This is a genomic window from Leclercia sp. LTM14, from assembly GCF_023736175.1.
Taxonomy (GTDB): domain Bacteria; phylum Pseudomonadota; class Gammaproteobacteria; order Enterobacterales; family Enterobacteriaceae; genus Enterobacter; species Enterobacter barmai.
In genome coordinates this window covers 1-115,343 of the sequence record NZ_JAIKTT010000006.1, presented here as the reverse complement: position 1 = coordinate 115,343, position 115,343 = coordinate 1, and the positions used below count along the sequence as shown (strand labels likewise).

Sequence of the window (115,343 nt, the reverse complement as noted above, 5' to 3'; positions counted from 1 at the left end):
AGCAATCAAAATAATTGCTACAAATTTTTAACTTTTGCTGTCATACCTGTACAATGATCCAAGTTCAAACGGGTCACCCTGTAACAAGTTTGTTGGCGGTACCACGTTTTTATAAGCATACTTTACTTGAGACTTGCAGTTTTCATTACGTCATGGCAGTTCTATAATGAGACGCATTATCCCAGGTGCATTTTCTGTCACTTCTTCTTTAGAAGTGAATCGTTTAGCAACAGGACAGATTCCGCATGACTGACAACAACACCGCATTAAAGAAGGCCGGACTGAAAGTCACGCTTCCACGGTTAAAAATCCTGGAAGTGCTTCAGGGTCCGGATAACCATCATGTCAGTGCGGAAGACTTATACAAACGTCTGATCGACATGGGCGAAGAGATTGGTCTGGCTACCGTTTACCGTGTACTGAACCAGTTCGACGATGCAGGCATCGTTACGCGTCATAATTTCGAAGGCGGTAAATCCGTATTCGAACTGACGCAGCAGCATCACCACGATCACCTGATTTGCCTTGACTGCGGCAAAGTGATCGAATTCAGCGACGACTCTATCGAATCCCGTCAGCGTGAAATTGCCGCACGTCATGGCATTCGTCTGACCAACCACAGTCTGTACCTGTATGGCCACTGCGCCGAAGGTGACTGCCGCGAAGATGACCACGCGCACGACGCGAAATAATTCATCCGCACACGCTGAGCCAACCTGAAGGTTGGCTTTTTTTTGCCTGTAATAACGTAAAAAAGCCCGGCGGCGCTACGCTTACCGGGCCTGTGAATGTGCAGGCTCAGGTAAACGCAACGCCACCGGGCGTGGCAAACAGCTTTACTTACCGTTGTTGCTACGGATCTCCTGCCAGATCTTATCGCAGTTTTTGGTGACGTCCTGATTGTTACCCGTTTTACGCGCCATGATACAGGCCTGGTAATCGGCCACTCTCACGGTCTCCTGGGTCGCAAACTGTTCGTGCGCCTTATCCTCGCGCAGCACGTTCAGCACGCTCTGGCAGGCTTCGATTTTTTCTGGTGAACCTTCAGCAGTATTGATGCAGGCGCTGTAGGCCTCTTTAAGACGGGTGTCTTCTTTCTGGGTCTGCGGTTGTGCGCAGGCGGTCAGTCCTGATGCCAGCAGCGCGACCAGTACGATTTTTTTCAGCATAGCGGTCTCCGGTCGGCGGGGTTATCCCCCGCCGGGTTAGTCATCAGAAGATGGTGAACGGTGCGATAACCATAAACTTCACGTCACGCTCGTCCTGGAAGATGTTGCCGTAACCGCCGCCGTAGCTTGGGATGTCGGAGTGGTTGTCATACTGCGTGAAGTGCAGTTTGAACATGGTCCCTTTCGCGCGACCGTCCTGCAGGGTGTAGATCGCATCCAGGCTGTAGGCCGACTCTTTGATCTTGTTAGAGGCGATATCTTCACGCTGGCCCGCGCTGTTGATCAGCCAGTCTGCTGGTTTTGCATCCCATGCGTAAACATAAGAGGCACCGACGCTCCAGCCTGCCAGGTTCCAGTTGCTCAGGTCGTACATCGCCCCGAAGAAGACCGCTTTTTCGTCGTTGGCGTTGAAGTCGGAGCGGTTATCCCACCACACGTCCAGACGACCGTTGGAGGATGCATAGGTTGGGGTCATACGCTGCAGGAAGTAGCCCTGCTGGCCTTCCGCTTTCACATAAGTCCCTTCCAGGCGTAAATCGACCTGACCGACTTTGTAACCCAGGGTCAGCGCCTGCAGCCATGCCGTGCCGTCGTAAATATCATTTACGGTGCCGCTGTCGGCTTTATCACGCGTGCCGTAGAACTGATAGCTGGTAGAGAGCGGGCCGCCCACGATATCGAATTTGTAGCTGGCTTTGGCAAAGTACTGATCGATGAAGCCTTCAGCCTGACCAAAAGCGGCTTCCAGAATCAGGTTATTTTTGAAGTCGTACTTCGCGCCAAAGGAGTGGAGATAATCGACGCGGGTCTTTCTGTCATTCTGATAGAACTTGTCCATCTCGAGGTGCCACGGCGCTTTGTACTCGTTGGTCCACATGTACGAGAAGCTCAGCGCCCCGCTGTCACCGTAGTCAAAGTTCGCCCCGGCTTCCGCGCCCTGGTAAGTACCCGGCATAAAGCTCCAGTGCGGTGCTAACAGGGTCTGGCCGGTTGGCTGCAGCCAGCCGCCGCGCGCCCACACCGGACCATATTTGAATTTTGCAGCCGCTTTGTACAGGCTGATCCCGCTCTTATCGCCGGACCAGTCTTCTTTGTAAGCTTTGTTGCTGGAGGAGAATGCAATTTCGTTCGGGTGGCCGCTGTCGCCATTTTCTGCCATTTCAATGGCGGTGAAGGCCGCTAAATCAAGACCGAACATGTCGGCAGCATAGCCAGACTGGAAATCAAGGTTGGCGTTCCAGGTGGAGTGAGCCAGGTTAGTTTTGTATTTATCTGCCTCGACATCTTTACGGTCACGTTCACGCTGCCAGTAATAGACACCACCCGTGAGGGTTGAATCATCAATAAAACCTTCGGCCTGGGCTTTCGGAGAAACCATCCAGCCTGACATTGCTGTAACACCGGCAATAGCCAGCGCAAGCGCACTACGTTTGCCACTAAACGTACGCATAATTAATCCTCTTTGACGTATTTAAAGCGCCTTAAACGGCGAAAAACAAAAAGTTAAAAGTGGAGGCAACCGGAAATACCCGCTTACATCTCCTGCCTTTAGACTATTTTTCGCGACGCGAATTATCAATGCTTTTCCGCGATCAAAAGTCAGGATTATGACAAAGCGCACATATTTGATTGCCATTTGTAACAAAGCGAATGGAGGAGAATTTTTAATTAAAATAATGTTCGGAATGAGCTATTTATTTTTAACAGGCAGGTTTTAAGCAGCTTATCCGGAAGTTATTACCTGGAATTTGTGCAAAGGAAGAGAAAGAGAATAGTTTTAAGAAATGGAATTAATTCGCATCGCGAACATTTATATAATTAAGAGCTTGATCGTGATGCAAAAAAAAACGCCGCTGTGCGCGGCGTTTATCAGAACAATAATCAGTTATTCACCGACTTTCGCCCAGGTATCACGCAAACCGACGGTACGGTTAAATACCAGTTTGTCCGCGGTGGCGTAGCGGCTGTCGAGGCAGAAGTAGCCTTCACGCTCAAACTGGTACGCATTACCGGCAACGGCGTCTTTCAGGGATGGTTCAGCAAAGCCCTGTTTGATCACCAGCGAATCCTGGTTAATCACTTCCAGGAAGTCCTCTGCCGCGCCCGGGTTTGGCACGCTGAACAGACGATCGTACAGACGGATTTCAACCGGCAGCGCATGTGCTGCGCTCACCCAGTGGATCACGCCCTTCACTTTGCGACCATCAGCCGGATCCTTGCTCAGGGTCTCGGCATCGTAGGTGCAGAAGATAGTGGTGATATTGCCTTCTGCGTCTTTTTCAACACGCTCGGCTTTAATCACGTAAGCATTACGCAGGCGCACTTCTTTGCCCATCACCAGACGCTTGTACTGCTTGTTCGCTTCTTCGCGGAAGTCGGCGCGATCGATCCAGATCTCGGCGCTGAACGGCACGTCACGGCTGCCCATCTCCGGCTTGCTCGGATGGTTAGGCATGGCCACCAGCTCGCTTTCGCCCTGCGGGTAGTTTTCGATAACCAGTTTCACCGGATCGATAACGGCCATTGCGCGCGGCGCGTTTTCGTTCAGATCTTCACGGATACAGGACTCCAGCGACGCCATCTCGATGGTGTTGTCCTGCTTGGTCACGCCGATGCGTTTGCAGAACTCACGGATTGAGGCAGCGGTATAGCCACGACGACGCAGACCGGAGATGGTCGGCATACGCGGGTCATCCCAGCCTTCAACGTGCTTGTCGGTGACCAGCAGGTTCAGCTTACGCTTGGACATCACGGTGTATTCCAGATTCAGACGAGAGAACTCGTACTGACGTGGATGTACCGGAATGGAGATGTTATCCAGCACCCAGTCGTAGAGACGACGGTTGTCCTGGAACTCCAGCGTACATAAGGAGTGAGTAATGCCTTCCAGCGCATCGCTGATGCAGTGGGTGAAGTCGTACATCGGGTAGATGCACCACTTGCTGCCGGTCTGATGGTGATCGGCGAACTTAATGCGGTACAACACCGGGTCGCGCATAACGATAAACGGCGACGCCATATCGATTTTGGCACGCAGGCAGGCTTTACCCTCTTCGAAGCCACCGGCACGCATTTTTTCAAACAGCGCCAGGTTCTCTTCCACGCTGCGATCGCGGTACGGGCTGTTTTTGCCCGGCGCGGTCAGGGAGCCACGGTATTCGCGGATTTCGTCAGCGGAAAGCTCGTCAACGTAGGCCAGACCCTTGTTGATCAGCTCTACGGCGTAGGCATACAGCTGGTCAAAATAGTCAGAGGAGTAGCAGATGTCGCCAGACCAGTTGAAGCCCAACCATTGCACGTCGTTCTTAATGGACTCTACGTATTCGATATCTTCTTTCACCGGGTTGGTGTCATCGAAACGCAGGTTGCATTGACCCTGGTAGTCCTGCGCGATGCCGAAGTTCAGGCAGATCGATTTCGCATGACCAATGTGCAAGTAGCCGTTCGGCTCCGGCGGAAAACGGGTATGAACAGTGGTGTGCTTACCAGTGGCCAGATCTTCATCAATGATCTGACGGATAAAGTTGCTCGGGCGGGCTTCAGCCTCACTCATCGTGGATTCCTCAAAGCGTAAACGACGTATAACGGCATATGATCTTATAAGCCGGCCGTAGTGACAACCTTTAGTTATGCAAAAAAAGGTCTCTGGAGAGAATTATGGGGGCGATTGCTGCAAAAAAAAGCGGCGGGGATATTCCCCGCCGCTCAGGCATTAACGCTTACTCAGGAGCACTCATTTGCCTTTAATTTCATACAGAGGTGTCTGACCGGCAACCACCTGACCCTGCGCCTTGATAACCAGGCCGCTGAAGTCGTCGATATTGCTGCAGACAACCGGGCTAATCATGGAGCGCGCATTGGCGTTCAGGAAGTCGAGATCCATCTCCAGAACCGGCTGACCCGCAACCACTTCTGCACCCTCTTCGACCAGGCGTTTAAAGCCCTGGCCACCCAGCGCAACGGTATCGATACCCATGTGGACAACGATCTCCGCGCCTTTCTCAGTTTCCAGGCAGAACGCATGGTTGGTGTTAAAGATCTTAACGATGGTACCGGCTGCCGGAGAAACCACGGTTTTATCCGTTGGTTTAACCGCTACGCCATCACCCACCGCTTTGCTGGCGAAGGCCTCATCAGGAACCTGCTCCAGGGCAACCACGTCGCCGGTCACTGGCGAAACCAGCGCTGCGATGGTGGTGGCGTTGGCAACAGCCTGTGGCTTAGCGGCAACAGGTGCGGCGGCAGGCGCCGGAGATGCGGCAGCGGCAGCGACAGGACCGGTGGTTTTCATTGCATTAGCGATCTTCTCAGCCACGAAGCCAACGATGATCTGCACACTGGTTTTGTTCAGGCGGATAACGCCAGACGCACCCAGACGCTTCGCCATCGCTTCGTTGACCAGAGAGGAGTCTTTCACGGTCAGACGCAGACGGGTGATGCAGGCATCGATACCGGTCAGGTTGTCTGAACCACCAACCGCAGCGATGTACTGACGCGCCAGACCAGAAACGTCTTCGGTGGTAGCAGCACTCACGTTCACGTCCTGACCATCGGCTTCGCTACCGGCAACCGCCAGCTCACGACCCGGAGTCATCAGGTTGAATTTGGTGATGGTGAAGCGGAACACCACGTAGTAGATAGCGAAGAACACCAGACCCTGCAGGATCAGCATGTACCAGTGAACCGCCAGCGGGTTACGGGAAGAGAGCACCATATCCACCAGGCCGGCGCTGAAGCCGAAGCCCGCAATCCACTGCATGGAGGCCGCGATGAACACGGAGATACCGGTCAGTACAGCGTGGATCACGTACAGTACGGGTGCCACGAACATGAAGGAGAATTCCAGCGGCTCGGTGATACCGGTGAAGAAGGCCGCGAATGCGCCCGCCATCATAATCCCCAGTACCTTCGCTTTGTTCTCAGGACGCGCGCAGTGGTAGATAGCCAGCGCTGCACCCGGCAGACCGAACATCATAATCGGGAAGAAGCCCGCCTGATAACGACCCGTAATACCGATTTCTGCTTTGCCAGCAGCAATCGACTGTGCACCGCCGAGGAAGTTAGGGATATCGTTAATGCCGGCAACGTCAAACCAGAATACGGAGTTCAGCGCGTGGTGCAGACCGACCGGGATCAGCAGACGGTTGAAGAACGCATACACGCCCGCACCGACGGAACCCAGTTTCTGGATGTGCTCACCGAAGTTCACCAGACCGTCGAAGATCACCGGCCAGATGTACATCAGAATGAAGGCCACAACGATCATCACGAAGGAGGTCAGGATCGGCACCAGACGACGACCGCTGAAGAAGGAGAGCGCTTTTGGCAGCTCAACGCCGCTGAAGCGGTTGTAGAGCTCAGCGGAGATGATACCTACCAGGATACCCACGAACTGGTTGCTGATCTTACCGAACGCTGCCGGAACCTGGTCCGCAGAGATCTTCTGGATCATTGAAACCGCAGCCGGGGAACAGAGCGTGGTCAGCACAAGGAAGCCCACAAAACCGGTCAGTGCCGCAGCACCGTCTTTATCTTTGGACATACCATAAGCCACACCAATGGCAAACAGTACGGACATGTTATCGATAATGGCGGAACCAGACTTGATGAAGAACGCCGCTAACGCGTTGTCCCCACCCCAACCCACCGGGTCAATCCAGTAACCGACACCCATCAGAATCGCTGCCGCTGGCAGCGTGGCGACCGGCACCATCAAGGCGCGGCCTACCTTTTGTAAGTAACCTAAAATGCTCAATTTGTTCCCCCTATGAGACCCCGTTAACGGTGTATTCTCAGCTGTGTTTTTATTGTGTCACTAACTTGTAAATACAGTTGATGATTCACTGGCTTTGAGAGTGTGTGGAAAATTAATTCGTATCGCAAATTAAACGCGTACTTTTTGTGAGTTTTGTCACCAAATATTGTTTATCCCCCTCCCCTGGACTGGCAAACAGCGAAAACTTATTTTATGATACGAAAAATCAAGACGAATTGCCCCCTCTCGGTGTGAACCAGGTTAGGCTTAGATCATGCCCCGACAAGCAATCCGCCAACTCTTACTAAACTTCAGAGGTGAATAATGAGACTGATCCCCCTGGCAACCGCAGAACAAGCCGGCAAATGGGCTGCTCGCCATATCGTAAACCGTATTAACGCGTTCAAACCTACAGCCGATCGTCCTTTTGTACTCGGTCTGCCTACCGGTGGCACACCTCTTACCGCCTATAAAGCCCTGGTTGAGATGCATAAAGCGGGCCAGGTTAGCTTCGAACATGTTGTTACCTTCAACATGGACGAGTACGTTGGCCTGCCAAAAGATCATCCGGAAAGCTACCATAGCTTCATGCACCGTAATTTCTTTGATCACATTGATATTAAACCGGGAAACATTAACCTGCTGGATGGTAATGCACCGGATATCGACGCTGAATGCCGTCATTATGAAGAAAAAATCCGTGCTTACGGCAAAATCCATCTGTTCATGGGTGGCGTAGGCAACGATGGCCACATCGCGTTTAACGAGCCAGCCTCTTCCCTGGCCTCCCGTACCCGCATCAAAACACTGACCCATGACACCCGTGTGGCAAACTCCCGTTTCTTTGATGGCGACGTTAACCAGGTGCCAAAATACGCACTGACCGTTGGCGTGGGTACCCTGCTGGACGCGGAAGAAGTGATGATTCTGGTGCTGGGCAGCGTAAAAGCGCAGGCGCTTCAGGCGGCAGTAGAAGGCAACGTCAACCACATGTGGACCATCAGCTGCCTGCAGCTGCATCCGAAAGCAGTTGTGGTGTGTGATGAGCCGTCCACCATGGAACTGAAAGTCAAGACGTTAAAATATTTCAACGAATTAGAAGCAGAAAACATTAAAGGTCTGTAATGTGACGCCGTCTCTGCCTGCAGAGACGGGATGCTATTTTTAAACCGGGGGTCGTTATGTACGCTTTAACCCACGGTCGGATTTATACCGGCCATGAAATTCTGGATGACCATGCGATTGTGATCGCAAATGGCCTGATTGAACGTGTCTGCCCACTGGCCGAACTGCCAGCGGACATCGAACAACGCTCGCTCAATGGAGCAATCATCTCCCCCGGTTTTATCGACGTACAGCTTAACGGCTGCGGCGGCGTGCAGTTCAACGATACCGCAGACGCCGTAACGGTTGAAACGCTGGAAATTATGCAGCGCGCCAATGAAAGATCGGGCTGCACCAGCTACCTGCCGACGCTGATCACCACCAGCGATGACCTGATGAAGCAAGGCGTTCGCGTGATGCGTGAATACCTGGCGAAATATCCGCACCAGGCGCTGGGCCTGCACCTTGAAGGTCCGTGGCTGAATATCGTTAAGAAAGGCACCCATAATCCGGATTTCGTCCGTCAACCTGACAACGAGCTGGTTGATTTCCTGTGCGCGAATGCGGATGTGATCACCAAAGTGACCCTGGCGCCAGAAATGGTCGACCCGGAAGTGATCCACAAGCTGGCGGGCGCGGGCATTGTGGTCTCTGCCGGCCACTCCAACGCCACGCTGAAAGAGGCCAAAGTGGGCTTCCGCGCGGGTATCACCTTCGCAACGCATCTTTATAACGCCATGCCGTATATTACCGGGCGTGAGCCGGGTCTGGCCGGGGCGATCTTCGATGAGCCAGACGTCTACTGCGGCATCATTGCCGACGGTTTACACGTCGATTACGCCAACGTGCGTAACGCCAAACGTCTGAAAGGCGACAAGCTGTGCCTGGTGACCGACGCAACGGCACCGGCAGGGGCAAATATTGAACAGTTCATTTTTGCTGGTAAAACAATATACTACCGGAATGGACTCTGTGTGGATGAGAACGGAACGTTAAGCGGTTCGGCTCTGACCATGATCGAAGGCGTGCGTAATCTGGTTGAACACTGCAGCATTGCCCTTGATGAAGTGCTGCGTATGGCGACGCTCTATCCGGCACGCGCGATTGGCGTAGACAAACAGTTGGGCAGTATTGCCCCGGGAATGGTCGCTAACCTCACCGCATTCACACAGGATTATAAAATCATCAAGACCATCGTTAATGGTAACGAGGTCGTTACAGAGTAAACAAAAGTATGACACCTGGCGGACAAGCTCAAATTGGCAACGTTGATCTGGTAAAGCAGCTAAACAGTGCGGCGGTATATCGACTGATCGACCAGCACGGACCCATCTCTCGGATCCAGATTGCAGAACAGAGCCAGCTTGCCCCCGCCAGCGTGACCAAAATTACCCGTCAGCTCATTGAGCGCGGGTTGATCAAAGAAGTGGATCAGCAGGCCTCCACCGGGGGCCGTCGCGCTATCTCCATCGTTACCGAAACCCGCAATTTCCACGCCATTGGCGTACGCCTTGGGCGTCATGACGCCACTCTGACCCTGTACGATCTGAGCAGCAAGGCCGTTGCTGAAGAGCACTACGCGCTGCCGGAACGCACCCAGGAGACCCTTGAACATGCCCTGCTCAACGCCATCGAGCAGTTCATCGAATCCTGCCAGCGCAAAATCCGCGAGCTGATCGCCATTTCTGTGATCCTGCCCGGGCTCGTCGACCCCGAGAGCGGGGTGATCCGCTATATGCCGCATATTCAGGTGGAGAACTGGGCGCTGATCGACGCCCTGGAAAAGCGCTTCGCCGTCACCTGCTTTGTCGGCCACGATATCCGCAGCCTGGCCCTGGCAGAGCACTACTTTGGTGCGAGCCAGGATTGTGAAGACTCAATTCTGGTGCGCGTTCACCGGGGGACCGGTGCCGGTATCATCTCCAACGGGCGCATCTTTATCGGCCGTAACGGTAACGTGGGCGAGATTGGCCACATTCAGGTTGATCCGCTGGGTGAGCGCTGCCACTGCGGCAACTTTGGCTGTCTGGAAACCGTCGCCGCTAACGCCGCCATTGAACATCGCGTCCGCCACCTGCTGGAACAGGGTTATCAGAGCAGGGTCACGCTCGATGACTGCAAAATCAACGCCATCTGCCGGGCTGCCAATAAAGGTGATGCACTGGCCTGTGAAGTGATCGAACAGGTTGGCCGCCATCTGGGCAAAACCATTGCTATCGCGATCAACCTGTTTAACCCACAAAAAGTGGTGATCGCCGGTGAAATTACTGAAGCCGAAAAAGTGCTGCTGCCCGCTATCGAAGGGTGCATTAATACTCAGGCGCTGAAGGCGTTTCGCCAGAATCTGCCTGTCGTTCGTTCCGCGCTGAACGACCGCTCCGCGATTGGCGCCTTTGCGCTGGTAAAACGCGCCATGCTTAACGGTATCCTTTTGCAGCGTTTGCTGGAAAGCTGACAGCGTTTTATAGTGTCGCCTTCTTTTTTGGATGTCGGGAAGTTCATGACTATTAAGAATGTTATTTGTGATATCGACGGCGTGCTGATGCACGACAACGTTGCCGTACCGGGCGCAGCGGAATTTCTTAACGGCATCATGGAAAAAGGCATGCCGCTGGTTCTGCTCACCAACTTCCCGTCGCAGACAGGTCAGGATCTGGCGAACCGTTTTGCCACCGCCGGTATTAATGTCCCCGACAGCGTGTTTTATACCTCCGCAATGGCCACCGCAGATTTCCTGAAGCGTCAGGAAGGCAAAAAGGCCTATGTGGTCGGCGAAGGCGCACTGATCCATGAGCTCTATAAAGCGGGCTTCACCATCACCGACGTCAATCCTGACTTCGTTATCGTTGGCGAAACGCGCTCCTATAACTGGGAGATGATGCACAAGGCGGCCTTCTTCGTCGCCAACGGCGCCCGCTTTATCGCCACCAACCCGGATACCCACGGTCGTGGCTTTTATCCGGCCTGCGGCGCGCTCTGCGCCGGCATCGAGAAGATGACCGGCCGCCTGCCTTTTTATGTCGGTAAGCCCAGCCCGTGGATCATCCGTGCGGCGCTCAACAAGATGCAGGCCCACTCGGAAGATACGGTGATCGTGGGTGATAACCTGCGCACCGATATTCTGGCGGGCTTCCAGGCAGGACTGGAAACCATTCTGGTGTTGTCGGGGGTATCCACTCTGGACGACATCGATTCGATGCCGTTCAGGCCGAGCTGGATTTATCCCTCGGTCGCGGAAATTGATGTTCTGTAACCCGAAACCACGTCCCCGGACGTGGTTTTTTCATTTTACCGCCACTAAAACAGCCCTCCATCTAATAGAAAACGCCAGGCACTGAATAATCATCAATAAACCAGCTCAATACGTACGCTTTTTTCAACATTCGACAATCGACATTGCACTTTTTGTTTTTTACCCGGTAAAACGCTTGCCGCTCCTCCCCTTTTGCGGCATTTTCATAAGCAAGCAACATCACACTGCAACAGGGTTAATGGAGAAGGTTATGTGTTCAATTTTCGGCGTACTGGATATCAAAACTGACGCAGTCGAACTGCGTAAAAAAGCACTGGAACTGTCCCGTCTGATGCGCCATCGCGGCCCGGACTGGTCCGGTGTTTACGCCAGCGACAAAGCGATTCTGGCGCATGAGCGTCTGTCGATTGTGGACGTCAACGCCGGTGCCCAGCCGTTATATAACGAGAAAAAACCCACGCGCTGGCGGTCAACGGTGAAATCTACAACCATCAGGCGCTGCGTGCGGAGTACGGCGATCGCTATACCTTCCAGACCGGTTCAGACTGCGAAGTGATCCTGGCGATGTACCAGGAAAAAGGCCCGGAATTCCTGGACGATCTGCAGGGCATGTTTGCCTTCGCTCTGTATGACAGCGAAAAAGATGCGTATCTGATTGGGCGTGACCATATCGGGATTATCCCGCTGTATATGGGCCACGATGAACACGGCAACTTCTATGTCGCCTCTGAAATGAAGGCCCTGGTGCCGGTTTGCCGCACCATTAAAGAGTTTCCGGCGGGCAGCTACCTGTGGAGCCAGGATGGCGAAATTCGCCAGTACTATCAGCGCGACTGGTTCGACTACGATGCCGTTAAAGACAATGTCACGGATAAAAACGAACTGCGCCAGGCGCTGGAAGATTCAGTAAAAAGCCATCTGATGTCAGACGTGCCGTATGGCGTGCTGCTCTCCGGCGGTCTGGATTCGTCCGTTATCTCGGCGATCACCAAAAAATACGCTGCTCGTCGCGTGGAAGATCAGGAGCGCTCCGAAGCCTGGTGGCCGCAGCTGCACTCCTTCGCCGTCGGCCTGGAAGGTTCACCGGACCTGAAAGCCGCGCAGGAAGTGGCAAACCATCTCGGCACCGTGCACCATGAAATTCACTTCACCGTGCAGGAAGGGCTGGATGCGATCCGCGACGTTATTTATCACATTGAAACCTATGATGTGACCACCATCCGCGCCTCCACGCCGATGTATCTGATGTCACGTAAAATCAAAGCGATGGGCATCAAGATGGTGCTCTCCGGCGAAGGTTCAGATGAGGTCTTTGGCGGCTACCTGTACTTCCACAAAGCGCCGGATGCCAAAGAGCTGCACGAAGAGACCGTGCGTAAACTGCAGGCGCTGCACATGTTTGACTGCGCCCGTGCTAACAAAGCGATGTCTGCCTGGGGCGTTGAAGCGCGCGTGCCTTTCCTGGATAAAAAATTCCTCGACGTGGCCATGCGTATCAACCCGCAGGACAAAATGTGCGGCAACGGCAAGATGGAGAAACACGTTCTGCGTGAATGCTTCGAATCTTACCTGCCGGCAAGCGTGGCATGGCGTCAGAAAGAGCAGTTCTCTGACGGCGTAGGTTACAGCTGGATCGACACCCTGAAAGAGGTGGCCGCTAAGCAGATTTCCGATCAGCAACTGGAAACCGCCAGCTTCCGCTTCCCGTACAACACGCCGGGTTCGAAAGAAGCTTATCTGTACCGTGAGATCTTCGAAGAGCTGTTCCCGCTGCCAAGCGCAGCAGAGTGTGTTCCTGGCGGCCCTTCCGTCGCCTGCTCCTCTGCGAAAGCCATTGAGTGGGATGAAGCATTCAAAACCATGAACGATCCGTCAGGGCGTGCCGTGGGTGTGCATCAGTCCGCCTATAAGTAATTCATCAGATCGCCATGAGGCCCTTCGGGGCCTCTTTTTTTGCCTCGCGTTTCGCTGGACAAAAACGATTAATAACCAATAATTGCCGAATAATCGGCCATGCTGTTCGCAACCTAACCAAACAGTCACATTCCAGAGATTTTCGTTGAAAAAGGTGTTGACGCTGCAAGGGTCTATACGCATAATGCGCCCCGCAACGCCGATAAGGTAACGCGAAAAAAAGATGGCTACGTAGCTCAGTTGGTTAGAGCACATCACTCATAATGATGGGGTCACAGGTTCGAATCCCGTCGTAGCCACCATCTTTTTTGCGGGAGTGGCGAAATTGGTAGACGCACCAGATTTAGGTTCTGGCGCCGCAAGGTGTGCGAGTTCAAGTCTCGCCTCCCGCACCATTCCCAGGTAAGCGTTGCACGGATGGGGTATCGCCAAGCGGTAAGGCACCGGTTTTTGATACCGGCATTCCCTGGTTCGAATCCAGGTACCCCAGCCATATTTCTTCGATTTTGCGGTTCTCCGCGGTTATTGGGGTATCGCCAAGCGGTAAGGCACCGGTTTTTGATACCGGCATTCCCTGGTTCGAATCCAGGTACCCCAGCCATCGAAGAAAGCAGTCTGGCTACGTAGCTCAGTTGGTTAGAGCACATCACTCATAATGATGGGGTCACAGGTTCGAATCCCGTCGTAGCCACCATATAAGGTTGTATCGATTCCGGTCGGTAAAACCAAAAAAATTGTTGGGGTATCGCCAAGCGGTAAGGCTCTGGTTTCTGATACCAGCATTCCGAGGTTCGAATCCTCGTACCCCAGCCATTTTACAAAGTCGTTAAATGATGTATTGTTTAACGCAATTGGGGTGTCGCCAAGCGGTAAGGCTCTGGTTTCTGATACCAGCATTCCGGGGTTCGAATCCCTGCACCCCAGCCACACAAAAAAAGCTCGCTTCGGCGAGCTTTTTGCTTTTCTGCGTTCCTGCATTTAAATGCCGGGTGGCGGCTTCGCCTCACCCGGCATGGAAGAGTGTTAAAGCCCTAAGGCGTATTTCAGCGCCTGACGCTTCAGGGCACCCGCCCGCTGTGCCGCTATCAACCCGATGTTCCGCAGGATACGCAGCGGCCCAAGGTCGTTGCTGAATCCGGCGTAAAACAGATCCATCCCTGATTGCATAATGAAGTTATCCGCCATTCGTCGGGTCTGATAACGCTTGAGCACCTGATGGCTGGCCCAGGCTTCGCCATGGCTGCGGGCGTTGCTGAGTACGTCCAGCAAGGCCTCTACGTCACGATAGCCCAGGTTAACCCCCTGCCCCGCCAGCGGATGAATGGTATGCGCCGCATCTCCGACCAGCGCCAGCCCTTCGCGGGCATATTTCAGCGCATGACGACGCGTCAGCGGGAACGCCCCTGCGGCGACCGGCGTCACCTTGCCCAGACGCGCCGGGAAATGGTGGGCGATTTCGCGCTGCAGCTGTTCCATCGTGAACCCCTGCAGCTGGCGAATGCGTGCCGGGGTGTCATACCACACCAGGGATGCCCAGCGATCGAACAGCGGCAAAAAGGCGTGCGGGCCGTTCGGCGTAAAGTGCTGCCAGGTACTGTCACCGGGATCGTTCTCGCAGGCGACGGTAATCAGCATGCAGGACTGTTGATACTGCCAGGCATGAATACCGATACCCGCCAGCTCGCGTACACGGGAATTCGCGCCGTCGGCACCAATCAGCAGCTTCACCGCCAGCTGCTCGCCGTTATCCAGCTCAACCAGATGCTGGTCGTTGTGGCGGTGAAGATTTTTCACCGACGCCGGGACGCGCAGCGTAACCTGCGGATGCGCCTCCAGTGCCTGCCAGAGCGCCTGTTGCAGAACCGTATTTTCTACCATGTAGCCCAGCAGCGGGAGCTTAAGCTCCGTGGCGTCAAATACCACATGGGCATTTTCCCACTCCCAGGTCTCCAGGCGGCGATACGGATGGGCGCGCATGGCCAGCACCGCGTCCCAGACCCCCAGCCCGCGAAGCAGATCAACCGACGCAGCGCTGATCGCAGAGATGCGCACATCCGGATGCTGTGAAGCGTCAAAAGCGGGCGGCAGCGCCTGTTCGATCACCGTTACGTCGAACCCCTGTTGCGCCAGCCCCAGCGCCAGCGCGCCGCCGACCATACCGCCGCCGACAACGGCGATCCCGGCTTGTTGGATTGTCATGGTCATTTGTCCTTATTTGATAATCCCCTAAGTTTACCGGATTTTTTTGGTCTTGAGGCTGACAAGCTTCATACTGGTCACAACCGCACCAAAGCATTACAATACGCGCCCTGCAATCCTGAGCACGAGCAAGTCGATGACAAAAAAACTCCATATTAAAACCTGGGGCTGTCAGATGAACGAATACGATTCATCAAAGATGGCCGATCTGCTGGATGCCACCCATGGGTATCAACTCACCGACGTGGCGGAAGAGGCAGACGTGTTGCTGCTAAACACCTGCTCGATCCGTGAGAAGGCGCAGGAGAAAGTCTTTCACCAGCTAGGCCGCTGGAAGCTGATCAAACAGAAAAGACCCGAAGTGATCATCGGCGTCGGCGGCTGTGTCGCCTCCCAGGAAGGCAAGCTGATCCGTCAGCGCGCCCACTACGTCGACATAATTTTTGGCCCGCAAACCCTGCACCGTCTGCCGGAGATGATCAACTCCGTACGCGGGACCGGCCAGCGCAAGGCGATCATCGACGTCAGCTTCCCGGAAATCGAAAAATTCGACCGTCTGCCGGAACCGCGCGCGGATGGCCCGACCGCCTTCGTCTCAATCATGGAAGGCTGCAATAAGTACTGTACGTACTGCGTGGTGCCTTATACCCGCGGCGAAGAAGTCAGCCGTCCATGCGACGACATCCTGTTTGAGATCGCCCAGCTGGCGGCCCAGGGCGTGCGCGAAGTTAACCTGCTCGGGCAGAACGTTAACGCCTGGCGCGGCGAGAACTATGACGGCAGCACCGGCACCTTTGCTGAACTGCTGCGTCTGGTCGCGGCTATCGACGGTATCGACCGCATCCGCTTCACCACCAGCCACCCGATCGAATTCACCGATGACATCATCGATGTTTACCGCGATACGCCAGAGCTGGTGAGCTTCCTGCATCTGCCTATCCAGTGTGGTTCTGACCGCGTGCTGAACCTGATGGGCCGCACCCACACCGCGCTGGAATATAAAGCGATTATCCGCAAGCTGCGTGAAGCGCGCCCGGATATCCAGATCAGCTCTGACTTTATCGTTGGCTTCCCGGGTGAAACGGACGAGGATTTTGAGCGCACCATGAAGGTCATTGGTGATGTGAACTTCGACGTGAGCTACAGCTTCATCTTCTCTGCCCGCCCAGGCACGCCTGCCGCCGATATGGTTGATGACGTGCCGGATGAGGTGAAAAAGCAGCGTCTCTATATTCTGCAGGATCGCATCAACCAGCAGGCGAACGCCTGGAGCCGTCGGATGCTCGGCACCGTTCAGCGCGTGCTGGTAGAAGGCACTTCACGTAAGAGCATCATGCAGCTCTCTGGCCGTACGGAGAACAACCGCGTGGTGAACTTCGAAGGCACGCCGGATCTGGTAGGTAAGTTTGTTGATATCGAGATCCTTGAAGTGCTGACCAACTCCCTGCGTGGAAAACTGGTGCGTACCGAAGATGAAATGGGCCTGCGGGTCGTTGAATCGCCAGAGTCGGTCATTGCCCGTACCCGTAAAGAAAGCGATCTGGGTGTCGGCGTTTATCAGCCATAATCTCCGAGGCCTGCCGTTTCTGGCAGGCCTTGCATTTCCCCCTGTTCTCCCCCATATCCTTCGCAATGCTTGCGCCTTTAACCTGTGGCGTGAATAATTTCATAAGACAGACCCACTGCCTTATGACACCCGAGACATTAAGAGGAACGGTTTGAATATAGATACGCGTGAAATTACCCTTGAGCCAGCAGACAACGCTCGCCTGCTGAGCCTGTGCGGGCCGTTTGATGACAACATCAAACAACTGGAGCGACGTCTGGGAATCGAGATTAACCGTCGCGATAACCATTTCAAACTCACCGGCCGCGCCATCTGCGTTAATGCAGCTGCGGATATTCTCAATAGCCTGTACGTCGATACCGCGCCAATGCGCGGCGAAATTCAGGATATTGAGCCGGAACAGATCCATCTGGCGATCAAAGAAGCGCGCGTGCTGGAGCAGAGCGCTGAGAGCGTTCCGGAATATGGCAAAGCCATCCATATCAAAACCAAGCGTGGGGTAATTAAGCCCCGCACGCCAAACCAGGCGCAGTACATCGCCAATATTCTCGACCACGACATCACCTTCGGCGTCGGCCCGGCGGGTACGGGTAAGACCTACCTTGCGGTAGCGGCCGCCGTGGATGCCCTGGAGCGCCAGGAGATCCGCCGTATTCTGCTTACCCGCCCTGCGGTGGAAGCGGGCGAAAAGCTCGGCTTTTTACCCGGCGATCTGAGCCAGAAAGTCGACCCGTATCTGCGTCCGCTGTACGATGCGCTGTTCGAAATGCTTGGCTTCGAGAAGGTCGAAAAACTGATCGAACGTAACGTCATCGAAGTAGCCCCGCTGGCCTACATGCGCGGGCGCACATTGAACGATGCGTTCATCATTCTGGATGAGAGCCAGAACACCACCATCGAACAGATGAAGATGTTCCTGACCCGTATTGGCTTTAACTCCAAAGCGGTGATCACCGGCGACATCACCCAGATCGACCTGCCGCGCAGCACCAAATCCGGTCTGCGCCATGCCATCGAAGTGCTGAGCGAAGTGGACGAAATCAGCTTTAACTTCTTCCACAGCGAAGACGTAGTGCGCCACCCGGTGGTAGCCCGTATCGTCACGGCGTATGAAGCGTGGGAAGCAGCAGATCAAAAACGTAAAGCAGAACAGGCAGCGGAACGCAAACGCGAAGCCCAGGAGCAAGAGCAGAAATGAGTCAGGTGATCCTCGATTTACAACTGGCATGTGAAGAGTCTTCCGGCCTGCCGGAAGAGAGCCAGTTCCAGGCGTGGCTGAATGCCGTCATCCCCCAGTTTCAGGAAGAGTCAGAAGTGACGATTCGCCTGGTGGATGAAGCAGAAAGCCACGAGCTGAACCTGACCTACCGCGGGAAAGATAAGCCGACTAACGTCCTCTCTTTCCCGTTCGAAGCGCCGCCGGGCATTGAACTGCCGCTGCTGGGTGATTTGATCATCTGTCGTCAGGTGGTGGAGCAGGAAGCGCAGGAGCAGCAGAAGCCGCTCGAGGCCCACTGGGCGCATATGGTAGTGCACGGCAGCCTGCATCTGCTGGGTTACGACCACATTGAAGATGACGAAGCAGAAGAGATGGAATCCCTCGAGACAGAGATAATGCTTGCTCTGGGCTATGAGGATCCGTACATTGCCGAGAAAGAGTAGTCTGTAGGGCGCGCTTGCGCCCTGCTGGCATAATGTGCCGTTGCGTATGACAAAAGTCCGCGGCGGCAATCAATAGACCAACATGAGAACCCTTAACAAACGCCATGAGCGACGACAATTCACACAGTAGCGACACACCAAACAGCAAAAAAGGATTTTTCTCCCTCCTTCTGAGCCAGCTGTTCCACGGGGAACCTAAAAACCGTGACGACCTTCTGGAGCTCATCCGTGACTCCGGGCAAAACGAGCTTATCGATGAGGATACGCGCGAGATGCTCGAAGGGGTAATGGACATCGCCGACCAGCGCGTTCGCGATATCATGATCCCGCGTTCCCAGATGATTACCCTGAAACGCAACCAGACCCTGGACGAGTGCCTCGATGTCATCATCGAATCCGCTCACTCGCGTTTCCCGGTGATCAGCGAAGACAAAGATCACATCGAAGGGATTTTGATGGCTAAAGATCTGCTGCCGTTTATGCTCAGCGATTCCGAAGCCTTCAGCATGGAAAAAGTGTTACGCCCGGCGGTGGTTGTTCCGGAGAGCAAGCGTGTTGACCGCATGCTGAAAGAGTTCCGCTCCCAGCGCTACCACATGGCGATTGTTATCGATGAATTTGGCGGTGTTTCGGGCCTGGTCACCATCGAAGATATTCTTGAACTGATCGTGGGTGAAATCGAAGACGAATATGACGAAGAAGAGGATATCGACTTCCGTCAGCTGAGCCGCCACACCTGGACCGTGCGTGCGCTCGCCCCAATCGAAGATTTCAATGACACCTTCGGGACCCACTTCAGCGATGAAGAGGTGGATACCATCGGCGGGCTGGTAATGCAGGCGTTTGGTCACCTGCCGGCGCGTGGCGAGACCGTGGAAATAGACGGTTACCAGTTCAAGGTGGCGATGGCCGACAGTCGACGTATTATTCAGGTTCATGTAAGAATGCCGGACGATGCTCCGCAACCCACACTGGATGATTGATTTAAATGGCATTTGCCCCACTGTTTGAACGCCAGCGCACGCGTTTGCTGCTGGCGCTAATCCTCGGAGCCAGCGGTACGCTGGCTTTTTCCCCTTACGACTTCTGGCCTGCTGCCCTGCTCTCCCTGATGGGACTTCAGGGGCTGACGCTTAACCGACGCCCTCTTCAGGCGGCGGCGATTGGCTATTTCTGGGGTCTGGGCCTGTTTGGCGCCGGTATTAACTGGGTTTACGTCAGCATTGCCCAGTTTGGCGGCATGCCAGGCCCGGTGAACGTCTTCCTCGTGGTGCTGCTGGCGGCGTACCTCTCGCTGTACACCGGTCTGTTCGCCGGGATCCTCTCGCGCCTGTGGCCGAAAACCAGCTGGCTGCGTGTGGCCATTGCCGCCCCTGTGGTCTGGCAGGTTACCGAGTTCCTGCGCGGCTGGGTGTTGACCGGTTTTCCGTGGCTACAGTTTGGCTACAGCCAGATAGACGGCCCGCTGAAAGGGCTGGCGCCGGTGATGGGCGTCGAGGCGATCAACTTCCTGCTGATGGTGGTGAGTGGCCTGCTGGTGCTGGCGCTGGTGCAGCGCAACTGGCGACCGCTGGTGATGGCTCTGGTGCTCTTTGCCCTGCCTTTCCCGCTGCGTTATATCCAGTGGTTCACTCTTGAACCGGAACGCGCAACCCAGGTGTCGATGGTTCAGGGCGATATCCCTCAGTCGCTGAAATGGGATGAAGGCCAACTGATCAACACCCTGAAAATTTATCTGGATGCCACCCAGAAAGAGATGGGCAAATCCCAGCTGATTATCTGGCCGGAGTCGGCAATTCCGGATCTGGAGATTAACCAGCAGCGTTTTCTTGCCATGATGGACGATCTGCTGCGGGCGCGAAACTCCACCCTGATCACCGGTATCGTTGACGCGCGTCTGAACAAGCAAAACCGTTACGACACTTACAACACCATCATTACGCTTGGGAAAGACAACCCGTACAGCTACGAGTCGACTAACCGCTACAACAAGAATCACCTGGTACCTTTTGGTGAGTTTGTGCCGCTGGAGTCGATTCTGCGTCCGCTGGCACCGTTCTTCGATCTGCCGATGTCCTCCTTTAGCCGGGGTTCTTACGTTCAGCCTCAGCTGAGCGCACACGGATTTCTGCTGACCGCCGCCATCTGCTACGAGATCATCCTGGGTGAACAGGTGCGGGATAATTTCCGCCCGAACACTGACTACCTGCTGACTATCTCTAACGATGCCTGGTTCGGTAAGTCGATTGGTCCATGGCAGCACTTCCAGATGGCGCGGATGCGCTCCCTGGAGCTGGCGCGTCCTCTGCTGCGCAGCACCAACAACGGTATCACTGCCGTGATTGGCCCGCAGGGCGAAATTCAGGCCATGCTCCCTCAGTTCACCCGCGACGTACTGACGGCAAAAGTCACACCCGCCACGGGGCTGACGCCGTACGCCCGCACCGGCAACTGGCCGCTGTGGATCCTCACCGCCCTGTTCGGTTTCGGCGCTTTGCTGATGAGTTTGCGCCAGCGTCGTAAGTAGCTTTTTCCCCCTCACCCTAACCCTCTCCCCTTAGGGGAGAGGGGATCGTCCTTGCATATTTGCCCCATCCTGCTTGCCTTTCTCCCTCTCCCTTTCAGGGAGAGGGCCGGGGTGAGGGTTAATTCTGGCACGCCTGTTGCTTTATTTATTCACGTAAACGCGATTTGGCTTAATGTGAAACCTTGTCGCACCAGCATAGCTCACCGGTAGCACCGAAACGGTGCAACGAAAGATTTATGCCTCTGAATGGTGCGGCGCGCTTCGCAAAAATAAACAATAACGCAGCAAAATCTTTACATTAAGCCAAACTAAATGTTAACAAACATGTATAACACTGCACTCGTATCGCGCGAGCTATAACAACATCACACCGAATATCAATGCGTCTCTGGCGCTGATAAAAAAGGAGTTGGATATGCAATTACGTAAACTGGCCACAGCAATGCTGGTGATGGGATTGTCCGCAGGCGTGGTTCACGCTGAAGATGCTGCGCCGGCAGCAGGCGGCACCCTGGAAAAAATCGCTAAAAACGGCGTGATTGTGGTCGGCCACCGTGAGTCATCTGTTCCGTTCTCATACTACGACAACACGCAAAAAGTCGTGGGCTACTCACAGGATTACTCCAACGCGATCGTTGACGCGGTGAAGAAAAAGCTGAACAAACCGAATCTGGAAGTGAAGCTGATCCCAATCACTTCACAAAACCGTATCCCGCTGCTGCAAAACGGCACCTTCGATTTTGAGTGTGGCTCCACCACCAACAACCTTGAGCGTCAAAAACAGGCTGCCTTCTCCGACACGATCTTCGTGGTGGGTACCCGTCTGCTGACCAAAAAAGGCGGCGAGATTAAAGACTTTGCCGACCTGAAAGGCAAAGCGGTGGTTGTGACCTCCGGTACCACCTCTGAAGTTCTGCTGCACAAGCTGAATGAAGAGAAGAAAATGGACATGCGTATCATCAGCGCCAAAGACCATGGTGACTCTTTCCGTACCCTGGAAAGCGGCCGCGCTGTTGCCTTTATGATGGATGACGCCCTGCTGGCCGGTGAACGTGCTAAAGCGAAGAAACCAGACAACTGGGAAATCGTCGGCACCGCGCAGTCCAAAGAGGCCTATGGCTGCATGATGCGTAAAGACGATGCGGAATTTAAGAAACTGGTCGATGACACCATCGCTCAGGTTCAGACCTCTGGCGACGCGGAAAAATGGTTCGATAAGTGGTTCAAGAACCCAATCCCACCAAAGAATCTGAACATGAACTTTGAACTGTCTGACGACATGAAAGCGCTGTTTAAAGAACCGAATGACAAGGCACTTAACTAATTAGAACCACTAAGGGGCGGGATCTCCTGCCCTCTCGATTGTCGGGAAGCGCGGACAGACTAAACGTTGAGTGGTCGTTCCCCACTCAGCGCGAACATTAAAGCTTCTCACCAATCTTCGAGGGTAGCGCTGCTACCCTTTTTTTTCTGGAGTTTACTATGTCAATCGACTGGAACTGGGGCATTTTCCTGCAGCAAGCCCCGTTCGGCAACACCACCTATCTTGGCTGGCTGTGGAGCGGTTTTCAGGTCACGGTCGCACTGTCGATCACCGCCTGGATTATTGCGTTTCTCGTCGGCTCGTTGTTCGGTATTTTACGTACCGTCCCTAACCGTTTTCTCTCTTCGCTGGGAACCCTCTACGTCGAACTGTTCCGTAACGTTCCGTTAATCGTGCAGTTCTTTACCTGGTATCTGGTCATTCCTGAACTGTTGCCGGAAGATATCGGCATGTGGTTCAAATCTGAACTGGATCCGAACGTTCAGTTCTTTGTCTCCTCGATGCTCTGCCTCGGCCTGTTTACCGCTGCCCGTGTTTGTGAGCAAGTACGTGCGGCGATCCAGTCGCTGCCACGCGGACAAAAAAATGCCGCACTGGCGATGGGTCTGACCCTGCCGCAGGCTTACCGCTATGTTCTGCTGCCGAATGCCTATCGCGTGATTGTGCCGCCGATGACCTCGGAGATGATGAACCTGGTGAAAAACTCGGCCATCGCCTCCACGATCGGTCTGGTGGATATGGCCGCGCAGGCGGGTAAACTGCTGGACTATTCCGCCCACGCGTGGGAATCCTTTACCGCCATTACCCTGGCGTACGTGCTGATTAACGCTGTGATTATGCTGGTGATGAACCTGGTCGAACGTAAAGTTCGCCTGCCGGGCAACCTGGGGGGCAAATAATGTACGAGTTTGACTGGAGTTCTATTGTTCCTTCCCTGCCCTACCTGATTGATGGGCTGATTATCACCCTGAAGATCACCCTGACGGCGGTGGTGGTCGGGATTGTCTGGGGTACGCTGCTGGCGGTGATGCGCCTGTCGAGCTTTAAGCCTGTCGCCTGGTTTGCAACGGCCTACGTCAACGTGTTTCGTTCCATTCCGCTGGTGATGGTGCTGCTGTGGTTCTATCTCATCGTACCCGGTCTGCTGCAGGACGTGCTTGGCCTGTCGCCGAAATCTGACATCCGCCTGATCTCGGCGATGGTGGCCTTCTCCATGTTTGAGGCGGCGTACTACTCGGAGATTATCCGTGCCGGGATCCAGAGTATCTCCCGCGGGCAGTCCAGCGCCGCGCTGGCGTTAGGCATGACCACTGGCAGTCGATGAAGCTCATCATTCTGCCGCAGGCGTTCCGCGCCATGGTTCCGCTGCTGCTGACCCAGGGCATCGTATTGTTCCAGGACACCTCGCTGGTGTATGTACTGAGCCTGGCAGACTTCTTCCGTACCGCCTCCACCATCGGCGAGCGCGATGGTACTCAGGTTGAGATGATCCTGTTCGCAGGTGCGGTCTATTTTGCAATTAGTTTAAGCGCGTCGCTGTTGGTCAGCTGGCTGAAGAAAAGGACAGTGTAATGATTTCCCTGAAAAATGTTTCTAAATGGTATGGGCACTTTCAGGTGCTGACCGACTGCTCCACGGAAGTGAAAAAGGGCGAGGTGGTGGTGGTTTGCGGGCCGTCCGGCTCCGGTAAATCCACGCTGATCAAAACCGTGAACGGCCTTGAGCCGGTGCAGCAGGGCGAGATCACCGTCAACGGCACCAAAGTGAATGACAAGAAAACCAACCTGGCGAAGCTGCGCTCCAACGTCGGGATGGTGTTCCAGCACTTTGAACTGTTCCCGCATCTGTCGATCATTGAGAACCTGACCCTGGCCCAGGTAAAAGTCCTCAAGCGCGACAAAGCAGCAGCACGCGAGAAAGGCCTTAAACTGCTTGAGCGCGTAGGGCTTTCTGCACATGCCGATAAGTTCCCGGCGCAGCTCTCCGGCGGCCAGCAGCAGCGCGTGGCGATTGCCCGCGCGCTGTGCATGGATCCGGTGGCCATGCTGTTTGATGAACCCACGTCGGCACTCGATCCTGAGATGATCAATGAGGTGCTGGACGTCATGGTTGAGCTGGCCAATGAAGGGATGACCATGATGGTGGTGACCCACGAAATGGGCTTTGCGCGTAAAGTGGCGAACCGCGTCATCTTTATGGATGAAGGCAAAATCGTCGAGGATTCGGCCAAGGAAGATTTCTTTGCCAACCCTCAGTCCGAACGCGCTAAAGACTTCCTCGCCAAAATTCTGCATTAATCCCTCTGGTGCGCAATCGCTCAGATTGCGCACCGCTTCACGCTTTTCATCTGTTTGCCTCGTCTGCTCCTCTCTTCAGCGTTAGCCTTGTCACAAAACAACACTGAGAAATGGAGAATTCAATGGCACTACCTATTATCCTCGATTGCGACCCGGGTCATGATGACGCGATCGCTCTCGTCCTCGCCCTCGCCTCACCAGAACTGGAACTCAAGGCGGTGACCTCTTCTGCCGGAAACCAGACTCCGGACAAAACCCTGCGCAACGTGCTGCGAATGCTGACGCTTTTAAAACGCAGCGATATTCCGGTGGCTGGTGGGGCCACTAAGCCTCTGATGCGCGATTTGATTATTGCCGACAACGTGCACGGTGAAAGCGGTCTTGATGGCCCTGCCCTGCCTGAGCCCGATTTTGCCCCGCAGGATTGCACGGCCGTGGAACTGATGGCAAAGGTACTGCGTGAAAGCCCTGAACCGGTGACGCTGGTGGCAACCGGCCCGCAGACTAACGTCGCTCTGCTGTTGAACGCTCACCCTGAACTGCACACAAAAATCGCCCGGATTGTGATCATGGGCGGCGCGATGGGGCTGGGCAACTGGACGCCCGCGGCGGAATTCAACATTTATGTCGACCCCGAAGCCGCCGAAATCGTTTTTCAGTCCGGCATCCCGGTAGTAATGGCCGGGCTGGATGTAACGCACAAGGCGCAAATTATGGCGGAGGATATCGAGCGTTTTCGCCGTATTGGTAACCCGGTGGCGACCACAGTGGCGGAGCTGCTGGACTTCTTTATGGCTTACCATAAAGCGGAAAAATGGGGTTTTCACGGGGCGCCATTGCACGATCCCTGTACCATCGCCTGGCTACTTAAACCCGATATGTTCACCGCTATCGAGCGCTGGGTTGGCGTCGAGACGCAGGGGAAATATACCCAGGGTATGACCGTCGTGGATTATTACTTTTTAACCGGTAACTCCCCTAACGCCACGGTGTTAACAGATATAAACCGTGCCGCCTTTGTTGATCTGCTGGCGCAGCGACTTGCATTCTACAATTAATTCAAAAGCCTGCGCTCTTGTCCCAGGACCAGAGCGCAGAGATGAATCATTCAGCAAATCTATTAAGATCATAATTTCAGCTATCAATTCATAAAGAATTAAGAAAAAGACACGTAGCACCGCGCTAGCGCTTTCGCTATTATCCCTCATCTTTTTATAAAGGTATCACCCCAGTAAATTGTCAGTAAGTAAATCGGAATTAAGTACTCCTCAAAATATAATTCACTTTATTTCTATTATTATTCCGATAACCTCGACTATAAAAACGGCGTTAATTCAGGGATGGAACTCTGAATGATTAAGTCATTAAATCAACTTCAAATGAAATGGATTTCTTTTATGCGAAAAACTTGCGTTATGCTTATTACTGGCCTGTTTATTTATGCCGGGGGGGGTAAACATGTCTACGCCAGTAATAGTCATCCAGCCACCACACAATCGGAACAGGACAAAGCACGCCAGACGGCGTTAAAACCGATGGAGCAGGAATATACACCCGGCAGCATTTATACCGGTGAGAAAATGCTTAAGTTTCCTGAAGAGTCCGTCTGCAAATATATTAATGACGTGGTCATCGAATCAGATGACGCAGCCCTCACCCGCAGAATGCTCGGCAAATTGACCGCCCAGGCGAAATCACGATGCCTTGGCATAAATGGCATTCAACTACTGGCGCACGCGTTACAAAATGAACTTATCGCGCGTGGGTACATTACTTCACTGATTGATATCCCTTCTCAGGATATGGCGAATGGCATTCTAATCCTGACGTTGGTTTATGGCCGGGTAGGAGAAATAGCATATGATGCGAAAACCGAAAATGACGAAACCCGTCTGTGGAACACAATGCCCACCTCTTCAGATAACATATTAAATCTGAAAGACTTAGAAATGGGTATGGCGAATCTCCAGCGCCTCCCTGGCACATCGGCTCATATGAAATTACAGCCCGGGAAGCAGTACGGCGAAACCGACATCGTCATTACCCGCAAGCTGGATAAAATGTGGCAACTCGGCGCCTGGCTGGATGATGCGGGAAGCCGCGCCAGTGGACGCTATCAGGGCGGTGCTGCGCTGTACCTTTATGATTTGACTACCCTTGACGATATCCTTTATCTCGCTGCAGGCGGCGATGTGGAATATCAGCAGAAAAATGACGGCAACCATAACAGCAGCCTCTATTACTCTGTTCCCTTCGGCTACTGGAATCTTAGCGTTTATGCGTCTCACAGCACCTACCTGCAACAGTTCAGGGGGAATTACTCAACGGTAGATTATGAAAGCAAGAACCGTTATTACAGCGCCACGCTGGAACGACTGATCTCTCATACCCGGGACCAAAAAACCTCGCTGAGCGCACGAGTGTCTAAAAGCCGTTCCCGTTACTATTTTGGCGGTGAGGAATTGATGGTAATGCGTAAGCAAAATCCCGCCTGGGAACTGGGTGTACGCCACCAGCACTATTTCAACAAAAAGATCGTCGATGCCGGAATAACGATGCAGCATCGGTTAGGCTGGCTGAGCTCAACGCCAACGCCTGAAGAAAAGGCGGGTTTATATAATAAACAGGCACGCGCCGTTCGTGCCGACATTAAAGCATTAATGAAGTTTGACAATACCGGAGAAAAGTTCGCCTGGGCTCCGCATTTTAGTCTGCAAATTAGCCCTGATACCTTATCCAGCGATAATTTATTTAATATTGGCAACCGCTGGTCAGTAAGAGGGTTTGATGGTGAAAGCACGCTATCCAGTAACCAAGGATGGTATCTACGCAATGATTTTATCTGGAACATCCCAACACCCGACCAGCAATTTTATGTCGGTCTTGATGCAGGAAAAATTATCGGCAGCGATCGGTATCAATCCGGAAAAGTATTATCCGGCGCGGTAGTGGGTTTGCGTGGGGAAAAACTGGCGACTCAATACGACCTTTTTATCGGCATACCACTTGTGAAACCCGAGAGTTATCATACTGATGCGCTTAATATGGGTTTTTCATTGCAATGGAGGTACTAAACAACATAAAAAATCACTCGTTTATTTAGCAGTAATTTTCGGAAATATTTTCATTAAAGGAATAATCACATGTTTAAATTTAAAATCAGCTATGTCGCCCTGGCGGCAGCACTTTCAGCAACTGGCGTAAATGCCGATCCTTTCAGCTATAACCATTTATCTGGCGCAAAAGTCATTGATATCGAAGCACCTAATGCTGCCGGTGTTTCGCATAATATGTACCGTGAATTTAACGTGAGTGATAAAGGTGTCATTCTGAACAACAGCGCGAGCGATGTTGTTCACGGCACGTTGGGTAATATTGCCAGGAACAATAATCTGGCTAACGGAAGCGCTTCCGTCATTCTTAACGAAGTAACTTCTAATAAATCCAGCGCCCTGAACGGTTTTATCGAGGTCAATGGTCAGAGAGCCGATGTCGTCATTGCTAACCCGAACGGCATCTCCTGCTCCGGCTGTAGCTTTGTCAACACCAATAAAGTGGTTATGACAACCGGTAAAGTCAACATGACCGACGCCGGGGCTATCGGCAGCTACACCGTCACTGGCGGCAAAATTAGCATTGATGGTAATGGCATGAACGCTGCAGAAAACTATGCCGCTCTGCTGGCTGACGTTATCAGCCTCAACGGCCAGGTTAATGTTAAAAATGCCATGATAAGCGCCGGTAACTTCACCCTGAATAATAGCACTGGTCAGATCACCTCCGCCGGAAAAACAGCCACCCTGAAACAGATGCTCTTCCCTGAATACAGCATTGACGTCAGTGCGATGGGAGGTGTTAAAGCCGACAATATTACCATGGTGGGCAATAATCTCGGCTTTGGTGTACGCAATACTGGCGCAATTGTTGCGAAGGGCGTTCTGTCTATGGCCAGCAATGGTATGCTGGTAAACGAACGCTCTATTACCAACAATGGTATGGTGACCCAGATAATGTCTGCGGGAGAAATAAAAAACACAGGTAATATTTCAAGCGCCAATATTGCCGTACTGAATAGCGCCAATAATCTGGTTAATACCGGCACGATTTTCAGCGGTAACCAAATGGCCGTTTCAGCAGCCAGTGATCTCTCTAACAAAGGTACCATTAAAGCAATTAACGAGCTTGTAATTGCCACCAACGGCAATCTGGAAAATATGGGTGCAGCATATATTCATTCTGGAAATAGGCTGACCATCTCCGCAGCGGGTAATATTACTCAAAAAGGTGGATCAATGTACGGTGCCAATACCGCGTTCACCTTCGGCGGAAACAGTTTCACTTCAGACCGTTATATTTATGGCACTGAAACTTTGCAAATTACGTCGACCAAAGACAACCAACTCTCCTCAGGTGAAATCATTAATTCAGGCTCAATGTCCGGTGGCGATATTCTCATTCAGACTAACGGCACCATCACCCAACACGCTAATAGCCAAATTAAGGCGAGCAAAAGTCTGACTACGGCAAGCAACTGGTTGAACAACTCCGGTTATATGGGAGGTACGTATACTACGGTCATGATTCAGAATAATAAAACTGATAACTACGGTCATATCGAGGGTACTGGGGTTAGCGTCATTACCTCCGGCGATCTGTATAACGAAGCGCTGATTCGCTCCTGGGGCGATCTCACCCTGAGTACGCAAAATAAAGGCAACATTATTAACCGCGGCCATATTAAGGCTCAGAATACGCTGAACTTGACTGCCAAAAAAGTTGAGAACGGTGGTTATAAATGTGGTTTCCTGAATTTAAAAACCTGCGGCGTTGGTGCATTGACCGCTAACAAACTGATTCTGGATTCTTCCCATAAATATGCATCAAACATGGGCGGCAATCAGAACTTTAAAGCGACAGAAATCACTGCCAGATAAGCAGTACTTTAACAACGGTGCGCAAGTTTTGCGCACCGATTTACTGTAAAGAAGATAACTTTTTACTACGGATTCAAGGTTCAAATGGCCGACGCTGGAACTGATCGTGGCCGCATTTTGGACAGAGCGGCAGCATCTCTGGGGTATAAATCGCCAGATGAAAATGGCACTTCTCACACACCAGATTCCCCAGCCCGACAACCTCACCGCTGTGATACACCCCGTGATGGTTGAGATCCTGGAATACCTCGCGCCACTCCAGCTGGGTTTTATCGGTGATGTCCGCCAGCTCCTGCCACAGGCTCTCTTTGATCACCCGCATAAATACGCTGTCTGTAGCCTCATCCTGGCTCTCGCCATAGCTACGGGCAAACTCCTCCAGATCGCGGCGAACCGCGCGGGTCACCTCTTCCACTTCGGTGCGCGTTAACTCACCCGTCTGCATCACCTTAACGCGTGCATGCTCGACGAGCGCATCTATATCACGCTCACCGTTCCGCAGACGTTCTGTCAATGTGGCGACCAGTTCACGGTAAAATTGAGCAACCTTGTTCATCATTTTGCCTCCCGGGTAAGTAAACCTCTCTAATGATAGACCTTATTTGCGCCCCGCTTTGTCAGGTCATCCACACTCTGCGTAAATACCTGCAAGTCGCTTTTAGTGGTAAAGGCTGTTTTGACGCGGGCGTTTGGGCTATGCTATGCGGATCTGAATTACCACATCCATTGGCTACGTTTGTAGCTGTATTGAACACAGGACCACTGGCTGCCATGCAAGAGCAATACCGCCCGGAAGAGATAGAATCGAAAGTCCAGCAACACTGGGACGAGAAGCGCACTTTTGAAGTCACCGAAGACGAGAGCAAAGAGAAGTATTACTGCCTGTCGATGCTTCCCTATCCTTCTGGCCGACTACACATGGGCCACGTGCGTAACTACACCATCGGTGATGTGATCGCCCGTTATCAGCGCATGCTGGGCAAAAACGTCCTGCAGCCAATCGGCTGGGATGCGTTTGGTCTGCCTGCAGAAGGTGCAGCGGTAAAAAACAACACTGCGCCAGCGCCATGGACCTACGACAACATCGCCTACATGAAAAACCAGCTCAAGATGCTGGGCTTTGGCTATGACTGGAGCCGCGAGCTGGCAACCTGCACCCCGGAATACTACCGCTGGGAGCAGAAGTTCTTCACCGAGCTGTATAAAAAAGGCCTGGTGTACAAGAAAACCTCTGCCGTTAACTGGTGCCCGAACGATCAGACCGTTCTCGCTAACGAACAGGTCATCGACGGCTGCTGCTGGCGCTGCGACACCAAGGTTGAACGTAAAGAGATCCCACAGTGGTTTATCAAAATCACCGCTTACGCCGACGAACTGCTGAACGATCTGGATAATCTGGACCACTGGCCAGATACCGTTAAGACCATGCAGCGCAACTGGATCGGCCGCTCTGAAGGCGTGGAGATCACCTTCAACGTTGAGAACTACGATCAGACTCTGACCGTCTACACTACCCGTCCGGACACCTTCATGGGTGCGACCTACCTGGCCGTTGCCGCAGGTCACCCTCTGGCGCAGAAAGCGGCAGAGAACAATCCGGAACTGGCAGCCTTCATCGACGAATGCCGCAACACCAAAGTGGCCGAAGCCGACATGGCAACGATGGAGAAAAAAGGCGTTGCCACCGGTTTCTACGCGACGCACCCGCTGACTGGCGAAGCGATCCCGGTCTGGGCCGCCAACTTCGTTCTGATGGAGTACGGTACCGGCGCAGTTATGGCCGTTCCGGGTCACGATCAGCGCGATTACGAATTTGCCACTAAATACAACCTTGCGATCAAGCCGGTTATCCTGGCAGCGGATGGCTCTGAGCCGGATCTGTCCGAACAGGCATTGACTGAAAAAGGCACCCTGTTTAACTCCGGCGAATTTAGCGGCCTGAGCTTCGAAGAAGGCTTCAACGCCATTGCTGACAAGCTGGCCGCGCTGGGCGTCGGCGAGCGTAAAGTTAACTACCGTCTGCGCGACTGGGGTGTTTCCCGTCAGCGTTACTGGGGCGCACCGATTCCGATGGTTACCCTGGAAGACGGTACCGTGATGCCAACGCCAGAAGATCAACTGCCGGTGATCCTGCCGGAAGATGTGGTTATGGATGGCATCTCCAGCCCGATCAAAGCCGATCCTGAGTGGGCGAAAACCACCGTTAACGGTATTCCTGCGCTGCGTGAGACCGACACCTTCGACACCTTTATGGAGTCCTCCTGGTACTACGCGCGCTACACCTGCCCGCAGTATCAGGAAGGCATGCTGGATTCCAAAGCAGCAAACTACTGGCTGCCGGTGGATATCTACATCGGTGGTATCGAACACGCCATCATGCACCTGCTCTACTTCCGCTTCTTCCACAAGCTGATGCGCGACGCAGGCATGGTGAACTCTGACGAGCCAGCGAAACAGCTGCTGTGTCAGGGCATGGTGCTGGCAGACGCCTTCTACTACGTGGGCGCGAACGGCGAGCGTAACTGGGTCTCCCCGGTTGATGCCATCGTTGAGCGCGACGAGAAAGGCCGTATCGTTAAGGCGAAAGACGCCGCGGGCCACGAGCTGGTTTACACCGGCATGAGCAAAATGTCGAAGTCCAAAAACAACGGCATTGACCCGCAGGTGATGGTTGAGCGCTACGGTGCCGACACCGTGCGTCTGTTCATGATGTTTGCCTCTCCGGCAGATATGACCCTTGAGTGGCAGGAGTCCGGCGTTGAAGGGGCTAACCGCTTCCTGAAACGTGTCTGGAAACTGGTTTACGAGCACACCTCTCAGGGTGACGCCCCGGCGCTGGATACCGCTGCACTGACTGAAGATCAGCAGGCGCTGCGTCGCGATGTTCATAAAACGATTGCCAAAGTGACCGATGATATTGGTCGCCGTCAGACCTTCAACACCGCAATTGCGGCTATTATGGAATTGATGAACAAGCTGGCGAAAGCCCCGCAGGACGGCGAGCAGGATCGCGCCATCATGCGTGAAGCGCTGCTGGCGGTCGTACGTATGCTGAACCCGTTCACCCCACACGCCAGCTTTACCCTGTGGCAGGAGCTGAACGGCGAAGGCGATATCGACAATGCACCGTGGCCGGTGGCGGATGAATCCGCAATGGTTGAAAACACCACCCTGGTCGTTGTGCAGGTAAACGGTAAAGTCCGCGGTAAAATCACTGTTCCGGTTGATGCAACCGAAGAGCAGGTACGCGAACGTGCCGGCCAGGAGCATCTGGTGGCGAAGTATCTTGATGGCGTTACCGTACGTAAAGTGATCTACGTACCTGGTAAACTGCTGAACCTGGTCGTTGGCTAAGCGCGGGAGGAAGCGTGCGACAACTGGCAACATTACTGTTATCGCTGGCGGTGCTGGTCACCGCCGGATGTGGCTGGCACCTGCGCAACACCACACAGGTGCCGGAACAGATGAAAACGATGATTTTCGATTCGGGGGATCCAAATGGTCCGCTTAGCCGTGCCATTCGTAACCAGCTGCGCCTTAACGGCGTTGATCTGATCGAGAAAAGTACGCTGCGCCAGGATATCCCGTCGTTCCGCGTCTTAAGCTCTACCCTGAGCCAGGACACCGCCTCCATCTTCCAGGATGGTCGTACTGCGGAATACCAGATGGTGATGGAAGTGCACGCTGCGGTTCTGATCCCGGGTAGCGATATTTACCCAATCAGCACCAAGGTCTACCGTTCGTTCTTCGATAACCCGCAGACAGCCCTTGCGAAAGACGCTGAGCAGACCATTATCGTGAACGAAATGTATGACAAGGCAGCGGAGCAGCTGATCCGTAAGCTGCCGAGCGTCCATTCCGCTGAAAAAGAGAACGCCCAGAAGGCTACACCTGCGGCATCCTCATCTCGCGTCTCCACGACGCTGGGTCAGTAATGCTCAGGTTGTACCCTGAACAACTCCGCGCGCAGCTCAATGAAGGGCTGCGCGCGGCGTATCTACTGCTCGGAAACGACCCACTTTTGCTTCAGGAGAGCCAGGACGCCGTTCGTCAGATTGCGGCCAGCCAGGGCTTTGAGGAGCACCACAGTTTCACTCTGGATAACAGCACCGACTGGCAGGAGATTTTCTCGCTCTGCCAGGCGATGAGCCTGTTTGCCGCCCGGCAAACCCTGCTTATTCAGCTCCCGGAAAATGGCCCTAACGCGGCCATCAACGAACAGCTTGCCACGTTGGTTAGCCTGCTGCACAGCGATCTGCTGCTGATTGTTCGCGGCAACAAGCTAACTAAGGCGCAGGAGAATGCCGCCTGGTTTACCGCGCTGGCAAACCATTCGGTGCAGGTATCCTGCCAGACCCCGGAGCAGGCACATCTGCCCAAATGGGTGGCGGCCCGGGCAAAACAGCTGAATCTGCAGCTGGATGACGCCGCGAACCAGCTACTCTGTTACTGTTACGAAGGCAATTTGCTGGCCCTTGCCCAGGCGCTGGAACGTCTGTCATTGCTCTGGCCGGATGGCAAACTGACCTTACCGCGCGTTGAGCAGGCGGTTAACGACGCGGCGCACTTCACCCCTTTCCACTGGGTCGATGCCCTGCTGTCCGCAAAGAGCAAGCGCGCTCTGCATATCCTGCAGCAGCTGCGTCTCGAAGGCGGCGAGCCGGTTATTCTGTTGCGCACCCTGCAGCGCGAACTGCTGCTGCTTGTCACGCTGAAACGTCAGTCAATGCATACGCCCCTGCGCGCGCTGTTTGATAAGCACCGGGTCTGGCAGAATCGCCGCGGCATGACCACCGAAGCCTTGAACCGACTGAGCCCGGAACAGCTGCGCCAGGCCGTTCAGCTTCTGACGCGCACCGAGCTGACCCTGAAGCAGGATTACGGTCAGTCGATCTGGTCTGAGCTGGAAAGCCTCTCCCTGCTGCTGTGCCACAAGGCGCTGGCCGATATCTTTATAGAAGGTTGAGATGCATTCTTTACAGGCACTCTATGGCGGCACCTTTGACCCGGTCCACTACGGGCATCTGAAACCGGTCGAGATCCTCGCCAACCAGATTGGCCTGCAGCGCGTCACGATAATGCCCAACAACGTGCCGCCGCATCGCCCGCAGCCAGAAGCCACTCCCGCCCAGCGCAAAGAGATGCTGGCGCTGGCTATTGCCGATAAGCCGCTGTTTGTTCTTGATGAGCGAGAGCTGCGCCGGGACAGCCCTTCGTATACCGCGCAGACTTTACAGGCCTGGCGCAGCGAACAAGGGCCGGAAAAACCGCTGGCGTTTATTATCGGTCAGGACTCGCTGCTCAATTTCCCCACCTGGTATCAGTATCAGACGATCCTCGATAACAGCCACTTAATCGTCTGCCGTCGTCCGGGCTATCCCCTGACGATGAAAGAGGAGCAGCACCAGCTGTGGCTGGAGCAGCATCTGACGTATCAGGTTGAGGATCTGCACAATCTGCCGGCCGGCAAAATTTACCTTGCGGAAACCCCCTGGTTTGATATCTCAGCGACGCTTATCCGCCAGCGTCTGCAGCAGGGACTCCCCTGTGATGAGATGTTACCGCTGCCGGTGTTAAGTTACATTCAGCAGCAGGGCCTGTATCAGAAAAGCAGCAACTGACTGGCGTGCGGGAGAAAAAGCGTGCCATTCGCGCTCTCGCCATTGACACCCCCGTCCAGGCTGATATCCTCCGCTGCCAGACTTCCCGCCAGCACGGTTTTACAAAAACTGTTTTACAAAAATGGCGATGCAATCTCCGGCATAGGGTGGGATGATACCCGCCTTCGCATGCCCGTCCGGTGACATTTGTCCCGACACTGCAGCCAGTTCAGGTATACTGTCTGGCTACGAATTTACAGTTATTCAATCTCACTCTCCCAGGGGGAAAACTTGCAGGGTAAAGCACTCCAGGATTTTGTTATCGACAAAATTGATGATCTGAAAGGTCAGGACATCATTGCCATCGACGTTCAGGGCAAATCAAGCATCACCGATTGCATGATTATCTGCACCGGCACCTCCACTCGCCATGTTGCTTCCATCGCTGACCATGTGGTTCAGGAATCTCGCGCTGCCGGCATGCTGCCGCTCGGCGTTGAAGGCGAAGCCACCGCTGACTGGGTCGTCGTTGACCTTGGCGATGTGATTGTCCACGTCATGCAGGAAGAGAGCCGTCGCCTGTATGAGCTGGAAAAGCTCTGGGGTTAATGCGTGAAGCTGCAACTGGTAGCCGTCGGTACAAAAATGCCCGACTGGGTACAAACGGGGTTTACAGAATATCTGCGTCGTTTTCCAAAAGACATGCCGTTTGAGCTGGTGGAGATCCCCGCTGGCAAACGCGGCAAAAACGCGGATATCAAGCGTATTCTCGATAAAGAGGGTGAACTGATGCTGGCTGCCGCAGGCAAAAACCGCATCGTCACTCTCGATATTCCGGGTAAACCCTGGGATACGCCGCAGCTGGCGCACGAACTGGAGCGCTGGAAGCAGGACGGTCGCGACGTCAGCCTGTTAATTGGCGGTCCGGAGGGATTATCTCCCGCCTGTAAAGCGGCAGCAGAACAAAGTTGGTCTCTCTCCGCGTTGACGCTTCCCCACCCGCTGGTCCGGGTTCTGGTTGCTGAAAGCCTCTATCGCGCGTGGAGCATCACGACCAACCACCCTTATCACCGTGAGTAATGATTAAGTCTTGGGTAGATTAAGCAGCGGATGAAACTACAGAATTCTTTTCGCGACTATACGGCTGAGTCCGCGCTGTTTGTGCGCCGGGCGCTGGTCGCCTTTTTGGGGATTTTGCTGCTGACGGGCGTGCTGATCGCCAACCTCTATAATCTGCAGATTGTCCGTTTTACCGATTACCAGACCCGCTCCAACGAAAACCGCATCAAACTCGTCCCCATCGCCCCCAGTCGCGGCATTATCTATGACCGTAACGGTACGCCGCTGGCGCTGAACCGCACGATCTATCAGATTGAAATGATGCCTGAGAAGGTCGATAACGTGCAGCAGACGCTTGATGCGCTGCGCAGCGTGGTGGATCTGAACGATGACGATATCGCCGCCTTCAAAAAAGAGCGTTCGCGCTCGCATCGCTTTACGTCGATCCCGGTAAAAACCAACCTCACCGAAGTGCAGGTTGCCCGTTTCGCCGTAAACCAGTACCGCTTTCCCGGCGTGGAAGTTAAGGGCTACAAGCGTCGCTTCTACCCGTACGGTTCCGCGCTGACGCACGTCATCGGCTATGTCTCGAAAATTAACGATAAAGACGTCGACAGGCTGGATAAAGACGGCAAGCTCGCCAACTACGCGGCAACGCACGATATCGGTAAGCTGGGTATTGAACGCTATTACGAAGACCTGCTCCACGGCCAGACCGGTTACGAAGAAGTTGAGGTCAACAACCGCGGCCGTGTGATCCGCCAGTTGAAAGAGGTGCCGCCCCAGGCCGGGCATGACATCTATCTGACCCTGGATCTCAAACTCCAGCAGTATATCGAAACTCTGCTGGCGGGCAGCCGTGCGGCGGTCATTGTGAGCGACCCGCGCAGCGGCAGCATTCTGTCGCTGGTGTCGACCCCAAGCTATGACCCGAACCTGTTCGTCGATGGTATCTCCAGTAAAGACTACTCTGGCCTGCTCAACGATCCGAACACGCCGCTGGTCAACCGCGCGACGCAGGGTGTCTATCCGCCTGCGTCAACGGTTAAACCGTACGTGGCGGTCTCCGCCCTGAGCGCAGGGGTGATCACCCGCAATACCGGCCTCTTCGACCCGGGCTGGTGGCAGCTGCCGGGTTCCGAAAAACGCTACCGCGACTGGAAAAAGTGGGGCCACGGCCACCTGAACGTCACCAAATCGCTGGAAGAGTCGGCGGATACCTTCTTCTACCAGGTCGCCTACGACATGGGTATCGACCGTCTGTCCGAATGGATGGGCAAATTTGGCTATGGCCATTACACCGGGATCGACCTGTCGGAAGAGCGCTCCGGCAACATGCCAACCCGCGAATGGAAGCTGAAACGCTTTAAAAAGCCCTGGTATCAGGGTGACACCATTCCGGTGGGGATCGGCCAGGGCTACTGGACCGCGACCCCGATTCAGATGAACAAAGCGCTGATGATCCTTATCAACGACGGGGTGGTGAAAGTGCCGCACCTGCTGATGAGCACCGTTGAAGACGGCAAAAAAGTGCCATGGTCGCAGCCGCATGAGCCGCCGGTGGGTGATATCCACTCCGGCTACTGGGAAATTGCCAAAGACGGGATGTACGGCGTTGCCAACCGCGCGAACGGTACGGCGCACAAGTACTTTGCCGGGGCTCCGTATAAAATCGCGGCAAAATCCGGTACCGCGCAGGTCTTCGGCCTGAAGGCGAACGAAACCTATAACGCACACAAAATTGCTGAACGTCTGCGTGACCACAAGCTGATGATTGCGTTTGCTCCCTATGATAACCCGCAGGTTGCGGTGTCGATTATTCTGGAAAACGGCGGTGCTGGCCCGGCGGTCGGTACCATTATGCGCCAGATCCTTGACCACATTATGCTGGGTGACAACAACACTGAATTGCCGAGCGAGAGCCCGGCTGCCGCTGGCGCGGAGGACCAATAATCGTGACCGATAATCCGAATAAAAAATCGCTGTGGGACAAGATCCACATCGACCCGGCCATGCTGCTGATCCTGCTGGCGCTGCTGGTTTACAGCGCTCTGGTTATCTGGAGTGCCAGCGGTCAGGATCTCGGGATGACCGAACGTAAGATCGGCCAGATCACCATGGGTCTGGTGATCATGGTGGTGATGGCGCAGATCCCGCCGCGCGTCTATGAAGGCTGGGCGCCCTATCTCTACATTTTCTGTATTATTCTGCTGGTGGCGGTAGATGCCTTTGGTGCCATCTCGAAAGGCGCGCAGCGCTGGCTTGACCTGGGTATCGTGCGTTTTCAGCCCTCCGAGATTGCGAAAATCGCCGTCCCGTTAATGGTGGCGCGCTTCATCAACCGTGATGTTTGTCCGCCGTCGTTGAAAAATACTGCGATTGCGCTGGTGCTGATTTTCCTGCCTACGCTGCTGGTGGCGGCGCAGCCGGACCTCGGCACCTCGATTCTTATCGCCCTTTCCGGCCTGTTCGTGCTGTTCCTCTCCGGGCTGAGCTGGCGGCTTATCGGGATTGCGGTGGTGCTGGTCGCGGCCTTTATCCCGATTCTGTGGTTCTTCCTGATGCACGATTATCAGCGTCAGCGCGTGATGATGCTGCTTGATCCGGAGAGCGACCCGCTCGGAGCAGGCTATCATATTATACAGTCGAAGATTGCGATCGGCTCTGGCGGCCTGCGCGGTAAGGGCTGGCTGCACGGTACTCAGTCACAGCTTGAGTTCCTGCCGGAACGTCATACCGACTTTATCTTCGCGGTTCTGGCCGAAGAGTTGGGCCTGGTGGGCATTTTGATTCTGCTGGCGCTCTATCTGCTGCTAATCATGCGTGGATTGTGGATCGCAGCCCGCGCGCAAACCACCTTTGGTCGCGTCATGGCCGGTGGCTTGATGTTGATTTTATTCGTTTATGTTTTCGTAAATATTGGTATGGTGAGCGGTATTCTGCCGGTGGTTGGCGTACCGCTTCCCCTGGTGAGTTACGGAGGCTCGGCCCTGATTGTACTGATGGCCGGGTTCGGGATCGTCATGTCGATCCACACACACAGAAAAATGTTGTCAAAAAGCGTATAAGGGGCACGCAATGCGTAAGCAGTGGTCTGGGATCTGCATCGCAGTGAGTTTACTGGCAGCCTGTACAAGTGACGATGGTCAGCAGCAAGCGACCGTCGCACCGCCGCAGCCAGCCGTATGTAATGGACCGGTGGTTGAGATCAGCGGAGCCGATCCGCGTTTTGAACCACTGAGCGCTACCGCGAATCAGGATTACGAACGTGACGGTAAAAGCTACAAAATCGTTCAGGATCTGTCCCGATTCAGTCAGGCAGGCCTGGCGGCGATTTATGATGCTGAGCCGGGAAGCAACCTGACCGCATCCGGTGAAGCCTTCGATCCGATGCAGCTGACGGCTGCGCATCCCACCCTCCCCATTCCGAGCTACGCGCGTATTACTAACCTGGCGAATGGCCGGATGATTGTGGTGCGTATCAACGACCGTGGCCCTTACGGCAACGACCGCGTTATTTCGCTGTCACGCGCAGCGGCTGACCGTCTGAACACCTCAAATAACACCAAAGTCCGGATCGACCCGATTATTGTTGCCCAGGACGGCTCTCTGTCCGGCCCGGGTATGGCCTGTACCACTGTGGCTAAACAGACTTATGCCCTGCCCGCGCGTCCCGACCTGAGCGGCGGCATGGGTAGCGCGTCGTCCGTTTCCGAACCGATGCCTGCAGAGGGTGACGTGCGTCCCATCAGCAACGACACGCTGAAAAGCGAAGACAGCATGGGCGCGCCGGTCAGCAGCAGCGGCTTCCTCGGCGCACCGACGACCCTCGCCTCTGGCGTGCTGGAAGGCAGTGAACCGCCAGCGCCACAGCCGGTTGTCACCGCCCCGGTGAACCAGACGGCGCCGGTCACGGCGCCTGTCTCTGCCCCAGTTCAGGCTCCGGTTGCGGCCCCTGTTTCCGCCCCTGCTCAGGCCGGTGGCTATGTCGTTCAGGTTGGCGCAGTTAGCGATCGGGCGCGTGCTCAGCAGTATCAGCAGCGTCTCGGCCAGCAGTTTGGCGTACCGGGTCGCGTTGAGCAAAATGGCGCGGTCTGGCGTATCCAGCTTGGCCCGTTTGCCAACAAATCTGAGGCCGCTGCGTTACAGCAACGCCTGCAGAATGAAGCGCAGTTACAGTCGTTTATCGCTGTTGCGAAATGATTAATCAGCGGTATCCGAATTGTCAGTATTTGTAATGCTGATTCACACTCTCATGCTGAAAGTCGGATGCCTGCCTGTATAGCATTTGCTATAGTAAGGCACTTTTTTTTAATTCCATCACGGATGTCGTTGTTCTGACCATGAAGACCACTTTCTCCGCTCGTTTTATGCAGCGCATGGCGCTCACTACGGCGCTTTGCGCAGCCACGCTCTCTGTTGCTCACGCCGATGACCTGAATATCAAGACCATGATCCCGGGCGTTCCGCAGATCGACGCGGAATCCTACATCCTGATCGACTACAACTCCGGCAAAGTGTTGGCTGAACAGAACGCTGACGCACGTCGCGACCCGGCCAGCCTGACCAAAATGATGACCAGCTATGTCATCGGCCAGGCGATGAAAGCAGGTAAATTCAAAGAGACCGACCTGGTCACCATCGGCAACGACGCGTGGGCCACTGGCAACCCGGTATTCAAAGGCTCATCCCTGATGTTCCTGAAACCGGGTATGCAGGTTCCCGTCTCTCAGCTGATCCGTGGTATCAATCTGCAGTCCGGTAACGATGCCTGCGTGGCAATGGCCGATTTTGCCGCCGGCAGCCAGGACGCTTTCGTTGGTCTGATGAACAGCTACGTGAGCGCGCTGGGTCTGAAAAATAGCCACTTCCAGACCGTTCACGGCCTGGATGCGGACGGTCAGTACAGCTCTGCGCGCGATATGGCGCTGATTGGTCAGGCGCTGATCCGTGACGTGCCGAACGAATACACCATCTACAAAGAGAAAGAGTTCACCTTTAACGGTATCCGTCAGACCAACCGCAACGGCCTGCTGTGGGATAACAGCCTGAACGTTGACGGCATCAAAACCGGTCACACCGATAAAGCGGGTTACAACCTGGTGGCCTCAGCGACAGAGGGCCAGATGCGTCTGATCTCTGCGGTAATGGGCGGTCGTACCTTCAAAGGACGTGAAACCGAAAGCAAGAAACTGCTGACCTGGGGCTTCCGCTTCTTCGAAACCGTGAACCCGCTGAAAGCAGGTAAAGAGTTCGCCTCTGAACCGGTCTGGTTCGGTGATAACGACCGTGCCTCACTGGGCGTGGATAAAGATCTCTACCTGACCATTCCCCGTGGCCGTATGAAAGACCTGAAGGCCAGCTATGTGCTGAACTCCAGCGAGCTGCACGCCCCGCTGCAGAAAAACCAGGTTGTCGGCACCATCAACTTCCAGCTCGATGGTAAAACCATCGATCAGCGCCCTCTCGTGGTGCTGGATGAAATCCCTGAAGGCAATTTCTTCGGCAAAATCATTGATTACATTAAATTGATGTTCCATCACTGGTTTGGTTAAGAATTGAACACTTGAAAGTGTGATTTCTGTCCCCATATACTATGTAACCTGATAACTCCCACCCGACGTGGGAGTTATTATTTTTTTGACGTACTGCCGAGCTCCCATGAAAACCAAACTTAATGAACTGCTTGAATTCCCTACTCCTTTTACTTACAAAGTAATGGGACAGGCGTTGCCTGAGCTGGTTGATCAGGTGGTTGAGGTAGTACAGCGCCATGCGCCAGGTGACTACTCTCCGACGGTGAAACCCAGCAGCAAAGGCAACTACCATTCCGTTTCGATCACCATCACTGCCACGCATATTGAACAAGTCGAGACCCTGTATGAAGAGCTCGGCAACATCGATATCGTTCGCATGGTGCTGTAACGCCTTTCGGTTACCCGCATCGCCGGGTAACCTGTTTCACCTCTGTGATATACTCCCCGCTACAGTTTTTTCCTTCGTTCGGAGAGATCGTTTTGTATCAGGACACCCTTCTCGTTCGCCAGCTTGGGCTGCAGCCCTATGAGCCTGTCTCCCAGGCTATGCATGAATTTACAGACACACGCGACGAGAACACGCCGGATGAGATCTGGCTGGTAGAGCACCCCCCCGTATTTACTCAGGGTCAGGCGGGCAAAGCTGAGCATCTGTTGATGCCTGGCGATATCCCGGTTGTCCAGAGCGATCGTGGCGGGCAGATTACCTATCACGGGCCGGGTCAACAGGTGATGTATGTCCTGCTCAACCTGAAGCGCAGGAAGCTCGGCGTGCGTGAACTGGTGACGCTACTTGAACAGACGGTGGTCAATACGCTGGCTGAATTTGATATTGAAGCGCACCCGCGCGCAGACGCCCCGGGCGTGTATGTCGGCGAAATGAAAATATGTTCTCTCGGTCTGCGAATTCGTAAAGGGTGTTCTTTTCACGGTCTTGCCCTCAATATTAATATGGATCTTTCGCCTTTCCAGCGCATCAATCCTTGCGGTTATGCCGGGATGGAAATGGCGCAAATGCGCCAGTGGGTAGAGAACATTACGCCCGAAATCGTACAGCCACATTTAGTTAACTCTTTTTTAGCGCTGCTAAACAATCCGCCGCATAAATATATCCCTGCTTAATGACTTTCCGCATTTGGCTCATTTATTTTATGAGCCACTCTTATTCCACTGCATTTATCCTTTACATTAATTCACAGATTCTATATTTTCAAAACACCCGCAACCTAACTGCGTATACGCGATCGCCTGCTTTCAGCATCGACAGGGCCACCCGGTCGGTGCGATTATGCCTGCGCAAAAACCAGACAACCCCATGAGTTTACTTAACATTCTTAATTCCTTGAAACTGTTTAAGCATAACAATAAGCACATTATTTAAATTCAACTATTATTTATATTGTGAATACATACGGAGGGACAGCGTGGATAATAATAATCTTCCAGAAAAGCGCTTGAGCGATCCAGGCAGTGATGCAAAGCCACAAATTTTTCGGACTTTACGTAATATAGATCTTAATTTATTGACGATTTTTGAGGCCGTATATGTGCACAAAGGGATCGTTAATGCTGCGAAAATTCTGAATCTCACTCCCTCAGCAATTAGTCAGTCTATCCAGAAATTGCGCACCATTTTTCCCGACCCGCTGTTTATCCGTAAAGGCCAGGGCGTGACGCCTACCGCCTATGCCACGCATCTGCATGAATATATCAGTCAGGGGCTTGAATCCATCCTCGGGGCGCTGGATTTAACCGGCAGCTACGACAAGCAGCGAATCATCACCATTGGCACAACGCCAGCCATAGGCGCGCTGGTGATGCCACTGATCTACCAGGCCGTGAAGACGCATGCGCCACAGCTGATGTTACGCAATATCTCGGTTAATGACCCCGAAGCGCAGCTCAGCCAGTTTCAGACCGATCTGATCGTGGACAGCAACACCCTGAATGCCCGGGCCTTAAGCCGCCACGTGCTGTTTGCAGATAAGCTACTTCTGATCTGTCGCAAAGGGCATCCGGCGCTGCAGGAGGAAGTGACGGTTGAAAATCTGCAGCGATACGAGCAAACGCTGCTGCTGATGGAGGGGCAAAACCTCAACGGGCTGCGACAGCGCGTTCAGGATATTTTCCCGGAACGTATGGTGAATTTCAGCAGTTACAATATTTTTACCATTGCCGCCCTGGTTGGCAGTAGCGATCTGCTGGGTATCATCCCGGAGCGCCTGTTTAATATGGTGCGTCACTGCTGGCCGGTGGAACAGATCCCCTTCGCCCCGCTGAATGCCGAGTCCGTCGAAATCTCGCTGTATTACAATAAGCTGAGCATGCGCGACCCGGTGCTTGAAAATCTGATAAACGTTATCCGCCAGGCCTTTTAATCGGGGCCATCCCACGTAAAGTTGCGCTGAACCACGCAAAAAGCACTAAACAACAACTATTTTACAATTTGGCGACCGGGCAGGCTGCTTTATCGTCCGTATCAATGATATACTGCCTGTCGTTCGTTCAAAAATAGTTGATAAATACAACATTCCCTTGAATTGAAACGCTTTCCTTCGATTTTCGCAACTGGAAGACGCACGCTATGAGTAAACCCATTGTGATGGAACGCGGTGTTAAATACCGTGATGCCGATAAAATGGCCCTAATCCCGGTTAAAAACGTGGCTACGGAGCGCGAAGCGCTGTTAAGAAAACCGGCATGGATGAAAATTAAACTTCCGGCGGACTCTTCGCGTATTCAGGGAATCAAAGCGGCGATGCGCAAAAACGGCCTCCACTCCGTGTGTGAAGAGGCCTCCTGCCCGAACCTTGCCGAATGCTTTAACCACGGTACCGCGACCTTCATGATCCTCGGCGCCATCTGTACCCGCCGTTGCCCGTTCTGTGACGTTGCCCATGGTCGTCCTGTCGCCCCGGATGCCAATGAACCGCAGAAGCTGGCCCAGACTATCGCCGACATGGCATTACGCTATGTGGTTATTACCTCCGTTGACCGCGACGATCTGCGCGACGGCGGTGCTCAGCACTTTGCTGACTGTATTAATGCCATTCGTGAAAAGAGCCCGTCCATTAAGATTGAGACGCTGGTTCCTGACTTCCGTGGCCGTATGGACCGTGCGCTTGAGATCCTCAACGCCAATCCGCCAGACGTGTTTAACCACAACCTGGAAAACGTACCACGCCTCTATCGTCAGGTTCGCCCGGGCGCAGATTACAACTGGTCGCTGAAGCTGCTGGAGCGCTTTAAAGAAGCCCATCCGGATATCCCGACTAAATCAGGTCTGATGGTCGGTCTCGGTGAGACTAACGAAGAGATTGTTGAAGTGATGCGCGACCTGCGTCGCCACGGCGTCACCATGCTGACCCTGGGCCAGTATCTGCAGCCAAGCCGCCATCACCTGCCGGTGCAGCGTTACGTAAGCCCTGAAGAGTTTGACGAAATGAAAGCCGAAGCGATGGCGATGGGCTTTACCCATGCGGCCTGCGGTCCGTTCGTGCGTTCCTCTTACCATGCCGATATGCAGGCGAAAGGCGAAGAAGTGAAGTAAACCCGTCACAAAAGTTTACAGTTCCCCCATAAAAAAACCGGCTTACAGGCCGGTTTTTTTCTTTCAAAAGCCATATGGCAATTGCCGTTACTCTTTGTGAGAGAGTTTCTCGGCTGCGATATCCGCGTCGGCAGGTTTCTTCGCCGTTGCGTCATCGTCATTCATCGCCTTTTTAAAGCCTTTGATGGCAGCACCCAGGTCTCCGCCCAGCGTACGTAATTTTTGGTACCAAACAGCAGGACAACCAGTGCGGCTACCACCAGCAGTTTGGTAATACTAATTTCACCCATAGATACCTTCTTGACGTAAACAGGCTGCATTGCGCGCCTTAAAAACCCGACCTTATTAACGGTCATTTGACGCCCGCACACAATAGCAATCTGTAACAAGGTGAATCAAGCGTTGTTTAAAAAACTCACAATAATTGCGGCGGCGCGAAGCGTCGGTTGCGCAGGACCGGCAACTGCTGGCGCGCCTGGATGATACGCTCCCGGCTAATCTCTGCCAGCAGCAGCGCAGGCCCCTCGGCGGCTGCCGCTATCGTTACGCCAAGAGGATCGATTATGCGGCTCTGGCCGATATTCTTATTGCCGCACTCCCCTGCCGCTATCACATAGCAGGTGGTGTCCAGCGCCCGGGCCGCCAGTAGCGTAGACCAGTGGTGCTCCTTGAGCGGCCCTCTGACCCAGGCCGCAGGCAGGACCAGCACTTCTGCCCCCGCCAGCGCCAGGTTCAACGCCATCTCCGGGAAGCGCAGATCGTAGCAGGTCATTAATCCAAGATGGATGCCGTCGATTTCAATCAGCGGCGGTACAACCGAGCCAGCATCAACCAGCCTGGATTCCTGAATACTGAACGCATCATAAAGATGAAGTTTGGCGTACTGCTCAACGATCCTGCCGCCGCGCAGGGCAACAAGAGTATTAATCGCTCTGCCCGCAGTAGAAGGGACATGCACGGTCAGCACCGTGGTCAGGTTATTACGCGCGCTCTCGGCCAGCAGCATTGTCAGAAAACCACCGTCAAGCTGCTGGGCTGACTTCACGGAGAGGTCAGGATCGTTGTCGTCCCGCGCCAGCAGCGCTTCCGGCAGCACCAGCAATGATGCCCCCTGCTCTGCCGCTTGAGCCATCAGTGAAACGCAGGTTCCGGCATTTTTTTGCCAGTCCGCTGTTACTGCAAATTGTCCAACCGCAACGTACATATTTTCCCCCTGCATTAAACGGCGTTACACTCATAGCCCTTACACATCAAACAGCAGGTATTGTTCGTGTTTCAACTACTTTTAGCCGTTTTTATCGGTGGGGGCACAGGAAGCGTAGCGCGCTGGCTATTGAGCATGCGCTTTAATCCGCTTCATCAGCAGATCCCGTTCGGCACGCTGACAGCCAATCTCCTGGGCGCATTTATTATTGGCCTGGGGCTGGCGTGGTTCAACAGAATGACTCACATCGATCCAGTCTGGAAAGTATTGATCACCACCGGCTTCTGCGGCGGGCTGACCACCTTCTCGACATTTTCAGCAGAAGTGGTGTTTCTGTTGCAGGATGGGCGGGCGGCCTGGGCGCTGCTGAACATCGCCGTCAACCTGCTGGGCTCGCTAATGATGACCGCGCTCGCATTCTGGTTAATTTCTGCGGTTAACGCGCATTAAATACCCAGGCCTTAATGTTGGCTTAATTTTTCTCAGGCACCCTGTCACCACATACACTGAGGGGTGTCGACATGAAAGAGAAAATAACAAGCGCGGGGATGGTATTGCTGAGCCTGGCGATCGTTGCCAGCTTTTTGAGACTGTACTTGTTCAGCTAAGACAAAACGAAAAAAACCCGCTCAATGAGCGGGTTTTGAAATTCTGGCTGTCTCGTCTGAATTACAGAGCGATTACGTTAGCAGCAGAAGGGCCTTTGGCACCGTTAGTGATTTCAAACTCAACGCGCTGACCTTCAGCCAGAGTTTTGAAACCATTGCTCTGGATTGCAGAGAAGTGTACGAACACGTCTTTGCTGCCATCTTCCGGAGTAATGAAACCGAATCCTTTGGACTCATTAAACCACTTAACGTTACCTTTAATCTTAGACATCAAAATTACCTTTACATGAAAATTGGACACAAATGCTGTGTCGGGTATCAGTACAACAATTGTGAGCGGTTTTGTCCAGCGCCTTTTTGAAGAAAAGTGACAAAAGTCGCGTTAAATTTTGCGCCCCAATTTTTATCCTTTACGATTCAACAACTGGCTATTAAATCGCCAGTACGTAAAGTTTTTTCAGTTAAAACTGGAACCGCATCCAGGCGAAGTAAACGTTACCGTTGTTATAGGTTCCGGGGATGTAGGTCATCTGGAAGGTCGCCGGACCATACCCTATGGAGGCCAGCGGCAGGGCAAGCGGAATGGGGATGTAATTCCAGTTATCGCGCGCCGTCACTGCGGCGGTAAAGCCAAGTCCCACATGGAAGTTGTCATCGGCCAGCGGACGCCAGGTTTTCTCCCAGCCGTAGCCTGCAATGGGCTCCCATTTATTGTATGAGTCTTTGAACGCCATCGCGTAAAGGCCGTGCCAGTTCCCTTTTTCATCCCAGCGTGACTGACCGAAGCCAGCCCCCCACGGACGCTCGTTGTAGCGATCGGTCTTCTCTTTGTCGTAAGCAAAGCGGGCATGCCAGGTGATGGCGGGTACATAAAGATCGTAATGCTGGGGTTCTTCCCAGGTTTCAACCATATCGTTGTGGATAGTTTTGACCCAGGCTCTGAGAGGAGGTACGTCTTTAGCCGTTGCCGCAGTAGAAAAAGGTAACTGAGCAAAAATAAAAGAAAAAATAAGGACAGGCTTATTAAAAAATTTCACAATAAAATTACCATTCTCATATTCACTGCGTGTTCTTGCACAGAATAGATGAATGAAAATCTGACGGCATTGGCGTAAATCTTAATTATTAACTCGAATGGATAAGAATACTCCTGGTAATACAACACACGCTTAAGGAGTAATTAAGCGCTGATTAAGAAATATTATGTTGATGCAACAACTTATACAGCAAAGTACAGCTAACACCACTGCCGGTGGCCCGCCACCGCTGCCTTAGCGCATCGAGGCGGCTGTGTACTACCGCAGATGGACATGGAGGTGTAAATCGCTTTCTTCAATGAATCATCATTTTATTAAATACAGCAGCATAATAATGCTGAACTATGCCATGCATTCTGAGCACGATAAATTCACAATTTATGCGGCGGAAAACAAAACATTAACTCGTCATCATGACACGTTTATCCAGGACATTTTAAACCTCAGCTAAACCAACACAAATATAATCTTTATTATGTCAGTAGCACTATTTTCAGCAACGCAATACCCTGCCTGCCCCCTGGTCATCCGCACCGAGCGACAAAGGCCCCGCAACAGGACCAACCAGCGCAGATAAATCGCGCAGCAGTAGCAAAATCGGGAGGAACGCCCCTTTAGTAGTAGATTTATTGATTTTAGTCAGCGAGGCCGGGCCATTATTTCGGCACATTTTGTCACCTTATTTTCATTGTTTATTTATCCTTTCGCTCTGGGGCGGCGGGAAACAGAGGGATCCATGCTAACGTTTATCGAGCTCCTGATCGGGGTGATAGTCATTGTCGGCGTCGCACGCTACATCATCAAAGGTTACTCCGCTACCGGGGTGCTGTTTGTCGGCGGTCTTGCGCTGCTTATTGTCAGCGCCCTGATGGGACACAAGGTGCTTCCGTCCAGCGCCACCAGCACCGGCTACACGGCGACCGACATTATTGAGTACATCAAAATCCTGCTGATGAGCCGCGGTGGCGATCTGGGGATGATGATCATGATGCTCTGCGGGTTTGCCGCCTATATGACCCACATCGGCGCCAACGATATGGTGGTCAAGCTGGCCTCGAAGCCGCTGAGCTATATCAACTCCCCTTACCTGCTGATGATTGCCGCCTATTTCGTGGCCTGTCTGATGTCGCTGGCCGTCTCGTCGGCAACCGGCCTGGGCGTACTGCTGATGGCGACCCTGTTCCCGGTGATGGTTAACGTGGGGATCAGCCGCGGTGCGGCAGCGGCTATTTGTGCCTCTCCGGCGGCGATTATTCTCTCGCCTACCTCCGGTGACGTGGTGCTGGCCGCCAAAGCCGCCGAGATGCCGCTGATCGATTTCGCCTTTAAAACCACCCTGCCGATCTCGATTGCCGCCATTATCGGCATGGCGATTGCGCACTTCTTCTGGCAGCGCTACCTCGATAAAAAAGAGAACATCTCTCACGAGCGTCTCGACGTCAGCGAAATTACCACTACCGCCCCTTCCTTCTATGCCATTCTGCCGTTCACGCCGATTATCGGGGTACTGATTTTCGACGGCAAATGGGGCCCGGAGCTGCATATCATCACCATCCTGGTGCTCTGCATGCTGATTGCCGCGGTGCTGGAATTTGTGCGCGGCTTCAATACCCAGAAGGTCTTTAGCGGCCTGGAAGTGGCCTATCGCGGCATGGCGGACGCCTTCGCCGGCGTGGTCATGCTGCTGGTTGCGGCCGGGGTCTTTGCCCAGGGACTGAGCACCATCGGCTTTATCCAGAGCCTGATCTCGATTGCCACCTCCTTCGGTTCAGCAAGCATTATCCTGATGATGGTGCTGGTGGTGCTGACCATGCTGGCGGCGATGACCACCGGCTCCGGTAACGCGCCGTTCTATGCCTTTGTGGAGATGATCCCGAAGCTGGCGCACTCGTCCGGTATCAACCCGGCCTATCTCACCATCCCAATGCTGCAGGCCTCTAACCTGGGCCGTACCATCTCCCCGGTGTCCGGCGTGGTCGTAGCCGTGGCCGGGATGGCAAAAATCTCGCCGTTCGAGGTGGTGAAACGCACCTCTGTTCCGGTGCTGGTTGGGCTGGTCATCGTCATTATTGCCACTGAAGTGCTGGTGCCTGGCATCGCCGTGGGTTAAGCCATCCCACAGCATAAAGCGCCTGCGGGCGCTTTTTGTGCTTTAATAACTCCCAGCAATATTTTGCTTACAACCATCAGGAATTGACATGTTCAGAAAGGATTTCGTTTTGCCTGTCAGCGCAACCGCAGTCGCGCTGTGCGCTTTGCCAGCCCTGGCAGCCCCGCTTCAGGCGACGCAATATGCAGATTTCGATCGCTACGTCCTGGCGCTCTCATGGCAGTCTGGTTTTTGCCAGAGCCTGCATGACCGCAACCGCGCAGCGCCGGACGAGTGTCGCCTGCAAAAAGAGCGTGACGACAAAACGACCATCCTCACCGTGCATGGCCTGTGGCCGGGCCTGCCGAAGTCTATCGCGGCCCGCGGCGTCGACGATCGTCGCTGGATGCGCTATGGCTGCGCAACCCGCCCCATCCCGAATATGCCGGAGGCAAAAGCCAGCCGTAAATGCGACGCCGCAGAGACCGGCCTGTCGCTGACCGGTGCCGCTAAGCTGAACGAGGTGATGCCCGGCGCAGGCGGTAACTCCTGCCTTGAGCGTTACGAATATGCCAAACACGGGGTCTGCTTCGGTTTCGATCCGGACGCCTATTTCGGCACCATGGTGCGCATGAACCAGGAAGTGAAAGCCAGCCCGCTGGGGCAGTTCCTCGCAGAGAACTACGGCAAAACCGTCACCCGCAGCGCCTTCGATGCCGCGGTCGCCAGGAGCTGGGGGCCCGCCACGGTCAAAGCCGTTAAGCTCAGCTGCAGCGGCAACCCGGCGTATCTCACGGAGATGCAGATGTCGCTCACCGCGGCCAGCATCAACGCCCCGCTGGCCACAGCCTCATTTGCCCCGCAGCCGCATCCGGGCAACTGCGGGAAACAGTTTGTAATCGATAAAATCGGCTACTGAGGCCTTACCCTTTTCGCGCGTCCGGGCGGACCAGGTCAAAGCGTTGATCCTCGCTAATGGCGAAGTACGCCGTCGGGCCACCGGCGCGCAGCACCGGCTGCGCTTTCGCCGTCTGATAGATCCCCTCATGCAGCAGGCTTTCGTCAATGTGGATCCCCACCACTTCCCCCAGCACCAGCCAGGTATCGACCGGCGCGCCGCTGGCGGCAGTAAGCTGGATGCACTGCGACAGGCGGCACTCAAAGTTGACCGGACTTTCGGCAACGCGCGGCACCTTCACCAACCTGCTCTCCGCCTTGGTCAGCCCGGCACGCAGAAACTCATCCTCACCGTGCGGCAGGCTGGCCGAGGTCTCATTCATGGCGCTGGCCAGATCGCGGGTAGTGAGATTCCAGACGAACTCTTTGGTCTCGACAATATTGCGCACGCTGTCTTTCCAGCCCGAGCTGGCAAAGCCAATGATTGGCGGGTGGTAGTTAAAACAGTTGAAAAAGCTGTAAGGCGCCAGATTGGGGCGTCCTTCAGGATCGCACGACGCAATCCAGCCAATCGGACGTGGGCCAACAATGGCGTTTAAAGGATCGTGCGGCAGGCCGTGTCCCTGGGAAGGTTGGTAGAAGTACATAGCGCTCTCTGGTTAGGTTCATGATTCACACCGGCAGGCACGGATTACGCTTCGCTCATCCCCCTGCCCCAAGAGGATCAGCGTAACGCAATCCGTAGAAAAGTAAGACTGAATTAGGTGCTACAGTCTTCGTTGTTCTGCTGTTATGGGTGTGTCACGCTACATAACCTGCGCATTAGAAGGATAATCCAAATTTCAGAAGGATCACTTTTTTCGCTTGAATTTCATACTATCGACCCAGCTGATGCCCCCGGACTACATCCACGCCATGAATGTGACAACCATCACTTCAAACCCGGGCGCAGACTCAGTATTATCAGGGGTAGTTAAACCCTCGCTACCGGATGGCGAGGGTTTTCTTTTGGCATCTCTTCTGCGGCTGTCGCAGCATTAACGACATGGAGTAAATAATGTCCAGACCCACAATTATCATTAACGAACTCGATGCTGAACGTATCGACCGCCTGCTGGAGCAACCGGCCTTTGCATCGCTGCCCATCGCGGATGCCCTGAACGCAGAACTGGATCGCGCCCAGATGTGCGCTCCGCAGGACATGCCGTCCGACGTGGTGACCATGAACAGCAAGGTGAAGTTTCGCGATCTGACCAACGGCGAAGTGCGCACCCGCACGCTGGTTTACCCGGCGCAGATGACCGACAGCAGCACGCAGCTGTCGGTGCTGGCGCCGGTAGGTGCCGCGTTGATTGGCCTGCGTACCGGCGATACCATCCACTGGGAGCTGCCGGGCGGTACCGCCACGCATCTGGAGGTGCTGGAACTGCTCTGGCAGCCTGAAGCGGCGGGCGAATACCTGCGCTAATCCCATCTGAATAAGCGTTTAAGCGCTTTACCCAGAGGATGCCCGGGCATCCTCTTTCCGTTCTCTTTTATTACAAAAGCGTATCCCCTGGCACAGGGTTAACCAGTCCTGTAACCCGATCTTTTGCCGCTTCCGCGCTTTGCGCACCGGGCACCAGAATGATTTTCCGGCAATCCTCCTGACGTTTTTCAAAGATCTCGTAGCCGCGGGCCGCCTCTTCAAACGGCATATAGTGGGTAACGATCTCTTCGGGTTTCAGCAGCCCTTTCTCAATTAACGGCAACAGCTCGCCAAGCCAGGCGTGAACGTTGGTTTGGCCCATCTTGAAGGTGAGCCCTTTGTCGAAGGCATCGCCAAACAGAAAACCGTGAATAAATCCGGCATAGACGCCCGGCACGCTGACAATCCCACCGCGCCGCACCGCCGCGATACATTGCCGCAGGGCCTTGCCGCTGCTGCCCTCGAGCTTGAGGTTGGTTAATACCGTTTCCGTGGTGCTCCCTTTCGCCTCAAAGCCTACCGCGTCGATCACCGCGTCCACGCCGCGATTCCCGGCGGTCTGCTCGATGATTTTCTCGGCTGGGTCCTCGTCGCGATCAAAGTTGATGGGGATAGCGCCGTAACGCATCTCGGCGAAACGCAGCCGGTAATCGTGGTGATCGACAATAAACAGCTGCTCGGCGCCCAGGTAGCGCGCGCAGGCAAGGGTCAACAGCCCCACCGGCCCGGCACCAAATACCGCCACGCTGCTGCCCCGGGTGATCTGGGCATTTTTGGCCGCCTGCCAGGCGGTAGGCAGGATATCGGAGAGGAACAGCGCTTTATCGTCTGAAAGCACCGGCGGCACTTTAAAGGGGCCAACGTTGCCTTTTGGCACGCGGACATACTCCGCCTGGCCGCCGGGCACCCCGCCATACAGATGGCTGTAGCCAAACAGCGCCGCCGGAGCGGGGATCTGTTTTTTGTTCAGGGCCGCGCCCTGCCCGGTGTTAGTGCTTTCACAGGCGGCATACTGCTGCATGCGGCAGAAGAAACAGTCGCCGCAGGCAATAACAAAGGGGATCACCACCCGGTCGCCCTTGCTCAGGTTTTTGACCTCTCGTCCGGTCTCCACCACTTCGCCCATAAATTCATGCCCGAAGATATCGCCATGTTTCACCTTCGGTATCTTCCCGCGATAGAGGTGCAGGTCAGAACCGCAGATCGCGGTTGCGGTGATGCGCAGAATGATATCATCAGCCTGTTCGATGGCCGGATCGGGTACCGTTTCAACTTTAACGCTGTGTGGACCGTGGTACGTCAATGCTTTCATTTGACCTCCGGTTTCAGAGAAAAAAGACGGGTTTACCTTCAAAGGGTAGCTATCGCCGGGGATATACAGGGGAAATGGACGGCTTTGGGAATAATCCTGGCAAGGAAGCGATGCGGCAAAACGCCAGCAAACGAAGCGATATTAAAAAGTGTCACCGAGGTATCAGAATCTATTTATATTTTGTGTTTGAATGGATTAAGCGTAAATAACAGGGAGAAACGGGTATGTACCAGACGATTATTATGCCGGTGGATGTTTTTGAGATGGAGTTGAGCGACAAAGCGATTCGCCACGCTGAATTCCTCGCGCAGCAGGATGGCATTATTCACTTACTGCATGTGTTACCGGGCTCTGCCACCTTCGGGTTGCATCGCTTCGCCGCCGATATGCGCCGCTTCGAAGAGCATATCGAGCAGGAAGCGAAGACCCGGCTGCAGACCATGGTCAGCCATTTCAGCATCGATCCCTCACGGATCCGCACCCATGTCTGTTTTGGTAACGTGCGCGACGTGGTCAACGAGGTGGCCAGCGAGCTGAAAGCCGATATCGTGGTGATCGGGTCACGTAACCCGTCCATCTCCACCCATCTGCTGGGCTCGAACGCCTCTAACGTTATCCGCCACGCCTTCATTCCGGTGCTGGTGGTGAGATAAAAAAAAGAGGCTACCCCAGGGTAGCCTCTTCACATTGCAGGTGTTGTCTTACGTTCTTATGCTGTTTTGGTACGAATCAGATGATCAAAGGCGCTCAGTGACGCTTTCGCCCCTTCGCCGGTAGCGATGATAATCTGTTTGTAAGGCACTGTGGTGCAGTCGCCCGCCGCAAATACGCCCTTCACGCTGGTTTCACATTTGGCATCAATGATGATCTCGCCCATGCGGTTGCGCTCAATCGCGCCTTCCAGCCAGGTGGTGTTTGGCAGCAGACCAATCTGTACGAAGATCCCGGCCAGTGGCACACTGTGCACATCGCCGCTCACGCGGTCGCGGTACTCAAGCCCGGTCACTTTGCTGCCGTCGCCTTTCACTTCGGTCGTCTGCGCGTTCAGGATGATATCGACGTTCTTCAGGCTGCGTACTTTATCCTGCAGGACCCGATCGGCCTTCATCTCCGGCGCAAACTCCAGCAGCGTGACGTGCTCAACGATACCGGCGAGGTCGATAGCCGCTTCCACACCCGAGTTGCCCCCACCGATGACCGCCACGCGCTTGCCTTTAAACAGCGGGCCGTCGCAGTGCGGGCAGTAGGTCACCCCTTTGGTGCGATACTGATCTTCACCAGGGACGTTCATGTTGCGCCATTTGGCGCCGGTGGCAATGATCACGCTGCGCGCTTTCAGCACTGCGCCAGACGCGGTTTCAATCTGATGGAAGCCGCCTTCCTGCGCCGCAGGCACCAGTTTGCTGGCGCTCTGGCTGTCGATCACATCCACTTCATATTCGCTGACGTGCGCTTTCAGGGCGCCAGCCAGTTTCTGGCCTTCGGTTTTCGGTACGGAGATGTAGTTTTCAATGTCCACCGTATCCAGTACCTGACCGCCAAAGCGCTCGCCCATCAGACCGGTGCGAATACCTTTACGGGCGGAGTAAACCGCAGCCGCCGCCCCCGCAGGACCAGAACCGACAATCAGCACGTCATAGGCATCACGCTTGTTCAGCTCTTCTGCGGCACGTTTTTCTGCGCCGGTATCCACTTTGGCGACGATTTCTGCCAGCGTCATACGACCCTGACCAAACTCTTTACCGTTCACAAAGACCGCCGGAACGCCCATCACGTTGCGATCGGTGATTTCGTTCTGGAACACGCCGCCGTCGATAGCGGTGTGTTTGATGCGCGGGTTCAGTACCGCCATCAGGTTCAGCGCCTGCACCACGTCCGGGCAGTTATGGCATGAGAGCGAGTAGTAGGTTTCGAACTCAAAATCCCCGTCCAGGTCGCGGATCTGCGCAAGCATTTCCTGCGTCTCCTTCGACGGATGGCCACCGGTCCACAGCAGTGCCAGCACCAGTGAGGTAAATTCGTGGCCCAGCGGGGAACCGGCAAAGCGCGGACCCTGAGTGGAGCCTGGGTTAGCGATCAGGAAAGAAGGTTTGCGCACGGCAAGACCGTTATCTTCCTTGAAAGTCACCTTTTCAGACAGGTCGGCGATTTCCGCCAGCAGTTCCTTGATTTCTGCCGATTTAGCGCTGTCATCCAGCGTGGCAATCAGCTCAACAGGTTTGGTCAGCTTCTCAAGGTAGGCTTTGAGCTGGGTTTTCATATTTGTGTCGAGCATTATTCATCTCCTGCTTAAAAAACATCATCATGCAAGCGGCCTTATCCGGGCTGCCTGAATGCAACTTGCATCATGGTGTTGAGGGAATAACGGGTGCGACGCACCCGTTAAAAGCGAATCGGTAGGCCCGTGCAAGCGTAGCGCCGCCGGGCTTTACAGATTTAGATCTTGCCAACCAGGTCCAGGGATGGAGCCAGAGTCGCGTCGCCTTCTTTCCATTTCGCCGGGCATACTTCACCTGGGTGAGAAGCAACGTACTGAGCCGCTTTGATTTTGCGCAGCAGGTCGGATGCGTCACGGCCAATACCTTCAGCGGTAACTTCGATGGCCTGGATGATGCCCTGCGGGTCAACGATAAAGGTGCCACGGTCGGCCAGACCTTCGTCTTCACGCATGTTTTCAAAGTTACGGGTCAGGGCGCCAGTCGGGTCACCGATCATCGCGTATTTAATTTTCGCGATGGTTTCTGAGCTGCTGTGCCATGCTTTGTGGGTGAAGTGGGTGTCGGTAGAGACAGAGTAAACGTCCACGCCCAGCTTCTGCAGTTCTTCGTAGTGATCTGCAACGTCACCCAGTTCGGTCGGGCAAACGAAAGTGAAGTCTGCTGGATAGAAGAAGAACACGCTCCAGCGGCCTTCGGTGTCTTTCTCAGTGATTTCTACGAAATCACCGTTTTTGAACGCCTGGTTTTTGAAAGGTTTAATTTTGGTGTTGATTAAAGACATCTGTACTTCCTCCGTGTTTTCGTTGAGAGCTAAGGTAACCAACTTTAAGCAAACCGGCTAATGCGTTTGCCGTATCAAATCAATCAGCAATACCTAACAACGTTTTACGAAACCCTGATGGACCAAAGTAAAAAGGCCGCCTGACGGCGGCCCTGATACCCGACTAACCCAGGGGCTCTTCGGTGCCAGCCAAAGCTGGCGATGTGTTGCGCTCTACATTACCTTTAGCAAGGTCGTAGCAGCGAAGTGGATTACACCACTCACCCTACTAAAGGGCAATTGGCAAAGACGTTGTAATATCTATGGCTGCGATAGGTTTTATCTAATCATGGCTTTGCCGTTGTTTTATAAAGATTTAAGACGTTCGCCCCGGCAGTCTGTTACATGAACGCTCAGCAGGAATTACAGCAGGTGGTCGGACTTTCCGATAAAGAACAATTGAATACTATGATGGGATCGCGTTAATACCAGGCTGGCGGGAGAAATTCAATACTTCCGCCAGCGTTTCGCAGATAAATTTATTCCAATAAATGCGTAGCCTTTATTTTATTAATCTACAGCCATGATATATTAAGCCTGAATTTAAATTCAGTTAAGTTATCCGATCAAATGGATGGTGAATGGCTAACTAACTTCTATAATCATTGTGTATATAACCGCAGTATCAAAAAGTCTACTCAGGATGAAACATGGCTAATCTCTACGATCTTAAAAAATTCGACCTTAATCTGTTGGTTATATTTGAGTGCATTTATCAGCACCTGAGTATCAGCAAGGCCGCAGAAACGCTTTTTATCACCCCTTCTGCCGTCAGCCAGTCGTTACAACGACTGCGTAATCAGATAAACGATCCGCTGTTCATTCGCTCAGGAAAAGGCATTACCCCGACGACGGTTGGCATCAATCTGCATTTGCATCTGGAACAAAATCTCAACCAGATAGAGCAGACCATTCACATGATGAACACGCCCGGGCTGAAAAAGCAGATCCATATCTTTTGCCCGCAGATCCTGACGCCGCACAACATACTGAATCCGGTGCTTTCCCTGATGGAAGAGTACAACTACACCGTAGAACTTCAGGATGTGCTGCTATCCGGGGAAAGTGCAGAAGATTTACTGGCCTACAGAAAAGCTGACCTGATATTTAACTTTACTCCCGTCGAGAATCACTCGGTTGTTTGCACCCATTTCAAGACGATGAAATTTACCTATGTGTGTAGTAAAGATCATCCGCGCATTGGCGCCTTTGCGACGATTGAGGAGATGCAAAATGAGAAATTTACCCAGTTGATTAGCGATAAACCGGGGGTGAAAGAATTTCAGGCGCATACCGACAGAGCCATGCCACACAGAAACATCGCGTTTCGCAGCGACTCCTTTGTCTCCTTATTATCGATCATCAGTTCGTCAAATTTGATTGGCGTATTGCCGGAGAGTACCTTCGAGCAATACCGTCATTCGATGAATATTCGTAAATTTGATACGCAGATTGAATTACCTACCGCAAATTTATACATGCTCTATAACAAAACGGCGCTTAATAGCGATATCTTTGCCCAGTTTATAAAGTCGGTAATAAATTAAATAATTGCTGAACATTCCGGTTGAAGTAAATAACAACCTGAATGTTCAGCCTCCCATCCTGTTTTTAAAGCGCGTTTAACCGCTCCGCCGCCGCCAGCAGCGTGCCTTCCTGCTTGGCAAAGCAGAGGCGAATCAGCTTATGCGGGAACGGATCGGCACAGAACACCGACAACGGGATCGCCGCTACCCCCACCTCTTTGGTTAACCACTGGCAAAAACTGACATCGTCCAGATCGGAAATAGCACTGTAGTCCGCCAGCAGGAAGTAGGTGCCTTCACAGGGCAGGATCTCCAGACGACTTTCGCTCAGCGCCTCGATAAAGCGATCCCGGCGGGCACGATAGAAGTCCGGCAGCTCGCGGTAATGTTCCGGCTGGTTGCGCAGCATATCAGCAATGGCCAGCTGGGCCGGGGTGTTAACGGCGAACGTCAGGAACTGATGCACCTTGCGCAGCTCGGCGCTGATGGCCGCAGGCGCCACGCAGTACCCCACTTTCCAGCCGGTCATGTGGAAGGTTTTGCCAAACGATGACACAGCAACGGCCCGCTCCCGCAGCTGCGGATGGGCCAGCACGCTGGCATGCCCCGCGTCGGCAAAGCAGATGTGCTCATACACTTCATCGCTCAGGACATAAATTTCACGCTCCGCAATGGCCTGCCAGAGGGCGGCGAAATCCGCCTGCTGCCAGACGGTCGCCGACGGATTATGCGGGGTGTTGAGGATCACCAGCCGGGTTTTCTCGCCAAGCAGCGCTGTAAAGGCCTGCCAGTCCGGGCGGAAATGCGGCGGCTGCAGCGCCACGCGCTTGACCACGCCACCCGACAGCTCAATCGCCGGGGCATAGCTGTCGTAGCTGGGTTCAAAGCAGATCACCTCATCGCCCGCCCGCACCAGCGCCGTAATGGCGGCGTACAGGGCTTCGGTTGCGCCAGCGGTGACGGTGATGTCGCTGTTGGCATCCGGTTTGTAGCCATACAGCTCCGCGGTTTTGTCGGCAATCGCCTCACGCAGAGGCTGCACGCCGGTCATCGGCGCATACTGGTTTGCGCCGTTCGCCACATGGTAAGCCAGCCGTTGCTGGAGATACTCTGGCCCATCGAAATCGGGAAAACCTTGCGACAGATTGATGGCGTTAAACTGCTGCGCCAGAGCGCTCATCTGCGTAAAGATGGTGGTGCCGAGACCGGGGAGTTTGCTCTGTGGAATCAGTGGGTTATTACTCATTTCGACGGGCCTGTATGTAACACAAATGTTGCTGCCACTATAACACGATGCTAGTATTTGGCAATCAAGACGCTTAGACGTCTAAACCATAATGATATTCCTGGCCGAAGAGGTAAGAAGGAAGATGACAGACAACCTGCAACTCACCGCCCTGGTCGAAGCCTGCCACTGGATCGGCGCAAAAGGCTGGGCCCCCGCCACCGGCGGCAATATGTCCATACGCCAGGACGACACCTGGTGCTGGCTCAGCGAATCCGGTAAAGACAAAGGCAGCCTGACAACCGCTGATTTCCTGCAGGTTGAAATTGCCACCAACCGCGCCCCCTCCGGGCGAAAGCCCTCCGCCGAAACCGGTCTGCATACTCTGGTCTATCGCCTCTTCCCGGACGCAAACGCGGTGCTGCACGTTCACACGGTCAACGCGACGGTGCTGTCACGACTGGTCACAGGGCCTGAACTACACATTAGCGGCTTTGAGATGCAAAAATCGCTCAGCGGACAGACCACGCATCTGGATACCGTCCCGGTAGCCCTCTTTGATAACGACCAGGATATCGACGCGCTGGCGTCGCGTATCGCCCATTACGCCCGGGAGCGCCCGCTGAATTATGGTTTTCTTCTGCGCGGTCATGGCTTAACCTGCTGGGGACGCGACGTGGCAGAAGCCCGGCGTCATCTTGAAGGCCTCGAATTCCTGTTCGAGTGCGAGATGCGTTTACGACAACTGGAGAGAGTATGATTCGCGCGATTGTGACGGATATTGAAGGCACCACCAGCGATATTCGTTTTGTCCATAATGTCCTGTTCCCCTACGCGCGCGAGCGGCTGGCCGCGTTTGTTAATGCGCAGCAGTATGCCGAGCCGGTCAACACCATTCTGGACAACCTGCGTGAAGAGATTGCCGCGCCGCAGGCCAGCACCCGCGAACTGATTGACACCCTGTTTGCGTTTATGGACGAAGATCGCAAATCCACGGCGCTGAAAGCGCTGCAGGGGATCATCTGGCAGGAGGGCTACCTCAACGGCGACTTCACCGGCCATCTCTATCCGGACGTTCTGCCTTCCCTTGAAAAATGGAAAGCGCAGGGTATTGATCTCTATGTTTATTCCTCCGGCTCCGTGGCGGCGCAGAAACTGTTATTTGGCTACAGCGACGAAGGTGATATTACTCATCTATTCAGCGGCTACTTTGACACCCACGTGGGTGCCAAGCGCGAGGTGCAGTCTTATCAGAACATTGCGGCCCAGATTAACGTCGCGCCCTCGCAGATCCTGTTCCTGTCGGATATTCATCAGGAGCTGGACGCCGCTGAACAGGCCGGCTTTCGTACCCTGCAGCTGATTCGCGGCGATGATGACGGTGCCAGCCACCATCATCAGGTGCATCAATTTGACGACATCAATCCGGAGCAGATCCCTTCATGAGCGCATTGACCATTTTTTCCGACAAAGAAGCCAGACAGCCGCAGTGGCACAGCACTGATGCCGACGCCATCGCACAACAGCTTAACGCCCGTGGCGTCCGCTTTGAGCGCTGGGAAGCCGACCGTGACTTAGGCCGCGATCCGGCGCCAGAGGCGGTGATTAATGCTTACCAGCACGCCATCGACAAGCTGGTGGCGGAAAAGGGCTATCAGAGCTGGGACGTGATCAGCCTGCGTGCGGATAACCCGCAAAAAGAGGCCCTGCGTGCGAAGTTTCTTAATGAACACACCCACGGCGAAGATGAAGTGCGTTTCTTTGTGGAAGGTGCCGGGCTGTTCTGCCTTCACATTGACGACCAGGTTTATCAAGTTTTATGCGAGAAAAACGACCTGATCTCCGTTCCCGCCGGGACACCGCACTGGTTTGATATGGGTTCCGAGCCGAACTTTACCGCCATTCGCATCTTCGATAACCCCGAAGGCTGGGTGGCGCAGTTTACGGGCGACGCGATTGCGGATGCGTATCCAAGGTTGCCATAACGTTTTTCCCCTCACCCCGGCCCTCTCCCCATAGGGGCGAGGGAGAAAAAACGGCTCCGTGCAGTCCCCTCTCCCCTATGGGGAGAGGGTTAGGGTGAGGGGCTCAGACCGCACTCCCCCCCAAACACCCCGCCCGCCACATCCTCAGGCCACACCACTCCGCTATCCAGCACCCAGCCGCTGATCAGCGCCGCAGGCGTAACGTCAAACGCCGGGTTATACACCTCTGCATCAACCGGTGCCCACTGCACCGCCCCGAAGCTCCCCGCCACGCCGGTCACTTCCCGGGCATCACGCTGTTCAATAGGGATCGCCTCCCCGTTCGGGCAGTTCGGATCGAGCGTCGTTTGCGGAGCAGCAACATAAAACGGAATGCCGTGGAATTTCGCCAACACCGCCAGCGAATAGGTGCCGATTTTATTCGCCACATCGCCGTTGGCGGCAATGCGATCTGCCCCCACCCACACCGCATCTACCTGCCCTTTGGCCATCAGGCTGGCCGCCATCGAATCGGTGATTAGCCTGTACGGCACGCCCAGCTCGCCGAGCTCCCAGGCCGTCAGCCTGCCACCCTGCAGCAGCGGACGGGTTTCATCCACCCAGACGTTGCTGACGTTGCCCTGCTGATGCGCAAGGGCAATCACCCCCAGCGCCGTGCCCACGCCCGCGGTCGCCAGCCCGCCGGTGTTGCAGTGGGTCAGCAGACGGCTGCCCGGTTTCACCAGCTCGCTGCCCGCGCGGCAATGGCGTCGCAGAGCTGCTTATCTTCGTCGATCAGGCGCAGCGCCTCCGCCACCAGCGCCGGGACAAAATCCTCCTGCCACAGCGCCTGCTTCATGCGGTCGAGGTTGTTCATCAGGTTCACCGCCGTCGGGCGTGAGGCGCGCAGAGTCTCCAGCGCCGCCGCCAGTTCATCCCGGCTGTGGCCGTTCTCCGCCAGCAGGGCCAACAACAGGCTGGCAGACAGCCCAATCAGCGGCGCGCCCCGCACGCGCAGGGCGTGAATATGCCCCACCAGCGCCTCTACCGTTGTCGCATCCAGCCAGCGTTTCTCCTGCGGAAGCGCCTGTTGGTCGAGAATAAATAGCTGATTTTCCGTCACCCGCAGGCTGGTCGTCTGTAATCTCTGCATGTCGTTAATTCTCTGTTGCGTTGTTGTAGCACATTGTGTCAGGATAAAATTCAGATGTATAGACGTCTAAATGTCTTTATTACCGGAACAGATGAGGAACAGGCAATGTCGCAATACCATACCTTTACCGCTCAGGACGCCGTGGCGTATGCCCAACAGTTTGGAGGCCTCGATGATCCCTCCTCGCTGGTGGAGGCGCAGGAGGTAGGCGACGGTAACCTCAATCTGGTGTTTAAAATTTTCGATAACCAGGGCGTCAGCCGCATCATCGTTAAGCAGGCCCTGCCCTACGTGCGCTGCGTGGGTGAATCCTGGCCGCTGACGCTGGACCGCGCCCGTCTCGAAGCGCAAACCCTGGTGGAACACTATCAGCACAGCCCGCAGCATACGGTGAAAATCCACCACTTCGACCCGGAGCTGGCGGTGATGGTGATGGAAGATCTTTCCAGTCATAAGATCTGGCGCGGCGAGCTTATCAACAACGTTTACTACCCGCAGGCGGCGCGCCAGCTGGGTGAATATCTCGCCCACACCCTGTTCCACACCAGCGATTTCTACCTGCACCCGCACGCCAAAAAAGCGCAGGTGGCGCAGTTCATCAACCCGGAAATGTGCGAGATCACCGAAGATCTGTTCTTCAACGATCCGTACCAGATCCACGAGCGTAATAACTACCCGGCGGCGCTGGAGAGCGACGTCGCCGCCCTGCGCAACGACGATCAGCTGAAAATTGCCGTAGCCGCCCTGAAGCACCGCTTCTTCTCCCAGGCCGAAGCGCTGCTGCATGGCGACATCCACAGCGGCTCGATTTTTGTCGCTGAGGGCAGCCTGAAGGCCATTGATGCGGAGTTTGGTTATTTCGGCCCGATTGGGTTTGATATCGGCACGGCCATCGGCAACCTGCTGCTGAACTTCTGCGGCCTGCCGGGGCATCTGGGCATCCGCGACGCGCCGCCGGACGTGAACAGCGTCTGATTGATATTCAGCAGCTGTGGACCACCTTCGCAGAACGTTTCCAGGCTCTGGCCGCAGAAAAATCCCGCGATGCGGCGCTCAGCGTGCCGGGCTATGCCAGCGCGTTTCTGAAAAAGGTCTGGCATGACGCCATTGGCTTCTGCGGCACCGAACTGATCCGCCGCAGCGTGGGCCTGTCGCACGTGGCGGATATCGACACCATCCGTGATGACGAGATGCGCCACGAATGCCTGCGCCACGCCATTACCCTGGGCAAGGCTCTGATTGTGATTGCCGATCGCATCGACAGCGTGGACGATCTGCTGGCGCGGGTGCGTCAGTACAGTTAGGTGCGGTCTGTTTGCCCGGTGGCGCTAACGCTTACCGGGCCTACGATTTTCCTTCACCCTAAATACTCAATCACCGACAACCCGCCGTTGTAATCCGTGCTGTAAATAATCCCCTGCGCATCGACAAATACGTCACAGGACTGGATCACCTGCGGACGGTTGGGCCGCGTATCCATCATCTTCTCCGGCGCGGCGGGCACCAGCGCGCCGGTTTCCACCGGACGATACGGATCGGAGATGTCATACGCGCGCACCCCGGCGTTCTGATACGTGGCGAAAATCAGCGTCGAGCTGACAAAGCTCCCGGGCCGGTTCTCGTGCAAATTGTGCGGCCCGAAGTGCGCCCCTTTCGCCACATAATCCCGCTCCGCTGGCTGCGGGAAGGTGGCAATGCTGACCGGGTTCGACGGCTCGCGAATATCAAACAGCCAGATCAGCTTCTCGCCGTCCTCCTGATTGTCGAGCACCGCTTCGTCCAGCACCACTAACAAGTCGCGATCCGGCAGCGGCAGCGCGGTATGGGTACCGCCGCCAAACGGCGGGCTCCAGTTGCGATGGCTGATCAGCTTCGGCTGACTACGATCTTTCACATCCAGCAGCGTCAGGCCGCCGTCGCGCCAGCTGCCGTAGGCGGTATCGCCCGCGATAATGGCGTGGTGCAGCGCGTAGCGTTTGCCTTCCGGCCAGTCCGGGGTTTCCCCTGCCGCCTGGTTCATTCCCGGCAGCCACCAGCGCCCGGCAACCTGCGGCTTGCGCGGATCCGCCAGATCGATGGTCAGGAAGATATAGTCGGTAAAGCCGTCAATCAGCGCCGAGACGTAGGCCCAGCGTCCGCCCACGTACCAGATGCGGTGGATGCCAATACCACTCAGCGACAGAAAACCGATCTCCCGTGGCTTATCCGGGGTGGAGATATCAAAGACGCGCAGCCCGGCGCTCCAGCCTTTGTCCTGCACATCGCTGACCGTCTCTCCCACCTGGCGGGTGTAGTAGACCTTTTCATCCGCAAAGCGGGCATCGGCAAACAGATCCCGGGCGTTGATCACCAGCAGCAGATCGTCGTGGGCCTGGAGATGCACGTTCCAGGTGCCGGGCGGCGCGGGAACAAAGCCTGCCGCCTTCGGGTTTTTCGGGTCACGGACGTCCACAATGGAAAAGCCCTGGGACACCATATGGCCAATATACGCGAAGCCGCGATGCACCATCAGCTGCACGCCGTCCGGGCGTCCGCCCTGATCACTGTGGCCGATTAAGCGCATATTACGGCTGTATTCGGGGGTGGGTAATGCGGTCACGCAATCTCCTGTTGCCGGGTGGCGGCTGCGCCTTACCCGGCCTACAAAACCGTAGGCCCGGTAAGCGAAGCGCCACCGGGCACTATTTTGCCTTCGCTTCCAATGTTGCGAACCACGGGGCGATAAAGTCTTCGGTCTGGCCCCAGCCTGGAATGATCTTGCCCAGAGACGCCACGTTCACCGCACCCGGCTGGGCCGACAGCAGCGCCTGCGGAATGGCCGCGGCTTTGAAGTCATAGGTGGCAGGCGTCGCTTCCCCGGCAATTTTGTTGGCGATCAGACGCACATTGGTGGCGCCAATCAGCTTCGGATCCACCGCCACACTCACCACCCACGGGCTGCCCGCTTCGCGCATCAGCTGCAGATCCTGGTTAGAGATGTCGATGCTGTAGAGTTTGATCTCAGTGCGGCCGTTCTCTTTCAGCGCCTTATACGCGCCCTGGCTGAAGGCATCCCAGGTACCCCAGATGGCGTCGATCTTGCCTTTCGGGTATTTCGCCAGCACCGCGCCCACCTTGTTAGCGGTGTCACCCTGCACGTCGGAGGAGACCGCGCCGATGGACTCCAGCTCTTTGATGCCCGGGTTCTGCTTCAGCAGCTCCTGATAGGCGGTCTGACGGCGCTCCATCGGCGGGAAGCCAGCGACCCACAGCTTGATGATATTGGCCTTGCCGTTGAAATCTTTCACCAGCTGGCCGAACGAGAGGTTGGTCAGGGAGGCGTCATCCTGCTGGGTAACGGTCACGCCCGGGATCTCACCGTTTACCGCGGTATCAAACACCGCCACCTTGATCCCGGCATCCACCGCCTTTTTCACCAGCGCGGTGGAGTACGGATCGCGGCCCTGGGAGAGAATAATTCCGTCATATTTCTGGCTGATCGCCTGGTTAACGAAGTCCTGGAATTTGGCATCGTCGCCGTTGCTTAAAAAGGTGCTGACCTTAAAGCCGAGCTTTTTACCTTCCTGGATCGCACCGGCCACAAACTGGGTGGTGTTGTCGTCAGAGCCGAGGTTACGGATAACCGCGATGCGGATCTGCCCGTCGTGGTTAGCAATGGCCGCCGGAACCGGCGCAGGCGTTGCCGCATAGCCCGGCAGTGAACTCAGTAATCCCAGCGTCAGCAAAGAGAGTGCAACTTTTTTCATTCTGTTATCCCGTTGTGTTGTTAGCGTTTTTGTACGTACGTAATCGCCAGTGCCACTGCAAGCACCAGCCCTTTTATAATGTCCATCGCGTAATAGGGCACCGAGAGCATCACCAGCCCGTTCGAGAGCACGCCGAGGATCACCGCCCCCACCAGGGTCCCCAGCGCATTCGGTTTGCCGGAACCCGCCAGCGAAAAGCCGATCCACGCCGCCGCCACCGCATCCATCAGGTAGCCCCCGCCCGCGTTCACCTGCGAGGAGCCAATGCGCGAGGCCAGCAGAATGCCGCCCAGGCCCGCCAGCAGCGAGGCAATCACGTAGGCCGCCACTTTGTAACGGGTGGTGCGAATGCCGGACAGACGCGCCGCTTCCGGGTTGCCGCCAATGGCGTACATCCGGCGGCCATGAGTGGTCAGCGACAGCCCCAGCTGCGCCAGCAGCGTCACCGCCAGCATAATGATGACGATGGTCGGCACCTGGCCCAGCGCGCCAAACGCCGCCGGAATGGTCCCTTCCGCCATATCGCCGCTCGGCAGCACCATATTTTCGGTGATCGACCCGCCGTAGCTGTAGGTCATCGCCACGCCCTGGATCACAAACAGGCTGGCAAGGGTCGCAAGCATGTCGGGAATGCGCAGGATGACGATCAAAAAGGCGTTAAACAGCCCCACCAGGGTACAGAGCGCGAGGGTGATCAGAATGGATTCGGTGGTACCAAACCCGTGCCAGACAAAGAGCGAGATCACCAGCGCATTCGCCAGCGACGCCGTCGAGCCCACGGAAAGGTCGAACCCGCCGATGGTCAGGGAGATGGAGACCCCGACGGCAATCACCGTCACGATGGCGATGGAGCGCAGAATGTTGATGATGTTGTTGGGATCGAGGAAGTTCTCTGACGCCACGCCGAAAATGGCCACCAGCGCGACCACCGTCAGCAACATGCCCCATTTGTAGAGAAAATCGAAAATTTGCTGACGGCCAGACGCCGCCGCCGTCACTGAAAGGGCCTTGCTCACGACGCCGTTCCTCCGGTTGAATAATAAAGTAATGTCTCTTCGCGGGCGTTTGCCCCCTCGACTTCCGCCACGATGCGCCCGTCCCACAACACGCAGATGCGGTCGCACAGGCCCACCAGTTCGGCAAACTCCCCCGAGGCGTAAATCACCCCTTTGCCTTCCCGCGCCAGGCCGTCAATAAGCTGGAACAGATCGGTTTTGGCCTTCACATCCACCCCTTTGGTGGGCTCGTCAAAGATCAGCACCTGAGCGTTGCCGCGCAGCCATTTGCCGATCGCCACCTTTTGCTGGTTGCCCCCCGACAGACGGCGCAGCACCTGCCCCGGCCCGCGGGCACGCACGCCCACCCGGGCAATCACCTCTTCCGCCCAGCGCCACGCCTGGCGATGACCAAACAGGCTCCAGCGCGAAAAGGTGTTATCCGCTGACACTGCCAGGTTCATGCTCACCGGCTCATCGATAAAAATGCCCTCTTTGCGCCGCTCTTCCGGCACCAGCGCCAGCCCGCGCAGGACGGAATCCGCCGGATCGCGCGGCTTCCACGCCTGATGGTTCAGCTCGCCCTTCGCCACCTGGCTTTTGCTGGCACCAAACAGCGCCTTGCAGAGCTCGGTTTTCCCGGCCCCTGCCAGCCCGGCGATCCCCAGAATCTCGCCCTTGCGCAGGTGCAGGGAGATATCCTTCAGCAGCCCTTCGTCGTGCAGCCCCTCTACGCGGAGCAGCGTCTCCTGGCTGTGCGGCGGTCGCGCTGGCGGGTAGATATCGCTCAGCTCATGGCCGAGCATCTTTTCGACAATCGCTTCCCCGCTGAGCTCCGCCATCGGGCCGGACTCAATCAGCTTGCCGTCGCGCAGCACCGTTAAGGTGTCGCAGATCGCCTTCAGTTCGTGAATGCGGTGGGAGATAAACACCACCCCGATCCCCTGCTGCTGCAGTCGGCGCACCACGGCGAACAGCCGCTCGCTTTCGTGGGCGTCCAGCGGCGCGGTAGGTTCATCCAGAATTAAAAAGCGGCAGTGATGGGAGAGCGCCCGCGCCAGCAAAATCTGCTGTTTTTCCGCCAGGGTGCAGCTGTCGATGGAGCGCCGCACGTCGAGGGTAACGTCCAGCTGCGCCAGCGCCTGGCGGGCCTGCTCGCGCATCGTGCCCCAGCGGAAGCGGTGCCCCGGCTGCGCCAGATGGTCGAGCATGATGTTTTCGGCAATGCTGAGGCCGGGGATCAGCGCCACGTCCACCTCCTGCTGCACCAGATGGATGCCCAGCAGTTTGGCATCCACCGGCTCGCGAATGGCGACGGGCTGATTGTTAATGCTGATCTCGCCCTCGTAGCGCCCGTGCGTACCGCACAACACCGCCATCAGCGTGGACTTCCCGGCGCCGTTCGCGCCCGTGAGCGCGTGCACCGATCCGCCCGTCAACGTGAAATCAACGCGCGACAACGCCTGAAAGCCAGAAAAAGCCAGGCTGATGCCACGCATCTCGAGGCGACTGGTTGTCATCCGCTGCTATCCTGTAATTAATCGTTTGATTTATAGAATTTTTCACAGCCTTGTCTGGCTGGCAACGACGGAAAAAGCATAAGATAAAGCAAAAAAGTATTAGCCATCCGGATGTCCAGACATAACATCAGGTTAGCGCTTCGCAAAAAGGACAACATCATGAGCAACACTGACATCCGCGTCGTTCCCGGCCCGGCAAACTACTACTCCCACCGCGGCGCCCTGGCCCGGCTGGACGATTTTTTCACCCCGGTGCAACTCTCCCGGGCGGTGTGGATCTACGGTGAACGCGCCATTGCCGGTGCCCGCCCGTTCCTGCCGGAGAGCTTTAACGCCCCGGAGGCAAAGCAGCTGTTGTTTAAAGGCCACTGCAGCGAGCGCGATGTGAATGACCTGGCGCAGGCCGCGGGGGACGACCGCAGCGTGGTGATTGGCGTCGGCGGCGGCGCGCTGCTGGATACCGCCAAAGCGGTGGCCCGTCGTCTGGGTCTGCCGCTGGTGGCTATTCCGACCATCGCCGCCACCTGCGCGGCATGGACCCCGCTGTCGGTGTGGTACAACGATGCCGGGCAGGCGCTGCATTTTGAGATCTTTAACGATGCCAACTACCTGGTGCTGGTCGAACCCGAGATCGTCCTCAACGCCCCGGCGGAGTATCTGCTGGCCGGGATCGGCGATACCCTGGCGAAATGGTATGAAGCGGTGGTGCTGGCACCTGAGCCCGAACACCTGCCGCTGACGGTAAGACTTGGCATTAACGGGGCGCTGGCGATCCGCGACGTGCTGCTCGAACACAGTGAGCAGGCGCTGGCCGATCAGACCCGCCGCGAAGTGACCCGGGAGTTTCATGACGTGGTAGACGCCATTATCGCGGGCGGCGGGATGGTCGGCGGGCTCGGCGAGCGCTTTACCCGCGTGGCGGCGGCGCATGCGGTGCATAACGGCTTAACGGTACTCCCGCAGACCGCGCCATTCCTCCACGGCACCAAGGTGGCGTACGGCATTCTGGTGCAGAGCGCCCTGCTTGGTCAGGACGACGTGCTGCGCGAACTGGCGGCGGCGTACCAGCGCTTTAACCTGCCCACCACCCTGCGCGAGCTGGAGATAGACATCCACAACCGCGAGGAGCTGGACCGGGTGATCGCCCATACCCTGCGCCCGGTGGAGTCGATCCACGCCCTGCCGATCGCCCTGTCGCCTGAGGTTCTGCGCGCGGCGTTTGAAAAAGTCGAAAACCTCAGCCACCCGGCGCATTGACGTCGGGCAAACGCCCTCTATACCTAATGATGGTTCTCATCACTTGAGTTGAGGTCATCATGCAGATCGATTTAACAGGTAAGAAGGCGCTGGTTACCGGTGCCAGCCGTGGGTTAGGCCGTGCCATTGCGCTGTCGCTGGCCCGGGCCGGTGCCGATGTGGTTATCACCTATGAAAAATCCGCCGATAAAGCCCAGGCCGTCGCGGATGAAATCCGTGGGCTGGGACGGCACGCCGAGGCGATCCAGGCGGACAGCGCCAGCGCCCAGGCGATTCAGGACGCCGTCACCCAGGCGGCGCGCAGCCTTGGCGGGCTGGATATTCTGGTGAACAACGCCGGGATCGCCCGCGGCGGCCCGCTGGAATCCATGACCCTGGCGGATATTGATGCCCTTATCAACGTCAACATTCGCGGGGTGGTGATCGCCATTCAGGAGGCGCTGGTCCATATGTCCGACGGCGGGCGGATCATCAACATCGGCAGTTGTCTGGCTAACCGCGTGGCCCAGCCGGGTATTGCCGTCTACTCCATGACCAAATCGGCGCTCAACTCGCTGACCCGAGGGCTGGCGCGCGACCTCGGCCCGCGCGAGATCACCGTTAACCTGGTCCACCCCGGCCCGACCAACAGTGACATGAACCCGGAAGACGGCGAGCAGGCCGCCTCCCAGCGTCAGCTTATTGCGCTCGGGCACTACGGTCAGCCGGACGATGTCGCCGCTGCGGTAACCTTTCTCGCCAGCCCCGCCGCCGGGCAGATCTCCGGTACCGGTCTGGACGTGGACGGCGGGCTGAACGCCTGACGCCCGCTCGCAGTTCTGATGTAAGCCTCTGTTCTATGGCAGAGGCGTTTTCGACCCGCTTCGACGAACCGTTATCTGCCCCTTTTTTCGCCCTGCCCACCGCCCTACAGTAGCCCATAAGTAATTCGGAATTTATCTAATAGTCTTATTATTTCCTTATATTTTGTGTGGGCGTACAGTGGAGGTACGGATGGTGATTTTTTGGTCACGGACTGCAAAGAAGGCACTCGCTAAAATCGACAGCCGGTATCGGCAGCGAATAGAAGCAAAACTTGCCCAACTGAATGACCGCTCGGCTCCCCAACCCGATATCAAGAAAATATCGGCTTCTGAGAACCGTTTCCGTCTGCGAGTAGGTGATTATCGAATCTTCATTAGCCTTCAGGATAATCACCATCAAGAATGTATTGTTTTAGCCGTCAAACGCAGAACAACAACGACCTACCTGCACGAGGAGGATGTGCCCTATGGCTGTTCAGATCATTAAGGACGATGAAGGGAACGCGCAGTACGCCGTGATCCCTTATGACGAATATCTTTGGATGTGTTTCCAGATGGCAGAAATCGACGACGAAACAGACGACGATCTGGAAGATATAGAGATTGAGCACGATATATACGATGACGTTGAATTACCCGGAGAGGTGTGCAGCATCATGACCTGGCAGGACGTCAGCCTGCAGGCGGCCTGGCGCATTCATCGCGGCTTATCCCAGCAGGAGGTCGCCGACAAACTCGGCATCAGCCAGTCCGCCGTGTCGCAGCTGGAAGCCGTTGACTCCCGCCCGCAAAAACGCACCCGTGAGAAACTGGCCGCCATTTATGGCTGTAAGCAGGAACAGATCAGTTTGTATTTACCGAAAGAGGGTTAATAGTGAGGTTCGCTAAAACATTAACAGCCAGAAACTGGCTGTTAATGTTAATGACTGCATGATGCTTACGCTTTACTTTTCTCAACGTCGCAACTTATTACACGATTGGGGAAAATTTCATCCAGCGTTTTCAACAATTTTTTCCAGTTCTGGGTCATTCTCTTCGCCTCACCGGGCGTTAATACCTGCCCTTGCTGCTTAATCAGATCGGATTCAACTTTCGTGTAGTGCACCAGAACGGTATCCACGTTGCGATATTTTTCACTCTCAAGCATGGTTTTCATTGCCTGGATATTGGCAATACCATCATCAACAAACACTATTGAATCAAATTTACGCTTCGTTTTGTCTAACATAAAGTCCAGCATTACCCCCTTGTCCATTCCGGACGAAAACATGATCCCATTGTTATAATTATACGAACGCTTTAATCGCCCCTGATAAACAGGCATTGATGACTCATTGAGCGCAGCAAGCGGCGACGCGCTGAAGTTGACGCCATTTTTACGCAGCTCACGCTCCGTCGCATTACGGGTATCCGGTGCGCGCGAAGTAAGGGCAACAACACTGTGCTTCTCCTGCCATTTACTCATGTAGTCATTTAAATGTGGTTCGGTGAGCGTCATGCTCCCGACACTGTAGAGGAGCGCAATGGCGTTTTCATACAGGCAGGGGACCTTTTCCTCCGGCCCCGGTTTTAACGGCAACTTACCCGCCTGCCATTGGTACCATATATCACCTCCTACCTCGAGCTGACTCGTCAGCACCGTATTATCGATATCAAAAACCAGCAATACATTCTCCGGCTGATAACGAGTATCTTTATCTTTAATGATGCTGGCGACGATATCATAAGAATCAGATTCGATTGTTGTCACTGCGGCAATGGATAGCGGAATATAATTCAGCAAAGACAGAGCAGCTATATAGCCATACATTCTGGACATAATCCTTCCTTTGATAAATAGTTATTTAAAATGTATATGTTAAACCCATACGATAACGTCCCTGACGTTCATCAGAGTATTTATCTGTGCCCCGATAATCCGCAATACTGATATAGGGAACCCAGGATCCAAATTTATAACTAACCTTAAATGATGCGGTATAGTTCTCGTTACCGCCGTCCCAGGTGATATAGCCGTTATTGTAATAAACAAGATTGATCTGATACTGAAAATTAGTCTTATCAGGGCGGTAATCTATCCACACATCGTAACGGCGGTTATTACGATCGTTATTCCCATAGCTCTTTGACTTGCTGGTTGCTTTATCCATGTCATAACGGAAACGACCCGATACACGCCAGACATTGCTGAAGTTATACCCAGCAGATAAACCATACTCATACGTCGTCCAGTAATCCGTGGAATCCAACCAGAACATCGGTTCAAGCCAGAAACGTGTATCTTCAAGGGGTTTGAAACGATAGACGATCGACAATCCCGAGCCATTATTATTAAATTGCGAAGGATCCCATTTATCCTGATTACCTTCCTGGGTGTTGTAACGTAATTCCGCCATTAGCCCAATACCATTGCTGAAGAAGGTCCCCAATTCTACGCGATCGGCGTGGGTTCTTTTTTTATCCAGATATTCATGTCGGTAATCAATAAAGCCATGAGGTTGCTCGGCCCAGACCTGTGATGTTAATAGACAAAATAATAACGCTGATGTCACTGGAAATATTTTTTTCATTTCAAAGTCCTTTTATTTGTTGCCTTACTGAACGCTGGTATTGATAGCAGCGAGAAACCCTGGAAACGGCTGTACAACTGAAGTAAGTGTTACGTTAACTCCTGGCTTTATTGCATCAACATCTAAAAACCTTTAAAATTAACACCTCACTGGTACCAACCATTTACAGGTAGAACATGTCTGATGTTAATTCCAGTCAAAATAATGAGCCGCATTCCCTCAAATATTTGGATCTGTTTACGCTCATCAAAAACAAAATAGACGCCGGTGAATGGGCTGAAAATGCTACCATTCCCACAGAACGAGAACTGGCCGAACGCTATAAGACCAGCAGAACAACCGTTCGAAAAGCCATTGAACACCTGCGTCAGAAGGGTTATTTACACAGCGAACACGGTCGGGGGACCTTTGTCCTTCCTGAGCTCAGTCGCCGCTCGCAGCGTCAACTGCATGGTTTCACTGACGATATTCTTGCCCGTAACGGCGTACCCCGGCAGCAAATTCTGGAGTTCGGCTTCGTCCCGGCAAATGAAATGCTGCGCCATGCCTTACAATTGTCGGGTAATCGTCCGGTGCTGCGTATTAAGCGCCTTCGTTTCGATAACACCACCCCAATGGGGATACAGACGGCGTGGCTTCCTGTTGATGAAGCCCATGCCTTCACCCAGGAAGAGCTGCTGGAGGCCGGTTCGCTATATAAACTGCTGGCCCAAAAAATGGGGCTGGAGCTGTTAGAGGCCTATGAAACTATCGGCGCTCGCCAACCATCTGCTGCAGAAGCCTCCCTGCTGGAACTCTCCGTTAATGATGTGATCCTGACCTGCAGCAGAGTCACGCTCTCCGTCAACCGAAAACCGATGGAATATGTAGAGATGATCTATCCCGCCAGCCGCTACGCCTATGAAATAAAGATAACGAAAGACAGTTTTAGTCGTAAATAACAGCGTCCCTGGGATCCTGATTTGCGTCTCAGGGAACGCGTTTATCTACTTCAACACCCCCTGTTGATCCTGAAAAAGATAGAATTTTGTACTCTGATGAGGCTGAAAATTATTATCTGACACAAACAACAGCGTCTTCTTTCCATCAATAAGCGGACCAAATGTCACGCCTTCGATACAATCAGGCGCATCGGTGAGTGTGGAAAAATCAATTAACAACTTTTTCGTTACCGGTTGGATAAGGCCTTTATTTGTCAGAGCGGATAACGATGGAATATCTTTAATGTTGGTGCCTGTGGAGGTATCTGCCAGCCACACCTTGATAGAGAAATCCCAGTCGTTATACCCTTCTGAGACATTTCTTCCTGAACGCTCAATAACCAAAAGTTGATTGTCATTAAGCGCCAGGATTTCAGAAATTCCATTATCATTAATGCCGAATCGGGAAATATGGGATACCGGATCGACGTTGTACAAGTACACGCTCTCTAGTTTCGGTTTAGTCTCGTCGGACGGATAACGGAATTTCAGGATCCGCACCGGACTGGAGTTAATCGGTGATGCCAGGGGGCCGTCCTGTTTCAGGGCCCCTTCACCGGCCATAAACAGAAACTTCTTATCCGGCGTAAGCGTTAACCCTTCCCACGAGATGCCGTTGCGAAACCCCTCATGCTCATTTTCACCGGTTAGCGACATTGCCTCCGGGAGAACAGCGGCCAAATCGGCAATAAATTTCCCGCCTAAGGTGCTGACGCGTAACGGGCTTCCCGTTTCGGATGACCATAGCAACTGATTATCCGGTGTAATAACCATTCCTTCGGCATCTACCGAGCCTTTTTTAAAGATCTCGCCGTTGGCATCCAGCAGCGCATACTGGTTTTCAACGGTAACGTTGTTAATCCCTGCCGCCGACAGGTCAATCTTTAACGCGTAAACTCTCGGTTTTCCCTCTTTTTCGGTATTCCTGCTGTCTGAAATAGCGTAGAAACGCTGCTCCGCGTCATGCCAGCGAATGGCTGACAACCCGCCAAATGGAATACCCTCAACGGCAAATGATGTTGGAACCTTATATTCCCCGAGAAAACTAAGGCCTGTAATTTCCCCCGTTTTTGCGCCAGCGGAAGGGCTTAGCAGAGCAGAAATAATCATGCCAAACGATAAGATTTTTTTATAATTCACAATCTATACCTCCCTGTTAGCAGAAGAAATAAAGCGTTCGATCTCCTCCGGGCGACCCAATTGTCCTCTGGCACCCAGTTTCATAATATTTAATGCCGCCGCGGCACAACTAAACTCAACCGCTGAACGCAAGGGGTAATGGTGGATCCAGCTATAAATAAATGCCGCATTGAAAATATCGCCTGCCCCTGTGGTATCTACAACCGGGACCCTGAAGCCCGGATGTTCAGCCTCTTCATCCTCTGTGACCGCCATCACCCCCTTTGCGCCACAGGTTACAACCAGTGCGGAAAGTGAATATTTGCGCCGCATCGCATGCAATACGGGCCAATCAGGGTCGCACTTGCTGCTGGCAATAAAACCATCACGATTAAAAATTGCGATGTCAGCCAGATTCAGGATGTCAGCCATCTGCTGTTTATTGGTAGCGATGTGCGGCTCAATATCGACAGCCACTTTCGTTCCCTGTGAGCGGGCGTACTTAGCCTGAATAGCATATTTTTCAAGATCGCCGGGCATGGTGTACATCACTTTACTTGCACCGATCGCGTTAAATGCCGTTTCCTGATCCCATTCGCAGTGGTTGCCCGGCGCATAAATTAAGGATTTCTCGCCGCTATCATCCAGGATAATAATCGCCATATTGGGCGATTGCCCCGGGTTGATTTGAATATATTTCGTTTCCACGCCGTGCCGCGCAAAATCGTTAATAATACTCTCGCCGTAGCGATCATCCCCGGCGCTGGATAAAGAGATCACCTTTAATCCCAGAGTTGCCATCATACAGGCGCTATTTGCCACGGTACCGCCTGGGCTTTCGGCGATTTTCTCTCCTACTACTTTGTCATCATTTCCTGGCAGACGGGGTACCCGAAAAATCAGATCAATATTGCCGCTCCCTACTGCCACAACGTCATAATTCTTCAACATTTAACACCCTCAAATGTCACGCGTTTCCCCCCCAGCGCGACATAGCGTTCGGCGAGAGTTAACGAAAGATTAAAAAGCAGCATCAGCATTTGTTGTAAATAATTGTGCGTATCACTTTGTTCATTGGCTGCGAAACAATATGTCAGCGCATTTTTTCGGGATAGTTTCAGCTGGATATGTTGACATAATGATTCATCCCCCTCTTTTCCGGAAACATTATTACTAAATGGTGCCTGCCAGCCTGATTAAGTCGTAAGGCATGACAATACTCTTCAATATGAAAATAACTGGCTTCAATCTGTGGACCACAGGCCATCAAGTTGGATGCCATATAAGCCAGCCCCCAGCTCGCGCCGCTGCCGAGAAAAACCACCTTTTGGGAAAAAAACGCGTCACGATGTGCCAAAAACCAGGACTGCCATTCGGCGGCATTCCAGCGCGAGCCCAGCTTTTCGGCTTCGATACCCGCGAACTCACCGTTAACCCGACCTATTTTTTCAGCCAGCGACATCAGCAAAAACAGTGTTGCAGAACTGCTCTGAGTCGGTAAGCCCTGCTTGTGGGCATCGGTGAATATCATGTGTGACGTCAGACGGCTGAAAGGCGAGCCGGGTGAATTTGTCATCCCAACCACCCGGGCACGGGAGGTTAACGCGTGATAAAGCGCATCAAATGCGGGCGAGGGTCTGCCACTGGCGCTGATCACCACCACCAGCGCGTTGTCAGAAAAAAAGCGGGCCGGGATGTTAAGAAACTCAAGTGACTGTACCGCCCGACAGGCGATGATCGCTCGTTCATTCAGATAACGCTCAACTATCAGCGCCACCGCATACGAGTCGCCGGAGCCTACCAGATAAAGCTGTTCGAGCGACGCAAAATCGAACTCAGCCCATACTGTTTCCTCGCTCTCCTTACGCTGCATTCGCGCGAGCAGATCCTCGATCCCGGCAATTTCTTGCCGGGTGCAGGACAGTGGCATAATGACATTTTCTTCCATAACTCCCCCCGCCCTCATCAACTACCTTTCAAAGGATGCTGACGCCAGTTGCGTCAAACCTGCGGCAATTTCCGGCAAATTAAAGTCATGGCTGTTTACCGCGTTGAAAAAGTCATACTTGTCTTTTGGCAACGCATCGAAGCCTTTCCATGCCCCTGCGATAGCCCCGGCCATGGTCGCAATGCTGTCCGTATCGTTGCCGACGTTACTCGCTGCCACGATCGTTTCCCATGGCTTACCTTTACAGAAGGTCAGTAAACCTATCGCCGCCGGAATAGACTCATGGGCCGCTACCGAGTTGCCGACGTAGCCTTCGATGTCATAAAGGCACGATTCAAGCGAGTCCGCTTCACGCGCGATTTGTACCGCTAACCGGATACGTTTTTCGATCGACGGCCCGGCAACACAGCGCGCATGCTGCTTCGCCAGTTGCTCCCCCTGGCGGGCACCCTCAAGGCTGGCATCAATAATCTCGTCCAGGGTGGTATTAATCACCATCGCCTGGGATGTGGCCCCGGCAATAGCGCAGGCGCTGGCGATAGCAATATTGGTATCGTGGGAGGGTAAGCAGGTCAGTAACGCTAAATGGCAGGCCTTTTCCATCTGGCCTGGATAGACAAGCCCGGCGGGTGCCACGCGCATCCCCGCGCCGTTAGTGGTCCCCACGTTCGGCGCCTGCCGTGATGAGTGGCCGATCCGGCCAATGGTATTAGTAGGATGTCCCTCGCGCAGCGCCTTCACCACCTGCTCGGTGGTCGGCCCTTTATACATGGCGTAAGGCATCATATCAGCCCAGCGCAGCAGCGCAGCTTTCCAGTCGTCGTTGGTAAACTGCCCGTAACCTGCGGCAATCAGCGCTTCAGAGAATACGTACATCTGGCTCGAGTCATCGGTAATCAGGCCAGCTACTCCCTTCAGCGAACCGGCGAAAGTATCGATCGGTGGCTCAACAAACTTGTCCAGCCACCCGCCCCAGGTCTGTCTGATCTCATCGATACTGTACAGCTCTGTCGCCGCCCCCAGGGCATCTCCCATACCGGCACAGGCCAATGAGCCCAGGATTTTGTCGTACATCATCCGATCATATTTCACTTCCGCCATGCTGCTTCCCTTACAAAATGCAAATCATTTAATTGGTAGATACCAATAAGAGCAATAAACGCCAAAATCACAAACCAGGATCTTATTTTTTGTGATCACCATCAAACTTAATTTCAATAAAATTTTATAAATCAATAAATTAATTTGTAGATCGTATATTTTGATCTTTATCTCACCTTGCAATATTTAATTTGTGGTAGATACCAATTTAATGATATCTATGCCGACATCGCATTCTTTGAATCAGGACACGTGAGACGATGAAACTTTCTATCAAGGAAAAGATTGGCTTTGGTTCCGGGGATATGGCTATTGCTATCGTCATGATGTCGATGGCGATGATCATTACCTATTTCTACACTGACGTTTATGGCCTGGCCCCCGGTGACCTGGGGATCTTATTAATAGCCGTGCGCTTTATTGATGCAGTTATCGACCCGTTGATCGGCGTGATGACGGATAAAACCCACACTCGCTGGGGGCGCTATCGTCCGTATCTGCTGTTCTTTGCGCTCCCGTTCGGCATAACCATCTGGATGATGTTTACCACCCCCAATTTTGACTATACCGGCAAGCTTCTCTGGGCCTGGGGCAGCTACATTGCCCTGACGCTGACCTACACGTTTATTTCGATCCCCTATGTGTCATTAATTGGCGTCATTACTGACGATCCCAAAGAGCGGCTGAGCGCGAACAGCTATCGTTTTGTAATGACTAAAATCGCCATGTTTTTAGTCACCATTATTGTTCCAATGGCGGCGCTCTATCTGGGTCAAAATGACCTGGCCAGCGGCTACCAGTTGGCAATGGGTTCTATGGGGGTGGTGTCTACTCTGCTGTGTATTTGCTGCTTTTTCTCGGTTAAAGAGCGAGTGATCCATAAAACCGGGCCGATCCACTTATCGAGCCAGCTAAAAAATCTGCTGAAAAACGATCAGTGGATCATTCTGGGAATAACGATCGCGCTGATCATGTTTGGCGGGATTGTGCGGAATTCCGTCGCCGCGTATTACGCCAAATATTATCTGCACGGTGGCAACGACTTAATCTCGCCGTTCCTGACCACCAGCGTCGTGGCATCCGTCCTGGCGATGCTGCTGGCAGGCCCCATTTCTCGCCGTTTCGACAAAATTAAAATGTTCCGTTATACCCAGCTGTTGGCATTTATTGTTGGAGTGGCGATGTATTTCATGGTCGGAGAGAAGGATATTTATCTGGCCTTTTTCTTCTTCTTTATTCTCACTTTGTTGAGCGATATGCAGCTCCCGGTTTACTGGGCTTCCATTGCCGAAGCGGTGGATTACGGCGAGGTCAAAACCGGAACTCGTGTTTCCGGGCTGGCCTTTGGTGGGATCCTTTTCTTTCAGAAGCTGGGAATGGGGCTGGCAGGTGGGTTTATCGGTTTTTGCCTCAGTCACTTTGGTTACAAGGCAGATGTCGAGCAGTCGCAATCATCGTTGCTGGGCATCACGCTGATGATGACGTTGATCCCGGCAGTCTTTAATCTGATCGTCGGGTTGTATATGAAGAAATACATTATCAATGATGATTACTATGACGGGATCAAACAGCAGCTAACGACAGAAAGCGTAGCGTAAACAGACAGCCAGCTTTACGGCTGGCTGTCTAATCAGGCCTTACGCGCTTACCGCCAGGATGTTCTCAGGGTCATCCTGGGCGCCGTTCTCGCCGCCGGATATTGCGGTCTTTGGTGGACCCTCGAACCAAAGCGATAGTCTCTCACCACCGTTCTGCCGCTGATGACCTCTTCACTGTCCCAGAATTCATCTGGCACCTCGTGAAGACCCACCCGCAGCCCTAAATCTCCTTCCTCAACGTGAGTTATCTGGAAAATCGCGCCAGGCTGTAACAGCACCTCCGCCTGCCTGAGTTCAGTTAGCTCCGTAATGTTGCGTCCACTTTGCGCATCGATATCAAATAGCACGGTATCCGGTTCAAATTGTCTGCCAAAGCGCTGGCGCATCACAAACTCGGACGCCACTCCCCGACTGGCGCTGGTAGAGAAAAAGGTCTGCGTGGTGACATAATCGCCCGCAGCAATGGTGATATTTCCTCCACGCTGTGCATCGGCCTCCCTTTGCGGCCCCGCGATCATTTGTATCCCCTCCGCATGATCAAGTCGCGAAGGGATATATCTGACATTGTTAGCCAGTAATGCCCCCCGGTAGCTATGGCCGGGATATGCTGGCAATACGTCCATCGCCGCATGCAGCTCAGCGGCCATTTCGGGGCGGTACCCCTTCTCTACATCCTGCTTTGTTAACCCATGCGGCAGCAGCATGTTGTGAAAAGGTACCGACTCTTCACTGTAGCTGCGGATGATCCGCTGCTCTGAGTCGGAAAGCCTTGCCACAGAACCCTCAGTCCGCGATTCGCTTAACAACCGTCGATGAGTAGGGGCGGCGACTTGAGAAATGGCATTGGCAAATGTATTGACCGTACGGGTTTGTAATGCTAACGAACCGCCTCCCCCACGTGTGTTCAGCATGTTGCGGTAAACCGGATGGGTATTTTCAAACAGCAGGGTACGCAAACCTTGCGATAAATCCGCACTGTCGACTCCCCCTGAAATATCCCTGTCAGTTATGGGGTTGTTACCAACATAGCAATAGGCATTGACCATATCACTCGTTCCTGCCGGATCGTGACTTATCCAGCGGAAAAGCCACGGGGCATAATAGCGGTGGCCAAAGGCGTACAACCCCGCACTATCGCGTTCTTTACCCGAAAAACGTACGTATTTGTATTTCACTTCGCTGCTGTTCCCCACCAGCACCGCACTGCCACCAAAAGGATAATATTCCTCTCTGGAGAGGATATTACCGCTGGCATCCAGCTCGATATTTACTGAACCGATAAGGTTATCCAGCGAGTAACGGATCTGATCGGCCTCGATATCTGTTGGCTGCCCCACTTCCCAGTGCAGCATCCGGATCTGCGCGCGATTGCCGCTGTTAATATTCAGGCTATGCAACACCTCCGAGGCGGGTTGCGGGCTGCCATTGCTGTCGACATAGCTGCGGCGTATCTCAAGTCCTGGCAGATAGATAACGTCATTCACCTGCCACAGATTACCGTCGCTATTGGTCAGGGACCATGCCTGCTTACGTAGCCGTTGGCCCTGGCAATACTGATAGACCTCACGATCGTTGCCCGTCGCCTCCTCCCCTCTGTCAATAATGATTACAGACTGCAACTGGTTGAACGTATTCCAACAAAGCGGCGTCCCTGCCTGCATCTGCTGCATATTTCCCCGTGCGTCGAAATAGCTGTCCACCTGTGCCGGGGTAATATCGTTGTTGCTGTTCAGAACTGACCGGTTGCTGGTGGCTGAAATCGCCATGCTGTGCGTATAGGTGCTGGCACCGGTATGCGACATCTGCTGAAGATTACCCGCAGCGTCGTACTGATAGCTTCGACTCCACGGCACCAGATTACTGGTATCCGCCATCACATCCGGTAAGGCGGCGCTTTGCGGGGCTATCGTCGCATTCTCCCGCCCCGTCGCGCCAATCAGCTGGTAAAGCGCATCATAGCGATACGTCGCCTCTCCCGAGGTCGCCTGATTGCGGAAATAACCGACCGATACCGCGCCATCGCAAAGACTCACCACGTTGCCGACAGGATCGCGTCCATAGCTGAGATCCTGAATCACGCTGCCATCGCTACGCAGAGTCTGAACCGACGCCAGCCGCTGATCCAGCGGATCATACCCCCATAGAGTCTGCACACCGTTCCCCGCCACCTCAACCAGCTTTCTGCCCGCCGCTGAGTAGGTTAACGACGCCAGCAGCGTGGTGGTCTCTCCATCGCTTTGTGCAAGTTCGCTTTGGCATAACACACCAGCAGAATCATAGCCAAAACGCTGTTGGTTCTGACAGGCATCCGTCTGGACAATAACCCCGTCCTGAGCGTTATAGGTCCACGCGGTGGTCCAGATTTCCGTGGACAGGGAGCCTTGCCAGAGCGTTTCATCGTTGCCCTGCCAGTCGCTGGCCTCGTCTGCACTGGCAAGAAACTGAACCGTAGACGCCAGCGCTGCACCACCCAGGGTATACCCACCCGCGGTCGTTTTCCCGGCCCCATGATAGTGACGCACCACCCGGCCACGCAGCAAAAGTCCAGGGTGAAACCACGCCTTGTGATGAAGAGTCTAAGGTAAAGTAAAAGGCATAATCATATTGATACTGGTTTTCTGAATAAGAAAAATACATTTTATAGGGATAGTCATAGGTGGTGACATAAAGAGGGTAGCACTCGGCAGAAATATCATACCCACCATTCTGATAAGAGTATGTCTTTGATAAATTATAGACATCTTGAAGGTTATAAGTATCAATAAAATGAACGGCATTAATATTTCCGCCATCATTACTGCAGGTAACAATTGTATTTTTTAACTGTACCAACTGCTCGCTGCCATAGTCGCTCCAGTACATATCCACTGACACCTGACCATCAAGCGACTGGGTACCATCGCCATTCATCATCGCATCGGAAAAATACTGATAGTATTTATGCGTGGTGACACTCTGCGGAATTTCACCATGCAGAACATAGCTGCCATCAGAATTATAAACCAGACTAAAGTTTTCCTTACTCAGAGAAGGCAATGTAAAATCACAGTTAATAAACTGCCCTTCATCTGTTCGGGGAAGTAAGGTTACATGATCCAGAACCGGAAGTCCTATAACATATTGCGACTGAATTCTTTCCTGATTATCAGTAAGTACATCATTTTGCAAATAATAAAACAGATATTGAGAGAGGGTAGTTGGAGTATCGCTATCACTTTTTGAATAGACCCTTGTAAGGTTGAACCAGTAATCAATTTCAATGGAAAGATCACTATAACCTGCAACTTCAGAATCAGCACTGCTGACATTATCACCAGCATATAACGATACGGTAATAATGCCCTCATTTTTATTGTAACCGCAGGCAGTACATAACCATTCACTGTCGAACAGGGAATTACAGTAGTCATTGGGATCTATATTGTCTATCGTCATCAGGGTATATGGCGAAGACCAATTGTTACTGAAGTCGCAATAGGATGAATAGGCAGTAATCACATCATAGGTTTCTACGCTATCGTTTTTTTCAATACTGCCTCCGGTTGTTTTTTCAAACCAGAATAAATACAGTCGGTTATTAAAATATGCTAACCGTGGTGTCCCTATCGCAGCCTTTTCGTTGATACAAATATTCATTGGGAACCATTCTGACCACGCCCGCGAAGCAACCACGTTATCCACATTCTGGCTCATATCAAACGAGCGCCAGTAGTACTGCACCGGAGAAGTGTTACTTTTCCCCAGCAGATAATAAATACCAAGGGTCTGATCGGTGCTGTTGAGGTAGCCGCTGACAATATCAAGGTTAGCGACCTGTTCAAACTTATTCAGATAGTTCATTACCGACTGCTGGGCGGTATTATCTGTAATAGTGTTCTGATTCAGGTCGTTGATCAAATCTTTAAACCACGCCGTCTGGTTCTGTCGCAGCGTTGGATCTAGATAATTTTCCGGGTAGGTATCCAGATCAACCTCTCCGCCCCAGAAAGAATACTGGCTGGCACCCTCATTCCAAAGCGTTACCTGATCAGCATCCAGTGAACGGGTGTTATATCCCGGCTCCATATTCATGGCAATGCCATTAATATATTGCTGGATACTGGACATCGCCTGTGCCACGCGAGAGGTGGTCACAGAATGACTGACTAGAGGGTCTATCAATAAATATTCATATACGTCCTCCGGAGTCTGCACTAAATTAATTAAATCCGTATTATCACTTTCCGGCACATACTGACCGAGATAATAAGAGAGCAATGCATTACGCTGATGCTCATTTAACGATGCGGCAATATCAATACTCATTGTATATTCACCTTATAAAGAAAATAGCGGCGCGGCACTGCATGCCGTACTGAATAGAAACTACACATGAATTACGCCTGCGCGGCGACCAGTGATTCGCCCACTGATTGCCAGGCATCCCAGGTCGCGGTAGTCGTGCCGACGGTAAGCGCCCCGGTCGCCAGCAGCGGGGTTACCGATAGACCCGTGAGTGCACAAAGCGTTTGCAAGCGCATCACGTAGTCCACGTGATCAACGCTACTGGCAACCCCCATGGCAAACCCGGCGGCAGCCAGTTCAACTTCGCTGCCTTCCCAGCCCAACTGTACGGCCAGCAGGTCCGCCGCCACACTTGCCTCCGGTGGCGTATCACCATTAACCAGCTGCAGATACCCCAGCACGGCGTCCTCCTTTTCAGCCAGTGTTAACCAGTCGAGATAGCGGCTGAAGCGCTGCAGCAGAGTCAGCGTTAATGCGCCATCTTTAACGCCGAACCAGGTGTAATGTGTAAGGAAAACGCTGAGCATGGCGGGAGAAAGCTGGAATTGAGCAGCAATGCTTGCCCGCAGCCCCAGCTGGTACAGGTGGGAAAGATAGTCATATGGGATCGCCGAGGCATCGCTCAGGCTTTGCTGATCGTTCATCATCAGCGAATCAGCAAGCAGGCGGTATTCCGTATCTTCTTCCCACTGCAGTAAGAAGGTGGAGAGCGATTGCGTGGTAGAAAATTGCTGCGCCAGCGCGCTGTCGGCAATACCGTTCTGGGCTAACTTCGCCTGCCAGAGAGTGGTCGCCAGGGTACCTGCAAGCGCAGACACATCTACAGCGGCATCAAACTGCACGCTGGCGATATCGGCCTGCACCATTGAGCTAAGGGTGTTGTAATCCGTTGCCGCCGGGAGTATGAGCCCTGCGGGGTCTATCAGGTCACTCAGCGTTGTCATCCATGACCAACCATCACCGTCCACCGGCACGGGTAGGCTGGAAAAGTTTTGTTCGCCCAGCAGCGTCGCCGGAAGTTGCTGTTTGATGCCGTTGATAAGATTAACGGTAGCGCTGGAGGCCAGAATGGTGGCAGGCGTCGGCTGCAGGGTGAGGTAGCTTTTCACCCACGAGATAGCATGATCTTTTGCCCAATCGGCGGCACTGTCGAGCGCCATCAGCAGATCCAGAATATCGCCTGATACTGGCTGATTGTCATCGTCAAAGGCGAGTTGAGGCACCTCCGCCAGGCTTTCCCAGGCGCCATTCAACAGGCTCAACAAAGCAGCGCCTTCGACAAACGTCAGGCCCAGCCAGTGCGGCACCATTGCCAGACGATACAGCGCCGATATTACCTCCAGCGTTAACGGAAAAGTATGCGCCGAAGCGTCGCCCTGTCGCGCGGCAACCTTATCGGCCAGCACCCGAAACTGGGCCTCGCTCAAGCCCAAACCGGCACACAGCTGGCGCACCACCCTGGCGCTGTCGCCGCTGGTGTTGGTATATGTCACTGTTGCGCCGGTGATGGCGAAGGGTTCTTCAAACAGCGACGGGGAGTTAAAGATCTGATCAAAATACGGGACGGCCGGAGAGATAGCGTAGGTGGCGATCGTGGATAAGACTGCCGCAAATTGCATTGCGGTGACGCCGTATTTTTGTTGCCAGTGGCGGAAGACGCCCAACATGCGTAACGTGTGCGCATTCAGCGACGTGTCACTATTTTGACTCCCCTGGGCGGCAATACAAGCACACAGCAGCAGATCAACCTCTTCGTACGACAGTCCCAGCCAGCGCTGCAAACGTGCCATACGGTTAATTCGATCCATACGCGCATCAGACAGATTATCCAGATAGCCAAAATCCAGCGGATAATAATAGCGATACCCTACAGATGTTAATTGTGACAACGGCGCATTCGCAGCAACAATGCTGTTAACATCGTCCAGACTCAGCACTCGATCAAACACAGCGATATCATCATAAATAAAATTGGAGGCATTGCTGGTTTGTTGGTTATAACAGCTAAGATCTCCCCGGGAGTTAAATGCCCATGTGAACCCATCAGCCGTGGTAATATCGCCCAGCTCCGACGCATATATTGAAATTGATGGCACGACCACACTCCCCCCTTCCGGGACAAAGTAGATGTTTGCTTTTTTTCCGTGGCATCCCAGGTCAACGAGATAAACACCCACTGATTCAAATCAAAATACGATTTCCAGGATGTTCCCTTACTGCCACCACCCTTCTCGGTAATATAAAATATCAGGTCATTTTCAGCATAACCTGTATTATTAGGGTATTGATAAGTCGAAAGACTAAATCCTGGAGAATAACTCGGATCGTTTGCGTCACCACCATTACTGAATATTGGAGTTTGATACGCAGTGTCATTACACCAGTAAAACCAGAAGGCCATTGAAAAGGATTTGTCACCCTTAAGCATTGCAGCTGAATCGCTGTCTGGTGAAAAACAGGCATAACTTGTCGAGTCCGATAATGTTTGCACACCGGAGCTAAATTTCCCCACGGACTGCTCAGTGTTGCTGACGACCAGCGCATTATCTGAATTTCGATTCGAATACTCCTGCAAATAATCCGCAGCATTCCCCGGCGTCAATGCAATAGCCGGGGACGCGCCCGCATTAATAAATTTTGCGCCATAATCTGCCGAGGTGACTGATGTGGCGGCGGTATTTTCCGAGGCAACTACCGTCGTGCCCCCGGCCGTCGCTGCGATCAACTGCTCCAACTGCGGTATGGTGATCCCCAACTGTTCCGCCAGCGTGTCGCTGGCGGCAAATGGCATCCAGGTCCCGGTATCGAGACCAAGGTTGGTTTTATAGAACGCATTCAAATCGTCACTGGTGCTATTATCAGGCTCAGTGACTATCGTCATTTGCTCCGCAGCGAAGTTACTCCCCAGTTCGCTGGCCGATAAGCTTCGGCTGCCGGTCAATGAATCACTTAAAAACCACGGCCAGTCAGTTGCCGTCTGGCCGATAATATCCTCCAGAGGCAGCGATACATTCTGCAGCGCCAGCGCCACCTGATCCTGAGGGAAGTGATACGGCAACAAGGTTGGGTATCGGGTTACCGCCAGGGTTTCATCCACCGTACTGTCAGCAGGAATCACGCCAGACAGCGTCTCTTCAAGGATCTCATTCACCAGTTGCAGCGTCGGGATTACCTGATTTATTGCAGTATCATCAATCACCATCTCTGCCAGGTCCGGACGACGTTCGGACAGTGGAATAATATCTCCGCCCGCCAGAGCCATCGCCTCCTCATAGCTAAGCGCCTGCTTATACAGCCAGGCCAGATAGCTGACGGGTGAATCATCGGCCTCTGGCGCCCCCGATTGACAGTACGCCTGCCAGTTCTCACTGAACTGGTTTATCCATGTCGGGCCATTTTGCATCAGCCCCGGAGTATCAGACACACCAGAGGTACCCTTGAAATGCTTGCTGCCAGGCGTAGCCTGAAGCGATGCCTGGACCTGCGAAGTTAGCTGTGTTTTTCGAAACAGACGGCGAATATAGTGCGCCTGCCCCAGCGCCAGATCGTAAACTTTGGCACCTCGCCTGCCCAGCCAGGGCATATTGGCAGAAATAAATTGCTGACGGGTCTGGGTAATAATATCAAAAACAGATTTATACCCCTTCTTCGCAAGCATTCCGGGAGAAATACCAAGCATATTCTCCATGGCAGAAATAGCCGGACCTGAAATATTCATATATAAATCCCCATTCAACATAGAAACGGTATTTTCAACTCAACAATGGTTTTTTAATAATAAACATGTAAACACATTGGTTTTTATTTACGGTTTTTCTTTACTTTAGATAACAATTCATAAGTACACTCGTGTTTTTCCCCTATAAAAAGTATCGTTCTGACAGATAGTGCTGAGGAGATCACCGCCCCCAACGATGCAGGCACTAGAAATGAAGCTCCAAGGTATCTTAAAAATAGAAACGAGATAATCGATGCAATCAATTCGGAAGAGAGCACGCCAATAATCATTGCTGCAGCAAACAACACCACCTTGATCCACGTCGTATATTCAGAAAGCGAGGCGGCAAAAATAATGCTCCCGGCAAATGCACCAACCATAACCCATAAAAAAGCATCAGTGACTGATGCCCCTGTGATGATTGATAAAACATCAAAACCTGACGTATTCATTCTGAATCTCCCTGTTAGGTGAAATTCAATAAATCACAAACTGGTACAAGGGAACGTGCAATAATGGAAAAATTTGCGGCATTGTTTCTTAATACCCTACCGTCGGGGGCGCAAAAAAGAGTCAATTTTTTCCATAATCGAAATAATTGGCATTTTTTATTATATATTTTAACTGGATTCTGTAATATTTCGGGATAAAGCAGGAGAACGTGATGGATATCTTTTTATCAAAAAAAATGCGCTATTTCATGGTAATAATGGAAACACGTAATTTCGCCAAAGCAGCTGAAACGCTATGTATAACCCAGTCACCGCTAAGTAAAGTGATTACAGAACTGGAAAACAAGATGGGAGGTAAACTATTTTCGCGAAAACACAATGAACTTTCCCCTACCAGTCTGGCATGGGAATGTTATCATAAGTGCAAACCTTTCTATGAATCTTTTATCAGCATGGCGGGATGCAATAACCCTGGCATCATTAAAAAAACATTGTCAATTACGGTTGATATCAGTATCCCTGAACTTTTATTTCGTCATATTGATACGATAATTAAAATGGAACAACTGCCTATTAAATTAAAAAGAGACCTGGTAATTCCCGGAACGACCAGCAATTTGAAAAATCTACATAATCATGGAGTTATATCATTTCGAGCATTAGAGCATGGCCTGAGCATGAATTATACTGTCGGGGACGTCAGTGAAATAGTTTTACTCACTGCAGAAAATAATCAATCCCACACCGATATTCATCGCTTGCATGTGTGGCGAGATAATTATACTGATTACTTTAAAGGTGCTTACTCAGCGTTATTAACCGACATGGATATCATTCCCAGTTTCGTTGAGCACAATTATGATATCTTGACATTACTATATGCGGTACGGGCCGGTAAAGGGATGGCGATCATGCCTTATAAAATGGCCACCCTATATAAAATCGACGGGGTTAACTCACGAGTAATAAAAGGCAGACATATCAAATATCACTTGTATCATAATATAGAAAATAGCCAGTTAAAGACGCTTGAACGTTTTAGAAAAATCCTCTCACAGTTAATTTAACAGCACTTCGCCCCGCCCTTACCGCCATAACGCGCATCCTGGCGATCGCGGAAAAATTCTTCGTAGCTCATTGGCGTCTGGTCGGGGTGGTTGACGCGCATATGCTCGACGTAGTTGTCGTAATCCGGTACGCCGATCATCATCTTTGCTGCCTGACCTAAATATTTACCGGCTTTGGATAGGGTGTCGAACATTTCTTTTATCTCACAGAAAATGTAGGCCGGGTAAGCGCTAGCGCCACCCGGCACACGGGTTAATGCGCCCCTTTCGCCTGGGTCACAATCTCTTCATAGTTGGCTGGCATCGGCTCGTACGGCGTCTCTTTCGCCGTTGGCTTGTCCTGTTTCAGGGCGGCCATCGCGGTCTTCAGAGAATACAGCGCCAGCACCACAACCACCACCATAAAGAAGATGGTCAGCCCGGCATCCAGACGGTTGTTAAACACCAGCTGGGACAGCTGCGATTCGGTGTACTGCGCCGGGATCTTGCCGCTGTCGATCATCGCCTGGAACTTGTTGGCGATAGCCAGGAAGCCCACTTTCGCATCCGGGCTGAAGGCTTTTTGCCAGCCGGCGGTCAGGGTACAGATCAGCAGCCAGGCTGTTGGCACCAGGGCCACCCAGGCATAACGCTGACGTTTCATCTTGAACAACACCACCGCGCAGAGCATCAGCGCCATACCGGCCAGCATCTGGTTCGCGATACCGAACAGCGGCCACAGGGTGTTGATGCCGCCCAGCGGATCGACTACCCCCTGATGCAGGAAGTAGCCCCACGCCAGCACGCAGAGCGCCGTCGCCAGCAGGTTAGCCGGTAGCGATTCGGTACGTTTCAGGCCCGGGGAGATTACCCCCAGCAGATCCTGCAGCATAAAGCGCGCCGCACGCGTCCCCGCATCCACCGCCGTCAGGATAAACAGCGCTTCGAACAGGATCGCAAAGTGATACCAGAACGACACGTCCATCAGGCCGCCCAGCGCGCCGTGCAGAATGTAGGCCATCCCCACCGCCAGGGTCGGCGCACCGCCCGCACGAGAGATAATCGACTGCTCGCCCACTTCGTTAGCAATGTGGGTCAGAGTCTCCGGCGTAATGGCAAAGCCCCAGCCGCTGACCACCTGTGCCGCAGACGCCACCACGTCCGCCGTACCGGCAGGCGCCAGCACCGCAATCGGGCTGTTCATCGCGAAGTAGACGCCCGGATCGATAATGCAGGCCGAGACCAGCGCCATAATGGCCACGAAGGACTCCATCAACATGCCGCCGTAGCCGATAAAGCAGGCCTGGCTTTCATTGGCCAGCATCTTCGGCGTGGTGCCGGAGGCGATCAGCGCGTGGAAGCCAGAGACCGCGCCACAGGCGATGGTGATAAACAGGAACGGGAACATGTTGCCGGTCCAGACCGGGCCGGTGCCGTCAATGAATTTGGTCACCGCAGGCATGGTCAGGGTCGGGCGCATGATCAGAATGCCAATCGCCAGCCCGACAATGGTGCCGATTTTCAGGAAGGTGGAGAGGTAGTCGCGCGGGGCCAGCAGCAGCCACACCGGCAGTACCGCCGCCACAAAGCCGTAGCCCACCAGCATCCAGGTCAGCTGAACGCCGGTAAAGTCAAAGTACGGCGCCCAGGTCGGGCTCTCGGCCACCCAGCCGCCGGAGATAATGGCGAACACCAGGAAGAACAGGCCAATCACCGACACTTCACCGATGCGCCCCGGGCGCAGATAGCGAATGTAGATGCCCATAAAGATCGCCAGCGGAATGGTAAAGGCGACGGTATAAGTTCCCCACGGGCTGTGGGTCAGGGCTTTCACCACGATCATCGCCAGCACCGCAAGGATGATCACCATGATCATAAAGGTCGCGATCAGGGCAATGACTCCAGCGGTCGGGCCCATCTCCTCTTTCACCAGCTCGCCGAGCGAACGCCCGTCGCGGCGGGTGGAGACGAACAGCACCATAAAGTCCTGCACGGCCCCAGCCAGCACCACCCCGGCGAGGATCCAGATCATCCCCGGCAGGTAGCCCATCTGCGCGGCAAGTACCGGCCCGACCAGCGGCCCGGCTCCGGCAATCGCGGCAAAATGGTGACCGAACAGCACTTTTTTATCGGTTGGCACATAGTCCAGCCCGTCGTTGTGGCGCACCGCAGGGGTCATGCGTGTCGGATCAACCGAGAGCACGTTGCGGGCGATAAACTTGCCGTAAAAACGATAGGCAATCAGATAGATACAGACCGCTGCGACGACTATCCACAGCGCATTAATCTGTTCACCGCGGTTGAGGGCGATATAGCCCAACGCAAAGGCCCCCACCACGGAGAGCCCTGCCCATATGAGGTATTTCCCTGAGTTATTCATGATATGGTTTCCATCATCGCAGAAGTGAGATGTTACATTTTGTATCTATAACACTCGCTTAAGATTTAACAACTCAACTACACGTAAAAACAGACATCCAACCAGTCATTTACATAACAGTGTTAAGCCGATCACTTTCACCCTGTACGCCCGTCGTCTCGCTTAATACCCACTTCACACTTCGCGCAAATTTCCCCTTATCCGCAATTACAGGATGATTTACATCAGTTTTTTTGTGGTCTTTCTCACCAGAATAGCCAGGCGAGACCTCACATAAACAAGGAAAAGGAAATGAAAAGTTCACACCCTGAGGAGTACAAGGTTGGTCCCGGCGCCTATTTTGCTCTGGCGTTTGCCGCCGTTTTTTTCTCCGGCCTGTTGGGCGGTAAAGAGTGGTACGGCGTGTTTGATTTCACCACCCTCAACGGCGCGTTTGGCAAGGTGGTGAGTAAAGCGAGTCTTGATGATGGCACCTTAACCACCGCCACCAGCGCCTTTCGCGGCACCGGCGGCAGCGGCGCGATGGATGGTTTTCTGTTTGCCCTGGGGCTTATCCCGGCGGTGATGTTTGCACTCGGCATGATCAATGTTCTGGAGCACTACGGTGCCCTGCGTGCCGCGCGTAAATTGCTGACCCCGCTACTGCGCCCGCTGCTGGGCATCCCGGGCACTACCGGCCTGGCGATGATCGGCAGCCTGCAAAGCACCGACGTGGGCGCATCGCTGACCCGCAACCTCGCCGACGAGGGGCAGATCACCGAGAACGAAAAAGACGTTTTCGCCATGTTCCAGTTCTCCGCCGGGGCGATGATCACCAACTTCTTCTCGTCCGGCGCGATCCTCTTCACCCTGGTAGCCATCGACGGTACGGCGGCAGTGCCGACCTCCATCGGAGCCTGTATCGGGGTGATGTTCATCATGAAAATCGTCGGCGCCAACATGATGCGCCTGATAGTCAGATTCCAGAATAAAGCCCCCGCCTCTGCCCCGGCACAAGGAGAAGCCTGATGAGCGCCCCACAATCAAATCCTGTTATTACCGACGTCTTCGTCGAAGGCGCCCGCAAGGGCTGGAACATCGCCACCAGCAGCACCCTGCCGAACGTGGTGATGGCTTTCATCATTATCAAAGCCCTGGAGATCACCGGGGCGTTAAAGGGGCTGGGGATGGTTTTCGCCCCGCTGATGGGGCTGTTCGGCCTGCCGGGCGAGGCCGCCGCAGTGCTGATTGGCGGCTGGATGTCGATGGGCGGCGGGATCGGCGTCGCCATCGGCCTGTTTGATAAAGGCATTCTCACCGGCGAGCACCTGGCGATCCTCGCCCCGGCCATCTACCTGATGGGCTCTCAGGTGCAGTACCTCGGGCGCATTCTGGGGGTGATTGGCACCCGCGCCACCCGTATTCCGCTGATGATCGGCATCTCCGTCATCAACGCCTTCTTAGCCATGCTGCTGATGCGCATTATTCTCTGAAAAAGGACCTCGCATGAACCTTGAACATTACATTGAAGAGCTGAAAACCCTGGTCAACGTCGACTGCGGCACCAGAACCCTCGACGGCGTCGCGACGGTGGCGGGCATTATGCAGCGCCTGTGGCAGGCCGAAGGCTGGCATGCTGAGCAGGTGGATCTCGGCAACCAGGTGGGCCCTGGCGTTTTAGTCACTAACCAGCCGCAGGCGGAGAAATTTGACGTGCTGCTGGTCGGCCATCTCGATACGGTGTTTGCGCCGGGCACGGCGGCAGCGCGTCCGCTGAGTCAGGATGAAACACGGCTGTACGGCCCTGGCGTCTCGGACATGAAAAGCGGCCTGCTGAATATTCTGTGGGCGATGCGCGGGCTGGACGCGGCTGACAAAGCGCGGCTGTCCATTGCCGTGGCGATGAACCCGGACGAAGAGACCGGCTCGGTGCACTCCCACGAATGGATCGGCGAGCTGGCAAAACGGTCCCGCTGCGTGCTGGTGTGTGAAGCGGCGCGCGCCGACGGCTCGCTGGTGAAAGCCCGCAAAGGGATGGCGGGCTACCAGCTGCACTTCAGCGGCGTGGCGGCGCACGCGGGTAACGACCCGGAGAAAGGCCGCTCGGCGATAACGGCGCTGGCTAATGCGATTATTGCCATTAACGGGTTAACCGACTGGGATCGCGGCACGACCCTTAACGTCGGGGTGATTCAGGGCGGCAGCGCGGGCAACGTGGTGGCAGACAGCGCGAGTGCCGAGCTGGACGTGCGTTTCTGGGAAAACGACGAATACGATCGTGTGCATCAGGGACTGGAGGCGCTGTGCGCACAGGGGTTCCTCGACGGCGTTACCACCACCCTCACCCGTGTGAATCACAAACCGGCGATGGCCACCAGCGACGACACCCGGGCATTAATGCAGAAGGTTGAAAACGCCGGACGCGAAGAAGGGATCGCCATAACCTGGCAGGCGGTGGGCGGCGGCAGCGATGCCAACCATACCGCCGCGCTGGGCATCCCGACCTTAGACGGTTTTGGCCCGATCGGCGCCGGATTCCACAGCCCGGCGGAGTGGCTGGAGATTGCCTCGATCGCGCCGCGGATCAGGTTGTTGAAGCGTGTGGTGTCCATGTTGTAACGATCGTGCGGCTGTGTGCCCGGTGGCGGCTTCGCCTTACCGGGCCTACAACACCCACGAACCGTAGGCCGGGTAAGCGCAGCACCACCCGGCAACAACATCCCCAAACCGTAGGCCGGGTAAGCGCAGCACCACCCGGCAACAACATCCCCGAATCGTAGGCCGGGTAAGCGCTGCGCCACCCGGCAAAAAGCCCCCGAACCTACCCCAACACCATCGTACTCAACCGGCAGGTACAGCAGCGCCGTCCCTGCTCGTCAAATACCACGATCTCCCAGCTCTGGCTGGTGCGCCCGAGGTGCAACGGCTGACACACTCCGCGCACTCTCCCCTGCGATACCGCCCGGTGATGGGTGGCGTTGAGCTCCGTTCCCACCACGCTCTGCCCGTCGCGGGTCATCAGAAAACCAGCCATCGACCCCAGGGTCTCCGCCAGCGCCGCCGACGCGCCGCCGTGCAGTAAACCAAACGGCTGATGGGTGCGGGCATCCACCGGCATGTCTGCTTCCAGGGTGTCGTCACCGATACGGGTGTAGAGGATCCCCAGATGCGCCACCAGGGTGTTCTGACTGGAGGCGTTCAGCTCCTCCAGCGATAAATGACGTTTCCAGATCATCTAGGCCCCCAGCGTGGAGCCGCCGTCCACCACGATATCCTGCAACGTGATGTGGCTGGCATGGTCGGAGGCGAGGAACAGCACGGTGCTGGCGATCTCCTGCGGACGGGCGATTTTGCCCAGCGGGATCCCAAGCTTGAACTGCTCGCCAAAGCCGCGAATGCGCTGCTGCTCGGCGTCGTCGCTTACCCACAGGGTGCGCTGCATGTCGGTATCGGTGGAGCCCGGCGAGACCAGATTACAGCGCACGCCGCTGCCCGCCAGCTCAAGGCCCACGGTCAGGGCCAGGCTCTTCAGCGCCGCTTTCGAGGCACCGTAAGCGCTCATGCCGATGCGCGGCGTGTGCGCCGCGTCGGAGGCTACGGTGACAATCGCCCCGCCCTGCTGACGACGGAACTGGCCCATCGTCTGCTGGAACAGGTTAAACGCGCCGCCCACGTTGACCGCAAACGTCTCCTGCCAGTCGTCCTGCGACAGCTGGTCGGTTGCCCCCATGCGTAAAATACCGGCGGCGTTAACCAGCACGTCCAGGCGCTCAACCGTCGCCAGCACGCGCCCGCAGACCTCGTTTACCTGCTGCGCATCCGCCACGTTCAGCACTTCGGTGGCAAACGGATAACGCGCCTGCGGGAAGGCGACATCAAAGCCCGTCACCCTTGCCCCCGCCTCGGCAAACGCAAGGGCGGTGGCGTAACCGATGCCTTTTCCGGCCCCGGTCACCCAGACGGTATTCCCCGTGAAATCCAGCATCATTTCACCTCGCGGGAGAGCAGCGCCCACCAGGCATCCAGGGTCGGGTTTTTCGCCAGCATCACGAAGTCGATATCGCCATGCACTTTGCGCCAGCGCGCCGCCAGGGCCATCATGCGAACCGAATCCAGACCGTAGTCGATCAGGTTTTCGTCATCCATCGGCTCGTCGGACTCATCCAGCAGCGGCAGGATCAGTTCCCGCAGTGCGTCTTTCGAGGCAGGAATGGACGGCAGCAGCTCGTCGGTGGTCACCACGCGCCCGGAACGACCGGCCACGTACTTGAGCGACATCAGGTGCTCGTCGCGGGTGAAATCCGCCAGCGCGTCGGCCACGAAGAACGGCTGAATGTCGCGCATAAAGGCGTCGGTGGCGGTGGTCATGCAGCCGATGTGGGCGTACACGCCGGTGATGATCAGCTGGTCACGCCCGGTCTCTTTCAGCATCTGCTCCAGCGGCGAGCGGTGAAACGCGCTGTAGCGCCACTTCACCAGCACGGTATCGGCCTCATCCGGCGTCAGTTGTGCGACAATGCGCTGCTGCTCCGGCGAGCGGGTCAGGCCCGGCCCCCACATGTCGTTCAGCAGGGCGCGATCTTCATCACTCTGCTCTTTCGGCTGGGCGGTGTAGTAAACCGGAATGCCCTGCTGCTTGCAGTAGTCGCGCAGGCGGGCGATGTTCGCCACCACCTGCGCCATCATCGGGCAGTTATCGCCCCAGAAGTTGAGGAAATACTCCTGCATATCGTGGATCAGCAACGCCGCGCGGGAAGGCTCCAGCGTCCAGCTCACTTTGTTGTTCGGCAGATCTGCCGCGCCTGGCAGCGCGTAACCGGTTAATTTTGGAATTGCCATCGTCTTGCTCCTCAGCCCTGCGCCCGTTCGGCCAGCCACAGGCGTAATTGTTTTTTATCGACTTTGCCTACCGGCGTCAGGGGCAGTGCCTCCAGGCACTCCACGCGATCCGGCAGCTTGAATTCAGCCACGCCCTGCTCGCGCAGGAAGCGGCGCACCTCGACCGCACGCAGGGGCTTTTTCACCACCAGATACGCGCAGCTCTTCTCGCCCAGCAGGCTGTCCTCCATGCTGACCAGCGCGGCGTGGATCACCGATTCGTGGCGCAACAGCAGGTTTTCCACCTCTTCGGCGGCAATCTTCTCCCCGCCACGGTTGATCTGATCTTTCTCGCGCCCCTGGACGGTGATGTAGCCCTGCTCGTCAATGGCGATCAGATCCCCGGAGCAGTAAAAGCCGTTCTCATCGAAGGCGCTGGCATTGTGTTCCGGGCTGTTGAAATAGCCGCGGAAGGTGTACGGCCCGCGGGTCATCAGACGCCCCACCTCGCCGCGCGGCAGCGGATTGCCGTGCTCATCGGCCACCCACACTTCATCATCCGGGCACATCGGGCGGCCCTGGGTATTGATGATGCGCTCCGGCGAATCGTCCAGCGCGGTGTAGTTCACCAGCCCTTCGGCCATGCCAAACACCTGCTGGAGCTGGCAACCAATCTCGGCCGGAATGCGGGTCGCAAGCGTTGCGGAAAGCCGCGCCCCGCCAACCTGCAATAGCTCCAGCGACGCCAGCTGTGCGTTACCCGCCCCTTCGCTGATGGCCTGCAGCCACAGGCTGACCGCAGGCGGCACCAGCGAGGTGACGGTAACCTGATGCTGATGGATCAGCGGGAAGCAGAGCGTGGCGCTCGGATCGTGAGCCAGCACCACGCAGCCCCCGGCCATGAAGATCCCGAGCGTGCCCGGGGAGCTCATAGCGAAATTGTGCGCCGCGGGCAGCGCGTTCAGGTAGCGGGTTTGCGCGGTGATACCGCAGATCTCGTTGCTGCGACGGATGCTGTAGTAGTAGTCGTTGTGGGTGCGCGGGATCAGCTTCGGCGTGCCGGTGCTGCCGCCGGAAAGCTGGAAGAAAGCCACTTCGTCCGCCGGGGTCGGGGTGGCGATAAAGTTCTCCGCCGGGCGGTCAATGGCCGCTTCCAGGGCGTGTTCCCCCTCATCACCGCGCAGCCAGACCAGGCGCACGGAGCGGTGCTGATCGACAAAGGTGTTCAGGAAATCGTCACCGGCAAACAGCGCATGTTCGCGGTCGGCAATCAGCAGCGCAGGTTTGATCTGCAAAGCGTAGGCGTTCAGCTCGCTGCGCTGATGGCTGAACAGCGCATTTACCGGGGCCACGCCCACCTGCAACAGCGCGAAAAAGGTGATGTAGAACTCGGCGACGTTGCCCAGCTGCACCAGCGCGGTTTCGCCACGCTTGATCCCTTTTGCCTGCAGCGCAGACGCGAGGTTATTGACGGCGTGCCGGAACTGGCGATAGGTGATGCGGCGTTCGCCGTCGATAAGCGCCAGCGCCTCGCTGTCGCCGTGACGGGTCAGAATGTCCGTCAGGGGCAGATCCTGCCAGTAACCTTTTTCACGATAGCGGCGGGCAAAATCATCGGGCCAGCGGGTAAAGGGAAGGGTCATGTTTAATCCTTAGTGCAAGCCAAAAACGTTGAGCATGGTGGTCAGTTTCACACCGGTTTCGCGCCATTCGGCCACCGGCGAAGAAGCCGGAACAATCCCGGCACCGGCAAACAGGCGCACGCTGTTGGCCTGAATGCGCGCGCAGCGGATGGTGACCACCCACTCGCCGTTGCCTTCGCTGTCGCACCAGCCGACGATGCCGCCGAACAGTTCGCGGTCGAACGGCTCCAGCTCGGCAATCAGCTCTTTCGCGGCCTGGTGCGGGAAGCCGCTCAGGGCCGGGGTCGGGTGCAGCAGGCAGGCCAGGGTCAGGGCGTTTTCGTGCTCGCGCGCCTCGCCTTCCACCGGGGTAGCCAGGTGCCACAGGGTCGGCGTGGTGACCAGCTGCGGAGACGCCGGCATGGTCAGCTGATGGCTGCGCGGAGCCAGCACCGCTTTCATCGCCTGGGTGACCAGGTCGTGTTCGTGGCGATCTTTTTCCGAGGCCAGCAGCTTGTTGCCCGCCTCGCGATCGAGAATGTCATCCGGCTGACGACGCGCGGAACCGGCCAGCGGCAGAGAGCTAAAGTGCGCCCCCTCTTTACGCAGCAGCAGCTCCGGGCTCGCCCCCAGCAGCACCCCGCCGTCCTCCAGCGGGACGTGGAAGTTAAAGCTGGCCGGGTTCTGGGCGATCAGTTTTTCCAGCAGCGCGCTGCTGTCGATGTTCTCCGCCGTCGCGATGTCGATAAGCCGGGAGAGCACCACTTTGTTGACGCGCGGGGTGGCGGTCAGCGCCGCGGCGCGGGCCACCATATCCTCAAAGGCTAACTGCGCCGGGATCTCGGTGCGGGATTTCACCGTCAGCGGCGTCGACCGGGCGGCATAGCGGGCAGACTGCTGGCGCGCCGGGCGGCAAATTTTGCCACTGCTGGGGGATAAACAGCGACGACGGCTGACGAGTATCGAACGGGATGGCCCCGACCATCACCGGGTTAGCAATCCCGGCGGCTTTGGCATCGGCAAAGGCCTGCGCCAGCTGCTGCTGAAACGCGCTCGCCGGATCGTCGCCGTTGACGGCAGGGGTAGTGAAGCGGGCAAAACAGCCAGACGTGGTGAAACTGCGATAAGGCGACATAAAAAAGAAGCTGTCTTTTTGCAGCCGGGTCGCGGTGTGCTGAACATCCTCAGCCAGTGACGTATCCATATCATCCTCCTGAAATGATAAAAGCAGTAAGAATTATTATCATTTATATTTTCGCTGGCTAACCTAATCCCAGAGCGCGATGGTGTCAACCGCAGAGCGCGCAACTTGTGCGACTATCGCTTGCATCCCTGCGCCTCATTCATGAAAATGAGAAGCATTAACTTCAACAAAAACAGGATGCACCTTAGTGAAACTGCCCGCCGCATGCCGTAACACCCTGCTTTTAATCAGCCTTTTACTTTCAGGATTAACCTCAGCCGTCGCCGCCGACTGGCCGCGTCAGGTCACTGACAGTCGTGGAACGCACACTCTGGAGAGCAAACCAACGCGCATTGTCTCCACCAGCGTGACCCTCACCGGCTCCCTGCTGGCGATTGACGCCCCGGTGGTCGCCAGCGGGGCCACCACGCCAAACAACCGCGTCGCGGACGATCAAGGCTTTTTGCGCCAGTGGGGCGATATCGCCAAACAGCGTAAGCTGGCGCGGCTCTATATCGGCGAGCCGAGCGCCGAAGCCGTTGCCGCCCAGATGCCGGATCTGATCCTGATCAGCGCCACCGGGGGCGATTCTGCCGTCGCGCTGTACGATCAGCTCTCCGCCATCGCCCCGACGCTAATCATCAATTACGACGACAAAAGCTGGCAGGCGCTGCTGACCCAGCTCGGCACCATTACCGGCCAGGAGAAGCAGGCTGCAACCCGAATTGCAGAGTTCGATAAGCAGCTCGCCCGGGTGAAGCAGCAGATGAAGCTGCCGCCGCAGCCGGTCAACGCCATCGTCTACACCGCCGCCGCCCACAGCGCCAACCTGTGGACCGCCGAATCGGCGCAGGGCAAGCTGCTGCAACAGCTGGGCTTCTCCCTTGCCACCCTGCCCGCCGGGCTGAACCCGTCCCAGAGCCAGGGCAAGCGCCACGACATCGTGCAGTTAGGGGGGGAAAACCTGGCCGCCGGGCTGAACGGCGAAGGGCTGTTCCTGTTTGCCGGCGACCAAAAGGACGTGGATGCGATTTACGCCAACCCGCTGCTGGCCCATCTGCCAGCGGTGCAAAACAAACGCGTCTGGGCGCTGGGGACGGAGACTTTCCGTCTGGATTATTTCAGTGCGACCCGGGTGTTAGAACGTTTAGAGACGTTGTTTAAGTAATTGTGCCTGTTGATGCCCGGCGGCGCTGCGCTTGCACGGGCCTACGATTCGAATGGTGCGGGGTTTGTACCGTGCGGCCTGATGCCCGGTGGCGCTGCGCTTACCGGGCCTACGGTCCGGGCGGTTGTGGGTTTTGTAGGCCGGGTAAGGCGCAGCCGCCACCCGGCACATTCCACCGCGTTAAACCGTGGCAACTTCCTGCCGGAACCGGCGTAACTCCGCCAGCACCACCAGCAACATCACTCCCACTATCGCCAGCACAAATCCGCTACTGCTCGCCGAGGCCACCGGGGTCATTATCGCCCCCAGGCCACCCAGGATCGCCGCACCAATGGCATCGCCGGTGACGTTCTGCGCCGTCCACAGGCCGTTGATGCGCCCGAGCATCGCTTCCGGGGTCTGGGTCTGGATCAGGGTGTACTGCAACAGCGAACTGACCGCGCTCAGCCAGCCGAACAGCGCCAGACAGACCACGCCCAGCGCCCAGACCGGCATCAGGCTAAAGAAGCCAATGGCGATAAACGAGGCCAGGGTCGCCAGCAGCATAATCAGCCCCGGACGCGCGCTCTGCGCCAGATTGCCGCTGGTAAGCGCACCAAAGGCCGCGCCCAGCGGGATGGCGGCATACAGCAGACCGATCTGCGACACGCTCATCTGCCACTCCAGCGCCAGCGCCGGATAGAGCACCCGCACCGCGCTCGCCATCGTCAGCAGGCCGCCCATCAGGGCGATGCCGCCGATCAGCGGATTGCTGAACAGAAAACGGATCGCCGCCAGCAGGGATTTCAGCGGATGTTCACGCGGCTGCGGCGGAGGCGGCAGTAAAGGCAGACGCAGCAGGGTTAAGGTGGTAATAAAGGTGCCCGCCGCCGCCAGACCGTAGTTCCAGGCCACATTCCCGGTGCCGAGCAGCAGCCCGCCGACCATCGGCGAGATCACCGATCCCAGACGCACGGTGAGCATCGTAATCGCCCCCGCCTGCATCAGATTCTCGCGCCCCACCAGCGCAGGCGTCGCCGCCAGCAGCGCCGTTACCCCAAGGGAGGCAAAAAGCCGTCCCACAGGCCGAGGGCGTAAATGGCGATCAACGACGGCTCCGGCAGCATGGCGTTCAGACACAGGCCGACAAATCCCACCCCGCAGGTGCCGCGGGCCAGCAGGATCAGCTTCTTACGCTCGTAGCGATCCGCCAGCACCCCGCCCACCATCAGGCCGATAAACATCGCCCCGCCGGTCAGGGTGACGGAGAGCCCCACCAGCCAGCTGGAGTGGGTCATCATCTGGATTTGGACCGGTACGGCCACGCCGAGCAGGCCAAGGGATAAAATGGAGATAAAACGGGCAATAAAAACAGCACGAAACGCCGGATGGGTCTTCAGCAGGCTCAGATTGAGCAGCCAGGATTGTCGGGTCATTACAAAGCCTTAATGGTTTCTTTTGTACCAATTCCATGGCCGCACATGCTAACATAGCTAAATAAGATAGATAACGATAATTACTATCATTATCAAATCATGGATGTTGCTATGTCGTACTCCCTTTCCGCGTCACGCGCCGTTGCCGTGCCCGGCTTACTGTTACTGCTCACGCTGGCGATCGCCCTCAGTCTGTTGGTGGGTGCCAAACCGCTGCCGTTTTCGGTAGTGGTCGATGCCTTCTCCGCTACCTGTCAAAGCGCCGACTGCACCATCGTGCGGGATGCCCGCCTGCCGCGTACCCTCGCCGGGCTGCTGGCCGGTGCCGCCCTCGGTCTCGCCGGGGCGTTAATGCAAACCCTGACCCGCAATCCGCTGGCCGATCCCGGCATTCTCGGCGTCAACGCCGGGGCGAGCTTCGCCATCGTGCTGGGCGCGGCGCTGTTTGGTTTTTCCTCCCCCGGCGAACAGCTGGTGATGGCCCTGTGCGGCGCCTTTGCCGCCTCCCTGCTGGTGGCCTTTACCGGCAGCCAGGGCGGGGGCCAGCTCAGCCCGGTGCGTCTGACGCTCGCGGGCGTGGCGCTGGGCGCGGTGCTGGACGGCCTCTCCAACGGCATCGCCCTGCTTAATCCGGACGTTTACGACCAGCTGCGCTTCTGGCAGGCGGGGTCGCTGGATATCCGCACCCTGCAAACCCTGCAGGTGGTAAGCGTGCCGGTGCTGATTGCCGCCGCCGTGGCGCTGCTGTTAAGCCGGGCGCTGAACAGCCTGAGCCTCGGCAGCGACACGGCCACCGCCCTGGGCAGTCGCGTGGCGCGCACCCAGCTGCTGGGGTTGCTGACCATCACCGTATTGTGCGGGAGCGCCACGGCGGTGGTGGGTCCCATCGCCTTTATCGGACTGATGATGCCCCACATGGCGCGCTGGCTGGTGGGGGCCGATCACCGCTGGTCCCTGCCGGTCACGCTGCTCGCCACCCCTGCCCTGCTGCTGTTTGCCGATATTCTCGGGCGTCTGCTGGTGCCCGGTGAGCTGCGCGTCTCGGTGGTCAGCGCCTTTATCGGCGCGCCGGTGCTGATCTTCCTGGTTCGCCGCCAGCGCGGAGGTGCCCTGTGATGGCCCCGTCCCGACGTTTAGTTTTCAGCTGCCTGCTGCTGGTGCTGGTCAGCCTCGGCGTGGCGATATTGAGCCTTAAGAGCGGCGCGGTGATACTTGATTTCACTCAGGTGCTCGATGCCCTGACCGGCAGTGCCCCGCGCAATATCACCATGGTGGTCAACGAATGGCGACTGCCGCGAGTGACGATGGCGCTGCTGGTGGGCGCGGCGCTTGGGATCAGCGGCGCGATTTTCCAGTCGCTGATGCGCAACCCGCTCGGCAGTCCGGACGTGATGGGCTTTAACACCGGGGCCTGGAGCGGCGTGCTGGTGGCGATGGTGCTGTTTGGTCAGCATCTGACGGCCATTACCCTGGCGGCGATGGCGGGCGGCATTCTGACCTCGCTTGTCGTCTGGGCGCTGGCCTGGCGCGACGGGATCGAGACCTTCCGCCTGATCATCATCGGTATCGGCATGCGCGCCATGCTGATGGCGTTTAACACCTGGCTGTTGCTGCAGGCGTCGCTGGAGACCTCGCTCTCGGCCGGACTGTGGTTCGCCGGGTCGCTCAACGGCCTGACGTGGGCCAAAACCCTGCCCGCCGCCCCGCTGATCGTGCTGATGTTTATTTGCGCCCTGCTGCTGGTGAAGCGCATGCGCCTGCTGGAGATGGGCGACGACAGCGCCTGTGCGCTGGGGGTCAGCGTCGAGCGTTCGCGGCTGATGCTGATGCTGGTGGCGGTAGTGTTAACGGCTGCGGCCACCGCTATCGCCGGGCCGATCTCCTTTATTGCCCTTGTCGCACCGCACATCGCCCGCCGTCTGAGCGGCACCGCCCGCTGGGGGTTAACCCAGTCGGCGCTGTGCGGGTCGCTGCTGCTGCTGGCGGCGGATCTCTGCGCCCAGCAGCTGTTTATGCCGTATCAACTTCCGGTGGGCGTGGTGACCGTCAGTCTTGGCGGGATCTACCTTATCGTCTTGCTTGTTCAGGAGTCCCGCAAGAAATGACAGAGACTGCAACCCGCTTGCGCGGCGAAAATCTGACCCTCGGCTACGGTAAAAAAACCGTGGCTGAGAATTTGCAGGTGGCGATCCCCGATGGCCACTTCACCGCCATTATCGGCCCCAACGGCTGTGGAAAATCGACGCTGTTACGCACCCTGAGCCGTCTGATGACGCCGCTGCACGGCAACGTGTTTCTCGACGGGGAGCAGATCCAGCGCTTTGCCAGCAAAGAGGTGGCGCGCCGGGTCGGGCTGCTGGCGCAAAACGCCACCACCCCGGGGGATATCACCGTCCAGGAGCTGGTGGCGCGCGGGCGCTATCCGCACCAGCCGCTGTTTACCCGCTGGCGCAAAGAGGATGAGGCGGCGGTCACCAAAGCGATGCAGGCGACCGGTATTACCGACCTGGCGGCGCAAAGTGTCGACACCCTCTCCGGCGGACAGCGCCAGCGGGCGTGGATTGCGATGGTGCTGGCCCAGGAGACGTCGATCATGCTGCTGGATGAGCCGACCACCTGGCTGGATATCAGCCATCAGATTGACCTGCTGGAACTGCTGAGCGATCTGAACCGCACGCAGGGCTTTACCCTGGCGGCAGTGCTGCATGACCTGAACCAGGCCTGCCGCTATGCTACGCATCTGATTGCCCTGCGCGACGGCAAGATTGTGGCGGAAGGTGCGCCGAAAGAGATTGTTACTCCGGCGCTGATCGAGCGGATCTACGGTATGCGCTGCATGATTATTGACGATCCGGTGGCGGGTACGCCGCTGGTGGTGCCGCTGGGGAAACGTGCGGTCTGATCCCCTCACCCCGGCCCTCTCCCCAAAGGGGCGAGGGTGAAAAGACGGCTCCGTGCGCTCCTTCCCCAAAGGAGCGAGGGTGAAAAGACGGCTCCGTGCGATCCGTCCCCAAAGGGGCGAGGGTGAAAAGACGGCTCCGTGCGATCCCCTCTCCCCTATGGGGAGAGGGTTAGGGTGAGGGGAAACTACCCCAGAATCTCCTTCAGCACCGGCCCTATCTGCTCAAACGCCTGCGGGGAGATGATGTCCACGTGGGCGCAGTCCTGAGCATACACCTCCAGCTCTCCCACCCACGGTGCCCAGGCTTTATGCGGATCCATGGTTCGCGTGCGTTCGGCGACGAACAGCGTCGCTTTGCCGTCAAACGATGAACTGTGCGCCGTGGTCAGCAGACGTACCGCATCGCCGTAGTTACCCTCGATGGCGCTGAACAGCGCCCCGGACGCCTGCCCCTGCTGGGCGGCGAGAAACGCCTGCCGCTCACGCTCGATCTCCGCTAATACTTCCGGATCCAGACCGTTAGCCTCTTTCTCGGACCAGTTTTGCGTCTCCGGCGGCCAGGTATCGAGCAGGCCGAGGAACGCCACGGCCTCTCCCTGTGCCCGCAGACGCGCGGCAATCCCCTGCGCCAGCGTGCCGCCCAGGGAATAGCCGAACAGATAGTAAGGCCCGTGCGGCTGTTGCGCGCGGAGCGTCGCCAGATGTTGCTCGATCACCTCGTCCAGGGTGGCGCAGTCCTGCATCGGCCCCGGTCGCGGCGACTGGATACCCGTGATCGACCAGCGCGGGCTCAGGTAGCGGGCCAGCACGCTGAACTGCCAGGCAAAACCGGAGGCCGGATGGAAGCAGAACAGCGTCGGGCCGTGGCTTTCGCGCAGGGGCAAGATGGTCTCGTAACCCAGACGCTGCGCCTGCTCGTCGCTCATTTCTGAGCTCAGCAGGGCGCTCAGCTTGCCCACCGTCGAGGCCACCATCACCTGGCCGGGCGTTACCTGACGGGCAAAGTGGCGGCTGAGGGTGGCAGCAAGACGCATCGCCAGCAGCGAGTGACCGCCGAGGGCAAAGAAATCCGCCTCGATGTCGTTGATCTCACACCCCAGCAGGGCCGAGAACGCGGCGGCAATGGTCCATTCGGCATCGGTTTCCGGAGCGCGCCCCTGCGCTTTAACCGTCAGTTCCGGCAGCGGCAGCGCCTTGCGATCCAGCTTGCCGTTGGCGCTGAGCGGCAGCGCGCTCAGCTGCAAAATCACCACCGGCACCATGTGCGGCGGCAGCTGGGTTTTCAGGGCCGCCAGCAGCGCATCGCGATCCAGCGGCAGGCCCGACTCCGAGACCACATAGCCCACCAGCTGACGGGCATCGCCGCCGGTAGCCGCCGCCTGGTTGATGACGCAGGCGTGAGTCACCGCCTGGGCCACGTCCGGCAGGGTCAGCATCGCCCGGTCGATTTCTCCGAGCTCAATGCGCTGGCCGCGAATTTTGAGCTGATCGTCGCTGCGGCCTAAATATTCCACCGCACCGTTGTCAAGCCAGCGGGCGACGTCCCCGGTGCGGTACATGCGCTCGCCAGGGACAAAGGGATCGGCGATAAAGCGGCTGGCGGTCAGATCCGGACGGCCCAGATAGCCCTGCGCCAGCTGGATGCCGGTGAGGTAGAGATCTCCCGCCACGCCGAACGGCACCGGGCGCATCATCGCATCCAGAATACGCAGGCCGGTGTTCCACACCGGGAAACCAATCGGCACGCTGTTGCCCGTAACCGCCGCCAGTTCAGGGCCATACGCCGGATACCAGCTGACGTCCACCGCCGCTTCGGTCGGGCCATACAGGTTATGCAGCGGGGCATGGGTAAGCTGCTCCCACTCCCGGCACAGTTCGGTCGGCAGGGCTTCGCCGCTGCAGAACACCTGTTTCAGGCTGGCGCAGCAGGCGACGTTTTCCGGGGTCAGCGAGGCGACAAAGGCCGCCAGCATCGACGGCACAAAGTGGGTGGTGGTGACGCCGTATTTCGCAAAGAAATCCTGCATCGCCAGCGGATCGCGGTGCGCCTCCGGCTCGGCCATCACCAGCTTCGCCCCGGCGATAAACGGCCACCAGAACTCCCATACCGAGACGTCAAAACTGCACGGCGTTTTTTGCGCCACTACGTCTTCGGCGGTTAACGGGTAGTGGTTTTGCATCCACAGCAGACGGTTGACGATGGCGGTCTGGCCGACCATCACCCCTTTCGGCCGCCCTGTCGAGCCGGAGGTGAAGATGATATAGGCGGTCTGTTCCGGCCTGCTCAGGTGCAGAGGTTCAGAGTCCGCAGCAGGTAATAGTGTGTTGTAACTAAAAATCGTTACTGGCAGATGATCAAAGCGCGGGCGCTGGTCGTCGGTGGTGATCAGCAATGACGGCTTCGCGTCCTCGAGCATCATCTGCAGGCGATCGTCGGGATAACCGGTATCCAGCGGCAGCCACGCGGCCCCCGCTTCGACGATGGCGTGCAGGGCCAGGGTCAGGAATACCGAGCGCGGCAGTGCCACCGCCACGCTGTCGCCGGGCTTCACCCCACGCTCCCGGAGCTGGTTTGCCAGGGCCACCACCTGCTCGCGCATCTGGCGGTAAGAGAGTTCAACGTGCGCATCGGCCAGCGCCGGGGCGTCCGGGGTTTTCGCCGCCTGCTCCGCCACCAGCGCGCTTAGGGTAGTGAGCGGCAGCGGAACCGCCGTCTGGTTGATCTTCTCCAGCAGGCGGTATTCGTCATCAGAAACGGTTTCGGCCTCGCCGCAGCGCAGATCGCTGTTGGCGGCAAACTGCGCCAGCAGGCCATGCAGGCGCTCGACGTGGCGCACCAGGGTGGCCTCATCGTAACGCTGCTTGTTGGCGAGGATCTCAATGCTCAGCCCGCCCTGCTCGTCCGGGAACAGCGCCATCTCCAGGTCGTTCACCGGACCGGTGGCGAGGGTGTGCGTCACCGCCTGTACGCCGTCTATATCCAGCTGATAGTCGAAGACCTTGACGTTAAACACCGGGCCGAACAGCGCCTCGTCGCGGGCGGCACGCCCGCTGTCGCGGACGATCTGCTCGGCGTCGTAACGCTGATGGCGACGCATCTTTTTCATCTGTCCGGCCAGGCGCTGGGCCAGCTCCGGCAGCGTCTCCAGCGGGTTGATGTTCACCGCCAGCGGCAGCACGTTCAGCACCGGGCCGGTGGCGGTGAGCGCCGCGGAGCCCATCCGGCGCATAAAGATAAACCCGGCGGCGTAGTTCATTCGCCCGGTCAGGCGGGCGAGCCACAGGGCCACCAGCGCGAGCGCAAGGTCGGTGCGCTGGCTCTGGCTGGCGTTTGCCAGCTGGCTGAAGGCGTGACGATCGGCGGTCAGCTTCAGGCGCAGAATGTCGGTCGTGGCGGCGCGACCCGGCAGCGGCGCGCTGGAGAGCGAGACCGGCGGCGGGAGCTGTTTGCGCTGCTCCGCCCAGAACGCGCCGTCGCGCGCATAGGCCTCGCTGTCGCGATAGCGCTGGTACTCCTCCACCACTTCCGCAAACGGCGTAAAGGGTGAATCCGGCGTGGCATCGCCTTTCAGCCAGGCACGATAAATGGCGGCGATCTGGCGGGTAATGGCCGGGAAGCTGAAGCCATCCACCACTAAATGGTGATAGCGCTGATACCAGTACCAGCGGTTGTCCGCCACCTGAATCAGCAGGTGCAAGGCCAGCGGCTGGCCGCTGTCGACGCGCAGGTTCTGGTTAAGATCGGCGTGCATAACCGCCAGGGCTGCCGCGTGCGGATCGCCGTCGGCGCGCAGGTCGAGAATGTGCGGTTCCGGCAGGATGAGGCTCTCGTCCACCCATTGCCCAATCTCGCCGTTATCTTCGCTAAAGCGGGTGCGCAGGGTGTCGGCCTGCATCATCCCGGCCACCACCGCTTTCGCCAGCAGGGGGGCATCAACCGGGCCGGTCAGTTCGACGTAGTGGGCCACGCTCCAGGCGTTGGGCAGGTCGGAAAGCTGTTCCGCCATCCAGATCCCCGGCTGGGCGGCCACGAGAGGACGTTGTGCGCTCATGATTTCACCTGTGCAAAATGGGCCGGGATCAGGGTTTGCCAGTGGGCGGCAAGCCACTGCTCACAGGCTTCCTGCGACTGCGGCTCACAGGCCACGCGCCAGCCTTCGGGCAAGGCGCACTGCTGCGGCCACAGGCTGTACTGCTGTTGGGCGTTTTGCACAATAGTGAACAGACCCTGCGGATCGTCGAAGGGGTTACTGAATTCCATACCAGACTCCGTTATTGAATAAGCGGCTGCCAGAGAGTCATCAGCCCCTGCGTCAGCCCTCCCCGCCAGCAAAGTGCATCATGTCCGCCGTCCACCGGACGCCAGAAAACCGGCTGCTGTGTCTGCTGTAGCCCGGTATAAAGCGCCTCACAGGCGCGAAAAATCAGCGGTTCACGTCGCCCCGCCTCAAGGACAATGCGCAGTCCCTGCGCTGAAAGTTGTTGGTTTTTGAGCTGTTCGATAATCACCCCGTCCTGCTGGCCACCGCGATGCGGCCACCAGAACGACCCCGACTGGCTGAGCACGCAGCCAAAGCGCTCTGGCCAGTGCAGCCCGGCATACAGGGCGGAGAGGCCGCCAAAGCTCTGCCCGGCGACAACCGTGCGATCGGCCCGCTCGCTGAACGGGGCCAGCGCCTGCACCTGCGGCAGGAGTTCGTCCTGAACGGCGAGCCAGAATCGGGATTGCAGGGCAGTTCGCGGGTGCGATGGGCGGTATCAATGACGTCAATAAGTACGTAGACCGCAGGCGGCAGCTGGCCATCAAGGGTGAGCGCCGTGAGCGCAGGCCACACCGGCATGCTCTCGGCCCAGAACTGGCCGTCGAGCAGCACCGCCAGCGGGCGTTCGTGCGGGGTCTGTTCCCCGGTGGTGAAGATCCACACCCGGCGGGTGTTGCCGAGTTTTGCGCTCTGCCAGGTAATGCACCGGGCAGGCTGATACGGCGTATCGGGGCGATCCCAGCCGGGCTGGAGCGGTGCTTCGGGCATTTCGAGCGCCGAGACCGGGTGGCCGCGTCCGCCGCGCCAGTGCTGCCGGTTACGCGGATCGGCGATGGCCTTTGGCAGCAGTTTGCGCCAGCCTTCACGCAGGGCCATGCGGTCCGGCGGATCGGTGGCAAACACCGCATCAGCAAAGTCGTCATCATGTTCAGAGGGGATAAAACAGTAGCTGCCGCGCCAGTTGGGGCTGAACTCGCCCTGCCATTGCCAGACGTCGGTGCCACTGATGCGCACCAGCGTCTGCGGGCGGGCGTTGTGGTGGTGATCGGTCACGCCGGTAATGTAGAGCCACACCCTTTTCAGCGGCGAGGCCTGCTCCGTGCCGTTCGGGTCGCGCCAGTAAAACGTCACCCGATAATGGTCCCCTTCCCGCACCCCTTCGGGCCCCTGTTTCGACTGCCACCAGGCATCACTTCCCGTCTCCAGCGTCGTCACCGATTTAACCCCATGAACTGTTCTGTTTTTTTGATTAAAGATAAACAATATCGATAATATTATTGATAACTATTTTCATTTGCAATAGCGTATGGGCGCGCTGTGGGAAGCGCGAACATTAAATAACCATGCCATGCGCTGCGTACTGACTCAGGATCGAGAGGTTTTCGCAGACTGCGGGCGACATCCTGCCGCCTCCTCACCCATTCGGGAACGGAGCCATGGGGAACGCGGCATCGAAAAGCAGGACATACAATGAATAACAAGCTTCACTCACTGGCCTTACTGGTCAATCTGGGGATTTATGGTGTGGCACTGCCTGCGATGGCAGCCGAAACCGCCGGGCACGAAGATACGATGGTGATCACTGCCGCCGAGCAGAACCTGCAGGCGCCTGGCGTGTCCACCATCACCGCCGATGAGATCCGTAAAAATCCGTCGGCGCGCGACGTGTCCGAGATCATCCGTACCATGCCGGGCGTCAACCTCACCGGCAACTCCACCAGCGGCCAGCGCGGCAACAATCGCCAGATTGATATTCGCGGCATGGGCCCGGAAAACACCCTGATCCTGATCGACGGTAAGCCGGTGACCAGCCGTAACTCGATCCGTCTGGGCTGGCGCGGCGAGCGTGACACCCGCGGCGATACCGGCTGGGTGCCGCCAGAAATGATCGAACGCATCGAAGTGATCCGCGGCCCGGCTGCGGCGCGTTACGGTAACGGCGCGGCGGGCGGCGTGGTGAACATTATCACCAAAAAGGTCAGCAACGAGTGGCATGGCTCCTGGAACACCTACCTGAATGCCCCTGAGCATAACGAAGAGGGTTCCACCAAACGCACTAACTTCAGCCTCAGCGGTCCGCTGGGCGACGCGTTCAGCTTCCGTCTGTACGGCAACCTGGATAAAACCCAGGCCGACGCCTGGGATATCAACCAGGGTCATGAGTCTGAGCGTACCGGCGCCTATGCCGACACGCTGCCAGCCGGACGTGAAGGCGTTGAGAATAAAGACGTTAACGGCGTGCTGCGCTGGGAATTCGCCCCGATGCAGGCCCTGCAATTTGAGGCAGGCTACAGCCGTCAGAACAACCTCTATGCCGGTGATACCCAGAACACCAACAACGACAACAGCAGCAACGGGCTGGTGAAGAAAAATTACGGCAAAGAGACCAACCGTATCTATCGCCAGAACTTCGCCCTGACCTGGACCGGCGGCTGGGATAACGGTATCACCACCAACAACTGGGCGCAGTACGAACACACCCGCAACTCCCGCCTGGGCGAAGGGCTGGCTGGCGGTCTGGAGGGGCTGTTTAACAGCGATAAGTTCACCGACACCGATCTGTCCGACGTGATGCTGCACAGCGAGATCAACCTGCCGATCGACTTTATCGTCAACCAGAACCTGACCCTGGGCACCGAGTGGGATCAGCAGCGGATGAAGGATATGTCCTCCAACGGCCAGGCCCTGCAGGGCGGTGCGATCCCCGGGATGACCGACAATCGCAGCCCGTACTCCGATGCGGAAATCTTCTCCCTGTTCGCGGAAAACAACATGGAGCTGACCGACAGCACCATGCTGACCCCGGCGCTGCGCTTCGATCATCACTCCATCGTTGGCAACAACTGGAGCCCGTCCCTGAACCTTTCTCAGGGGCTGGGGGATGATTTCACCCTGAAGATGGGTATCGCCCGGGCCTATAAAGCGCCGAGCCTGTACCAGACCAACCCGAACTACCTGCTCTACAGCAAGGGCCAGGGTTGCTATGCGAGCGCCGACGGCGTGGGCTGTTACATGCTGGGTAACGAGGATCTGAAAGCCGAAACCAGCATCAACAAAGAGATCGGCCTGGAGTGGAAACGCGACGGCTGGCTGGCGGGCGTGACCTGGTTCCGCAACGACTACCGCGACAAGATTGAAGCGGGCTACGCGCCGATTGGGCAGACCTCTGCCGGTAAGACGAAAACCGATATTTATCAGTGGGAAAACGTGCCGAAGGCGGTGGTAGAAGGTCTGGAAGGCACCCTGAACGTGCCGGTCAGCGACGCCATCAACTGGACCAACAACATCACCTACATGCTGCAAAGCAAGAACAAGGAGACCGGCGATCGTCTGTCGATCATCCCGGAGTACACGCTGAACTCCACCCTGAGCTGGCAGGTACAGCAGGATGTGTCGCTGCAGTCCACCTTCACCTGGTACGGCAAGCAGCAGCCGAAGAAATACAACTACAAAGGTGAGCCGGCGGTCGGGTCTGAGACGGATGAAGTGAGCCCGTACAGCATCGTCGGCCTGAGCGCGACCTGGGACGTGACCAAATACGTGAGCCTGACCGGCGGCGTGGATAACCTCTTCGATAAACGCCAGTGGCGTGCGGGTAATGCCCAGACGACCGGGAATACCACGACGGGGGCGTATATGTATGGTGCTGGGGCGTATACCTATAATGAGCCGGGGCGGACCTGGTTTATGAGTGTGAATACGCGGTTCTGATGAGAGTAAAAAGGCAACGATGAGTTGCCTTTTTTATTGCGGGTTGGTGGGGAACATGCGGCTGCTGTGGTGGTTCCGTTCACTTTCAGTTGCTGCTGAGGTTCATCTGCCTCAGAGTTGAGGGGAATATGCGGCTACGGTGGTGGTTCCGTTCACTTCCAGAGCCGTGCTTCTCTGTTACTGCACAACCGGTGAACGTGCCAGGGTGGCTCAATCGCCACCACCCTGGCAACCCGGGCTACCGGCAAAGAAAATCGCCGCTTCGCGGTCCCTTCGTCTTATTCCTTCCGGCTATCGGGTCGGGCACCAGCCTGCATCCCTGCAGGCTATGCCCTCTCGGCGCGTCCATGCGCCTCGCCCCGGCCTACAGGAAACGACTCAGCGATTTTCAGCCGGACCAGGGAGCCGCTGTAAGCCTTTTATTTTTATGTGATTATTTCATTGCGTTAACATTTATTGCGCCGGGTCTGGTAGGCCGGGTAAGGCGAAGCCGCCACCCGGCATTGTTGCGCCGGGCGGCACTGCGTTTGCCCGGCCTACAAACTCAGTTTTTCAACGCATCAATTGCTACGCGTCCATCCGGCGTTTGCAGCCAGCGTGGTGCGTTGAGCGTGTCGGCGTAAAAGCTCACCAGGTCATACAGCAGCCCCTCCATCACGCGCGCCATCTCCGGCGGCAGGACGTTGCTGATTAAAAGCTGCGTAACGGTCTGGCAATAGATGCCCAGCTGGTCGCTTTCCGGCTCGAATGCGGGCAGGCGAGAAGGCAGATCGTTGAGGGTGAATTGTTCCACCATGTGCGCCGGGATAGGCTCGTTGAGCGTGGGTTGTAACAGCGCGAGACAGGCACAAAGACGGGCGCACAGCGCCAGCTTTTCAGCGGGTTCGTCGGTTTCGGCAGGGTGTAAGCGAAACGCTCACAGTGGTTCGCCAGTACGGTGAAATCCGTGTTGTGGGAGAAAGGTACGGTAAATAATGGGTGAGCCTGGGTTGGGGTTGTAGCCATAGTGGCAGCCTCCGATAAAGTTTTTAAACCCACCGTCAGAGGTTCCAATCTCGTGGCGGTGGACTGAGCGAGGTTGGAACTACCGGCTTTATCGGATACCGGCGCATCTTACGATGCCCCCGCCAGCCCACCATTAAGTGCAGCAGAGCGTACGACATAAGGCCTCTTATGTCATCGATAAAGTCAGTCAGGGTTCCAATCCCGACGCCTGATTTTGCAGGCGCAACAGGAAGATAAGGCAATGCGTTTCAGGCAACAACCCAGAAAACCATTCCCGGAAGCCGCCTCGCAAAGATTTAAAGCAACAGAAAATATTACATGGAAACAGCCAGGCCCCGCCCGGCGGCGCTGCGCTTGCACGGGCCTACAAAACCAACAAAATCAGTGATGAAAAAGTTTAATAGAATAAAAGACTTACAGCGACGCCAGAGTCCGGCTGAAAATCGCTGAGGCGTTGACCGTAGGCCGGGGCGAGGCGCAGGGATGCGCCGAGAGGGCGTGACCTACAGGGATCCAGGATCACGCCCGACCCGAAAGCCGAAGGGAATAAGCCGAAGACAAAATTGCCGGGAGCAATTTTGGACAGCGCTTGCGCTGGCCCCGAAGGGGTGAGCCCCAGGGATGGGGCGAACAATCCGCGAAGCGGCGATTTTCTTTGCCGGGAGCCGGGATTGTAAAGGGGGCGCGATTGCACTGAACCCCAGATCCTGGACACCAGATTCCGGAATCTGGAGGTCCAGAACGATGAAACATCCTTTTCATATCAGACTTGCGGCTGTACAGCATTA

General features: G+C 55.6%; 91 protein-coding genes, 7 tRNA genes and 9 pseudogenes. 64 read left to right on the top strand and 43 right to left on the bottom strand.

Features of this window, described 5'->3' with window-relative positions; translation table 11 throughout:
- Positions 1-245 precede the first annotated feature (245 nt).
- Positions 246-692, top strand: a complete 447-nt coding sequence (gene fur, locus K5I40_RS14055) for a ferric iron uptake transcriptional regulator (protein ID WP_010428651.1) — start codon at positions 246-248, stop codon at positions 690-692.
- Positions 693-836: 144 nt separating this feature from the next.
- On the opposite strand, the gene chiQ is transcribed toward fur, so the two are convergent.
- The 4 genes from chiQ to nagE form a co-directional block, all read right to left on the bottom strand.
- Positions 837-1,169, bottom strand: coding sequence for a ChiQ/YbfN family lipoprotein (gene chiQ, locus K5I40_RS14050; protein ID WP_171029940.1), 333 nt, complete (start codon positions 1,167-1,169; stop codon positions 837-839).
- 43 nt (positions 1,170-1,212) lie between these two features.
- Positions 1,213-2,619 carry a chitoporin ChiP gene (gene chiP / locus K5I40_RS14045; RefSeq protein ID WP_139564559.1) on the bottom strand — a complete coding sequence of 469 codons (1,407 nt, stop codon included), beginning with the start codon at positions 2,617-2,619 and terminating at the stop codon, positions 1,213-1,215.
- Positions 2,620-3,054: 435 nt separating this feature from the next.
- Entirely contained in the window at positions 3,055-4,722 is a 1,668-nt protein-coding gene (gene glnS / locus K5I40_RS14040) for a glutamine--tRNA ligase (RefSeq protein WP_223074879.1), read from the bottom strand.
- Between the two features lie 180 nt (positions 4,723-4,902).
- Positions 4,903-6,924 (bottom strand): N-acetylglucosamine-specific PTS transporter subunit IIBC, encoded by a 2,022-nt coding sequence (nagE, locus tag K5I40_RS14035; RefSeq protein WP_223074880.1) that lies wholly within the window; start codon positions 6,922-6,924, stop codon positions 4,903-4,905.
- A gap of 324 nt (positions 6,925-7,248) precedes the next feature.
- On the opposite strand from nagE, the gene nagB reads away from it, so the two are divergent.
- The 12 genes and pseudogenes from nagB to K5I40_RS13975 all read left to right on the top strand — a co-directional run bounded on the left by nagB (position 7,249) and on the right by K5I40_RS13975 (position 14,122).
- On the top strand, positions 7,249-8,049 hold the full coding sequence (nagB, locus tag K5I40_RS14030) for a glucosamine-6-phosphate deaminase (RefSeq protein ID WP_223074881.1): 801 nt from the start codon (positions 7,249-7,251) through the stop codon (positions 8,047-8,049).
- Positions 8,050-8,105: 56 nt separating this feature from the next.
- A complete protein-coding gene (gene nagA / locus K5I40_RS14025; protein ID WP_223074882.1) occupies positions 8,106-9,254 on the top strand; it encodes an N-acetylglucosamine-6-phosphate deacetylase in 1,149 nt (382 codons plus the stop codon).
- A gap of 8 nt (positions 9,255-9,262) precedes the next feature.
- Positions 9,263-10,483, top strand: coding sequence for an N-acetylglucosamine repressor (locus K5I40_RS14020; protein WP_039031344.1), 1,221 nt, complete (start codon positions 9,263-9,265; stop codon positions 10,481-10,483).
- 45 nt (positions 10,484-10,528) lie between these two features.
- Positions 10,529-11,281 carry a ribonucleotide monophosphatase NagD gene (nagD, locus tag K5I40_RS14015; RefSeq protein ID WP_039031345.1) on the top strand — a complete coding sequence of 251 codons (753 nt, stop codon included), beginning with the start codon at positions 10,529-10,531 and terminating at the stop codon, positions 11,279-11,281.
- Positions 11,282-11,531: 250 nt separating this feature from the next.
- Positions 11,532-13,195, top strand: a pseudogene (gene asnB / locus K5I40_RS14010) (asparagine synthase B).
- Positions 13,196-13,420: 225 nt separating this feature from the next.
- Positions 13,421-13,497: transfer RNA gene (locus K5I40_RS14005), tRNA-Met, on the top strand.
- A gap of 8 nt (positions 13,498-13,505) precedes the next feature.
- A tRNA-Leu gene (locus K5I40_RS14000) sits at positions 13,506-13,590 on the top strand.
- 23 nt (positions 13,591-13,613) lie between these two features.
- Positions 13,614-13,688: transfer RNA gene (locus K5I40_RS13995), tRNA-Gln, on the top strand.
- Positions 13,689-13,721: 33 nt separating this feature from the next.
- A tRNA-Gln gene (locus tag K5I40_RS13990) sits at positions 13,722-13,796 on the top strand.
- Positions 13,797-13,812: 16 nt separating this feature from the next.
- Positions 13,813-13,889, top strand: a tRNA-Met gene (locus K5I40_RS13985).
- 44 nt (positions 13,890-13,933) lie between these two features.
- Positions 13,934-14,008 (top strand) — tRNA-Gln (locus tag K5I40_RS13980).
- A gap of 39 nt (positions 14,009-14,047) precedes the next feature.
- A tRNA-Gln gene (locus tag K5I40_RS13975) sits at positions 14,048-14,122 on the top strand.
- A 96-nt stretch (positions 14,123-14,218) separates the two neighbouring features.
- Here K5I40_RS13975 and ubiF read toward each other — a convergent pair.
- The gene (gene ubiF, locus K5I40_RS13970) at positions 14,219-15,394 is read right to left on the bottom strand and encodes a 3-demethoxyubiquinol 3-hydroxylase (protein WP_223074883.1); all 1,176 of its coding nucleotides are present in this window, start codon (positions 15,392-15,394) and stop codon (positions 14,219-14,221) included.
- 136 nt (positions 15,395-15,530) lie between these two features.
- Between ubiF and miaB the strand changes: the two genes are divergently transcribed.
- The 12 genes and pseudogenes from miaB to K5I40_RS13910 all read left to right on the top strand — a co-directional run bounded on the left by miaB (position 15,531) and on the right by K5I40_RS13910 (position 29,705).
- Positions 15,531-16,961 carry a tRNA (N6-isopentenyl adenosine(37)-C2)-methylthiotransferase MiaB gene (gene miaB / locus K5I40_RS13965; RefSeq protein ID WP_039031348.1) on the top strand — a complete coding sequence of 477 codons (1,431 nt, stop codon included), beginning with the start codon at positions 15,531-15,533 and terminating at the stop codon, positions 16,959-16,961.
- 151 nt (positions 16,962-17,112) lie between these two features.
- Positions 17,113-18,159: a PhoH family protein gene (locus K5I40_RS13960; RefSeq protein ID WP_138369595.1), complete on the top strand. Its 1,047-nt coding sequence runs from the start codon at positions 17,113-17,115 to the stop codon at positions 18,157-18,159.
- Positions 18,156-18,623 carry an rRNA maturation RNase YbeY gene (gene ybeY / locus K5I40_RS13955; protein ID WP_039031350.1) on the top strand — a complete coding sequence of 156 codons (468 nt, stop codon included), beginning with the start codon at positions 18,156-18,158 and terminating at the stop codon, positions 18,621-18,623. The genes K5I40_RS13960 and ybeY overlap by 4 nt, the downstream gene beginning before the upstream one ends.
- Before the next feature lie 104 nt (positions 18,624-18,727).
- Entirely contained in the window at positions 18,728-19,606 is an 879-nt protein-coding gene (corC, locus tag K5I40_RS13950; protein WP_039031351.1) for a CNNM family magnesium/cobalt transport protein CorC, read from the top strand.
- Between the two features lie 5 nt (positions 19,607-19,611).
- Positions 19,612-21,150: an apolipoprotein N-acyltransferase gene (gene lnt, locus K5I40_RS13945; protein ID WP_223074884.1), complete on the top strand. Its 1,539-nt coding sequence runs from the start codon at positions 19,612-19,614 to the stop codon at positions 21,148-21,150.
- A gap of 415 nt (positions 21,151-21,565) precedes the next feature.
- Complete coding sequence (locus K5I40_RS13940; RefSeq protein ID WP_039031353.1) at positions 21,566-22,474, top strand: amino acid ABC transporter substrate-binding protein; 909 nt, start codon at positions 21,566-21,568, stop codon at positions 22,472-22,474.
- Between the two features lie 158 nt (positions 22,475-22,632).
- Entirely contained in the window at positions 22,633-23,373 is a 741-nt protein-coding gene (gene gltJ / locus K5I40_RS13935; protein ID WP_039031354.1) for a glutamate/aspartate ABC transporter permease GltJ, read from the top strand.
- A pseudogene (gene gltK / locus K5I40_RS13930) lies at positions 23,373-24,046 on the top strand (glutamate/aspartate ABC transporter permease GltK). The gene gltJ and the pseudogene gltK overlap by 1 nt, the downstream one beginning before the upstream one ends.
- A complete protein-coding gene (locus K5I40_RS13925; protein WP_138369598.1) occupies positions 24,046-24,771 on the top strand; it encodes an amino acid ABC transporter ATP-binding protein in 726 nt (241 codons plus the stop codon). The pseudogene gltK and the gene K5I40_RS13925 overlap by 1 nt, the downstream one beginning before the upstream one ends.
- 122 nt (positions 24,772-24,893) lie before the next feature.
- Complete coding sequence (gene rihA, locus K5I40_RS13920; protein ID WP_138369599.1) at positions 24,894-25,829, top strand: pyrimidine-specific ribonucleoside hydrolase RihA; 936 nt, start codon at positions 24,894-24,896, stop codon at positions 25,827-25,829.
- A 357-nt stretch (positions 25,830-26,186) separates the two neighbouring features.
- Positions 26,187-27,845 (top strand): ShlB/FhaC/HecB family hemolysin secretion/activation protein, encoded by a 1,659-nt coding sequence (locus K5I40_RS13915; protein ID WP_251929741.1) that lies wholly within the window; start codon positions 26,187-26,189, stop codon positions 27,843-27,845.
- Between the two features lie 69 nt (positions 27,846-27,914).
- On the top strand, positions 27,915-29,705 hold the full coding sequence (locus K5I40_RS13910; protein ID WP_223074885.1) for a filamentous hemagglutinin N-terminal domain-containing protein: 1,791 nt from the start codon (positions 27,915-27,917) through the stop codon (positions 29,703-29,705).
- Between the two features lie 73 nt (positions 29,706-29,778).
- Here K5I40_RS13910 and K5I40_RS13905 read toward each other — a convergent pair whose 3' ends face one another.
- Entirely contained in the window at positions 29,779-30,261 is a 483-nt protein-coding gene (locus tag K5I40_RS13905; RefSeq protein ID WP_139565456.1) for a zinc ribbon-containing protein, read from the bottom strand.
- A gap of 215 nt (positions 30,262-30,476) precedes the next feature.
- Here K5I40_RS13905 and leuS point away from each other — a divergent pair, with 215 nt between their 5' ends.
- From leuS to lipA, 14 genes are all read left to right on the top strand, one after another.
- On the top strand, positions 30,477-33,059 hold the full coding sequence (gene leuS / locus K5I40_RS13900) for a leucine--tRNA ligase (RefSeq protein ID WP_223074886.1): 2,583 nt from the start codon (positions 30,477-30,479) through the stop codon (positions 33,057-33,059).
- Between the two features lie 14 nt (positions 33,060-33,073).
- Positions 33,074-33,640, top strand: a complete 567-nt coding sequence (gene lptE, locus K5I40_RS13895) for an LPS assembly lipoprotein LptE (protein ID WP_039031360.1) — start codon at positions 33,074-33,076, stop codon at positions 33,638-33,640.
- Positions 33,640-34,671 carry a DNA polymerase III subunit delta gene (gene holA / locus K5I40_RS13890; protein WP_223074887.1) on the top strand — a complete coding sequence of 344 codons (1,032 nt, stop codon included), beginning with the start codon at positions 33,640-33,642 and terminating at the stop codon, positions 34,669-34,671. Before lptE ends, holA begins: the two co-directional genes overlap by 1 nt.
- Position 34,672: 1 nt before the next feature.
- Positions 34,673-35,326, top strand: coding sequence for a nicotinate-nucleotide adenylyltransferase (gene nadD / locus K5I40_RS13885; protein WP_138369602.1), 654 nt, complete (start codon positions 34,673-34,675; stop codon positions 35,324-35,326).
- A 270-nt stretch (positions 35,327-35,596) separates the two neighbouring features.
- A complete protein-coding gene (rsfS, locus tag K5I40_RS13880) occupies positions 35,597-35,914 on the top strand; it encodes a ribosome silencing factor (protein WP_032617029.1) in 318 nt (105 codons plus the stop codon).
- A gap of 3 nt (positions 35,915-35,917) precedes the next feature.
- Positions 35,918-36,385: a 23S rRNA (pseudouridine(1915)-N(3))-methyltransferase RlmH gene (rlmH, locus tag K5I40_RS13875; protein ID WP_003858701.1), complete on the top strand. Its 468-nt coding sequence runs from the start codon at positions 35,918-35,920 to the stop codon at positions 36,383-36,385.
- Positions 36,386-36,415: 30 nt separating this feature from the next.
- Positions 36,416-38,317 (top strand): peptidoglycan DD-transpeptidase MrdA, encoded by a 1,902-nt coding sequence (mrdA, locus tag K5I40_RS13870; RefSeq protein WP_039031363.1) that lies wholly within the window; start codon positions 36,416-36,418, stop codon positions 38,315-38,317.
- Positions 38,318-38,319: 2 nt separating this feature from the next.
- Complete coding sequence (gene mrdB / locus K5I40_RS13865; protein WP_039031364.1) at positions 38,320-39,432, top strand: peptidoglycan glycosyltransferase MrdB; 1,113 nt, start codon at positions 38,320-38,322, stop codon at positions 39,430-39,432.
- Between the two features lie 10 nt (positions 39,433-39,442).
- On the top strand, positions 39,443-40,567 hold the full coding sequence (gene rlpA, locus K5I40_RS13860; protein ID WP_223074888.1) for an endolytic peptidoglycan transglycosylase RlpA: 1,125 nt from the start codon (positions 39,443-39,445) through the stop codon (positions 40,565-40,567).
- 140 nt (positions 40,568-40,707) lie between these two features.
- Positions 40,708-41,919: a D-alanyl-D-alanine carboxypeptidase DacA gene (dacA, locus tag K5I40_RS13855; protein ID WP_039031366.1), complete on the top strand. Its 1,212-nt coding sequence runs from the start codon at positions 40,708-40,710 to the stop codon at positions 41,917-41,919.
- Positions 41,920-42,025: 106 nt separating this feature from the next.
- Positions 42,026-42,289 (top strand): DUF493 family protein YbeD, encoded by a 264-nt coding sequence (ybeD, locus tag K5I40_RS13850; RefSeq protein WP_003022706.1) that lies wholly within the window; start codon positions 42,026-42,028, stop codon positions 42,287-42,289.
- Positions 42,290-42,381: 92 nt separating this feature from the next.
- Positions 42,382-43,023: a lipoyl(octanoyl) transferase LipB gene (lipB, locus tag K5I40_RS13845; RefSeq protein WP_039031367.1), complete on the top strand. Its 642-nt coding sequence runs from the start codon at positions 42,382-42,384 to the stop codon at positions 43,021-43,023.
- 302 nt (positions 43,024-43,325) lie between these two features.
- The gene (locus K5I40_RS13840) at positions 43,326-44,279 is read left to right on the top strand and encodes a YbeF family transcriptional regulator (protein ID WP_223074889.1); all 954 of its coding nucleotides are present in this window, start codon (positions 43,326-43,328) and stop codon (positions 44,277-44,279) included.
- 206 nt (positions 44,280-44,485) lie between these two features.
- Positions 44,486-45,451, top strand: coding sequence for a lipoyl synthase (gene lipA, locus K5I40_RS13835; protein ID WP_138369603.1), 966 nt, complete (start codon positions 44,486-44,488; stop codon positions 45,449-45,451).
- An 87-nt stretch (positions 45,452-45,538) separates the two neighbouring features.
- Here lipA and tatE read toward each other — a convergent pair.
- Positions 45,539-45,741: pseudogene (gene tatE, locus K5I40_RS13830) on the bottom strand (twin-arginine translocase subunit TatE).
- 125 nt (positions 45,742-45,866) lie between these two features.
- On the bottom strand, positions 45,867-46,655 hold the full coding sequence (locus K5I40_RS13825) for a deaminated glutathione amidase (RefSeq protein WP_223074891.1): 789 nt from the start codon (positions 46,653-46,655) through the stop codon (positions 45,867-45,869).
- 66 nt (positions 46,656-46,721) lie between these two features.
- On the opposite strand from K5I40_RS13825, the gene crcB reads away from it, so the two are divergent.
- Complete coding sequence (gene crcB, locus K5I40_RS13820) at positions 46,722-47,105, top strand: fluoride efflux transporter CrcB (protein WP_039031372.1); 384 nt, start codon at positions 46,722-46,724, stop codon at positions 47,103-47,105.
- Between the two features lie 219 nt (positions 47,106-47,324).
- Here crcB and cspE read toward each other — a convergent pair whose 3' ends face one another.
- Both cspE and pagP read right to left on the bottom strand, forming a co-directional pair.
- The gene (gene cspE / locus K5I40_RS13815; protein ID WP_002439184.1) at positions 47,325-47,534 is read right to left on the bottom strand and encodes a transcription antiterminator/RNA stability regulator CspE; all 210 of its coding nucleotides are present in this window, start codon (positions 47,532-47,534) and stop codon (positions 47,325-47,327) included.
- Between the two features lie 190 nt (positions 47,535-47,724).
- Positions 47,725-48,300 (bottom strand): lipid IV(A) palmitoyltransferase PagP, encoded by a 576-nt coding sequence (pagP, locus tag K5I40_RS13810; RefSeq protein WP_251929718.1) that lies wholly within the window; start codon positions 48,298-48,300, stop codon positions 47,725-47,727.
- A 736-nt stretch (positions 48,301-49,036) separates the two neighbouring features.
- Here pagP and dcuC point away from each other — a divergent pair.
- Positions 49,037-50,410 (top strand): anaerobic C4-dicarboxylate transporter DcuC, encoded by a 1,374-nt coding sequence (gene dcuC, locus K5I40_RS13805; RefSeq protein WP_223074892.1) that lies wholly within the window; start codon positions 49,037-49,039, stop codon positions 50,408-50,410.
- A gap of 88 nt (positions 50,411-50,498) precedes the next feature.
- On the top strand, positions 50,499-51,308 hold the full coding sequence (gene rna, locus K5I40_RS13800) for a ribonuclease I (protein ID WP_138369605.1): 810 nt from the start codon (positions 50,499-50,501) through the stop codon (positions 51,306-51,308).
- A gap of 4 nt (positions 51,309-51,312) precedes the next feature.
- On the opposite strand, the gene K5I40_RS13795 is transcribed toward rna, so the two are convergent.
- Positions 51,313-51,933 carry a flavin reductase family protein gene (locus K5I40_RS13795; protein WP_039031376.1) on the bottom strand — a complete coding sequence of 207 codons (621 nt, stop codon included), beginning with the start codon at positions 51,931-51,933 and terminating at the stop codon, positions 51,313-51,315.
- A 410-nt stretch (positions 51,934-52,343) separates the two neighbouring features.
- Between K5I40_RS13795 and rnk the strand changes: the two genes are divergently transcribed.
- Positions 52,344-52,754, top strand: a complete 411-nt coding sequence (rnk, locus tag K5I40_RS13790) for a nucleoside diphosphate kinase regulator (RefSeq protein ID WP_039031377.1) — start codon at positions 52,344-52,346, stop codon at positions 52,752-52,754.
- Between the two features lie 70 nt (positions 52,755-52,824).
- On the opposite strand, the gene K5I40_RS13785 is transcribed toward rnk, so the two are convergent.
- Positions 52,825-54,066 carry a zinc-dependent alcohol dehydrogenase gene (locus K5I40_RS13785; protein WP_039031378.1) on the bottom strand — a complete coding sequence of 414 codons (1,242 nt, stop codon included), beginning with the start codon at positions 54,064-54,066 and terminating at the stop codon, positions 52,825-52,827.
- Between the two features lie 224 nt (positions 54,067-54,290).
- Here K5I40_RS13785 and uspG point away from each other — a divergent pair, with 224 nt between their 5' ends.
- Positions 54,291-54,719, top strand: a complete 429-nt coding sequence (gene uspG / locus K5I40_RS13780; protein ID WP_223074893.1) for a universal stress protein UspG — start codon at positions 54,291-54,293, stop codon at positions 54,717-54,719.
- A gap of 56 nt (positions 54,720-54,775) precedes the next feature.
- On the opposite strand, the gene ahpF is transcribed toward uspG, so the two are convergent.
- Positions 54,776-56,341, bottom strand: a complete 1,566-nt coding sequence (gene ahpF, locus K5I40_RS13775; RefSeq protein ID WP_223074894.1) for an alkyl hydroperoxide reductase subunit F — start codon at positions 56,339-56,341, stop codon at positions 54,776-54,778.
- A gap of 161 nt (positions 56,342-56,502) precedes the next feature.
- Positions 56,503-57,066, bottom strand: coding sequence for an alkyl hydroperoxide reductase subunit C (gene ahpC, locus K5I40_RS13770; protein WP_032617008.1), 564 nt, complete (start codon positions 57,064-57,066; stop codon positions 56,503-56,505).
- 689 nt (positions 57,067-57,755) lie between these two features.
- Between ahpC and K5I40_RS13765 the strand changes: the two genes are divergently transcribed.
- On the top strand, positions 57,756-58,652 hold the full coding sequence (locus K5I40_RS13765; protein WP_223074895.1) for a DNA-binding transcriptional repressor CitR: 897 nt from the start codon (positions 57,756-57,758) through the stop codon (positions 58,650-58,652).
- 64 nt (positions 58,653-58,716) lie between these two features.
- On the opposite strand, the gene K5I40_RS13760 is transcribed toward K5I40_RS13765, so the two are convergent.
- Complete coding sequence (locus K5I40_RS13760; protein WP_223074896.1) at positions 58,717-59,877, bottom strand: pyridoxal phosphate-dependent aminotransferase; 1,161 nt, start codon at positions 59,875-59,877, stop codon at positions 58,717-58,719.
- Positions 59,878-60,001: 124 nt separating this feature from the next.
- Between K5I40_RS13760 and K5I40_RS13755 the strand changes: the two genes are divergently transcribed.
- Genes K5I40_RS13755 through K5I40_RS13745 form a run of 3 tightly spaced genes read left to right on the top strand, consistent with a single transcriptional unit; the run spans position 60,002 to position 61,841 of the window.
- Positions 60,002-60,616 (top strand): methylthioribulose 1-phosphate dehydratase, encoded by a 615-nt coding sequence (locus K5I40_RS13755; protein WP_139564542.1) that lies wholly within the window; start codon positions 60,002-60,004, stop codon positions 60,614-60,616.
- A complete protein-coding gene (mtnC, locus tag K5I40_RS13750; protein WP_039031384.1) occupies positions 60,613-61,302 on the top strand; it encodes an acireductone synthase in 690 nt (229 codons plus the stop codon). The genes K5I40_RS13755 and mtnC overlap by 4 nt, the downstream gene beginning before the upstream one ends.
- Positions 61,299-61,841, top strand: coding sequence for an acireductone dioxygenase (locus K5I40_RS13745; protein WP_039031385.1), 543 nt, complete (start codon positions 61,299-61,301; stop codon positions 61,839-61,841). The genes mtnC and K5I40_RS13745 overlap by 4 nt, the downstream gene beginning before the upstream one ends.
- A gap of 89 nt (positions 61,842-61,930) precedes the next feature.
- Here K5I40_RS13745 and mtnA read toward each other — a convergent pair.
- Positions 61,931-62,973: pseudogene (gene mtnA / locus K5I40_RS13740) on the bottom strand (S-methyl-5-thioribose-1-phosphate isomerase).
- 105 nt (positions 62,974-63,078) lie between these two features.
- Here mtnA and mtnK point away from each other — a divergent pair.
- Positions 63,079-64,277 (top strand): annotated as a pseudogene (gene mtnK / locus K5I40_RS13735) (S-methyl-5-thioribose kinase).
- A 53-nt stretch (positions 64,278-64,330) separates the two neighbouring features.
- Here the strand turns inward: mtnK and K5I40_RS13730 are convergent.
- The 4 genes from K5I40_RS13730 to K5I40_RS13715 all read right to left on the bottom strand — a co-directional run bounded on the left by K5I40_RS13730 (position 64,331) and on the right by K5I40_RS13715 (position 69,234).
- Complete coding sequence (locus tag K5I40_RS13730; RefSeq protein WP_223074898.1) at positions 64,331-65,572, bottom strand: LVIVD repeat-containing protein; 1,242 nt, start codon at positions 65,570-65,572, stop codon at positions 64,331-64,333.
- An 82-nt stretch (positions 65,573-65,654) separates the two neighbouring features.
- Positions 65,655-66,719 (bottom strand): sugar ABC transporter substrate-binding protein, encoded by a 1,065-nt coding sequence (locus K5I40_RS13725; RefSeq protein WP_039031389.1) that lies wholly within the window; start codon positions 66,717-66,719, stop codon positions 65,655-65,657.
- 20 nt (positions 66,720-66,739) lie between these two features.
- Positions 66,740-67,735, bottom strand: coding sequence for an ABC transporter permease (locus tag K5I40_RS13720; protein ID WP_039031390.1), 996 nt, complete (start codon positions 67,733-67,735; stop codon positions 66,740-66,742).
- Positions 67,732-69,234, bottom strand: a complete 1,503-nt coding sequence (locus tag K5I40_RS13715) for a sugar ABC transporter ATP-binding protein (RefSeq protein ID WP_223074899.1) — start codon at positions 69,232-69,234, stop codon at positions 67,732-67,734. Before K5I40_RS13715 ends, K5I40_RS13720 begins: the two co-directional genes overlap by 4 nt.
- Positions 69,235-69,393: 159 nt before the next feature.
- Between K5I40_RS13715 and K5I40_RS13710 the strand changes: the two genes are divergently transcribed.
- The 4 genes from K5I40_RS13710 to K5I40_RS13695 all read left to right on the top strand — a co-directional run bounded on the left by K5I40_RS13710 (position 69,394) and on the right by K5I40_RS13695 (position 72,166).
- Positions 69,394-70,491 carry an oxidoreductase gene (locus K5I40_RS13710; RefSeq protein ID WP_223074900.1) on the top strand — a complete coding sequence of 366 codons (1,098 nt, stop codon included), beginning with the start codon at positions 69,394-69,396 and terminating at the stop codon, positions 70,489-70,491.
- 59 nt (positions 70,492-70,550) lie between these two features.
- Positions 70,551-71,294 carry an SDR family NAD(P)-dependent oxidoreductase gene (locus K5I40_RS13705; protein ID WP_223074901.1) on the top strand — a complete coding sequence of 248 codons (744 nt, stop codon included), beginning with the start codon at positions 70,551-70,553 and terminating at the stop codon, positions 71,292-71,294.
- A gap of 190 nt (positions 71,295-71,484) precedes the next feature.
- A complete protein-coding gene (locus K5I40_RS13700) occupies positions 71,485-71,781 on the top strand; it encodes a type II toxin-antitoxin system RelE/ParE family toxin (protein WP_223074902.1) in 297 nt (98 codons plus the stop codon).
- A complete protein-coding gene (locus K5I40_RS13695) occupies positions 71,762-72,166 on the top strand; it encodes a helix-turn-helix domain-containing protein (RefSeq protein WP_223074903.1) in 405 nt (134 codons plus the stop codon). The genes K5I40_RS13700 and K5I40_RS13695 overlap by 20 nt, the downstream gene beginning before the upstream one ends.
- Positions 72,167-72,231: 65 nt before the next feature.
- On the opposite strand, the gene K5I40_RS13690 is transcribed toward K5I40_RS13695, so the two are convergent.
- Both K5I40_RS13690 and K5I40_RS13685 read right to left on the bottom strand, forming a co-directional pair.
- Entirely contained in the window at positions 72,232-73,113 is an 882-nt protein-coding gene (locus K5I40_RS13690) for a DUF2608 domain-containing protein (protein ID WP_251929721.1), read from the bottom strand.
- Between the two features lie 25 nt (positions 73,114-73,138).
- A complete protein-coding gene (locus K5I40_RS13685; protein ID WP_223074904.1) occupies positions 73,139-73,864 on the bottom strand; it encodes an oligogalacturonate-specific porin KdgM family protein in 726 nt (241 codons plus the stop codon).
- Between the two features lie 176 nt (positions 73,865-74,040).
- Between K5I40_RS13685 and K5I40_RS13680 the strand changes: the two genes are divergently transcribed.
- The gene (locus K5I40_RS13680) at positions 74,041-74,805 is read left to right on the top strand and encodes a GntR family transcriptional regulator (RefSeq protein WP_223074905.1); all 765 of its coding nucleotides are present in this window, start codon (positions 74,041-74,043) and stop codon (positions 74,803-74,805) included.
- Positions 74,806-74,850: 45 nt separating this feature from the next.
- Here the strand turns inward: K5I40_RS13680 and K5I40_RS13675 are convergent, their stop codons facing one another.
- From K5I40_RS13675 to K5I40_RS13660, 4 genes are all read right to left on the bottom strand, one after another.
- Entirely contained in the window at positions 74,851-75,984 is a 1,134-nt protein-coding gene (locus K5I40_RS13675) for an esterase-like activity of phytase family protein (protein ID WP_223074906.1), read from the bottom strand.
- 3 nt (positions 75,985-75,987) lie between these two features.
- Complete coding sequence (locus K5I40_RS13670) at positions 75,988-76,914, bottom strand: carbohydrate kinase family protein (protein WP_223074907.1); 927 nt, start codon at positions 76,912-76,914, stop codon at positions 75,988-75,990.
- 166 nt (positions 76,915-77,080) lie between these two features.
- A complete protein-coding gene (locus K5I40_RS13665) occupies positions 77,081-77,911 on the bottom strand; it encodes an SIS domain-containing protein (protein ID WP_251929723.1) in 831 nt (276 codons plus the stop codon).
- 21 nt (positions 77,912-77,932) lie between these two features.
- Positions 77,933-79,012: an ADP-ribosylglycohydrolase family protein gene (locus K5I40_RS13660; protein WP_223074909.1), complete on the bottom strand. Its 1,080-nt coding sequence runs from the start codon at positions 79,010-79,012 to the stop codon at positions 77,933-77,935.
- A 260-nt stretch (positions 79,013-79,272) separates the two neighbouring features.
- Between K5I40_RS13660 and K5I40_RS13655 the strand changes: the two genes are divergently transcribed.
- Positions 79,273-80,610: an MFS transporter gene (locus tag K5I40_RS13655; protein ID WP_223074910.1), complete on the top strand. Its 1,338-nt coding sequence runs from the start codon at positions 79,273-79,275 to the stop codon at positions 80,608-80,610.
- 47 nt (positions 80,611-80,657) lie between these two features.
- On the opposite strand, the gene K5I40_RS13650 is transcribed toward K5I40_RS13655, so the two are convergent.
- From K5I40_RS13650 to K5I40_RS13630, 5 genes are all read right to left on the bottom strand, one after another.
- Positions 80,658-82,412 (bottom strand): RHS repeat-associated core domain-containing protein, encoded by a 1,755-nt coding sequence (locus K5I40_RS13650; RefSeq protein WP_255588984.1) that lies wholly within the window; start codon positions 82,410-82,412, stop codon positions 80,658-80,660.
- Between the two features lie 592 nt (positions 82,413-83,004).
- Entirely contained in the window at positions 83,005-84,915 is a 1,911-nt protein-coding gene (locus K5I40_RS13645; RefSeq protein ID WP_251929735.1) for a neuraminidase-like domain-containing protein, read from the bottom strand.
- A 71-nt stretch (positions 84,916-84,986) separates the two neighbouring features.
- Complete coding sequence (locus K5I40_RS13640) at positions 84,987-86,843, bottom strand: hypothetical protein (RefSeq protein WP_251929737.1); 1,857 nt, start codon at positions 86,841-86,843, stop codon at positions 84,987-84,989.
- Complete coding sequence (locus tag K5I40_RS13635) at positions 86,825-88,612, bottom strand: Tc toxin subunit A (protein ID WP_251929739.1); 1,788 nt, start codon at positions 88,610-88,612, stop codon at positions 86,825-86,827. Before K5I40_RS13635 ends, K5I40_RS13640 begins: the two co-directional genes overlap by 19 nt.
- Before the next feature lie 83 nt (positions 88,613-88,695).
- Positions 88,696-89,064 (bottom strand): putative holin, encoded by a 369-nt coding sequence (locus K5I40_RS13630; protein WP_223074912.1) that lies wholly within the window; start codon positions 89,062-89,064, stop codon positions 88,696-88,698.
- Between the two features lie 212 nt (positions 89,065-89,276).
- Between K5I40_RS13630 and K5I40_RS13625 the strand changes: the two genes are divergently transcribed.
- Positions 89,277-90,131 carry a LysR family transcriptional regulator gene (locus tag K5I40_RS13625; protein WP_223074913.1) on the top strand — a complete coding sequence of 285 codons (855 nt, stop codon included), beginning with the start codon at positions 89,277-89,279 and terminating at the stop codon, positions 90,129-90,131.
- On the opposite strand, the gene K5I40_RS13620 is transcribed toward K5I40_RS13625, so the two are convergent.
- Positions 90,128-90,325: a YbdD/YjiX family protein gene (locus K5I40_RS13620; RefSeq protein WP_139564535.1), complete on the bottom strand. Its 198-nt coding sequence runs from the start codon at positions 90,323-90,325 to the stop codon at positions 90,128-90,130. The genes K5I40_RS13625 and K5I40_RS13620 overlap by 4 nt on opposite strands.
- Positions 90,326-90,384: 59 nt before the next feature.
- Positions 90,385-92,490: a pyruvate/proton symporter CstA gene (cstA, locus tag K5I40_RS13615; protein ID WP_039031397.1), complete on the bottom strand. Its 2,106-nt coding sequence runs from the start codon at positions 92,488-92,490 to the stop codon at positions 90,385-90,387.
- 291 nt (positions 92,491-92,781) lie between these two features.
- On the opposite strand from cstA, the gene K5I40_RS13610 reads away from it, so the two are divergent.
- From K5I40_RS13610 to K5I40_RS13600, 3 genes are read left to right on the top strand one after another with little or no spacing between them, the layout of a single operon-like run.
- A complete protein-coding gene (locus K5I40_RS13610) occupies positions 92,782-93,498 on the top strand; it encodes a nucleoside recognition domain-containing protein (protein ID WP_039031398.1) in 717 nt (238 codons plus the stop codon).
- The gene (locus K5I40_RS13605) at positions 93,498-93,962 is read left to right on the top strand and encodes a YjiG family protein (protein WP_139564534.1); all 465 of its coding nucleotides are present in this window, start codon (positions 93,498-93,500) and stop codon (positions 93,960-93,962) included. Before K5I40_RS13610 ends, K5I40_RS13605 begins: the two co-directional genes overlap by 1 nt.
- A 13-nt stretch (positions 93,963-93,975) precedes the next feature.
- Complete coding sequence (locus K5I40_RS13600; RefSeq protein WP_223074914.1) at positions 93,976-95,088, top strand: M20 family metallopeptidase; 1,113 nt, start codon at positions 93,976-93,978, stop codon at positions 95,086-95,088.
- A gap of 202 nt (positions 95,089-95,290) precedes the next feature.
- On the opposite strand, the gene entH is transcribed toward K5I40_RS13600, so the two are convergent.
- The 5 genes and pseudogenes from entH to entC form a co-directional block, all read right to left on the bottom strand.
- A complete protein-coding gene (gene entH / locus K5I40_RS13595; protein WP_039031401.1) occupies positions 95,291-95,704 on the bottom strand; it encodes a proofreading thioesterase EntH in 414 nt (137 codons plus the stop codon).
- Positions 95,705-96,451, bottom strand: a complete 747-nt coding sequence (gene entA, locus K5I40_RS13590) for a 2,3-dihydro-2,3-dihydroxybenzoate dehydrogenase EntA (protein ID WP_223074930.1) — start codon at positions 96,449-96,451, stop codon at positions 95,705-95,707.
- Between the two features lie 2 nt (positions 96,452-96,453).
- A complete protein-coding gene (locus tag K5I40_RS13585; RefSeq protein ID WP_223074915.1) occupies positions 96,454-97,308 on the bottom strand; it encodes an isochorismatase in 855 nt (284 codons plus the stop codon).
- An 11-nt stretch (positions 97,309-97,319) separates the two neighbouring features.
- Entirely contained in the window at positions 97,320-98,930 is a 1,611-nt protein-coding gene (entE, locus tag K5I40_RS13580; protein ID WP_223074916.1) for a (2,3-dihydroxybenzoyl)adenylate synthase EntE, read from the bottom strand.
- 9 nt (positions 98,931-98,939) lie between these two features.
- Positions 98,940-100,113: pseudogene (gene entC / locus K5I40_RS13575) on the bottom strand (isochorismate synthase EntC).
- Positions 100,114-100,300: 187 nt separating this feature from the next.
- Here entC and fepB point away from each other — a divergent pair.
- The gene (gene fepB, locus K5I40_RS13570) at positions 100,301-101,260 is read left to right on the top strand and encodes a Fe2+-enterobactin ABC transporter substrate-binding protein (RefSeq protein WP_223074917.1); all 960 of its coding nucleotides are present in this window, start codon (positions 100,301-100,303) and stop codon (positions 101,258-101,260) included.
- A gap of 180 nt (positions 101,261-101,440) precedes the next feature.
- Here the strand turns inward: fepB and entS are convergent.
- Positions 101,441-102,675: pseudogene (entS, locus tag K5I40_RS13565) on the bottom strand (enterobactin transporter EntS).
- Positions 102,676-102,786: 111 nt separating this feature from the next.
- On the opposite strand from entS, the gene fepD reads away from it, so the two are divergent.
- Genes fepD through fepC form a run of 3 tightly spaced genes read left to right on the top strand, consistent with a single transcriptional unit; the run spans position 102,787 to position 105,577 of the window.
- The gene (fepD, locus tag K5I40_RS13560; RefSeq protein ID WP_138369623.1) at positions 102,787-103,791 is read left to right on the top strand and encodes a Fe(3+)-siderophore ABC transporter permease; all 1,005 of its coding nucleotides are present in this window, start codon (positions 102,787-102,789) and stop codon (positions 103,789-103,791) included.
- Positions 103,791-104,780: an iron-enterobactin ABC transporter permease gene (gene fepG, locus K5I40_RS13555; RefSeq protein WP_223074919.1), complete on the top strand. Its 990-nt coding sequence runs from the start codon at positions 103,791-103,793 to the stop codon at positions 104,778-104,780. Before fepD ends, fepG begins: the two co-directional genes overlap by 1 nt.
- Positions 104,777-105,577 carry an iron-enterobactin ABC transporter ATP-binding protein gene (fepC, locus tag K5I40_RS13550; RefSeq protein WP_223074920.1) on the top strand — a complete coding sequence of 267 codons (801 nt, stop codon included), beginning with the start codon at positions 104,777-104,779 and terminating at the stop codon, positions 105,575-105,577. Before fepG ends, fepC begins: the two co-directional genes overlap by 4 nt.
- A 185-nt stretch (positions 105,578-105,762) precedes the next feature.
- Here the strand turns inward: fepC and entF are convergent, their stop codons facing one another.
- From entF to fes, 3 genes and pseudogenes are all read right to left on the bottom strand, one after another.
- Positions 105,763-109,629 carry an enterobactin non-ribosomal peptide synthetase EntF gene (gene entF / locus K5I40_RS13545; RefSeq protein ID WP_223074921.1) on the bottom strand — a complete coding sequence of 1,289 codons (3,867 nt, stop codon included), beginning with the start codon at positions 109,627-109,629 and terminating at the stop codon, positions 105,763-105,765.
- Positions 109,626-109,838, bottom strand: a complete 213-nt coding sequence (locus tag K5I40_RS13540) for an MbtH family NRPS accessory protein (RefSeq protein WP_223074922.1) — start codon at positions 109,836-109,838, stop codon at positions 109,626-109,628. Before K5I40_RS13540 ends, entF begins: the two co-directional genes overlap by 4 nt.
- A gap of 11 nt (positions 109,839-109,849) precedes the next feature.
- A pseudogene (gene fes / locus K5I40_RS13535) lies at positions 109,850-111,054 on the bottom strand (enterochelin esterase).
- A 255-nt stretch (positions 111,055-111,309) separates the two neighbouring features.
- On the opposite strand from fes, the gene K5I40_RS13530 reads away from it, so the two are divergent.
- Positions 111,310-113,550 carry a TonB-dependent siderophore receptor gene (locus tag K5I40_RS13530; protein WP_223074924.1) on the top strand — a complete coding sequence of 747 codons (2,241 nt, stop codon included), beginning with the start codon at positions 111,310-111,312 and terminating at the stop codon, positions 113,548-113,550.
- 544 nt (positions 113,551-114,094) lie between these two features.
- On the opposite strand, the pseudogene K5I40_RS13525 reads toward K5I40_RS13530, so the two are convergent.
- Positions 114,095-114,555: pseudogene (locus tag K5I40_RS13525) on the bottom strand (hypothetical protein).
- Positions 114,556-115,343 lie beyond the last annotated feature (788 nt).

What these genes read in the sequence shown, in the direction of transcription:
- K5I40_RS13655 (WP_223074910.1), top strand. Translation starts at nt 79,273, where the DNA reads ATGAAACTTTCTATCAAGGAAAAGATTGGCTTTGGTTCCGGGGATATG.
- K5I40_RS13650 (WP_255588984.1), bottom strand. Translation starts at nt 82,412, where the DNA reads ATGTCGCATACCGGTGCCAGCACCTATACGCACAGCATGGCGATTTCA.
- K5I40_RS13670 (WP_223074907.1), bottom strand. Translation starts at nt 76,914, where the DNA reads ATGTTGAAGAATTATGACGTTGTGGCAGTAGGGAGCGGCAATATTGAT.
- entH (WP_039031401.1), bottom strand. Translation starts at nt 95,704, where the DNA reads ATGATCTGGAAACGTCATTTATCGCTGGAGGAGCTGAACGCCTCCAGT.
- K5I40_RS13940 (WP_039031353.1), top strand. Translation starts at nt 21,566, where the DNA reads ATGCAATTACGTAAACTGGCCACAGCAATGCTGGTGATGGGATTGTCC.
- K5I40_RS13755 (WP_139564542.1), top strand. Translation starts at nt 60,002, where the DNA reads ATGACAGACAACCTGCAACTCACCGCCCTGGTCGAAGCCTGCCACTGG.
- K5I40_RS13905 (WP_139565456.1), bottom strand. Translation starts at nt 30,261, where the DNA reads ATGAACAAGGTTGCTCAATTTTACCGTGAACTGGTCGCCACATTGACA.
- ahpF (WP_223074894.1), bottom strand. Translation starts at nt 56,341, where the DNA reads ATGCTCGACACAAATATGAAAACCCAGCTCAAAGCCTACCTTGAGAAG.
- dcuC (WP_223074892.1), top strand. Translation starts at nt 49,037, where the DNA reads ATGCTAACGTTTATCGAGCTCCTGATCGGGGTGATAGTCATTGTCGGC.
- K5I40_RS13700 (WP_223074902.1), top strand. Translation starts at nt 71,485, where the DNA reads ATGGTGATTTTTTGGTCACGGACTGCAAAGAAGGCACTCGCTAAAATC.
- rna (WP_138369605.1), top strand. Translation starts at nt 50,499, where the DNA reads ATGTTCAGAAAGGATTTCGTTTTGCCTGTCAGCGCAACCGCAGTCGCG.
- fepG (WP_223074919.1), top strand. Translation starts at nt 103,791, where the DNA reads ATGGCCCCGTCCCGACGTTTAGTTTTCAGCTGCCTGCTGCTGGTGCTG.
- ubiF (WP_223074883.1), bottom strand. Translation starts at nt 15,394, where the DNA reads ATGACAATCCAACAAGCCGGGATCGCCGTTGTCGGCGGCGGTATGGTC.
- nadD (WP_138369602.1), top strand. Translation starts at nt 34,673, where the DNA reads ATGCATTCTTTACAGGCACTCTATGGCGGCACCTTTGACCCGGTCCAC.
- K5I40_RS13635 (WP_251929739.1), bottom strand. Translation starts at nt 88,612, where the DNA reads ATGAATATTTCAGGTCCGGCTATTTCTGCCATGGAGAATATGCTTGGT.
- K5I40_RS13690 (WP_251929721.1), bottom strand. Translation starts at nt 73,113, where the DNA reads ATGTCCAGAATGTATGGCTATATAGCTGCTCTGTCTTTGCTGAATTAT.
- K5I40_RS13705 (WP_223074901.1), top strand. Translation starts at nt 70,551, where the DNA reads ATGCAGATCGATTTAACAGGTAAGAAGGCGCTGGTTACCGGTGCCAGC.
- K5I40_RS13665 (WP_251929723.1), bottom strand. Translation starts at nt 77,911, where the DNA reads ATGGAAGAAAATGTCATTATGCCACTGTCCTGCACCCGGCAAGAAATT.
- K5I40_RS13795 (WP_039031376.1), bottom strand. Translation starts at nt 51,933, where the DNA reads ATGTACTTCTACCAACCTTCCCAGGGACACGGCCTGCCGCACGATCCT.
- nagD (WP_039031345.1), top strand. Translation starts at nt 10,529, where the DNA reads ATGACTATTAAGAATGTTATTTGTGATATCGACGGCGTGCTGATGCAC.
- K5I40_RS13585 (WP_223074915.1), bottom strand. Translation starts at nt 97,308, where the DNA reads ATGGCAATTCCAAAATTAACCGGTTACGCGCTGCCAGGCGCGGCAGAT.
- K5I40_RS13680 (WP_223074905.1), top strand. Translation starts at nt 74,041, where the DNA reads ATGTCTGATGTTAATTCCAGTCAAAATAATGAGCCGCATTCCCTCAAA.
- lnt (WP_223074884.1), top strand. Translation starts at nt 19,612, where the DNA reads ATGGCATTTGCCCCACTGTTTGAACGCCAGCGCACGCGTTTGCTGCTG.
- K5I40_RS13695 (WP_223074903.1), top strand. Translation starts at nt 71,762, where the DNA reads ATGGCTGTTCAGATCATTAAGGACGATGAAGGGAACGCGCAGTACGCC.
- rihA (WP_138369599.1), top strand. Translation starts at nt 24,894, where the DNA reads ATGGCACTACCTATTATCCTCGATTGCGACCCGGGTCATGATGACGCG.
- dacA (WP_039031366.1), top strand. Translation starts at nt 40,708, where the DNA reads ATGAAGACCACTTTCTCCGCTCGTTTTATGCAGCGCATGGCGCTCACT.
- K5I40_RS13910 (WP_223074885.1), top strand. Translation starts at nt 27,915, where the DNA reads ATGTTTAAATTTAAAATCAGCTATGTCGCCCTGGCGGCAGCACTTTCA.
- nagA (WP_223074882.1), top strand. Translation starts at nt 8,106, where the DNA reads ATGTACGCTTTAACCCACGGTCGGATTTATACCGGCCATGAAATTCTG.
- lipA (WP_138369603.1), top strand. Translation starts at nt 44,486, where the DNA reads ATGAGTAAACCCATTGTGATGGAACGCGGTGTTAAATACCGTGATGCC.
- K5I40_RS13540 (WP_223074922.1), bottom strand. Translation starts at nt 109,838, where the DNA reads ATGGAATTCAGTAACCCCTTCGACGATCCGCAGGGTCTGTTCACTATT.
- K5I40_RS14020 (WP_039031344.1), top strand. Translation starts at nt 9,263, where the DNA reads ATGACACCTGGCGGACAAGCTCAAATTGGCAACGTTGATCTGGTAAAG.
- K5I40_RS13600 (WP_223074914.1), top strand. Translation starts at nt 93,976, where the DNA reads ATGAACCTTGAACATTACATTGAAGAGCTGAAAACCCTGGTCAACGTC.
- cspE (WP_002439184.1), bottom strand. Translation starts at nt 47,534, where the DNA reads ATGTCTAAGATTAAAGGTAACGTTAAGTGGTTTAATGAGTCCAAAGGA.
- K5I40_RS13630 (WP_223074912.1), bottom strand. Translation starts at nt 89,064, where the DNA reads ATGAATACGTCAGGTTTTGATGTTTTATCAATCATCACAGGGGCATCA.
- rnk (WP_039031377.1), top strand. Translation starts at nt 52,344, where the DNA reads ATGTCCAGACCCACAATTATCATTAACGAACTCGATGCTGAACGTATC.
- K5I40_RS13925 (WP_138369598.1), top strand. Translation starts at nt 24,046, where the DNA reads ATGATTTCCCTGAAAAATGTTTCTAAATGGTATGGGCACTTTCAGGTG.
- K5I40_RS13745 (WP_039031385.1), top strand. Translation starts at nt 61,299, where the DNA reads ATGAGCGCATTGACCATTTTTTCCGACAAAGAAGCCAGACAGCCGCAG.
- K5I40_RS13605 (WP_139564534.1), top strand. Translation starts at nt 93,498, where the DNA reads ATGAGCGCCCCACAATCAAATCCTGTTATTACCGACGTCTTCGTCGAA.
- mtnC (WP_039031384.1), top strand. Translation starts at nt 60,613, where the DNA reads ATGATTCGCGCGATTGTGACGGATATTGAAGGCACCACCAGCGATATT.
- fur (WP_010428651.1), top strand. Translation starts at nt 246, where the DNA reads ATGACTGACAACAACACCGCATTAAAGAAGGCCGGACTGAAAGTCACG.
- mrdA (WP_039031363.1), top strand. Translation starts at nt 36,416, where the DNA reads ATGAAACTACAGAATTCTTTTCGCGACTATACGGCTGAGTCCGCGCTG.
- miaB (WP_039031348.1), top strand. Translation starts at nt 15,531, where the DNA reads ATGACAAAAAAACTCCATATTAAAACCTGGGGCTGTCAGATGAACGAA.
- K5I40_RS13660 (WP_223074909.1), bottom strand. Translation starts at nt 79,012, where the DNA reads ATGGCGGAAGTGAAATATGATCGGATGATGTACGACAAAATCCTGGGC.
- K5I40_RS13645 (WP_251929735.1), bottom strand. Translation starts at nt 84,915, where the DNA reads ATGAGTATTGATATTGCCGCATCGTTAAATGAGCATCAGCGTAATGCA.
- leuS (WP_223074886.1), top strand. Translation starts at nt 30,477, where the DNA reads ATGCAAGAGCAATACCGCCCGGAAGAGATAGAATCGAAAGTCCAGCAA.
- chiP (WP_139564559.1), bottom strand. Translation starts at nt 2,619, where the DNA reads ATGCGTACGTTTAGTGGCAAACGTAGTGCGCTTGCGCTGGCTATTGCC.
- ybeD (WP_003022706.1), top strand. Translation starts at nt 42,026, where the DNA reads ATGAAAACCAAACTTAATGAACTGCTTGAATTCCCTACTCCTTTTACT.
- chiQ (WP_171029940.1), bottom strand. Translation starts at nt 1,169, where the DNA reads ATGCTGAAAAAAATCGTACTGGTCGCGCTGCTGGCATCAGGACTGACC.
- K5I40_RS13785 (WP_039031378.1), bottom strand. Translation starts at nt 54,066, where the DNA reads ATGAAAGCATTGACGTACCACGGTCCACACAGCGTTAAAGTTGAAACG.
- corC (WP_039031351.1), top strand. Translation starts at nt 18,728, where the DNA reads ATGAGCGACGACAATTCACACAGTAGCGACACACCAAACAGCAAAAAA.
- cstA (WP_039031397.1), bottom strand. Translation starts at nt 92,490, where the DNA reads ATGAATAACTCAGGGAAATACCTCATATGGGCAGGGCTCTCCGTGGTG.
- K5I40_RS13765 (WP_223074895.1), top strand. Translation starts at nt 57,756, where the DNA reads ATGGCTAATCTCTACGATCTTAAAAAATTCGACCTTAATCTGTTGGTT.
- rlpA (WP_223074888.1), top strand. Translation starts at nt 39,443, where the DNA reads ATGCGTAAGCAGTGGTCTGGGATCTGCATCGCAGTGAGTTTACTGGCA.
- uspG (WP_223074893.1), top strand. Translation starts at nt 54,291, where the DNA reads ATGTACCAGACGATTATTATGCCGGTGGATGTTTTTGAGATGGAGTTG.
- nagB (WP_223074881.1), top strand. Translation starts at nt 7,249, where the DNA reads ATGAGACTGATCCCCCTGGCAACCGCAGAACAAGCCGGCAAATGGGCT.
- K5I40_RS13530 (WP_223074924.1), top strand. Translation starts at nt 111,310, where the DNA reads ATGAATAACAAGCTTCACTCACTGGCCTTACTGGTCAATCTGGGGATT.
- ybeY (WP_039031350.1), top strand. Translation starts at nt 18,156, where the DNA reads ATGAGTCAGGTGATCCTCGATTTACAACTGGCATGTGAAGAGTCTTCC.
- K5I40_RS13685 (WP_223074904.1), bottom strand. Translation starts at nt 73,864, where the DNA reads ATGAAAAAAATATTTCCAGTGACATCAGCGTTATTATTTTGTCTATTA.
- glnS (WP_223074879.1), bottom strand. Translation starts at nt 4,722, where the DNA reads ATGAGTGAGGCTGAAGCCCGCCCGAGCAACTTTATCCGTCAGATCATT.
- K5I40_RS13725 (WP_039031389.1), bottom strand. Translation starts at nt 66,719, where the DNA reads ATGAAAAAAGTTGCACTCTCTTTGCTGACGCTGGGATTACTGAGTTCA.
- fepD (WP_138369623.1), top strand. Translation starts at nt 102,787, where the DNA reads ATGTCGTACTCCCTTTCCGCGTCACGCGCCGTTGCCGTGCCCGGCTTA.
- K5I40_RS13715 (WP_223074899.1), bottom strand. Translation starts at nt 69,234, where the DNA reads ATGACAACCAGTCGCCTCGAGATGCGTGGCATCAGCCTGGCTTTTTCT.
- fepC (WP_223074920.1), top strand. Translation starts at nt 104,777, where the DNA reads ATGACAGAGACTGCAACCCGCTTGCGCGGCGAAAATCTGACCCTCGGC.
- K5I40_RS13915 (WP_251929741.1), top strand. Translation starts at nt 26,187, where the DNA reads ATGCTTATTACTGGCCTGTTTATTTATGCCGGGGGGGGTAAACATGTC.
- K5I40_RS13610 (WP_039031398.1), top strand. Translation starts at nt 92,782, where the DNA reads ATGAAAAGTTCACACCCTGAGGAGTACAAGGTTGGTCCCGGCGCCTAT.
- entE (WP_223074916.1), bottom strand. Translation starts at nt 98,930, where the DNA reads ATGACCCTTCCCTTTACCCGCTGGCCCGATGATTTTGCCCGCCGCTAT.
- gltJ (WP_039031354.1), top strand. Translation starts at nt 22,633, where the DNA reads ATGTCAATCGACTGGAACTGGGGCATTTTCCTGCAGCAAGCCCCGTTC.
- entF (WP_223074921.1), bottom strand. Translation starts at nt 109,629, where the DNA reads ATGAGCGCACAACGTCCTCTCGTGGCCGCCCAGCCGGGGATCTGGATG.
- holA (WP_223074887.1), top strand. Translation starts at nt 33,640, where the DNA reads ATGCTCAGGTTGTACCCTGAACAACTCCGCGCGCAGCTCAATGAAGGG.
- ahpC (WP_032617008.1), bottom strand. Translation starts at nt 57,066, where the DNA reads ATGTCTTTAATCAACACCAAAATTAAACCTTTCAAAAACCAGGCGTTC.
- K5I40_RS13620 (WP_139564535.1), bottom strand. Translation starts at nt 90,325, where the DNA reads ATGTTCGACACCCTATCCAAAGCCGGTAAATATTTAGGTCAGGCAGCA.
- K5I40_RS13760 (WP_223074896.1), bottom strand. Translation starts at nt 59,877, where the DNA reads ATGAGTAATAACCCACTGATTCCACAGAGCAAACTCCCCGGTCTCGGC.
- K5I40_RS13710 (WP_223074900.1), top strand. Translation starts at nt 69,394, where the DNA reads ATGAGCAACACTGACATCCGCGTCGTTCCCGGCCCGGCAAACTACTAC.
- K5I40_RS13625 (WP_223074913.1), top strand. Translation starts at nt 89,277, where the DNA reads ATGGATATCTTTTTATCAAAAAAAATGCGCTATTTCATGGTAATAATG.
- K5I40_RS13825 (WP_223074891.1), bottom strand. Translation starts at nt 46,655, where the DNA reads ATGTACGTTGCGGTTGGACAATTTGCAGTAACAGCGGACTGGCAAAAA.